General features: G+C 33.7%; 107 protein-coding genes, 1 tRNA gene, 1 other RNA gene and 1 riboswitch (2 of these 110 cut by a window edge). Of the genes, 81 read left to right on the top strand and 28 right to left on the bottom strand.

Annotated features, from left to right (window positions below; genetic code table 11):
* The 3 genes in view from JI747_RS05140 to JI747_RS05130 are tightly spaced (at most 59 nt apart) and all read right to left on the bottom strand, a layout consistent with a single transcriptional unit that may run on beyond the window.
* A protein-coding gene (locus tag JI747_RS05140) for a LytR/AlgR family response regulator transcription factor (RefSeq protein WP_225686735.1) crosses the window boundary here: on the bottom strand, positions 1–146 show its beginning. 574 nt of this gene lie to the left of the window's left edge; the window shows 146 of its 720 coding nt (coding positions 1–146); the start codon lies at positions 144–146; its stop codon lies off the left edge, out of view.
* Entirely contained in the window at positions 121–1,584 is a 1,464-nt protein-coding gene (locus JI747_RS05135; protein WP_225686734.1) for a sensor histidine kinase, read from the bottom strand. The genes JI747_RS05140 and JI747_RS05135 overlap by 26 nt, the downstream gene beginning before the upstream one ends.
* 59 nt (positions 1,585–1,643) lie before the next feature.
* Positions 1,644–2,975, bottom strand: coding sequence for a two-component regulator propeller domain-containing protein (locus JI747_RS05130; protein WP_225686733.1), 1,332 nt, complete (start codon positions 2,973–2,975; stop codon positions 1,644–1,646).
* Positions 2,976–3,178: 203 nt separating this feature from the next.
* Here JI747_RS05130 and JI747_RS05125 point away from each other — a divergent pair, with 203 nt between their 5' ends.
* From JI747_RS05125 to JI747_RS05110, 4 genes are read left to right on the top strand one after another with little or no spacing between them, the layout of a single operon-like run.
* Positions 3,179–5,050, top strand: coding sequence for a DNA topoisomerase IV subunit B (locus tag JI747_RS05125; RefSeq protein WP_225686732.1), 1,872 nt, complete (start codon positions 3,179–3,181; stop codon positions 5,048–5,050).
* A 33-nt stretch (positions 5,051–5,083) separates the two neighbouring features.
* Positions 5,084–5,566 (top strand): hypothetical protein, encoded by a 483-nt coding sequence (locus tag JI747_RS05120; protein WP_225686731.1) that lies wholly within the window; start codon positions 5,084–5,086, stop codon positions 5,564–5,566.
* Positions 5,563–8,148: a DNA gyrase/topoisomerase IV subunit A gene (locus JI747_RS05115; protein ID WP_262904124.1), complete on the top strand. Its 2,586-nt coding sequence runs from the start codon at positions 5,563–5,565 to the stop codon at positions 8,146–8,148. Before JI747_RS05120 ends, JI747_RS05115 begins: the two co-directional genes overlap by 4 nt.
* Before the next feature lie 15 nt (positions 8,149–8,163).
* A complete protein-coding gene (locus tag JI747_RS05110; protein ID WP_225686798.1) occupies positions 8,164–8,805 on the top strand; it encodes a rhomboid family intramembrane serine protease in 642 nt (213 codons plus the stop codon).
* A 94-nt stretch (positions 8,806–8,899) separates the two neighbouring features.
* Here the strand turns inward: JI747_RS05110 and JI747_RS05105 are convergent, their stop codons facing one another.
* From JI747_RS05105 to JI747_RS05080, 6 genes are all read right to left on the bottom strand, one after another.
* Complete coding sequence (locus JI747_RS05105) at positions 8,900–10,195, bottom strand: AbiH family protein (protein WP_225686729.1); 1,296 nt, start codon at positions 10,193–10,195, stop codon at positions 8,900–8,902.
* A 153-nt stretch (positions 10,196–10,348) separates the two neighbouring features.
* Positions 10,349–12,850 (bottom strand): pectate lyase family protein, encoded by a 2,502-nt coding sequence (locus JI747_RS05100; protein ID WP_225686727.1) that lies wholly within the window; start codon positions 12,848–12,850, stop codon positions 10,349–10,351.
* A 439-nt stretch (positions 12,851–13,289) separates the two neighbouring features.
* A complete protein-coding gene (locus JI747_RS05095; RefSeq protein WP_225686725.1) occupies positions 13,290–14,756 on the bottom strand; it encodes a ligand-binding sensor domain-containing protein in 1,467 nt (488 codons plus the stop codon).
* Positions 14,757–14,877: 121 nt separating this feature from the next.
* Positions 14,878–15,786 (bottom strand): peptide chain release factor N(5)-glutamine methyltransferase, encoded by a 909-nt coding sequence (gene prmC / locus JI747_RS05090; protein WP_225686723.1) that lies wholly within the window; start codon positions 15,784–15,786, stop codon positions 14,878–14,880.
* Positions 15,787–16,545, bottom strand: coding sequence for a peroxide stress protein YaaA (gene yaaA, locus JI747_RS05085; RefSeq protein ID WP_225686722.1), 759 nt, complete (start codon positions 16,543–16,545; stop codon positions 15,787–15,789). It lies immediately after the preceding gene.
* A gap of 33 nt (positions 16,546–16,578) precedes the next feature.
* Complete coding sequence (locus JI747_RS05080) at positions 16,579–17,190, bottom strand: L-threonylcarbamoyladenylate synthase (protein ID WP_047438561.1); 612 nt, start codon at positions 17,188–17,190, stop codon at positions 16,579–16,581.
* A 101-nt stretch (positions 17,191–17,291) separates the two neighbouring features.
* Between JI747_RS05080 and JI747_RS05075 the strand changes: the two genes are divergently transcribed.
* Positions 17,292–17,364, top strand: a tRNA-Met gene (locus JI747_RS05075).
* Between the two features lie 113 nt (positions 17,365–17,477).
* On the opposite strand, the gene JI747_RS05070 is transcribed toward JI747_RS05075, so the two are convergent.
* The 3 genes from JI747_RS05070 to JI747_RS05065 all read right to left on the bottom strand — a co-directional run bounded on the left by JI747_RS05070 (position 17,478) and on the right by JI747_RS05065 (position 19,486).
* Positions 17,478–18,236: a GLPGLI family protein gene (locus tag JI747_RS05070; protein WP_225686721.1), complete on the bottom strand. Its 759-nt coding sequence runs from the start codon at positions 18,234–18,236 to the stop codon at positions 17,478–17,480.
* 65 nt (positions 18,237–18,301) lie between these two features.
* Complete coding sequence (locus JI747_RS20365; protein WP_262904123.1) at positions 18,302–18,436, bottom strand: hypothetical protein; 135 nt, start codon at positions 18,434–18,436, stop codon at positions 18,302–18,304.
* A 471-nt stretch (positions 18,437–18,907) separates the two neighbouring features.
* The gene (locus JI747_RS05065) at positions 18,908–19,486 is read right to left on the bottom strand and encodes a hypothetical protein (RefSeq protein WP_225686720.1); all 579 of its coding nucleotides are present in this window, start codon (positions 19,484–19,486) and stop codon (positions 18,908–18,910) included.
* Between the two features lie 330 nt (positions 19,487–19,816).
* Between JI747_RS05065 and JI747_RS05060 the strand changes: the two genes are divergently transcribed.
* From JI747_RS05060 to JI747_RS05040, 5 genes are all read left to right on the top strand, one after another.
* On the top strand, positions 19,817–20,182 hold the full coding sequence (locus tag JI747_RS05060) for a BlaI/MecI/CopY family transcriptional regulator (RefSeq protein WP_225686719.1): 366 nt from the start codon (positions 19,817–19,819) through the stop codon (positions 20,180–20,182).
* Positions 20,183–20,417: 235 nt separating this feature from the next.
* Positions 20,418–22,262, top strand: a complete 1,845-nt coding sequence (locus tag JI747_RS05055; protein WP_225686718.1) for a M56 family metallopeptidase — start codon at positions 20,418–20,420, stop codon at positions 22,260–22,262.
* A 10-nt stretch (positions 22,263–22,272) separates the two neighbouring features.
* Positions 22,273–24,273, top strand: coding sequence for a M56 family metallopeptidase (locus JI747_RS05050; protein ID WP_225686717.1), 2,001 nt, complete (start codon positions 22,273–22,275; stop codon positions 24,271–24,273).
* Between the two features lie 10 nt (positions 24,274–24,283).
* A complete protein-coding gene (locus JI747_RS05045; RefSeq protein ID WP_225686716.1) occupies positions 24,284–25,189 on the top strand; it encodes a GLPGLI family protein in 906 nt (301 codons plus the stop codon).
* A 108-nt stretch (positions 25,190–25,297) separates the two neighbouring features.
* Complete coding sequence (locus JI747_RS05040) at positions 25,298–26,143, top strand: GLPGLI family protein (protein ID WP_225686715.1); 846 nt, start codon at positions 25,298–25,300, stop codon at positions 26,141–26,143.
* A gap of 62 nt (positions 26,144–26,205) precedes the next feature.
* On the opposite strand, the gene fsa is transcribed toward JI747_RS05040, so the two are convergent.
* Positions 26,206–26,859 carry a fructose-6-phosphate aldolase gene (gene fsa / locus JI747_RS05035; protein WP_225686713.1) on the bottom strand — a complete coding sequence of 218 codons (654 nt, stop codon included), beginning with the start codon at positions 26,857–26,859 and terminating at the stop codon, positions 26,206–26,208.
* A gap of 242 nt (positions 26,860–27,101) precedes the next feature.
* On the opposite strand from fsa, the gene JI747_RS05030 reads away from it, so the two are divergent.
* Positions 27,102–27,587, top strand: a complete 486-nt coding sequence (locus JI747_RS05030; RefSeq protein WP_225686712.1) for a YdeI/OmpD-associated family protein — start codon at positions 27,102–27,104, stop codon at positions 27,585–27,587.
* A gap of 32 nt (positions 27,588–27,619) precedes the next feature.
* Here JI747_RS05030 and JI747_RS05025 read toward each other — a convergent pair whose 3' ends face one another.
* On the bottom strand, positions 27,620–28,156 hold the full coding sequence (locus JI747_RS05025) for a tetratricopeptide repeat protein (RefSeq protein ID WP_225686711.1): 537 nt from the start codon (positions 28,154–28,156) through the stop codon (positions 27,620–27,622).
* A 199-nt stretch (positions 28,157–28,355) separates the two neighbouring features.
* Between JI747_RS05025 and pepE the strand changes: the two genes are divergently transcribed.
* From pepE to JI747_RS05010, 3 genes are read left to right on the top strand one after another with little or no spacing between them, the layout of a single operon-like run.
* The gene (pepE, locus tag JI747_RS05020; protein ID WP_225686710.1) at positions 28,356–29,048 is read left to right on the top strand and encodes a dipeptidase PepE; all 693 of its coding nucleotides are present in this window, start codon (positions 28,356–28,358) and stop codon (positions 29,046–29,048) included.
* 32 nt (positions 29,049–29,080) lie between these two features.
* On the top strand, positions 29,081–30,454 hold the full coding sequence (gene dacB / locus JI747_RS05015; protein WP_225686709.1) for a D-alanyl-D-alanine carboxypeptidase/D-alanyl-D-alanine endopeptidase: 1,374 nt from the start codon (positions 29,081–29,083) through the stop codon (positions 30,452–30,454).
* Positions 30,455–30,460: 6 nt separating this feature from the next.
* Positions 30,461–31,633: a sensor histidine kinase gene (locus JI747_RS05010; RefSeq protein WP_225686708.1), complete on the top strand. Its 1,173-nt coding sequence runs from the start codon at positions 30,461–30,463 to the stop codon at positions 31,631–31,633.
* 235 nt (positions 31,634–31,868) lie between these two features.
* On the opposite strand, the gene JI747_RS05005 is transcribed toward JI747_RS05010, so the two are convergent.
* The 4 genes from JI747_RS05005 to JI747_RS04990 form a co-directional block, all read right to left on the bottom strand.
* Complete coding sequence (locus JI747_RS05005) at positions 31,869–33,713, bottom strand: M61 family metallopeptidase (protein WP_225686707.1); 1,845 nt, start codon at positions 33,711–33,713, stop codon at positions 31,869–31,871.
* A 148-nt stretch (positions 33,714–33,861) separates the two neighbouring features.
* Positions 33,862–35,490, bottom strand: a complete 1,629-nt coding sequence (locus JI747_RS05000) for a M1 family metallopeptidase (RefSeq protein WP_225686705.1) — start codon at positions 35,488–35,490, stop codon at positions 33,862–33,864.
* A 390-nt stretch (positions 35,491–35,880) separates the two neighbouring features.
* The gene (gene tatC / locus JI747_RS04995) at positions 35,881–36,708 is read right to left on the bottom strand and encodes a twin-arginine translocase subunit TatC (RefSeq protein WP_225686703.1); all 828 of its coding nucleotides are present in this window, start codon (positions 36,706–36,708) and stop codon (positions 35,881–35,883) included.
* 82 nt (positions 36,709–36,790) lie between these two features.
* Positions 36,791–37,750 (bottom strand): KpsF/GutQ family sugar-phosphate isomerase, encoded by a 960-nt coding sequence (locus tag JI747_RS04990; RefSeq protein WP_225686702.1) that lies wholly within the window; start codon positions 37,748–37,750, stop codon positions 36,791–36,793.
* Between the two features lie 158 nt (positions 37,751–37,908).
* Between JI747_RS04990 and recQ the strand changes: the two genes are divergently transcribed.
* From recQ to JI747_RS04940, 10 genes are all read left to right on the top strand, one after another.
* Positions 37,909–40,113: a DNA helicase RecQ gene (recQ, locus tag JI747_RS04985; RefSeq protein WP_225686701.1), complete on the top strand. Its 2,205-nt coding sequence runs from the start codon at positions 37,909–37,911 to the stop codon at positions 40,111–40,113.
* A 44-nt stretch (positions 40,114–40,157) separates the two neighbouring features.
* Positions 40,158–41,237 (top strand): glycosyltransferase, encoded by a 1,080-nt coding sequence (locus JI747_RS04980; protein WP_225686700.1) that lies wholly within the window; start codon positions 40,158–40,160, stop codon positions 41,235–41,237.
* A gap of 78 nt (positions 41,238–41,315) precedes the next feature.
* Positions 41,316–41,666, top strand: a complete 351-nt coding sequence (locus JI747_RS04975) for a hypothetical protein (protein ID WP_225686699.1) — start codon at positions 41,316–41,318, stop codon at positions 41,664–41,666.
* A gap of 117 nt (positions 41,667–41,783) precedes the next feature.
* Complete coding sequence (gene lpdA, locus JI747_RS04970; RefSeq protein ID WP_225686698.1) at positions 41,784–43,187, top strand: dihydrolipoyl dehydrogenase; 1,404 nt, start codon at positions 41,784–41,786, stop codon at positions 43,185–43,187.
* 94 nt (positions 43,188–43,281) lie between these two features.
* Complete coding sequence (locus tag JI747_RS04965; RefSeq protein ID WP_225686697.1) at positions 43,282–44,148, top strand: DUF4476 domain-containing protein; 867 nt, start codon at positions 43,282–43,284, stop codon at positions 44,146–44,148.
* A 110-nt stretch (positions 44,149–44,258) separates the two neighbouring features.
* Positions 44,259–45,080, top strand: a complete 822-nt coding sequence (locus JI747_RS04960) for a CvfB family protein (RefSeq protein ID WP_225686696.1) — start codon at positions 44,259–44,261, stop codon at positions 45,078–45,080.
* A 172-nt stretch (positions 45,081–45,252) separates the two neighbouring features.
* Positions 45,253–45,846 carry a TetR/AcrR family transcriptional regulator gene (locus tag JI747_RS04955; RefSeq protein WP_225686694.1) on the top strand — a complete coding sequence of 198 codons (594 nt, stop codon included), beginning with the start codon at positions 45,253–45,255 and terminating at the stop codon, positions 45,844–45,846.
* Positions 45,847–45,943: 97 nt separating this feature from the next.
* Positions 45,944–47,296 (top strand): TolC family protein, encoded by a 1,353-nt coding sequence (locus JI747_RS04950; protein WP_225686692.1) that lies wholly within the window; start codon positions 45,944–45,946, stop codon positions 47,294–47,296.
* 9 nt (positions 47,297–47,305) lie between these two features.
* The gene (locus JI747_RS04945) at positions 47,306–48,367 is read left to right on the top strand and encodes an efflux RND transporter periplasmic adaptor subunit (protein ID WP_225686691.1); all 1,062 of its coding nucleotides are present in this window, start codon (positions 47,306–47,308) and stop codon (positions 48,365–48,367) included.
* A gap of 7 nt (positions 48,368–48,374) precedes the next feature.
* Positions 48,375–51,563, top strand: coding sequence for an efflux RND transporter permease subunit (locus tag JI747_RS04940; protein ID WP_225686690.1), 3,189 nt, complete (start codon positions 48,375–48,377; stop codon positions 51,561–51,563).
* A 623-nt stretch (positions 51,564–52,186) separates the two neighbouring features.
* On the opposite strand, the gene JI747_RS04935 is transcribed toward JI747_RS04940, so the two are convergent.
* On the bottom strand, positions 52,187–52,783 hold the full coding sequence (locus tag JI747_RS04935) for a hypothetical protein (protein ID WP_225686689.1): 597 nt from the start codon (positions 52,781–52,783) through the stop codon (positions 52,187–52,189).
* Positions 52,784–52,937: 154 nt separating this feature from the next.
* Between JI747_RS04935 and JI747_RS04930 the strand changes: the two genes are divergently transcribed.
* Both JI747_RS04930 and JI747_RS04925 read left to right on the top strand, forming a co-directional pair.
* The gene (locus tag JI747_RS04930; RefSeq protein WP_225686688.1) at positions 52,938–53,810 is read left to right on the top strand and encodes an AraC family transcriptional regulator; all 873 of its coding nucleotides are present in this window, start codon (positions 52,938–52,940) and stop codon (positions 53,808–53,810) included.
* Between the two features lie 139 nt (positions 53,811–53,949).
* The gene (locus JI747_RS04925; protein WP_225686687.1) at positions 53,950–54,750 is read left to right on the top strand and encodes a Cof-type HAD-IIB family hydrolase; all 801 of its coding nucleotides are present in this window, start codon (positions 53,950–53,952) and stop codon (positions 54,748–54,750) included.
* A gap of 79 nt (positions 54,751–54,829) precedes the next feature.
* On the opposite strand, the gene JI747_RS04920 is transcribed toward JI747_RS04925, so the two are convergent.
* The 3 genes from JI747_RS04920 to metE all read right to left on the bottom strand — a co-directional run bounded on the left by JI747_RS04920 (position 54,830) and on the right by metE (position 59,120).
* On the bottom strand, positions 54,830–55,276 hold the full coding sequence (locus tag JI747_RS04920) for a KTSC domain-containing protein (protein ID WP_225686686.1): 447 nt from the start codon (positions 55,274–55,276) through the stop codon (positions 54,830–54,832).
* Between the two features lie 148 nt (positions 55,277–55,424).
* Positions 55,425–56,678 (bottom strand): toll/interleukin-1 receptor domain-containing protein, encoded by a 1,254-nt coding sequence (locus JI747_RS04915; RefSeq protein ID WP_225686685.1) that lies wholly within the window; start codon positions 56,676–56,678, stop codon positions 55,425–55,427.
* Positions 56,679–56,804: 126 nt separating this feature from the next.
* Positions 56,805–59,120 (bottom strand): 5-methyltetrahydropteroyltriglutamate--homocysteine S-methyltransferase, encoded by a 2,316-nt coding sequence (gene metE, locus JI747_RS04910; RefSeq protein WP_225686683.1) that lies wholly within the window; start codon positions 59,118–59,120, stop codon positions 56,805–56,807.
* 382 nt (positions 59,121–59,502) lie between these two features.
* Positions 59,503–59,686: riboswitch (cobalamin riboswitch) on the bottom strand.
* 154 nt (positions 59,687–59,840) lie between these two features.
* Between metE and JI747_RS04905 the strand changes: the two genes are divergently transcribed.
* Entirely contained in the window at positions 59,841–60,302 is a 462-nt protein-coding gene (locus tag JI747_RS04905) for an Lrp/AsnC family transcriptional regulator (RefSeq protein WP_225686797.1), read from the top strand.
* Positions 60,303–60,318: 16 nt separating this feature from the next.
* Here the strand turns inward: JI747_RS04905 and JI747_RS04900 are convergent, their stop codons facing one another.
* Positions 60,319–60,708, bottom strand: a complete 390-nt coding sequence (locus JI747_RS04900; protein WP_225686681.1) for a VOC family protein — start codon at positions 60,706–60,708, stop codon at positions 60,319–60,321.
* Positions 60,709–60,925: 217 nt separating this feature from the next.
* Between JI747_RS04900 and udk the strand changes: the two genes are divergently transcribed.
* The 23 genes from udk to JI747_RS04785 all read left to right on the top strand — a co-directional run bounded on the left by udk (position 60,926) and on the right by JI747_RS04785 (position 81,774).
* A complete protein-coding gene (gene udk / locus JI747_RS04895) occupies positions 60,926–61,540 on the top strand; it encodes a uridine kinase (RefSeq protein WP_225686679.1) in 615 nt (204 codons plus the stop codon).
* Between the two features lies 1 nt (position 61,541).
* Positions 61,542–61,895: an FtsB family cell division protein gene (locus tag JI747_RS04890; RefSeq protein ID WP_225686677.1), complete on the top strand. Its 354-nt coding sequence runs from the start codon at positions 61,542–61,544 to the stop codon at positions 61,893–61,895.
* Positions 61,896–62,003: 108 nt separating this feature from the next.
* Positions 62,004–63,155 (top strand): methylmalonyl-CoA mutase family protein, encoded by a 1,152-nt coding sequence (locus JI747_RS04885; RefSeq protein ID WP_225686675.1) that lies wholly within the window; start codon positions 62,004–62,006, stop codon positions 63,153–63,155.
* Positions 63,152–63,595 (top strand): DinB family protein, encoded by a 444-nt coding sequence (locus tag JI747_RS04880; protein WP_225686673.1) that lies wholly within the window; start codon positions 63,152–63,154, stop codon positions 63,593–63,595. The genes JI747_RS04885 and JI747_RS04880 overlap by 4 nt, the downstream gene beginning before the upstream one ends.
* Positions 63,596–63,628: 33 nt before the next feature.
* On the top strand, positions 63,629–64,777 hold the full coding sequence (locus JI747_RS04875) for a class I SAM-dependent methyltransferase (RefSeq protein ID WP_225686672.1): 1,149 nt from the start codon (positions 63,629–63,631) through the stop codon (positions 64,775–64,777).
* Between the two features lie 138 nt (positions 64,778–64,915).
* Complete coding sequence (locus tag JI747_RS04870; protein WP_225686671.1) at positions 64,916–65,164, top strand: hypothetical protein; 249 nt, start codon at positions 64,916–64,918, stop codon at positions 65,162–65,164.
* Positions 65,165–65,331: 167 nt separating this feature from the next.
* The gene (locus JI747_RS04865; protein WP_225686670.1) at positions 65,332–66,711 is read left to right on the top strand and encodes a dipeptidase; all 1,380 of its coding nucleotides are present in this window, start codon (positions 65,332–65,334) and stop codon (positions 66,709–66,711) included.
* Positions 66,712–66,834: 123 nt separating this feature from the next.
* The gene (locus JI747_RS04860) at positions 66,835–67,047 is read left to right on the top strand and encodes a hypothetical protein (protein WP_225686669.1); all 213 of its coding nucleotides are present in this window, start codon (positions 66,835–66,837) and stop codon (positions 67,045–67,047) included.
* Positions 67,048–67,340: 293 nt separating this feature from the next.
* The gene (locus tag JI747_RS20410; protein WP_225686668.1) at positions 67,341–67,871 is read left to right on the top strand and encodes a T9SS type A sorting domain-containing protein; all 531 of its coding nucleotides are present in this window, start codon (positions 67,341–67,343) and stop codon (positions 67,869–67,871) included.
* 82 nt (positions 67,872–67,953) lie between these two features.
* A complete protein-coding gene (locus JI747_RS04850; protein ID WP_225686666.1) occupies positions 67,954–68,661 on the top strand; it encodes an SDR family oxidoreductase in 708 nt (235 codons plus the stop codon).
* 149 nt (positions 68,662–68,810) lie between these two features.
* Positions 68,811–69,557, top strand: coding sequence for an electron transfer flavoprotein subunit beta/FixA family protein (locus JI747_RS04845; protein ID WP_225686664.1), 747 nt, complete (start codon positions 68,811–68,813; stop codon positions 69,555–69,557).
* Between the two features lie 42 nt (positions 69,558–69,599).
* The gene (locus tag JI747_RS04840; RefSeq protein ID WP_225686662.1) at positions 69,600–70,547 is read left to right on the top strand and encodes an electron transfer flavoprotein subunit alpha/FixB family protein; all 948 of its coding nucleotides are present in this window, start codon (positions 69,600–69,602) and stop codon (positions 70,545–70,547) included.
* Positions 70,548–70,718: 171 nt separating this feature from the next.
* Positions 70,719–71,318 (top strand): bifunctional nuclease family protein, encoded by a 600-nt coding sequence (locus JI747_RS04835; RefSeq protein ID WP_225686661.1) that lies wholly within the window; start codon positions 70,719–70,721, stop codon positions 71,316–71,318.
* 22 nt (positions 71,319–71,340) lie between these two features.
* The gene (locus JI747_RS04830) at positions 71,341–72,621 is read left to right on the top strand and encodes an MFS transporter (RefSeq protein ID WP_225686660.1); all 1,281 of its coding nucleotides are present in this window, start codon (positions 71,341–71,343) and stop codon (positions 72,619–72,621) included.
* 114 nt (positions 72,622–72,735) lie between these two features.
* Positions 72,736–73,281 carry an RNA polymerase sigma factor gene (locus JI747_RS04825; protein WP_225686659.1) on the top strand — a complete coding sequence of 182 codons (546 nt, stop codon included), beginning with the start codon at positions 72,736–72,738 and terminating at the stop codon, positions 73,279–73,281.
* Entirely contained in the window at positions 73,259–73,957 is a 699-nt protein-coding gene (locus JI747_RS04820) for a hypothetical protein (protein WP_225686658.1), read from the top strand. Before JI747_RS04825 ends, JI747_RS04820 begins: the two co-directional genes overlap by 23 nt.
* Before the next feature lie 92 nt (positions 73,958–74,049).
* Positions 74,050–75,132 carry a hypothetical protein gene (locus JI747_RS04815; RefSeq protein WP_225686657.1) on the top strand — a complete coding sequence of 361 codons (1,083 nt, stop codon included), beginning with the start codon at positions 74,050–74,052 and terminating at the stop codon, positions 75,130–75,132.
* A gap of 149 nt (positions 75,133–75,281) precedes the next feature.
* Positions 75,282–75,668, top strand: coding sequence for a hypothetical protein (locus tag JI747_RS04810; protein WP_225686656.1), 387 nt, complete (start codon positions 75,282–75,284; stop codon positions 75,666–75,668).
* A 51-nt stretch (positions 75,669–75,719) separates the two neighbouring features.
* Positions 75,720–76,898, top strand: a complete 1,179-nt coding sequence (locus tag JI747_RS04805) for an acetyl-CoA C-acyltransferase (protein WP_225686655.1) — start codon at positions 75,720–75,722, stop codon at positions 76,896–76,898.
* A 202-nt stretch (positions 76,899–77,100) separates the two neighbouring features.
* Entirely contained in the window at positions 77,101–78,579 is a 1,479-nt protein-coding gene (locus JI747_RS04800) for an MFS transporter (protein WP_225686653.1), read from the top strand.
* 93 nt (positions 78,580–78,672) lie between these two features.
* Positions 78,673–79,599, top strand: coding sequence for a mevalonate kinase family protein (locus JI747_RS04795; RefSeq protein ID WP_225686650.1), 927 nt, complete (start codon positions 78,673–78,675; stop codon positions 79,597–79,599).
* Between the two features lie 10 nt (positions 79,600–79,609).
* Positions 79,610–80,539, top strand: coding sequence for a UbiA family prenyltransferase (locus JI747_RS04790; RefSeq protein WP_225686648.1), 930 nt, complete (start codon positions 79,610–79,612; stop codon positions 80,537–80,539).
* Between the two features lie 65 nt (positions 80,540–80,604).
* Entirely contained in the window at positions 80,605–81,774 is a 1,170-nt protein-coding gene (locus JI747_RS04785; protein ID WP_225686646.1) for a proline dehydrogenase family protein, read from the top strand.
* 293 nt (positions 81,775–82,067) lie between these two features.
* Here JI747_RS04785 and JI747_RS04780 read toward each other — a convergent pair whose 3' ends face one another.
* On the bottom strand, positions 82,068–82,607 hold the full coding sequence (locus JI747_RS04780; protein ID WP_225686644.1) for a helix-turn-helix transcriptional regulator: 540 nt from the start codon (positions 82,605–82,607) through the stop codon (positions 82,068–82,070).
* Between the two features lie 843 nt (positions 82,608–83,450).
* Here JI747_RS04780 and JI747_RS04775 point away from each other — a divergent pair.
* Entirely contained in the window at positions 83,451–84,560 is a 1,110-nt protein-coding gene (locus tag JI747_RS04775) for a M14 family zinc carboxypeptidase (protein ID WP_225686642.1), read from the top strand.
* 102 nt (positions 84,561–84,662) lie between these two features.
* Here the strand turns inward: JI747_RS04775 and JI747_RS04770 are convergent, their stop codons facing one another.
* On the bottom strand, positions 84,663–85,169 hold the full coding sequence (locus JI747_RS04770; protein ID WP_225686640.1) for a DUF4920 domain-containing protein: 507 nt from the start codon (positions 85,167–85,169) through the stop codon (positions 84,663–84,665).
* A 144-nt stretch (positions 85,170–85,313) separates the two neighbouring features.
* Between JI747_RS04770 and JI747_RS04765 the strand changes: the two genes are divergently transcribed.
* From JI747_RS04765 to JI747_RS04720, 10 genes are all read left to right on the top strand, one after another.
* The gene (locus tag JI747_RS04765) at positions 85,314–86,729 is read left to right on the top strand and encodes an APC family permease (protein WP_225686638.1); all 1,416 of its coding nucleotides are present in this window, start codon (positions 85,314–85,316) and stop codon (positions 86,727–86,729) included.
* 293 nt (positions 86,730–87,022) lie between these two features.
* Complete coding sequence (locus tag JI747_RS04760; protein ID WP_225686637.1) at positions 87,023–87,463, top strand: GPW/gp25 family protein; 441 nt, start codon at positions 87,023–87,025, stop codon at positions 87,461–87,463.
* Between the two features lie 24 nt (positions 87,464–87,487).
* On the top strand, positions 87,488–89,371 hold the full coding sequence (locus JI747_RS04755) for a type VI secretion system baseplate subunit TssF (RefSeq protein ID WP_225686636.1): 1,884 nt from the start codon (positions 87,488–87,490) through the stop codon (positions 89,369–89,371).
* Positions 89,372–89,580: 209 nt separating this feature from the next.
* Positions 89,581–92,412, top strand: a complete 2,832-nt coding sequence (gene uvrA / locus JI747_RS04750) for an excinuclease ABC subunit UvrA (RefSeq protein ID WP_225686635.1) — start codon at positions 89,581–89,583, stop codon at positions 92,410–92,412.
* Positions 92,413–93,140: 728 nt separating this feature from the next.
* Positions 93,141–93,539: a hypothetical protein gene (locus JI747_RS04745; protein ID WP_225686634.1), complete on the top strand. Its 399-nt coding sequence runs from the start codon at positions 93,141–93,143 to the stop codon at positions 93,537–93,539.
* Between the two features lie 149 nt (positions 93,540–93,688).
* Positions 93,689–93,823: a bacteriocin-like protein gene (locus tag JI747_RS04740; protein ID WP_225686633.1), complete on the top strand. Its 135-nt coding sequence runs from the start codon at positions 93,689–93,691 to the stop codon at positions 93,821–93,823.
* 139 nt (positions 93,824–93,962) lie between these two features.
* Entirely contained in the window at positions 93,963–94,475 is a 513-nt protein-coding gene (locus JI747_RS04735) for a DUF421 domain-containing protein (RefSeq protein ID WP_225686632.1), read from the top strand.
* 6 nt (positions 94,476–94,481) lie between these two features.
* A complete protein-coding gene (locus tag JI747_RS04730; RefSeq protein WP_225686631.1) occupies positions 94,482–94,976 on the top strand; it encodes a GNAT family N-acetyltransferase in 495 nt (164 codons plus the stop codon).
* A 109-nt stretch (positions 94,977–95,085) separates the two neighbouring features.
* Positions 95,086–95,379, top strand: coding sequence for a hypothetical protein (locus JI747_RS04725; RefSeq protein ID WP_225686629.1), 294 nt, complete (start codon positions 95,086–95,088; stop codon positions 95,377–95,379).
* A 169-nt stretch (positions 95,380–95,548) separates the two neighbouring features.
* Positions 95,549–95,761 (top strand): hypothetical protein, encoded by a 213-nt coding sequence (locus JI747_RS04720; protein ID WP_225686628.1) that lies wholly within the window; start codon positions 95,549–95,551, stop codon positions 95,759–95,761.
* A 50-nt stretch (positions 95,762–95,811) separates the two neighbouring features.
* Here JI747_RS04720 and JI747_RS04715 read toward each other — a convergent pair whose 3' ends face one another.
* A complete protein-coding gene (locus JI747_RS04715) occupies positions 95,812–96,126 on the bottom strand; it encodes a DUF4286 family protein (RefSeq protein ID WP_225686627.1) in 315 nt (104 codons plus the stop codon).
* A 148-nt stretch (positions 96,127–96,274) separates the two neighbouring features.
* On the opposite strand from JI747_RS04715, the gene gyrA reads away from it, so the two are divergent.
* The 6 genes from gyrA (at position 96,275) to JI747_RS04685 (ending at position 103,397) form a co-directional block, all read left to right on the top strand.
* Positions 96,275–98,866, top strand: a complete 2,592-nt coding sequence (gene gyrA, locus JI747_RS04710) for a DNA gyrase subunit A (protein WP_225686626.1) — start codon at positions 96,275–96,277, stop codon at positions 98,864–98,866.
* A 29-nt stretch (positions 98,867–98,895) separates the two neighbouring features.
* A complete protein-coding gene (locus JI747_RS04705) occupies positions 98,896–99,936 on the top strand; it encodes a tetratricopeptide repeat protein (protein ID WP_225686625.1) in 1,041 nt (346 codons plus the stop codon).
* A gap of 191 nt (positions 99,937–100,127) precedes the next feature.
* Positions 100,128–100,964 (top strand): 1,4-dihydroxy-2-naphthoyl-CoA synthase, encoded by an 837-nt coding sequence (locus tag JI747_RS04700; RefSeq protein WP_225686624.1) that lies wholly within the window; start codon positions 100,128–100,130, stop codon positions 100,962–100,964.
* A gap of 74 nt (positions 100,965–101,038) precedes the next feature.
* Positions 101,039–101,968 carry a 1,4-dihydroxy-2-naphthoate octaprenyltransferase gene (menA, locus tag JI747_RS04695; protein WP_225686623.1) on the top strand — a complete coding sequence of 310 codons (930 nt, stop codon included), beginning with the start codon at positions 101,039–101,041 and terminating at the stop codon, positions 101,966–101,968.
* Positions 101,969–101,979: 11 nt separating this feature from the next.
* Positions 101,980–102,426, top strand: coding sequence for an SRPBCC family protein (locus JI747_RS04690; protein ID WP_225686622.1), 447 nt, complete (start codon positions 101,980–101,982; stop codon positions 102,424–102,426).
* Positions 102,427–102,710: 284 nt separating this feature from the next.
* Positions 102,711–103,397 carry a metal-dependent hydrolase gene (locus tag JI747_RS04685; RefSeq protein ID WP_225686621.1) on the top strand — a complete coding sequence of 229 codons (687 nt, stop codon included), beginning with the start codon at positions 102,711–102,713 and terminating at the stop codon, positions 103,395–103,397.
* Positions 103,398–103,502: 105 nt separating this feature from the next.
* Here JI747_RS04685 and ffs read toward each other — a convergent pair.
* Positions 103,503–103,600: signal recognition particle sRNA small type (gene ffs, locus JI747_RS04680), an RNA gene on the bottom strand.
* 132 nt (positions 103,601–103,732) lie between these two features.
* Here ffs and JI747_RS04675 point away from each other — a divergent pair.
* The 11 genes from JI747_RS04675 (at position 103,733) to JI747_RS04625 (ending at position 113,175) form a co-directional block, all read left to right on the top strand.
* Entirely contained in the window at positions 103,733–104,329 is a 597-nt protein-coding gene (locus tag JI747_RS04675; protein ID WP_225686619.1) for a DUF4199 domain-containing protein, read from the top strand.
* Between the two features lie 20 nt (positions 104,330–104,349).
* A complete protein-coding gene (locus JI747_RS04670; protein WP_225686617.1) occupies positions 104,350–105,300 on the top strand; it encodes a glycosyltransferase family 2 protein in 951 nt (316 codons plus the stop codon).
* 16 nt (positions 105,301–105,316) lie between these two features.
* Positions 105,317–105,562, top strand: coding sequence for a hypothetical protein (locus JI747_RS04665; protein ID WP_225686615.1), 246 nt, complete (start codon positions 105,317–105,319; stop codon positions 105,560–105,562).
* A gap of 150 nt (positions 105,563–105,712) precedes the next feature.
* Entirely contained in the window at positions 105,713–106,444 is a 732-nt protein-coding gene (locus tag JI747_RS04660; RefSeq protein WP_225686613.1) for a DUF3667 domain-containing protein, read from the top strand.
* A 6-nt stretch (positions 106,445–106,450) separates the two neighbouring features.
* A complete protein-coding gene (locus JI747_RS04655) occupies positions 106,451–107,152 on the top strand; it encodes a GIN domain-containing protein (protein ID WP_225686611.1) in 702 nt (233 codons plus the stop codon).
* A 126-nt stretch (positions 107,153–107,278) separates the two neighbouring features.
* Positions 107,279–108,994, top strand: a complete 1,716-nt coding sequence (locus tag JI747_RS04650; RefSeq protein ID WP_225686609.1) for a phospho-sugar mutase — start codon at positions 107,279–107,281, stop codon at positions 108,992–108,994.
* A gap of 126 nt (positions 108,995–109,120) precedes the next feature.
* Positions 109,121–110,374: a pyridoxal phosphate-dependent aminotransferase gene (locus tag JI747_RS04645; protein WP_225686607.1), complete on the top strand. Its 1,254-nt coding sequence runs from the start codon at positions 109,121–109,123 to the stop codon at positions 110,372–110,374.
* Positions 110,375–110,382: 8 nt separating this feature from the next.
* Positions 110,383–111,093, top strand: coding sequence for a hypothetical protein (locus JI747_RS04640; RefSeq protein ID WP_225686606.1), 711 nt, complete (start codon positions 110,383–110,385; stop codon positions 111,091–111,093).
* Between the two features lie 11 nt (positions 111,094–111,104).
* Positions 111,105–111,827, top strand: coding sequence for a 3-deoxy-manno-octulosonate cytidylyltransferase (kdsB, locus tag JI747_RS04635; protein WP_225686605.1), 723 nt, complete (start codon positions 111,105–111,107; stop codon positions 111,825–111,827).
* Between the two features lie 91 nt (positions 111,828–111,918).
* On the top strand, positions 111,919–112,581 hold the full coding sequence (locus JI747_RS04630; RefSeq protein ID WP_225686604.1) for an outer membrane lipoprotein-sorting protein: 663 nt from the start codon (positions 111,919–111,921) through the stop codon (positions 112,579–112,581).
* A 15-nt stretch (positions 112,582–112,596) separates the two neighbouring features.
* Positions 112,597–113,175 (top strand): glutathione peroxidase, encoded by a 579-nt coding sequence (locus tag JI747_RS04625; protein ID WP_039372297.1) that lies wholly within the window; start codon positions 112,597–112,599, stop codon positions 113,173–113,175.
* A 106-nt stretch (positions 113,176–113,281) separates the two neighbouring features.
* Here the strand turns inward: JI747_RS04625 and JI747_RS04620 are convergent, their stop codons facing one another.
* On the bottom strand, positions 113,282–113,938 hold the full coding sequence (locus JI747_RS04620) for an NAD(P)H-binding protein (RefSeq protein ID WP_225686603.1): 657 nt from the start codon (positions 113,936–113,938) through the stop codon (positions 113,282–113,284).
* Positions 113,939–114,032: 94 nt separating this feature from the next.
* Here JI747_RS04620 and JI747_RS04615 point away from each other — a divergent pair, with 94 nt between their 5' ends.
* The 3 genes from JI747_RS04615 to JI747_RS04605 all read left to right on the top strand — a co-directional run.
* On the top strand, positions 114,033–114,389 hold the full coding sequence (locus JI747_RS04615) for an MmcQ/YjbR family DNA-binding protein (RefSeq protein ID WP_225686602.1): 357 nt from the start codon (positions 114,033–114,035) through the stop codon (positions 114,387–114,389).
* Positions 114,390–114,594: 205 nt separating this feature from the next.
* Positions 114,595–114,891 (top strand): hypothetical protein, encoded by a 297-nt coding sequence (locus tag JI747_RS04610; protein ID WP_225686601.1) that lies wholly within the window; start codon positions 114,595–114,597, stop codon positions 114,889–114,891.
* Between the two features lie 179 nt (positions 114,892–115,070).
* Positions 115,071–115,343, top strand: the 5' portion of a protein-coding gene (locus JI747_RS04605) for a GLPGLI family protein (RefSeq protein ID WP_225686599.1). 552 nt of this gene lie beyond the right edge of the window; only the first 273 of its 825 coding nucleotides appear in the window; the start codon lies at positions 115,071–115,073; its stop codon lies beyond the right edge, outside the window.

Raw genomic sequence — 115,343 nt, 5'->3', positions numbered from 1 at the left:
GAGTTTTTAGTAAGATAAATGAATGCTTCTTCAATACCTGAAGCCTGAAAATCGATTTGGATCTCGGGAAATTCATTTTGTAATAGCAAAGCGATATACTCTCTGCCGTCTTTTTCATCATCAATGATGCACACTTGTGTTTTCATTTGTTATTATATATAGGTTAATTTGTGTTCCCTGTTTGTTGTGTTCTGAAAGATCTATAACCTCTAAAGTAATTTCGGTATCAAAAAGCTGTTTGAAGGTTTCAATCCTTTTTTGAGACAGCTTTACCCCAAAGGAATGCTTTTTCGCAAAAGATTCAGAAAGATTTTCAATTCCTTTGCCATTATCTTCAATGGTTGTCTTTAATGTTGAACCAGTATGATCAAAATAAATTCCAATATGGCCTTTTCTGTCTTTAAGACCAGAAATCCCGTGTTTAATAGCATTTTCTACAAAAGGCTGTATCAGTAAAGAGGGAATATTCCAGTTTTTATTTACGGTTTCAGAGGAGGAAATCTCATAATCGAATAGATCTTTTGAACGGAGTTTTTCCATATTTAAATACAAAGAAAGATACTCCATTTCCTCGTGTATAGGCATGAAGGTTTTCTCTGAATAATGAAGCGTTTTCCGGATCATTTGTGAGAAAGAATTCAGATAATTTTCTACTTCCCCATAATCCTTTTTATACAGTAAAAACTGAATGGAATTGAGGCAATTGTAAATAAAATGAGGATTGATCTGTGCTTTAATGGCCTGTAATTCCAATTCTGCAATCTTTTTCTCATAATTAAGCGTTTCAAGTTTCTTATTACGTTTTCTATGAGAATACAGCTCACTGGCTGTAATCATGATCATCACTAAAAGAAGCACTATGATCAATTTAAACCACCATGTTTGCCAGAGATGAGGTTTGATTTCAAAAGCAAGATCGGTAGAAGTATAAGATCGTCTTTCATTATAACTTAATCCAAAAACCTTAAGTATATACTTGCCTGGAGGGAGAGAATTCAGAATAATTTTTGATGAGTTGCTTACCTGCCATTCATTACTCAGTCCTGTCACTTGATACTTGTAGCTGATTTTTCCTTGCGAAGCGTAATCTAGAAAACTGAGGTTGAAAACCACATCATCAGGAGTAAAACCTTCCAGCTTTTGAGTCAGATCAAAGTATTCTTTATCTCCGATTTTTACAGAATTAATGATTACCTTCTTGTTGATGAACTTTTTTTGTGTGAGCAAACTTTCAATTGAAAAAATAGCTAATCCTCTTGAGGTGCCTATAAAAATAGAATCGTTTCTGATCACAGATCCTGCAACAACATTAGAAGGAAGCCCGTCTGTTTGGGTGAAATTATTGGTTTGTATCTTATTTCCTTTTAGTTCGATCCTAGATATTCCGTAATTGGTGCTTGCCCAAAAAACCGTAGGGGATTCAATGTCTATTCTCTTTACTTGATTGCTGATTAGGCCATTGTTTTCAGTAATTTTCTGTACAATGCCTTTTCTGTTGAAAAGAACAACTCCATACGTGTTGGTTGCTCCTATAAAGAGATTTTTATTTATTTTTTTAATATCGGTAAAATAATATTCCTTCAAAAACAGGACTTTTCTTTTTGTTTTTATATTGAGCTTATACAAATTGCTGAAGTCACCGACTAAAATACTGTCTTGAGTATAAGGAAGAGCGGGTATATGTTCTGTCTGTAGAAATTGTATCCGTTTTTTTTACTTTTTATATCGTACAGATAGAGTCCTGAAGCGGCACATAAAAGCACTGAGCTAGCCGCGTAAGGAACAATATATTTAGGATTTTGCCGTAAGGTGATACTTTGATGGCTAGAAGTATCATAAATGATGACCTTAGACGTAAGTCCAAAGAATATGATATTCTTGTGAGTGTATAACGTTTTATTCTCCGTTTTATCAGATGAATCAAAAACAATTTTCCTTAATCTTCCGTTTTGGTAGATAGCGCCTGCAGCCTTGTCATATCCTATAATAATATTGTTACCGTTTGTGCTGATTGTTTTGATATATTCAGAATTATTTTTTAAAGGTTGGTTGATATAATTCGCAAAAAAAACTTTACTGATGAAAAAAATACCATTATCTCTCAGGCCGAACCAGATATTATCGTCTCTGTCTACAAAAACATACTGTATGACATGATCTTTCAGTAAGGTTACAGGTGGTTTTAATGGTTTGCTTTCATCAAGTAATGATTGATTAAAGAATAAGACACCACCATTCACCATGTTGAGCCACAATTTATTATTCTTATCAATAATAGAATGGAAAACTTTACCTTTTAATGGATAAGAATGAATTTTTTTAAAACGGGAAGTCCCTTGTAATTTGTAAACATCAAGTGTTTTTTCATCATAGAAGACGAAGAGATTATCCTTGTTACAAACAAAATAGCTTTTGCCAATAAACAGAGATTCCTGTTTTTTAGTAATAATGTTGTAGATAATGATAGAGTCACCAAAAGCTTCTTTTAAGTATAAAGTATTTGTATGATAATCAAATTTGAAAGCATGTAATGATATGTTTTTGTAATCAATAGATACATGATATTTTTTTAAATGCTCATTTTCGTAAACGAATATATCTTTAGGATTATTGATCGTATGTAAATAAAGTGTATTGTTGTTTCTTGTGATAATGGGAACATAATTGGAAAATTGATCAGACAGATATTTATTATAACGGGAACTGATGATTTTGCCATTTTTCAGATAAGAGAAATCATTCAGAAAAGGAACGATGAAAATTTCACCGTTAGGTAAAGGTTCACAGCTGATGACCTCAATATTCTTCAGGCCTTCTTTTCTGCCATATTGCTTAAATTCTTTACCGTCAAAACGAAAAAGACCATTGTCTGTACCTATCCACATAAAACCATGAGCATCCTGCTTCATACGGTAAGTATAAGAACTGTTCAGGCCGTCACTTTCGTTGTAGTTGATCAAACCGGGATCTGACAAAAAAATGGAGAAAAGATCAGAATAAAAAATAGAATGATTATTTTATTCAAAAACTTCTCTTTCTTTGATATCATAATTAATAAGAAGGTGAGTTTGGTGCTGATAATTTATTTTTTGGTGCTTCAAATTAAGAAAAAATAAATAATTTCTATCGGTGTAATTTTATCCAATTTTGTATTTTTGTATGTTTGCTGAAATTACATATGTCACAAGAAATAAACCCAATCTATTCCGAAGATAATATCAGAACCCTTGATTGGCAGGAACACATACGTTTACGTCCCGGAATGTACATCGGGAAGTTGGGAGACGGATCTTCTGCTGATGACGGTATTTATATTTTACTAAAAGAAATTCTGGATAACTCTATTGATGAGTTCAGAATGAAATCTGGTAAAAGAATTGAAATAAAATTGGACGATGGTAAAGTTACCATTCGTGACTTTGGTCGTGGTATTCCGCTGGGTAAAGTGGTGGATGCTGTTTCTAAAATGAACACAGGAGGTAAGTATGACAGCAAAGCCTTCAAAAAATCGGTAGGTCTGAACGGGGTAGGAACCAAAGCGGTAAATGCCTTGTCAGAATATTTCCGTGTAAGATCTTTCCGGGACGGGAAAATGAAGGTTGCCGAATTTTCGAGAGGATTAATTACAGAAGATTTTGATGAAAAAGATACTTCGGATCGAAACGGTACTGAGATTTCTTTCATTCCTGATGGTGAGATTTTCCTTCATTTTAAATTCAGAAAAGAGTATATCGAAAGAATGCTCCGTAATTATGCGTACCTGAATCCGGGACTTACGATTCTTTTCAACGGAGAAAAATTTTATTCTGAAAATGGTCTTAAGGATCTATTGGATGAAGAACTGGAGAATGAAACATTGTATCCTATTGTTCATTTAAAAGACAATGACATAGAAGTAGCGATTACGCATACGGATAAATCGCAGACCGAAACCTATTTCTCTTTCGTCAACGGGCAGAATACCACACAGGGAGGAACACATTTGAATGCCTTCCGTGAAGCATATGTAAAAACAATCCGTGAGTTTTTCAATAAAAACTTTGATGCGTCAGATGTCAGAAAATCAATTGTTGCAGCGGTTTCCATCAATGTAGAAGAGCCTGTTTTTGAATCTCAGACCAAAACAAAACTGGGATCAAATGACATTGGACCTAATGGACCAACGGTAAGAACTTTCATTATTGACTTCTTAAAGAGTAAGTTAGATAATTTTTTGCATAAAAATCCGGAAGTTGCTGATGCAATTCAAAGAAAAATCTTAATTTCCGAAAGAGAAAGAAAGGAACTTTCGGGAATCCAGAAACTGGCAAGGGAAAGAGCAAAAAAAGTATCTCTTCACAATAAAAAGCTTCGTGACTGCAGACAGCATTACAACGATCAGAAAGCAGAAAGAAAGGCAGAAACGCAGATATTCATTACCGAGGGAGACTCTGCATCCGGATCAATCACAAAATCCAGAGATGTAGAGACCCAAGCTGTATTTTCATTAAAAGGTAAACCATTAAACTGTTATGGTCTTACGAAAAAGGTAGTATATGAAAATGAAGAGTTCAATTTGCTTCAGGCCGCTTTAAATATTGAAGAAAGTCTGGAAGATTTAAGATACAATCAGGTAATCATTGCAACCGATGCGGATGTAGACGGAATGCACATCCGATTACTGATGATTACTTTCTTCTTACAGTTTTTCCCGGATATTATTAAAAACGGGCACCTTTATATTCTGCAGACCCCTTTGTTCAGGGTAAGGAATAAGAAAGAGACCAGATATTGCTACAGCGAACTGGAAAGGGTAAAAGCTCTGAATGAACTGGGGAAAAATCCTGAAATTACCCGATTTAAGGGATTGGGAGAAATATCTCCGGATGAGTTTAAACACTTCATAGGAAAAGATATAAGACTGGAACCTGTTGTATTAGGAAAAGACCAAACAATAGAGCAGCTTTTGGAATTCTATATGGGTAAAAATACTCCTGACAGACAGACTTTCATTTTAGAAAATCTGGTAGTAGAAGATCAGGACATTCAAAATAAAGAAATTGTAGATTAGAAAATAGATTATTAGAAAAAATAGAACGGCTATATGAGAATAAGTAACCGCAGTAAAATTGCAATATATAACTTCATTAATATGATGCTGTTGTTGATTTTGGTGGGTGGTATAATTGCTTTCTTTTTAGAAGACAGACTCAATATTTTAGGAGACCTTAGCTATCTTTTTATAGCTATACCTGCTGCAATGTTGTGTACTTTCTATGTTATTGGAAGGCAGATTTTTGAGTACGACAGCGATGGTGAAGCTTTGAATTTCAGGAACAGGAATATTGTTCCTTTTATCAACAAACCATTAAGTGATGAGTTTCCAAAATACAAACTTATCAGCTACGAAATTGTAGATATGTTTCTGATCAAGAGACTCTATGTAAAGGTATCCAGTAAAAATACAGGTTCTACCATGTTGAAATACGAAATATCATACCTGTCTAAAAAAGAAATAAAAGATTTAAAATTCTCTCTAAATAAAGTAGTAAAAACTAATAACGAGAAAAAAGAGTTAATTAAATGATGATAGAAGAGAACTCGCATGAAGGTGAGAGCCTGAAAAAAGTTTCCGGGCTTTATAAAGATTGGTTTCTGGATTATGCTTCTTATGTGATTTTAGACAGGGCAATTCCGTCAGTATTTGATGGTTTTAAACCCGTTCAGAGAAGGATAATGCATTCCATGAGAGAGCTGGAAGACGGGCGCTACAACAAAGTTGCCAACATTGTAGGGAATACGATGAAATATCACCCGCATGGGGATGCTTCTATTACCGATGCAATGGTGGGAATCGGGCAAAAAGAACTGCTGATAGACACTCAGGGAAACTGGGGGAATATCTATACGGGAGATTCTGCTGCCGCTGCGAGATATATTGAAGCAAGACTGACTCCTTTTGCGCTGGAAGTAGTTTTTAATCCTAAAACGACGGAATGGACGAAATCGTATGACGGAAGAAACAACGAACCGGTAGATTTACCTGTAAAATTCCCGCTGCTTTTGGCACAGGGAGTTGAAGGGATTGGAGTAGGGCTTTCTACAAAAATTCTTCCTCATAACTTTAATGAACTAATTAATGCTTCCGTTGCCTATTTAAAAGGCAAAAAGTTTGAATTATTTCCGGATTTTCTTACCGCAGGTTTTTTAGATGTTTCCGAATATAACGATGGTCACAGAGGCGGGAAAGTAAGAGCCAGAGCAAGAATCAATCAGGTAGATAAGCATACTTTGATGATTACTGAGCTTCCTTTTTCTAAAAATACGGGAGATCTTATTGATTCTATCTTAAAAGCCAACGAAAAAGGAAAGATTAAAATCAAAAAAATTGAAGACAATACCTCAGATAAAGTAGAAATTCTGATTCATCTTCCTAATGATTCGTCACCTGATAAAACAATTGATGCATTATACGCGTTTACCGATTGTCAGGTTACTATTTCTCCGAATGCCTGCGTTATTGTTGGAGATAAACCTATGTTCCTGAATGTTTCTGAGATTTTAAGAAGAAACGCAGATCATACAGTTTCATTACTTAAAAGCGAGCTTGAGATAGAACTTCATGAGTTGCAAGAGAGCTGGCATTTCTCTTCATTGGAAAGAATCTTTATTGAAAACAGGATCTATCACGATATAGAAGAAGTTAAAAGCTGGGAAGAAGTTTTAAAGACAATCGATGAAGGCTTAAAACCTCATACGAAGCATCTTTTAAGAGCTGTTACAGAAGAAGATATTTTAAGACTTACGGAAATCAGAATCAAAAGAATCTCAAGATTTGATTTAGATAAATTTAAAGAAAATATTGCTGCTCTTGAAGGGAAAATAGAGCAGGTAAAACATCATCTGGAGCATCTTATTACATATGCTATTGATTATTTCCTGAATATTCAGAAAAAATACGGAAAAGACAGACAAAGAAAAACAGAATTAAGAATTTTTGATACCATCGATGCGACAAAAGTTGCCGTAGCGAACGAAAAATTCTATGCCAATTTTGAAGAAGGTTTCATAGGAACTTCCCTGAAAAAAGACCAGTATTTATTCGACTGTTCAGATATTGACGACATTATTACGTTCAGAAAAGACGGAAGTATGAAAGTCGTAAAAGTAGAAGCAAAAACATTCATCGGAAAAGATATTCTTCACGTAGCCATTTGGAAGAAGAACGATAAAAGAACGGTTTACAACATGATCTATCGTGAAGGAAGAGAAGGACCGTATTATATGAAACGTTTTTCCGTAACAGGAGTAACGCGAAATACGGATTATCCTTTAGCTTCAGATAAAAAAGGATCAGAAACGCTTTATTTCTCTGCCAATCCAAATGGAGAAGCAGAAACAGTAAGTGTGCTTTTAAAGCCCAACCCTAGAATCAGAAAGAATAAAATGGATATCGATTTCTCTGAATTAGCCATTAAAGGAAGAGATTCCAAAGGAAATCTGGTAACCAAATATTCGGTGAAGAAAGTAGACATGAAGGAAGAAGGAGTTTCTACTTTGGCACCAAGAAAAATCTGGTTTGATGAAACCGTAAGAAGATTAAATGCAGATGTAAGAGGAACTTTATTGGGAAGCTTTAAAGGGGATGATAAGATCTTAACGATCAATACAAACGGAGAAGCAAAACTGGTAAGCTTTGATCTCGGAAACCGTTTCGATGATGAGTATTTGGTTCTTGAGAAATGGAGACCGCAGCAACCCGTGACGTGCATTTATTATGACGGGGAAAAAGAAATTTATTTCATTAAAAGATTCTTGCTTGAAAATAATACGAATCCTCAGACTTTCATGCCTTCAGAACATCCAAAGTCTTTTATCGAAAGTATTATTGTGGCAGATAACGCTTCTGCTGAAATTATTTTTGCAAAAGACAAAGGGAAAGAACGCGACCCCGAAACGATAAACATTGATGAATTTATTGCCGTAAAAGGAATAAAAGCCATCGGAAATCAGTTCACTAAATTTAAAGTAAAGTCGATCAATATCACAATTCCTGAGCCTGAAGAAGAGGAACCTGAAGTGTATGAAGAGCCGGAACGTTTTGAAGGAGATGATGATGGTGGTACTATTGGAGATCTGTTCCAGAGTGATGAGAACACAGAAAATTAAAATGTTGGAAATATGATGAGTCCTATTGTTTTAGTTACCATTGCAGCAACCTGTATATATAGCTATATTGGATTAAATAATGCGCAGTATTTTGAAAAATACAAATTCAATGTAGGTGCAATTAAAAACAGAAAAGAGTACATGAGGCTTGTAACTTCAGGTTTTCTTCATGCGGACTTTATGCATCTGTTTTTCAATATGCTTTCCTTATATTTATTTCAGGAGGCAGTTACTCTGTTTTTTGGAGATATAGGTTTTTTAATTATCTATTTTGGATCTTTGCTGCTTGGAAACCTTTTTAGCTTATTGATTTATCAGAACCAACCGTGGTATTCTGCAATTGGAGCTTCGGGGGCAGTTTCCGGAATTATCTTTGCCTCTATTGCCATGGCTCCGAATGAGATCAGTGTCAACTTTTTGCCGGGATGGCTTTTCGGAACACTGTATTTTGGGTATTCAGTCTATATGATGCTGAATCCTAAACAATGGGATAATCTGGGACATTCTGCCCATTTAGGAGGAGCATTTTTCGGATTGGTATATTCTGTTGTTATGCATCCTCAGTTGGCAATGAGTAATATGTTGTTCCTGGGAATTATGTCACTTCCTTTGATCTATTTAGCCTATCAGATCTTTGTGAATAAGAAGATCAGATAGAAATTATTAAGATAATAATAGTAATCTATACCAAAAAAATAATTAAACAACATTACAATCATAAAAAATGGAGAACACAGAGTTCTCCATTTTGTTATCTAAATAGTGGATTTGTATATTTCTTATTAACTACTTTGTCTCGCATTGAGGCTTTATCAGTAAAGTTTCTAGAAATATTTTTAATCATTTCACTATAATTATCTGTTCCATCATCTTTTTGACGATAATATGGCTTTATAGAACTACAATTTTTATGTTCAAATAAAGTATTTAATAAAGTTCTATCTGAAATACCACAAGAATGACCAAAAATAAATACTTGATAATTATTTGAGTTTATAAATTCAAGTAATCTTTTATAAGAATCACTTTCAAGATATTTCATTGATTTAATATTTTGTAAATATTCATTATCATTAAGATTTTCAATTTCCAAATAATCTTTATCAATTTCATCTCCAAAACCAAAAATTACTTTATTGTCTGTTTTGTTATTTAATACTCCATGAATATGAACTATATCTGTAGAAATCCTTTCATCAAATTCATTATCAGTTGGAGCATCATTGTAGTGCCTCTCAGTTGATGTATAATTGAAGTTTACAAATAATATTTCTTTTGGTCTATATCGAAAATAATTAGGTGATACCTCAGATGACAACAATTCTTTTATTTTTCTTTTTTTATCTTTTAATCCAGCTAATGACTGATACAATCTAGTTTCTCTATCTGATAAATCAAGTTCTTGAATGTGAAGATTACCTTCTTCTAAGTCTTTAATATTAGAATAGATTTTTTGAAAAATTTCTTCCGTTAGATGATTAATAGATGATTCGGAAAAATCTCTAAGATTAAAATCGGAATATATTATATTGTAAATTGATCTTTTAAAATTCGTTTCCTCAGAAGTACTAGGGAATCTTGTAGAAAATTCTTTTTGAACCTTCGTGAGATACGCTTCTAATAGAGATTCTATAACAGCAAATTCTTTATTTAGTTTTGTTATTGTATATATATTTGTTATTCTATAATTAGAAGACTTTTTATAACAGTTTTTTAATGAAAAATAATAATCATTTTCTATATCTACCCAATTTTTTGAAGATTTATTTCTATTGAGAATTTCAAAAAAATAATTCGTATAAGTTAATTTACTACCTATGTTGCTTAAGCTTCTTAAAATATTTTGATAATCATTTTCAGGTTCTGAAAATGATATGTTAGGCACCCTATCTATAGAAATACAATCATCTTTATAGTGTTGACCAATATAATCATCAAATATTTCTTTTCTTTTTGTTTTCCAATAATCATCTATAAAATTTACATAACTAGTTTTCATGCCATGGGCTAAATCAAAACCATTCCCAATTAATATTATACGGTTCATAAGTATTAGTTTCTTATTTGAATAGTAAATATATTAAGATAATATAAGATAAGATGTAACCAGTGAGCAGTCACTGGTTATTTTTTTGATATAAAAAACCGCCCTTATCATGATGATAAAGACGGCTAACAAATATTTATTAAGACTATTTTTTTATTTCTTTATTACTTTCTGCTGAAGTAATCCTTTGTTGGTTTTAATTAATACTAAATAAACCCCGCTTTCAAAATTGCTGATATCCACTTTCTGAACATTTCCTCTGATTTCTTTCATTACTCTTCCTGTGCTGTTGGTAATGGTAATCGATTCAATCTCCGAATCTGTTGATAAGCTGAATACATTCTGTACAGGATTAGGATAGATAACTGCTTTTGGCTCGGAAACTTCTTCCTGTGACAGTCTTGAAGTAAGGGCAGACTGGTATTGAGTTTTGATATAATAAAGATTCGCAACACTTCCTTTTGTGATAGAGTGAGAACCTGCCGCAATACTCGGAATGCTTACAATACCGGAGCTTGCCGTATAAGACGTTCCATCCACTTTTATTGTTCCTGAGAATGTCGGATCAAAAACTAAAGTTAAAGATGAAGCAGCGCTCGTTGAATAGGAAATAGTAGTTGATGATTCTATTTTCAGTCTTTTCGTTAAACTAAGACCGTCATAACTTGCAGATCCATCCGTAGAATTCATATTTGCTGATGTGAATGTATAGAATGAACTGCTTAATGCTGATGTAGTAAAATTATGAACTTCATTTCCTTGAGGATTGGTTCCGGTTGTAGTTACTGTAATGCTTCCCGTTCCTGAAACTGAAGTTCCCGAAGTACCGGTTGTGGTAATGGTAAAGCTAATATTTGCAGTAGGAGTTCCGGAAACAGTTACCGTTTTGTTTGTTGTGTTTTTTACGAAGCTTATCCCTGAACTTGGCAGACCAGACACACTCGCATCCGTTGCAGTTCCTCCCCAGGTAAAGATCATTGGGCTTATGGCTGTTCCGGAAGCAACGGTTTGACTATTATTTGAAGCAATAAGCAACGTTTGCCCTGAAGTTGAAGAGCCTGAATCTCCCTGTACAAAAACCATTGAAGAAGTATAATTTTGAAGCAGAGACATTAATCCGGTATTCACGGCATCAGAAGTATCATCTGTAGCATTATTGAATGTCCAGCTGATATCTCCTCCAGAAATTCTACCGGAATATTGTATCGTTTTATCTCTTGCTACTGTAGGAGAATCCGGAGTCATAGAGTTGATGTAAAGAGAAGAATTAGTATCAAAATTATTATAAGTTCCCGCTCCCTGGAAAGCCTTAATCTGAGTACTTAAAACTTCATTTCTGGTTGATGCTACATACGCGTCAAACTGACTCGCTGCAGTAGATGCATTATAAGGAATAAAAGCATTCTGACCTGTCATAAAATTATTATAGGCCTTTACAACACCTCCGTTTTCGCTTGAAAAAGTTCCTACAGATCCGTTGGCGATATCTGTCCCTTGTTTAGAAGTAAGAACAGGGTATTTACAGTTTCTAAAGTAATTTCCTTCCACAAAAACGGAAGATCCCATGGTAGAACCGACCCCATATTTTGAATTACCGTCATAATAATTATTGTACACATGAGCAGAATAAAATCGAATACGCGGATGTCTGGAATCTGAATGATCAAACCAGTTATGATGATAAGTGATGTAAAGACCGGAAGTCGTATCTTCACTTAAGCCCAGAAGACAGCTTTTTCCATTATCCCAAAAGTGATTGTAGGAAAATGTAATGTAGGTTGATTTCTTAGCATCCAATGCACCGTCACCTTTCGCCTGATCTGCATCACCACCGGGTTTTCCGTAGAAAAGATCATTATTGTGTGCCCAAATATAAGTATTATCCTGTTGTAAACTCAGATTATCACCTTCACTGGCATCTGTAAGCATAAATCCGAGATTTCGGACTTCAATATTAGTTGCATTTTTAATTCTGATTCCCCATCCGTTAATCAAAGCATCAGATCCGATTCCTTCTAAAGTGATCGAACTCGAAGCGTTTTTGTTGTTTTCAACTACCGCATCGCCATTCAGTAAATAACTTGGATCGGTAATATTGCCAATAAATCTTACGGCAAGAGGACGAGTGTCATTTCCCTTCTTGAAACCATCTAAGATCGTTTGAAGCCCAACACAAGGATTGGAATTGGCTCCGGTAACGTTTAAAGAAACTGTATTTTTCGTATCCGGTGTTATATATAAAACGACCGCATTAGCCTTTAAAGTACCATCTAAATTGTAAGCCCCGGGAACTCTGCCGTCACTATGGGCAAAACCGGTACGGTCTTGTGCTAGTACAGTTACAGAAGAAGTGGTAGTGCCTGTTCCTTCCGTATTGTTGGTTACAGGAACCACTTTAAAAGTATAATTTCCTGCACTCAATCCCGGAATATCGGCTCTGAAATAAGAACCGTAGCTTCTTATAAGTTGGGTGTCGATCAGTTTATTGGTAATTCCGTTTCCGGAATAATAGACCCTATAACTTTCTGCACTACTTACAGGATTCCATTTTATATAAGCAGACTCTAACCAGCCTACTGTTTGTGTAATCGTTATCTGTGACTTTACAAATGCTGTACTAAGAACAAATGCAAAGCAAATCAATATTTTTTTCATGATTGATAGTTATTGTTCGGTTTTAATTTTTAATTGATAAAATGTAATCGATTACATACAAATATATATAAATTATAAATATAAATCATTTTGTTGTGAAAATTCTTATAAAATTGTTAATAATGTGTCTGTTTATGGATGTTTTTAATAACTATGTTGTGAATTTTTTAATCGTAGAATCCTGTTTTTTGAAAAATTATGTTCACAAAACAGGATTCAAAAAAATGAAAATCACTTGCAGGCAGAAAAAATGCAATTCATTTTTGAATTGCATATTTGTGTACTGAAAAATAAAATTTATGCATGTGAACAGCAGCAAAAAAATTGCTCTTTTTATTTAATTTCAAGCTTCTTCTCTATTTTTTACAAAGAAATATTAGCTAAAATATCTAATATATCCTGTATCCATTGATAGTTACTTGTTCAGAAATTATTTCCGTTATTTTTTTTCAATTTTAACCAAACCTTGTCTTGTTGCTAAATATAAATTCCCATCATTATCCATTTTCATCGTTGAGATATAAGAGGTGGGAATTTCTGAATTTTCATTATGATAATTTTCCCAATTTCCCTTTAAATCATAACGAACTAAACCTGCTCTGTCGGTAGAAATCCAAATAACTTTATCCTTTTTATCATATACAACACAGTTTGCATGATTAAAAGGCATTCCTGAATTATCTGTAGTGAATTGTTTAAAAGTTCCATCATTTGATCTTATAGCAATTCCTTCATTATTATTTACTTTTTCTTTATCAGCTCTTTTCAATTCATATAATGTAAAATATAGGTTGCCATTTTCATCCTCATCCATGGAAGTTATACATTTTCCATTCAGCAAAGTGTCTGAATTTTCAAAACTGGTAGCCTTTCCATTTTCGTCGATCATAATAGTCCCTTGAAACGTACCAATCCATAACCTGTTTTTAGAGTCTTTTGCTGCAAATGCAACTCTGTTTGTTGGAAGTTCTTTTATTTTATCTTTGTTAAGATTTGTCCATTTCCCATTTTTGAAAATAGTTAAGCCTTCATCCGAACAAAAATATACCTCATCGGTTTTTTTGTTATTTATAATCTCATAAGCTCCGTCAATTCCTATAGTTTGTTTATCATATTTAGTCCAGTTTTGCCCATTGTAGCTGTAAATATTCTTACCACCATATACCCACTTATTGTTGCTATTATCTGAAGCTATTGCATAATAACCGAAGAATTTTCCTTTGTCTGTAATGTTTTGTTCCGCATTTATAAATTTAAAACCATCAAACTTTACTAATCCCTCATCAACCGTTAACCAAATTACTCCATCATTATCAATGGCAATGTTATCGGTCATATTATTAGGAAGATCAGAATTTTTAGAATTCCATACAGTAATTTTATAATCGTTTAGATGCTCATTTTTATACGTATAATTTTTATTGAAGATTTCTGGTTTTGTTGGATTGTCAAATGATTTTTTAAAAGCATTCATGTCGACTCTTTCAATATTCCCTTTTATTGCATTGTCTTTAACAATAAATATAATATTGATAGAACTCTTCTCTTCCTTCTTGTTTTCAGTAATTGCAGGTGTCCAATTCTTAAACTTATTTAGCTCCTCTATTATTTTTTGAGTGATTAAATTATTAGATTGATCAGTATGGCTCAATACACATGCCTTACCTTTAGAATCAACTAATACTTGAAATTTTATGGCACCAGATAAACCTTTTAGATTTAATGTTTTATTAAGTTTATCATTAATCTTTTGAAATTCTTCTTCATTGTACCCGGCCTTTATGTCTCCACAGTCCAGACAGAATTTTTCAGTTTTGCAATTGTCTAATTTGACAGGAAAAATATTCTGAGAATACATTTTGCCTGAAAAAGCAAGAAAAGATAAAAGAACAATAGATTTTCTCATTGTGTTTCTGGTTTAAAAAGTTATTAATTTATAGTTTTTAAGTTAATCTATAATATAAGCTTATGATATATAAATGTGAGTGATATTCTTTATAAAATTATGTGGGGTTTTTAAAAGGAAATTACTTTTTCCCAAAAATAAAACGGTCATTCTCAGATAAATCCTTTATTAATAAAGCTTCTGAAAAATCTGTAGCATAAAGTTCTAACGTTTCAGGACCTAGTTTCTGATTAATTTCTAAAAACAATAATCCATTGTTATTAAGGTATTTCTCTGCATCCTCTGCAATTTTCCGGTAAAAGATCAAAGCGTCGGAAGTAGGGGAGAAAAGAGCCATTTTAGGTTCAAATTCTTTAACAGAATCAGCGATTTCATGCTCTTCCTCAATTCCGATATAAGGTGGATTTGAAATGATCACATCAAAATTCTGTTCCAATTCAAAATTCAGATAATCTGCATGAATAAAGGTAATGGCAAGTTGATGAAAGTCTGCATTCTTTTTAGCCGTTTCCAAAGCTTTTTCAGAAAAATCAATAGAAGTAACTTCTGTTTCCGGAAAATGCTTTTTTAAGACCAAAGGAATGATTCCGCTTCCAGTTCCGATATCCAGAATCTTTAGCGTTCTTTTTGTCATTCCGAGGAACGAGGAATCTCGAGATTCTTCATTTTGCTCCGCTGCATTCAGAATAACAATGGCTTCATGTATTTTATGAATGGCAAATTCCAGTAATTCTTCCGTTTCAGGCCTTGGAATCAGAACATGTTCGTTCACGAAAAACTTCATCCCATAGAATTCTGTTTCTCCTAAAATCTGTTGATAAGGTCTGCTGGTTTTTAATTCTGAAATAATCTGCAAAAGATTTTCTTCATCCTGAATCAGTAATTCCTGATCAGAAAATCTTCTTTGATGAAAGCTGTCAAAACCTACGATCTTCTGAACAAAAACAGCAGATAAAAAAGCGCTTTCAGATTCCGTATAAAGTTCAGAAAGCTCTCTTTTAAAATGTCTTTTAAATTCTAAAATTGTCATCTATCTTGTGAAAACAAGGTTGGTATCCGTCGATTTTTCTTCATCAATTCTGTAGCCCTCATAGTTGAATGCTTTTACATCATCTAATGTTTTAGCATTGGTTTCAGCACAGAATCTTACCACCAAACCTCTTGCGTGTTTTGTATAAACAACAATAGTTTTAAGTTTTCCATCTTTTAATTCGTAGAAATCAAAATCGATGACTTTATGGTTCAACTTCTTTCGGTCAATTACTTTTCCGTATTCGTTGCTGCATAAGTGAAGGAGAACTTCATTCTTTTTCATTTCCGTATTCAGCAGCTCTGTCACTTTTTCTTTCCAGAACTCATACAGGTTTTTATATTGATCGAACTCAAAAGGACGACCCATTTCAAGCCTGTAAAGCATTACTTTATCAGAAGGCTTTAGAAGTCCATATAAACCGGAAAGTATTCTGTAGTTTTTCTGTAAATAGTCTACAGCATCTTTGTCTAGCGTTTTTGCGTCTAATCCTCTGTACACTTCACCTGTAAAAGCATACATTGCAGGAGCAGATTCTTTGGCAGCCGGTTTTGCTTTCCATTTTTGGTTTCTTTCCCAGTTTTCATCTGCCAGTTTAGGAGAAATCTCCATCAGTTCAGAAAGATATTTTGGAGATTTTTGTTTTAAATAAGAGTGTATAAATGCTGCTTCCTCAATGAATTTTGGAGTAGTGCTTCTCAACAGATCGGTTGAGTTCTCCACGTTCATTAGTTTTGCAGGAGATGTTATTATTTTCATAAAAAAAATAGAAGTTTAATATAAGTCCGGAATTTATAATATTCCTTTTCCTTGACGAATAAGTTCAGGTTCCCCGGAAGTAAGATCCACAATCGTAGAAGCTACATTATCCCCATATCCGGAATCGATGACGATATCTACCAAATGATCATACTTTTCCGCAATAAGCTCGGGATCGGTAGAATATTCGATAATTTCATCATCATCTCTAATGGAAGTTGAAGCAATAGGATGGCCTAGTTTTTCAACAATAAGCTGCGGAATAGAGTGGTCGGGAACACGAATCCCGATTGTTTTATGTCCTTTATAAGCTAAAGGCAAACTTTTATTCGCTTCCAGGATAAATGTGAACGGACCGGGAAGGTGGCTTTTTAAAAACCTGAATACCGAAGTATCAATAGGTCTTGTAAAGTCTGAAAGATGGCTAAGATTATTACAAATTATAGAGAACTGGGCCTTTTCTAATTTGATTTTTTTCAGTTGGGCCAGTTTTTCCATGGCTTTGATGTCAAAAATATTACAGCCCAATGCATAAATTGTATCGGAAGGATATATAATAAGTCCGCCATTATTCAGGGTTTTAATCACCTCATTAATAAGGTTTTCCTGTGGGTTTTCCGGATAAATTCTTAGTATTTTTGCCATATAACAAAGATACAAATAATAAAATAGTTTTGATAAAAATCCTTTATTTAAAAGAAAAATTAGGAATTTAAAAATATTGTTGTATATTTGCAACACAATAACGCGGGATGGAGCAGTAGGTAGCTCGTCGGGCTCATAACCCGAAGGTCATCGGTTCGAGTCCGGTTCCCGCTACTAAATTAAAAAACGGTGTAACACAAGTTACACCGTTTTTTGTTATCTTACTTTGAAATTTCCAAAGTACCATTGTCTGTTTTGAAAGATATAAGTTTTGAGAGCTTAAGGATTTAATTTTCCCATTCATATTTTTGTTCAACTGTAAACCTTTGATTATTGGTTACTTGTACTTTGCTGTCAGTTTTAGGCAAATTGTCTGTAACCTTTGCAAATATTTTATTCATGTGAGCTTCTTTAGCTTCGACATATTCTTTTAAACTTAATTTTTCTTTATTTAGGAATTGCGGTTTAAAAACAACCGCGCTTTTATCATTGATATCCACCGATTCTGCCTTCCAAATGTCGTGATCTTTATTGTCTGTTCTAATATCTAAAATTAAGCCAGGTAGGCCAAAAAATTTAAATGGTCCCGCTGAATAAGGTAATTCTTTGGTAAAGTATGCCGTAACTTTTGATCCGCGGAATATGCCAGTTGCTTTAATACAATTGTAACCGAGAATTTTTTTTGTTTCTTTTTCATCAATTTTCCAATCAGGTTTTGGGACTTTGTCATAAATAAAGAACTCCTTACTTTCTACACTAGAAGTGAAAAAGATATTTCTTTCTGATTCGTTATTTATATCTGATACGAAATATTGTTTAATTGGTTTTCGTCCGTTATCCAAATTAACTGACATAGTCCATGAATCAGTTAATTTATTTTGTGTAATAATCGAGTCCTGAATGGATAGTATTTGATTGTTTCTAATATAGAGATCTTCGTGAGAAGTAGCAAAAGAAGATAAAACCCTAAGATATTTTATATGGATTTGTTGTGAGAAAAGAAAGCTTGAAATAAGAAGTAAAGCAAAAAAAATTATCTTTTTCATAAAATATTTTTATAGTAAAACCACTCTCAACTGAGTGTGCTGAGAGTGGTTATTTATTAATTGAATTAAGTTAACCAGTAACCAGCAGCCCACAAAGCTACTTTAACTCCTGTTTGAAAGTTCTGACAACTTTCTAAATCCGGCTGATCAGAGGTGATAAGCTGAGTTCCAACAACCTGACCACCTACCCAGTAAGTCACAACAACTCCGCATTCTCTAACTACGGCTTTTTGTTCAGTTTTTTTTAGGTACTTCTGTTTTCTTATCAACTTTTTCGTTGTCTTTAGCACTTACTAAACCAGCAACTCCGAAAGCTGCTAACAAAATAATTTTTTTCATAAAACTTTAATTTTTTTAAGTTATTTGTGTGATTGCAATCTTCTACAAGGATAAGAATTAATTTTTATTCATTGTTACGGAAAACCTTAATTAATATATTTTTTATTAATGGTAGTTTGATTGTAAATATAACAACATGAAAGATTTTTTAAAGACTGTATCTTTTTTCAAGGAAAAGACAAAGTCGTAATTTTTATAAGAATTTTATCTTGGTTTGGTATTTGGGGAATATTTTGGGTGTAAGTTTATAAAATTGTTGTTCTCTTTTTTTGGGCGAAATTTAAAACTGTTAGACATAAAAAAAATCCCACCGTTTAAAGTGGGATTTTATATTATTGTGCTACTTCAGCATAAGGTTTAAGCTTATAGTCATCAGATTTTGGTTGCTCAAGGAATTCTTTTCTCTGAGTTCCTTTCATTCTTTGTGAAGCTTCGCTTGCTACATAATAAGCATCACCCAGCTTTTTAGTGATTTCTGAAGGAGTGAAATCCTTTTTAATATCACTGTCTACTCCGATATATCCGTTTTTCTTTGTGATATAGCTGATGTAGTTGTTATAGTTGATGAATGTATTTCTTAAATACTGTGTGTGGTACTGCATACATTTCTTCGCTTTTTTAGAAGAATTGTTTAGAATACAGTTAGACATATTCCCATTATATAACCAGAATTCAGATTGTAAAATTGCATACTCTTTTCCTAATGCAGTTTTTCCGTTGGTGTAAATGCTGTTGTCTCCTTCTTTATCTGCAATCACCTTAAGGTGCTCAAGAACCAAAGGAACCGTGTTTTCTATTTTTGTTTTAGCTTCTCCTATCGCGCTGAAGTCTGCTGCAGGAGAATTTTTTTGTGCAGTCGCTAAATTAAAAGCAAGTAGTAATAGTACAATCAATAAATTATATCTTTTCATGAGAAATTTTTAAGGCACTAAAATAAATATATTTTCTCACTTTATACAACTTCATTTTAATTTTATTTAATAAAATTTAACATGTTTTAAGAATTTTTAGTGTAATAAAGCATTTTTTGTGAAGATTAAATATATCAGGATATTTGTTTTTAATAAAAATATTGAGTTGTATTTAAATTTATTTAATTGATTTTCAGTTTGATATAATTTAATTTTCTTTTATCACTAAAAAAATAGTTGTTGAAAAAGAATTTAATTCTATATTTGTATAACTAATTTGTTAGTGATATAGAATTGACTCTATATTATAATAGTATTAAACATTGGAATATGAAAATTCAAACTCTTACGAAAGCGGAAGAACAGGTAATGCAATATGTATGGAAAATAGAAAAAGGATTTTTAAAAGATATTCTTGATCTGTTTCCGGAACCGAAACCTCATACCAATACAGTTTCTACAATACTAAAAGTATTGAAGGATAAAGAATTTGTTGATTATAATGTGATCGGAAGACAGCATGAATATTTTCCTTTGGTTACTCAGGAACAATATTCCGGGAAGACGATGAAAAGCCTTGTGAAAAATTATTTTAAAGGCTCTTATAAAAGTGCGGTTTCTTTTCTGGTAGAAAAAAATGAAATGAGTGTAGAAGATTTGGAAATGTTATTAAATGAGCTTAAAAAGAAAAGCTAATATTTAAAAGAGGTGGCTCTGTAACATTTTCATAGGTTCAGTTGTCTTTACAAGACAAGACGTTAGTAAAAGGTACAGAATATTAACCTCAATAAAAACATAAGCAATGACAGCATTTATTATAGAAATATTTTTTCAGCTGTGGGATTGGTTGATTTCTATATTTTAGAGAAATCAGTCCGTGAAAAGAATATGGCAGGCAATATTATCATTTGATTAAAGCAATTACCCAATCATGGAAGTGTTATTCTACATTTTAAAAGTGATTATTTGTTCAGGCGTTTTGCTGGGATATTATTATCTCTCGCTCAAGGACAAGACTTTTCACCATTACAATAGGTTTTATCTGTTGTTTTCGATATTGATTTCGTTACTGCTTCCCTTGATAAAGCTAGAAGACTTTACCATTGAGGTCAATCAGAATATCTATATGCTGATCGATAAAGTGCAGAATTTTAGCCCATCAGAAAATACAAATACCCATGAAAACTTATATTATACATTTACTTTCTCAGTTTTAGGAATCGTTTCCTTATATTTTTTAGGAAAATTCATCTACGGAACCTTCAAAATACATGAACTGAAAAACAAATTTGAAAGAGAAAACATCGAAGGGATCAACTTTTACCGAACAGATCTTACCGATGCCCCTTTTTCCTATTTTAAAAACCTGTTCTGGAAGAATTCCATCACATTGAATTCAGAAATAGGAAAGCAGATCTTAAAGCATGAAATGGTGCATATCGAACAGAAACATACGTTTGATAAGATCATTTTAGAAATTATCACCTCGGTATTCTGGTTCAATCCATTTTACCATCTTATTAAAAAAGAAATTAATTTAATACATGAATATCTGGCTGATAAAAAAGCCGTAAAACAATCGGACACGAAAGCATTTGCGCAGATGCTTTTAGCCAGTCACTTTTCCGGAGTAGAGTTACCGGCGACGAGTCCGTTTTTGAGTTCCAATCTAAAAAAGCGATTAACAATGTTACAGAAATCACAGACAAAATTCGGGTATGCGCGAAGAATTTTAGCCTTACCGGTAGTGTTCACAGTAGCTTTTGCCTATATGGTGAATGCGAAGAACAAAGAAATAGCCAAGACCAATCTTGAAATAGAGAAAGCAGTTTCTCAAATCAAAAAAGACACAATACGACCTGATCATACTAAAAATGAATCCATAAAGATTTATAAAAAGACAAATGATGAGAAAAAAATAGCGGAACTGGGTAAAAAAATCGAAGAGAAAAGTAAAGAGCTGAAACAATTAAAGCCTGAAACTAAAGAATTCGATAAAAATGTAGATGAAATAGCACAGCTTTCGGGGGAGATAGCAAAAATTACGAATTCGGGAGATTTTCAAAAATCATTGACCAGAATAAAGGTGAATGGTAAAGAAATGAATGTTGAGGAATTCTTCAATTCAGACCAATGGAAAAACCGAATGAAGGATGTAAAAGATCTGAAGTTTGAGATGCCTGATTTCCCTGAACTTGAAAAGGGAGCAGTGTTCGTAGTTCCTCCAACGCCTCCGAGTCCGCCAAATGCACCACGTGCTCCTCAAATTAAAGTATTTAAGATCAATGATCTGAAATATTCGGCTTACAGCAAAAAGGCTGAAAGAGAAATGAAAAAAGCCAAAAAATTAGCTGAAAAAGCTAGAGAAGCCGGAGAAAAAGCAAGAATTCAGAGTGAAAAAGCGAGATGGGAAGCAGGTAAGGCGAAATTAGAGGCAGAAAATGGAAAATCTTTTTCATATAATTTCAACTACACCCCGCCTAGTGCAGTGAAAATTACGGCAAACACAATAAGATATAACCTAGATGGAGATAAATTTTCAGCTTCAGGAGTTTCTAAAATTGATGGAGATGTTTCTAGAATTTATATTAATGGAAAAGATGCTTGGAATGAAAATATGAAAGTTATTATTGATGGAAAAGAAGTCTCAAGAGAAGACCTGAAACTCTTGAAAGGAGATCAAATAGAATCTATCAATGTGAAAAAGAATACGGAAAACGGAAAAATGACAGGCGAAATTTCTATCAATACAAAAACTAGAAAAGACGATTTATAATATCTCAATCATGGAAGCATTATTCTATATCTTAAAAGTGGTTATTTGTTCAGGCGTTTTGCTGGGATATTATTATCTCTCGCTCAAGGACAAGACTTTTCACCATTACAATAGGTTTTATCTGTTGTTTTCGATACTGATTTCGTTATTGCTTCCCTTGATAAAGCTAGAAGACTTTACCATTGAGGTCAATCAGAATATCTATATGCTGATCGATAAAGTGCAGAACTTTAGCCCATCACAAAATACAAATACCCATGAAAACTTATATTATACACTTAGCTTTTCAGTTTTAGGAATCGTTTCCCTGTATTTTTTAGGAAAATTCATTTACGGAACCTTCAAAATACATGAACTAAAAAACCAATTTGAAAGAGAAAACATCGGAGGGATAAACTTTTATCGAACAGATCTTACAGATGCTCCTTTTTCCTATTTTAAAAACCTGTTCTGGAAGAATTCTATCACATTGAATTCAGAAATAGGAAAACAGATCTTAAAGCATGAAATGGTACATATCGAACAGAAACATACGTTTGATAAGATCATTTTAGAAATTATCACCTCGGTATTCTGGTTCAATCCATTTTACCATCTTATTAAAAAAGAAATTAATTTAATACATGAATATCTGGCTGATAAAAAAGCCGTAAAACAATCGGACACGAAAGCATTTGCGCAGATGCTTTTAGCTAGTCACTTTTCCGGAGTAGAGTTACCAGCGACGAGTCCGTTTCTAAGTTCCAATCTAAAAAAGCGATTAACAATGTTACAGAAATCACAGACGAAATTCGGGTATGCGCGAAGAATTTTAGCCTTACCAGTAGTGTTCACAGTAGCTTTTGCCTATATGGTGAATGCGAAGAACAAAGAAATAGCCAAGACCAATCTTGAAATAGAGAAAGCGGTTTCTCAAATTAAAAAAGATACCATACGACCAAATGCGGGTGAAGATTTTTTTCAGGAACAGCTGAAAAAAGGGGATCTTTATAATGAAGCGTTGAGAGAAGATCACGAGAGAATTAACAAAATCAGTGAAAAAATCAGTCAAAAGAGTGCAGAAATTCAAAAGCTGATAAAATCTAAAAAAACTGAGACCCCAGAATTTGAAGCCAAGCAAAATGAAATAGAAGCTTTATCTGATCAGATTGATGAAATTGTAAATTCAGATAAGTATAAAAATAATCTGAAAGCTCTTGAAGATCACTACAGCAGTGTTGAAAAATACTATGATTCACCGGAATTTAAAATGAAAATTGCTGAAGCAGAAAAGAAAGCTAAAGAAGCAGAAGCGATGGTTAATTCTCCAGAGTTTAAGAGAAAAATAGCAGAAGCCGAAAAAGCAGCGAAAAAAGCAGAAGCAATGGTGAATTCTCCTGCATTTAAAAGAAAAATAAAACAGGCTGAAAAGGCAGCAAGAAAAGCCGAAAAAGAAGCTGAGAAAATTGGAGAAGCAGCACAAAAAGATCTTGAAACCTTCTATAACGGAGCTGAAAAGAAAAGACAGGATGCCATAAAAAGAGCTGCTGAGGATAAACAAAAAATAACCCAGACTATAGAAGCGGACAGAAAAGGATATGCCTTTGATGAAAAGTTTTCTAAAAACAGAGACTATGATAAAAAACCGCTATCTGAAACTGAAAAAGAGCTCCTGAAAAAAGATGCTAAAAAAATTCAGGAGTTGCAACAAAATAGACCTAACAAAAACAATTTTGCGATCTTTAAAGTAGATAACAGTTTAAATAAGGTAGTCAATTTATATGGTGTCAACATTGAAGACGATAATAATAAAAAATCTCCTGTAGGAAAAACGGCTTTACTTGCCATCAATGTAGATGTTCCTGAACTGTATGTTAATGGAAAAAAAGTAAGTAAAGAAGAATTTATGGCTTATCAGAGCGATCCGAAAGACTTCAATTCACCTACTAATATCAAAGTCTTTAAAGTAAGCCGTGTAGCAGGTGAAAACAATAGATCTTATGCCAAAAGAATGGAAATTATCACGTATTAATTCGTAAAAAATGAAAAAACTTTTAGCCCTTAGTTTTATTTTGGCTGCACTTATTGCCAATGCCCAGATTAACAGATTCTTTTATGAATATAAGTTTATTCCTGACTCTAATGAGAAAACGGATATAAAAACGGAGATGATGTATCTGGATATCGATAAAACCGGATCTTCCTATTACAGCCGTGATAAATTTGTTGCGGATTCCACTCAAAGAGCGGATCTGGAGAAGCAGATTAAAGCGTTTTCGGGAAATATAAGTATCAACAAAAGAGAAAAACCGGGGCAGGTTTCTTATCGGGTAACTAAATCTTATCCTGATTTTAAAACTTATCTTTTCAGAAACATTTCAAGTGATTCTTACAAGATAAAGGAAGATAAAAAGCCTGAATGGAAAATACAGTCTGATAAGCAAAAAATAGGGGAATACATGACTCAGAAAGCCACTACAAGCTTTGGCGGAAGAGAGTGGATTGCCTGGTTTGCCAGTGATCTTCCTTTTCAGGATGGGCCATACACTTTTTATGGATTGCCTGGTCTGATCGTGAAAATAGAAGATACAACAGGTTCTCATGTCATGACTTTGATAGGGAACAAAGTTCTGCAACGTAATAACAGTGAGGAAAAAGAGCTTACCTTACCTGAAAACATTAAATTATTCGGAATGGGAGGTAAAGAAATTGAAGTGACAAAAGATCAGTTTAAAAAAGCCTGGAAAGCCTACGTGAATGATCCTACGAAAAATATGAGAGAAATGATGATGAAGAATGACGCCAATACCAAAATGGTTTTTAAAACGAAAACAGCTGACGGAAAAGAGATTTCAGATCCTAATCAGGTGTTCAGGGAAATGGAAAAAAGAACCAAAGAATCTCTTGCTAAAAACAATAACCCCATTGAACCGGATTTAGTAAATTAATTACATATATTTTATATTGAAGCAGGATAAATAGTAAGTTTATTCTGCTTTTTTATTATAAATAAGTTCAACTTTTATTTTAAAAAATTATCTTTGAAAAAAATCAATATGAAGAGAATTATTTTTGGAATTTTTTCATTTTTCAGTGTTTTTATGGTCGCTCAGAATCAACGGTTTATTTATGAATATAAGTTTGTGACAGATTCTACAGATAGAAATACTACAGATCAGGAAATCATGTATTTAGATATCGCTAAAAAAGGATCAAAATTTTATAGCCAGAAACGTTTTGCAGCAGATTCAATAAGGGAAGACAGGATAGCAAAAAAAATGCGGGATTTTACCGGGATAGATTATGGGAAAATATCTTTTTCTGTAGAGAAATCTTATCCGGATTATAAAGTTTTATTTTTCAATCAATTAGATGTAGATTATTATAAAGTTAAGGATCAAAGAAAACTGGACTGGAAAATACTTCCTGAAAAAGAAAAAATCGGTGAATTCAATGCTCAGAAAGCAAGTGTAAATTTTGCAGGGAGAAAATGGACAGCCTGGTTTGTGCCGGATCTTCCTATTCAGGATGGTCCCTATAAATTTTATGGATTACCTGGAATGATTATTAAAGTAGAAGATAATACACAATCCCATTCTTTTGTCTTAAAGGGAATTAAGAAAATTCCTAATGATCAGGAATGGAAAAGTGATGGAGAAAAGAAAATTTTCGGAAGTCTTTTTGAAATCGACCAGGATAAATATAAAAAACAGTTTATGGATTATAGAAATAATCCTACCAAAGGCATGCGCCAGATGATGTCTGGAAATACGAAAATAACAATGATCGATGAAAGCGGGAAACCGTTGGATATGGAGAAAATTCTCAGGGATCGAGAAAAGAATGCAAAGGAAGAAAATGCAAAAAACAATAATGTTCTTGAGCTGTATTTACTCAAATAATAAAAGCGCGAAACTGAAAGTTTCGCGCTTTTTGTTTATTTAAACTTAAAAGAAAAATTCTATTAAGCTAATTTCTGAGAATCTGCAATAAATTGAGCCAATCCGCTGTCTGTTAATGGGTGCTTCAATAAGCTCAAGATCGGAGGAAGTGGAGAAGTGATAACATCTGCACCAATTTTAGCACAATCAATGATATGCATTGAGTGACGGATAGAAGCTGCTAAGATTTCAGTTTCATACATATAATTATCAAAAATTAATCTGATCTCCTGAATTAAGTTTAATCCGTCAGTACTAATATCATCTAATCTTCCCAAGAAAGGAGAAACATAAGTAGCACCTGCTTTAGCTGCTAAAAGAGCTTGTCCCGGAGAGAAAATTAATGTACAGTTCGTTCTGATCCCTTTATCAGAAAAATATTTTAACGCTTTGATCCCATCTTTAATCATAGGAATCTTAACAACGATATTCGGGTGGATTGCCGCCAATTCGTCACCTTCTTTAATCATTTCTTCGTAAGTTGTAGAAAGAACTTCCGCAGAAATATCTCCGTCTACGATTTCGCAGATTGCTTTGTAGTGATTTCTGATCGCTTCAGCTCCCTGGATTCCTTCTTTTGCCATTAATGAAGGATTGGTAGTAACACCATCTAAAATTCCAAGATCTTTCGCTTCTTTAATTTGCTCTAAATTGGCTGTGTCAATAAAAAATTTCATTTGTTGTATAGATTTATTTGTGCAAAGATAACGATTCCTTTGTGAGTGGAAAATTAATTTAAAGCGAGATTCGGGATTCGTGTTTCCGGGGTTTAGTTTAAAATTGCTACAATCAAAACAAAGCTAATCGGTGTAAGAAACAATTCCCCTTCTCTGGAGGGGTATCAAAAATTCATTGAATTTTTGACGGGTGGTTTAGATTGCCTACATGAAATACAGAAAAAATCATTAAATTCATTTCAATGAAAAACCTATTCACAGCAAAACTGGAAATCATCGGAATCAATCCTTTTGTATATATTCCTGAAGAAATTTTAAAAGAAATTTTTGAAACTTCGGACAGAAATAAAAGTCCTATCCCTGTAAAAGGCACTGTAAATGGAAAAGAATATACCCAAAACCTCATGAAATATCTGGGAGAGTGGCGATTGTATATCAATATGATCATGCTGAAAGATTCACCGAAACGGATTGGTGAAAACATAGAAATCTGTATTGAATATGATGCTTCAGACAGAACGATTTCCATTCATCCCCAATTAGATCAGGCAATCAAAGAAAATCCTGTAGCCCAGAAAAATTTTGAAGAACTGATTCCTTCAAGAAAATCAGAACTTATTAAATATATTAATAATCTCAAGACAGAAGAAAGCATTCAACGGAATGTTGAAAAAATTATCCGTCATCTGCATGGTGAAACTGAGTTTTTCGGGAAGAAACTAAAATAAAAAAGGTTCAGAAATTTTCTGAACCTTTGCAACTATGAATTTAAAACTTTGCTAAGCTTTACAGCATCCTGATTGCTGGGATCATACTGTATAGATTTAGCAATGTGCTCTTTGGCCTTGTTCGGATCATTTTTCTGCTCGGAAAAAGCAAGATAAAAATAAGCATAGGCCAGATTTTTCTTATTTTGCTCCACCTCTTCAGGTTTTACGGTGGCAATATACTTTTCATAAGCAATTTTTGCATTTACATCATCTTTTGCAGACTGATAAGCATAGGCCTGGCTATAATATGACGGTGCCCAATCCGGTAGCAAAACCGATATTTTTTTCCATGTATCCACTGCATTCGTCCAGTCTGAGGCTTCCTGGTAAGCTGTTGCTAATTGTGCTAATGCATTGGTATCTTTCGGATTGGCCTCAATTTGTTTTTTAAGCCCCTCAATGGTAGCATTGCTACCTGTTTGAGATGTTTTTGCCGTAGCGTTTGTGTCGGTTTGCGTTGTCTGAGCGTTTACAAAACCTAAACCTCCTGCGAATAATAAACCTAAGAATAAGCTTTTTGTGTTCATTTTAATCATTTTCATAATCTTATATTTTCGAGTTGTGCTGGGTAAAGTTCAATAATAATTCCATAAAAGTGTAAATTTTAGAACCCTTAAGTTTTTTTAGAAAAATTTAAGAAGATCAAATGTTTTTTTATCGAAATTTTTGATTCGGTACGGTTTCAGCTATCTTTGTATTTGAACTTTTTTAATCAATATATTTTATATGAACATCATATTGGCTTCAACTTCCACGCTTTTTGGAGGAGAATATCTGGAATATCTAAGAGAAGAATTAATTCAATTATATAATGGAATAGATGAGATCGTATTTGTTCCTTTTGCAAGACCAAGCGGAATTTCTCATGATGAGTACACAGCAAAAGCGCGTTCTTTCTTTGAAACAATCAATATAAAAGTAAAAGGTCTTCACGGGTTTGAAGACAAAATTGAAGCATTAAATAATGCGAAAGGATACTTTACAGGAGGTGGAAATACTTTTTTGTTGGTAAAAACACTGCATGAGGAAGGTCTAATGTCTGTTTTAAAACAAAATGTTGAAAGTGATAAACCTTATTTGGGATGCAGCGCCGGAAGTAACATCGGAGGACTGAACATGAAAACAACGAATGATATGCCGATTGTCTATCCGCCGAGTTTTGACTGTATGGGATTGGTTCCTTTTAATTTAAATCCGCACTATTTAGATCCAAATCCGGACTTGAAGCATAATGGAGAAACTAGAGAAACCAGAATCAAAGAATTTTTAACGCAGAATGATGTAAAAGTTGTCGGATTGCGTGAAGGAAACTGGATCAGAAGAATAGGGGATAAAATTACGGTTGAAGGGAATGAATTAACAAGAATTTTTGAGAAAGACAAAGAACCTTACGAGATAGAAACAGGAAGCGAATTGTAGTTTTTAATTATATTTGAATAAACATTGATGCAATGAAGAAAACATTCGCGGTTCTTATACTTTCAACACAGGTTGTTTTTGCTCAGGATGTTGCCCAAAAACTGGATGCAGCTACAAAAGACCTGATGAATTCTTCGGGAGCGATTGCTTCTAATTTATCATTTTATGTATCCGATGAAGATGGCAGGCTTATTTATGAATATCAAGGGAATAAAGGGTTTTCTACGGCTTCTACCCAGAAGATCTTTACGGCAGCAGCAGCTTTGGAAACTTTAGGAAAGGAATATACTTATAAAACAATATCAAGTTATTCAGGAAGCATTTCAGGAGGAAATCTGAACGGAAATCTTTTTATCAGCTCAAACGGAGATCCTACGTTGGGAAGCTGGAGATATGAGTCTTATAAACCTGAAAATTTTAAAAAGAAGCTTCTTGAAGCCATAAAAAACGCCGGAATTACAAAAATTTCAGGAGATTTAATTATTGATGATTCCTATTTTGATCATCAGACGATTCCCGGAGGCTGGCCTTGGGACGATTTAGGGAACTATTACGGAGCAGGAGTTTGGAGTGTGAACTGGAGGGAAAATCAATTCGACATGAATATGAATGGAACCGATTTTAAGAATTTTTCCTATCCTTTAGCCGGTATAAAATGGCTGAATGATCTGAAAACAGGAGGGAATTCTGATCAGAGTCTGGTTTTTACCGCTCCCTATTCTGATGTTGCTTTAATTAACGGAACTTTACCTGCAGGAAAAACAATCACTGTTTCAGGTTCCGTACCGAATCCTCCTTTACAGCTAGGCGTAGAAGTAAAACAATGGCTGAAAGAATCGGGAATAGGTTTTTCAGGAAAAGTAATCACTAATTCTCAGCTTGAAATCGAAGGAAAAGTAATAATGCCTTCTCCTAAAAATAACATTATTCTTACCTATCAATCGCCTACATTGGATAAAATTGTCTTTTGGTTTTTGAGAAAAAGTGTGAATATGTATGGGGAAACACTGGTTAAAACATTAGGAAAAGAGAAAAAAGGAGATTCCAGCTTTAAAAGCGGAGTAGCTTATCTTAAAGAATTCTGGAAGTCAAAAGGAATTAATGGAAATATGATCAATTTTGCGGACGGAAGTGGACTTTCTCCTCAAAATTATGTTTCTGCAAAAGCGGAAGTTCAGGCTTTACTGTATACCAAAAAGCAATCTTGGTTTGATGCGTATTACGATGGTTTTCCGGTTCAGGATAACGGTCTTAAAATGAAAAGTGGTACGATGAAAGATACCAAATCATTTGCAGGTTTTTACACAGCAAAAGATGGGAAAAAATATGTATTTTCGATTATTATCAACAATTACCAGGGAAGCGGAAGTACAGAACTTCAGAAAATCCTGAATGTTTTAAAATAGTTTACTTTGAAAAAGAAATCTATATTTTCCAGATTCAACAACTGGTTTATTTTTTCTCTCATGACGCTGGTCGTTGTATCTATCGTGATAGCTTCAACGCTCGTCGTTAATTATTTGAAGAAAGAAGAAGTAAAAAGGGTTGATATTTTGGTGAGTGCCCTGAAATTTCAACAGGAAGTAAAGACTCCAAGTTTAGAGATTCAGGCCTTACTTCTTCAAATCTACAGTTCTAATACAACAATTCCTCTAATTATTTTAGATAAGAATGATCAGATTATGGTGCATAAAAATATTCCTCAGGATATTGAAAATGACCCGGAACAAATTGTGGTTTTAGCAAAGAAAATGGCTAAAAGTTATCCTTCTATTGAGATTAAAGTTCCTGATGGAAATAATCAATTTGTATATTATGACAATTCAGGAATCCTTAATAATCTTCAGTATTTTCCTTTTTTACTAGGGATTTTTGTACTGTCTTATTTCCTGTTTTCTTTTTGGTTTTTGAGAACAGTTAAGAAAACAGACGAAGGCTATCTTTGGGCAGGGTTAGCGAAAGAAACGGCGCATCAGATCGGAACTCCTCTTTCTTCGATGATCGGATGGATGGAGATTATGAAGCTTGATAATCCTGAATCTGAAGGCGTACATGAAATTGAAAAAGATATTGAACGTTTACGAACCATCTCTGAAAGATTTTCTAAAATAGGTTCTGTTCCGGAGCTTAATGATAAAAACTTTAATGAAACCATTCAGGAAAATTATGATTATCTGAAAACAAGAATTTCCAGAAAAATTAATTTTACGTTACATCAGCCTACCTATACTATTTTTGTTCCGCATAATAAAATACTGATGAGCTGGGTGATCGAGAATCTGGTGAAGAATGCGGTAGATGCGATGAAAGGACAGGGAAACTTACTCATGACCGTTTTTGAAAGAAATAAAAATATTATCGTTGAAGTAAAAGACGACGGAAGTGGAATGACCAAACAACAGGCAAGGAGTGCTTTCAAACCGGGATATTCTACCAAAAAACGCGGTTGGGGATTGGGTTTGTCATTAGCTAAAAGAGTAGTTCAGGAATATCATAACGGGGATATCAAAATTGTTCAGACAGAAGTAGGGAAGGGAACTACTTTCAGAATTACAATTAAGAAAACTGAAGAAGAGAAAGCTTAAAATTTTTGAATTTATTTAAACCATTAAGGTATTAAGTTAATTTAAGGAAAATCAAAGATTTTTATAAGCACAGTTAATGACTTAATGAAAGTGAAGCTCAACTTAATATTCTAAAAACCTTAAAGCATCTTAATGGTTAAGCTATTCACAAAAATATATTTAATCCTTAGTTTTAAAGGTTCTCAACAGAAAACATTTATAAATAAAAAAGCGAGGAAATATCCTCGCTTTTCGTTTATTTTTTACCCGTTAACCATTGGGTTTGAAGTTTTTGTTCTTCTGCGGTCGGATTGGCTTTGAATTGTAGACTTTCCATTGTCATTTTATCAAGAATTGCTTTTCCTTTCAGCTCCATTTTGTTATTGTTTCTTAAAATGGTAACCGTAACGTCTTGGCCTTCTTTAATCGTTTTAGAATAATCTATAAATGCCTGTACATTCTGGATGTTGATCGTTTTGCCATCTAATGCAACAATTTCATCCGTAGCTTTGAAACCAATGCTTTTTGAAAATGGTGACAATGCCGAGCTTTCATCAAATACAAAAGTATTGTTTTTATCATTATACCCCGTTTGGTTAGGATCTTTGATGAACCAGAAAATAGGTGGTGTTTCTTTTTTTCTGATTTCTACACCGACCATTTTCAGATATTGTTCATACGGAGTAGGTTCGCTTCCTGCAATATATTTATTATAGAAATCTTTTACCTGAGGATAACCAGTAACGGTTACCAATTCGTCAATAAGCTGATCATCTTTAAATGGTTTGTTTTCTCCGAATCTTTGAGAAAGTTTTCTGATCATATCACGGTAACCCATTTCGCCGTTAGATAATTTTCTCAGCTCAATATCAAGACACATGGCAAGGAGAGCTCCTTTTTCATATACATTTCTGTATTGGTCTTTATATTCATCCAGAAGAACATTTTTACTCATTACCGTAAAAGGCATAGTATCATTATAGTTCTTAGAATTGGTAATTTTTTCATTCATTCTTTGAAGGAATTCATCTTTGGTGATCAATCCTTCCTGAATCTGAAATAAGTTGGCAAAATACTCCGTTCCTCCTTCATACATCCATAAATGCTGAGACATTTTCGGATCTGCATAATCAAAGTAATGAATTTCTTCAGAATGTGTTTTTAACGGGTTTACCGTATGGAAAAACTCGTGAGAAACCACATCAGTAATCGTTTTGTCGATCGCTTCTTTAGGCATCATTTCAGGTAACACAACGCTGGTTGACTCATGATGCTCCAATGCTCCGAAACCTTTAATTTGCGGCCCGTCTCCACCAGAAAGGTAAAGCATAATCGCATATTTTTTATTGGTATTCATATCACCCAAAAATTTCTTCTGAGCAACAACCATCTTTTCTAAATTATCTTTAAAATCTGCCGCTTTGTATTTTCCTGTTGGGGAATACACTCCTAATACAAGATCCATTCCTCCTGCATTGAAAGTTACATAATCCGGTTTTGTGTACATTAATGGTGAATCAGTTACTTTAGCATAATTTGCCAATGTAAAGGTATCTGTAGATTCAGAATTATCCTGATCTACCAAAGCAGTGGTTCCGTAAAAATCTGTAGGCTTCTGAATGATCAGCTGATAAGGCACATCCTGCATATTATCGATATATCCGACAAAACCGTGCGTATTGATCAGATATACTTTTCCTGCTTCAATATCAGTTCCTGAAGGAGAAAATACGGCTTTATGCTTTGCTGTATTCATTTCGTCATCAAAACTATCATTCACCAGATAAGTGATTTTACTTAGATTCTGAGCATTTTTAAGAGAGTAGGTATTATCATTAACTTTCGTAAAAGCTATTTCTTTTCCTTTATTATCAAAAAACTTGATGCCCTCTACAAATCTTCCGTAATCATCTAAAGAATACGTTCCGGGAACCGTTTTCGGAAAATGGAATTTCACATCTCCCGATTTCATTTTCGGGAACTCCATGGTTACGGCAACCTTATCATTTTTTACATTGACGAGATCAATGGTCGTCTTAATAGATTGAGCGTTAACCCAAAAAGTAGCTAAAATCCCTAAACTAAGTGCGATTTTTTTCATTGAGTTTAAATTATAGTTAAATAGTTGTTTTTTTAATGAATTTGTTACGGATCTGTGTATTAAAGTTTTCTTAAAACTAAAAATGTGGTCTAAACGATAAAAAAGAAGAGCAAATGTTCAGTTTTGCTCTCTTTTATTCCATTATTAATTAAGATTTTACATAATTAATGTAATAAGCGTTATTGAACTCCACAGGAGTTTCTTTTTTCAGTTTTACAGTCTGCCATTCTTCTGTCGGATTAATCACTTGCTCCCCGTCAATTTTTACAGGAAGTTTGAAGTTTTTAACAACATTCGTATAACGGAATTTCAAAACATTTCCGGTTTGGGAATATTCCAGTGTTGGGATTTTTGTTGTTCTTAAATACTGGTTAAACACACTTGAAAAGTCGATTCCGGCTTTTTTTGAAATGTAATTTTCAATTTCTTCAGTCGTAACTGTTTTATGGTAAAAGTCTTTATTTAAGCCTCTTAAGATCTGTCTGAATTTGTCATCATTATCAATCACCTGGCGAATGGTATGGATCATACTCGCTCCCTTATAATACATATCTCCGCTTCCTTCATTTCTTACCCCGTATTTCCCGATGATCGGAATATCATTTTCTATGCTGCTTCTGATTCCTACAGCATACAGGTCGGCCGACTTCTTATCCATGTATTTTTCGGTAAAAAGAACTTCGGAATACATCGTGAAACCTTCATGAACCCACATGTCTGCTTGATCTTTTGCAGTAATATTATTGGCAAACCATTCGTGACCGCTTTCATGAATAATGATATAATCCCAGTTTAGTCCGACTCCCGTTCCCGAAAGATCATTTCCTAAATATCCGTTCAGATATTGATTTCCATAGGCGACGCTGCTTTGATGCTCCATTCCCAGATAAGGAGAATCTACCAGCTTATAAGAATCCTCATAAAAAGGATACGCTCCAAACCAATATTCAAAGGCAGAAAGCATCGGTTTTACCTGTTGAAACTGTTTTTTTGCTTTCTCTAAATTGTAATCCAAAACCCAGTAATCAAGATCAAGCTTCCCTTTCTCTCCGTTGAAAGTATCTTTAAAATTCACATACTTTCCAATATTCGGAATAATAGAGTAGGCATTGATCGGATTTTTTACTTCCCAGGTGTAAGTGGTTTTATCTCCGGTCGTTTTTGTATTGATTAATCTTCCGTTTCCGACACCCACTAAATCTTTCGGAGTGATAATTTTCATCACAACTCCATTATCAGGTTCATCGCTCCAGATATCTTTTGTAGGTAGCCAGATTGAAGCTCCGATTCCTTCATCGGCCACGCTCATCCATGGGTTTCCGTTCTGGTCATTTGTGAAAACCCATCCTCCGTCCCAAGGAGCATGTTTGGCAATCGTGGGATTTCCTGAATAGGCTACATCAATCGTATATTTTTCTCCCTTTTTGAAGCTTTTTTTTGCTTTGACCCAGATGAAATCACCATCCTGCTTGTTTTCTGAGATCGGAAAACTTGCGGTTATTTTATCAGCTTTCATCGGTTGTTGTAAATCAATCTGAAAGGTAGGGTTGGTGACATCTTTAATAATTTCAAAACTGATGGTATTGTTTCCCTTAATGCTTTTTTGCACAAAATCAGGCTCTACAGACAGGTCATATTTCTTTACATCCCAAAAGTTTCGGAATATCGTATTTGAACCTTTTAAAGTATCCTGCTTCGTGAAAGTTTTATCTTTCTCAAAAAATTGTCCAAAAGCAAGTCCTGAAGCAAATAAAAGGGTGTATGTCAGTTTTTTCATTTGAAATTAAATTAATCGGTCAAAAATAAATAATTAATTGTTTCTAAATTCAGAAAGTATGAATTATTACATTGTTTTGATTAGACGTTAGAAATAAAATTTTGTTACTTCTTAATTATTAATACTGATAATAAACCTGTTTCAACTTTTTATTTAACCACAAAAGCCACAAAAGATTTATATACTATATTAAAGTTTATCATTAAAATGAAAACAAGAACGCACAAGTCTTTGAAAATCTTTAATTTTTATTCTTTTGAGTTGCTTTTATTATCTGATAATCGCTTTTGTATCTTTTGTGGTTAATTGTAAGATCAGTTTAAACCGATTTAATCATAAAAAAATCCCGCAGAACAATCTGCGGGAATATATTTTAAATGATGTACCAAACTATTTCTGAACTGCCGGAAGATTTCCTGCACGTTTCTGAGCTTTTTTATAGGTATAAGAACACATGATAATACTAAACTCATATAATAACAACAAAGGTAATGCCGCCATTATCATACTTAAAACATCAGCAGGAGTAATAATTGCCGCTACCACCATAATTAAAACAATGGCATGACGACGATAGGTTTTCATAAACTGAGGAGTTAGAATTCCAATGGATGTAAGGAAATAAATAAGGATTGGAAATAAAAAAATCACTCCCATTCCCAAAACAACCTGTAAGAATAAGGTAGTATAATCACTCAGGTCATACAAAGGAACAATAATATCTGAAATCTTGAAAATAACTCCAAAATTGACAGCAAAAGGAAGGATTAAAAAATATCCGCATAAAACCCCTGTCATAAACAGAATCCAGACAGAATTGATGATGAGAATAGAGTTTTTTCTTTCTTTAGGATGTAAAGCAGGACCAATGAATCTCCAAAGTTCCCAAACAATATAAGGAAATGCCGCAACCATCCCTCCAAAAATAGAAACCGCCATCATCACATTAAACTGCTGATAAAGTTTACTGGCACGAACAGGAAAATCCTTTGGAAGATGAATACTGTTTTCACCTAAAATCATTTGAGAAAAATGATTAACAACTTTAAACGTCAGAAAATCATTTCTGGTAGGACCAAAAAAAATATGATCCATAATCCAGTTGATGTTAAAGCCGACAGCAAAAGCTGCGATGATAATAGCAATAATCGAGCGGATAAGATGACCTCTTAATTCTCCAATATGCCCAAGGAAGGACATGTCTTTAGCATCACTCACAGAATATTATTTTTTTAAGGCTTCAAATTTATGAAATATTTAAAGAAGTTTGGGGTAGAAATCAGAAGTAGATTGCCGACTTCTAATTTATCCCTTCATCCAGCAATTTATGCAGATCAATAATTCCGAAATACTTTCCATTTTCTGTTACTATAAGCTGCCCAATATTATTTTCTTTTAAAATTTTCATGGCATCTTTTGCCAGAGCATTTTTCTCGATCGTTTTGGGATGAGCAGACATAATATCTTTTGCCAGGACTTTAGAAATATCATCCCCTTTCATGAGCATTCTTCTTAAATCTCCGTCGGTAATTACTCCAATAATTTCATCTTCTTTAGTGACAACGGTGATTCCGTGTCTTGAGCTGCTGATTGAAATAATTACATCTTTCACTGTGTCATTTTCCGTAACCTGTGGTTTTTGCGATGAAAGAAAATCATTCACCTTTGAAATCAGGTTTTTACCTAAACTTCCTCCCGGATGGAATTTTGCAAAATCATTCGCTTTGAAATCATTCATTTCCATTAAAGAAACAGCAAGAGCATCTCCAAGGGCCATTTGTAAAGTAGTAGAACTTGTAGGAGCCAGTTTATTCGGGCAAGCTTCTAAATCAACATGAGTATTTAAAATAATATTGGAAAATTCTGCCAGTTTACTGTTTTTATTGCCTGTCATTCCTATTAATGAAGAAGAATAATCTTTTAAATAAGGAACAAGATTTACAATTTCCGGAGAGTTTCCGGATTGCGAAATACATAAAACAACATCCTGTTTCTGAATAACCCCTAAATCTCCGTGAATAGCTTCCGAAGCATGAAGAAACTGAGAAGGAGTTCCTGTTGAATTTAATGTTGCAACGATCTTATTTCCAACGTGTGCAGATTTTCCGATTCCTACAACAATGAGTTTCCCCTGTGCAGAATGTATAGTTTCGACAGCTTGTACAAAATCTTCGTCAAGTCTGTTTTTTAGTTTTTCAAGCTCTGAAATTTCTATTTCTAAAGTACTTTTTGCTATCGAAATGATATTGGCTTTTTCCATTTTACTTTTATAAGGTCTACAAAAAATCTCTTAAAAAATAATATATTTTAAAAAGGATATTTAATATAAATTTTATTTTTAATAAATTCGTTCACTTTTATTTTAAGCGAAAAATTCATAACTTTGGGTTAGATGCAAATTTAGCAATAGAAAATTAGATGAGCGCAAAAAAAGCCAATTTATCAGGCGAATTGAAAAAATATTTCGGGTTTTCTACTTTCAAAGGGCAGCAAGAGCAAATCATAGAAAACCTGTTGAACGGGAAGGATATATTTGTTTTGATGCCTACAGGAGGAGGGAAATCCTTATGTTATCAGCTTCCGGCACTTATTTCGGAAGGCACGGCAATAGTAGTTTCGCCGTTAATAGCGTTAATGAAAAACCAGGTAGATGCAGTAAACGGACTGTCATCTGACGATGGAGTTGCACATGTTTTAAATTCATCTTTAAATAAAACACAGACCAAACAGGTCTTTGATGATATTAAAAGTGGTAAGACCAAACTTCTTTATGTAGCTCCGGAATCTTTAATTAAAGATGATTATTTAGACTTTTTGAAAGAAGTGAAAATTTCTTTCTTTGCTATTGACGAAGCGCACTGTATCTCAGAATGGGGGCATGATTTCAGGCCGGAATACAGAAATCTGAAATCAATTATCGATAAAATTGCAGATGTTCCTGTAATTGCGTTAACTGCGACGGCGACCCCTAAAGTTCAGGATGATATTCAGAAAACTTTGGGTATGAGCAATGCTTTGGTCTTTAAGGAAAGCTTCAACAGACCGAATCTTTATTATGAAGTACAACCAAAGGTAAATGTAGATAAAGAAATCGTTAAATTTATTAATCTGCATAAAGGGAAATCCGGGATTGTATACTGTTTAAGCCGAAGAAAAGTTGAAGAATTTGCTCAGCTTTTACAAGTAAACGGAATCAATGCTTTGCCTTACCATGCAGGTCTTGATCAGAAAATAAGAGTGGCGAATCAGGATAAATTCCTGATGGAAGATGTAGATGTGATTGTTGCTACAATCGCTTTCGGAATGGGGATTGACAAACCAGACGTTCGTTTTGTAATTCATTATGATTTCCCAAAATCTCTGGAAAGTTATTACCAGGAAACCGGACGTGCAGGAAGAGATGGTGGAGAAGGGCATTGTCTGGCATTCTATGATCCGAAAGACATTGAGAAACTGGAAAAATTCTTAGCTCAAAAACCTGTTTCTGAAAGAGAAATTGGGTTGCAGTTATTGAATGAGGTGGTTGGTTACGCCGAAACTTCAATGAGCAGAAGACAATATATCCTATATTATTTTGGCGAAAACTTCGATCCGATTAATGGCGATGGAGCAAAAATGTGTGATAATTCATCAAATCCGCCAAAAATGAAGGATGCAACAGATGATTTGAAGAAAGTATTGGAGCTTATCAAAGAGACCGGAGAAAAATTCAAAGCTAAAGATCTGATTTCGGTGATTGCAGGTAAAGAAAATGCAGTAACAAAATCGTATAAATTAGAGCAAACTTCTTATTTCGGTTTTGGAACAGACGAAAAAGATAATCACTGGAAGACCATTTTAAGACAGGCGACAGTTCAAAACTTCTTACAAAAAGATATTGAAACTTATGGTGTTTTAAAAATTACTGAAAAAGGGAAATTGGTTTTGGAAGGCAAGTTGGAACATTCATTCCTGATTGCAGAAGACAGAGAGTTTGATTTGTCTCAAACAAAAGCAGAAAGTGACCAGATTCAACAACAATCTGCTGGAGGACTAGACCAGAATCTATTTACTTTATTAAAAGATTTAAGAAAGAAAGTTGCCAAAAAGCATGGAATTCCTCCCTACACGGTATTTATGGATCCGAGTTTGGAAGATATGACTGTTCAGTATCCTATTACTGTAGATGAGATTACGAAAATTTATGGAGTAGGGGAAGGAAAGGCCAAAAAATACGGCAAAGAATTTGCTGATTTTATTAATAAATACGTAGAAGATAATAATATTGAGCGTACTCAGGATATGGTATTGAAACAGGTGGCTAACAAATCCAGCCACAAGGTTTTCATTATTCAGAGTACCGATAAAAAAATTGATCTTGAAGATATAGCAAGAGCCAAAAATCTTTCGATGGATGAATTGTTGAAAGAAATGGAACGTATTGTTTATCAGGGTACTAAATTGAATATCGATTATTATATTGAAGACAATTTTGACGAAGATATCGTAGATGGCTTCATGGAATTCATGAACGAATCTGAAAGCGATAGTATGAAGGTTTTATTAGATGAATTTGGAGATGAACTTTCTGATGAAGAAGTTAGAATGCTCAGAATAAAATTCATTAGCGACGTTGCTAACTAAAAATATAAACCTTACCTGATTGATAGGTAAGGTTTTTTGATATAATGAAAAAGATTTCTGTCATATTTATTCTGCCGGATCTGGAAACCGGAGGCGCAGAAAGAATCATTACCACCATTGCAAATCATCTTTCCAGAGATCGTTTTGAACCTAAAATATTGCTTTTACGTAAACAAGGTGGTTATCTTAATTTTCTTAAGAATGATGTTGAGATCATTGATGTAGATACAGAACGAATCCGACATTCATTAAAGCCTATTTTAAGAGAAATTTACCGAAGAAAACCCGATATTGTATTTTCAGGTTTTGGTGAAGTAAATGCCTATTTATCATTATTTGTTAAACTTTTCCCGAGAACAAAATTCATTGCAAGAGAAACGAATGTAGTTTCCCACCACGTTACCAGAAAAGAAATAAAATTTTTCTATAGCTTTTACAATAACTATCAGCAAATCATTGCACAAAGTGATGATATGAAGAAAGATCTGATCGATAATTTCAACGTAAAAGAAAAGAAAATCATTAAAATAAATAATCCTGTCGATTTTGATTTTATTGAAGAAAAATTGACACTTTCAAATAAGCCGGAATGTTTTAAATACAATTATAAAAACGTTGTGGCCATCGGAAATTTATCTGAAAGAAAAGGTTTTGATAATTTATTAAAAGTATTTTCCAGACTTAAAAACGAAAATATTCTGCTGCATATTTTGGGAGACGGTAAAGATCGGGAAATACTCCATCAGATGAAAGAATTTTTAGACTTAAAAAAAGTTATTTTTCATGGAAGACAGGAGAATCCCTATCAGTTTCTGAAATATGCTGATCTGTTTATTCTCTCTTCAAGATATGAAGGTTTTCCGAATGTTTTATTAGAAGCCGGAGCTTGTGGAACGTATTCTTTGGTTAATAATTGTCCGGGAGGAATCAATGAGATTATTCAGAACCGTATCAATGGAGAAATTTCAGATATTGAAAACTATGATGATTTTTCGCAAAAAATTATTAAAATTTTACATGAAAGTTATGACAGTGGTTCTATTAAAGACTCTATAAAATCAAGATTTTCTAAAGAAATTATTTTGGATAAATACGAAAAGGTTTTGTTGGATCTGATGAAATAGGAATCGTCATATTTGCCTTGATGGAGCTTATTTTCTTACATTTGACCTCTTTAATTTTATCTAAATCAATATTTCCCAATGAATACAATTCAGAAACTAGGATGCGCTTGTGAAAAACCTACATCAGATTATACAGAATACAGAAGTTCTGAATTAGGGATAGATCATACGAACGGAAGATATGGAGAAGTAAGTATTCAGCAGTGTAAACTTTGTCAAAGAATATGGATTCATTATTTCGTGGAATATGAGAGTTTTTCCAAATCCGGAAGATGGTACAAAGGAATTGTCTCGAAAAAAGACCGTCCAAACATAACTCCTGAAAATGCTGTAGAATTCCTTGAAAGCCTTGAATGGTATGTGTATGGAGGTTCTTATTTTGATAGTAGAGGAGAATTTGGTCAAGGGAAATTGCGCGTAGATCTGTAATTTCTATATTCAAAATTTCTATCCAAAAATTGACAAATCTCACTTTCTCACGTGGTAATTAATCGTTAAATTTGTAAGAATTAAGAAAGTTAATAATAAACAAATTCATAAAATAACATGAGTCAATTCGATGTTACCGTAATCGGTTCTGGTCCTGGTGGTTATGTTGCTGCAATCCGTGCTGCACAATTAGGTTTCACAACAGCAATTATTGAAAAATATCCTACTTTAGGAGGAACTTGCCTTAATGTTGGGTGTATTCCTTCAAAAGCACTTTTGGACAGCTCTGAGCATTTTGAAAATGCAAAGCACAATTTCGCGGGTCACGGAATCATTATCAATGAGCCTCAAGCTGATATCGCAAGAATGATTGAGCGTAAAAATGAGGTGATCAAGCAAAATACAGACGGAATCAGCTATCTGATGAACAAAAACAAAATCACTGTTTTTGAAGGAGTGGGAAGCTTCGAATCTGCTACTCAGATCAAAGTAACGAAAAACGACGGTTCTACTGAAACGATCGAATCTAAATATACAATCATCGCAACAGGTTCTAAACCATCTTCTTTACCTTTTATTTCAATTGATAAAAAAAGAGTAATTACTTCTACAGAAGCTTTAAATCTTAAGGAAATTCCTAAGCATTTGGTAGTTATCGGTGGCGGAGTTATTGGTCTTGAACTTGGTTCGGTTTATTTGAGATTAGGAGCTCAAGTAACTGTTGTTGAATTTATGGATAAAATCATCCCTGGAATGGATGGAGCTTTAAGCAAGGAATTAACTAAAGTTCTTAAAAAGCAAGGAATGAAATTTATGCTTTCTACAGCGGTTTCTGCAGTTGAAAGAAACGGAGATACAGTAAAAATCACTGCTAAAGATAAAAAAGGAGAAGAGGTAGTTGTAGAAGGAGATTACTGTTTAGTTTCTGTAGGCAGAAAACCTTATACAGAAGGTCTTGGATTGGAGAAAGCGGGTGTTGAACTTGACGAAAGAGGAAGAGTGAAAACAAACGACCACTTACAGACAAATGTTGCTAATATCTATGCAATAGGGGATGTTATTAAAGGAGCAATGTTGGCTCACAAAGCTGAAGAGGAAGGAGTTTTCGTTGCGGAGACTTTAGCTGTACAAAAACCTCACGTTAATTATAACTTGATTCCGGGAGTTGTTTACACTTGGCCTGAAGTTGCAGGAGTTGGTAAAACTGAAGAGCAATTGAAAGAAGAAGGGGTAGCTTACAAAGTTGGATCTTTCCCAATGAGAGCGTTAGGAAGAAGCCGTGCAAGTGGTGATGTTGATGGATTAGTTAAAATTATTGCTGACGAAAAAACTGACGAAGTTTTAGGAATGCACATCGTAGGAGCAAGAGCTGCTGACCTTATCGCTGAAGGAGTAATTGCTATGGAATTCCGAGCAAGTGCTGAAGATATCGCAAGAAGTTCTCACGCTCACCCAACTTATGCAGAAGCTATTAAAGAGGCTGCACTGGATGCTACGGCGAAGAGACCGATTCATATGTAATTGAAAAATAATTATATATACAAAAAGAGAAACCATATTTATGGTTTCTCTTTTTTTGGCATAAAAATGGAGATTGTAAATTAAAAAATTACTTATGAAGAATATTTTTATCGGTTTGATGTTTCTTACAGGAATTCATTCATTCGCACAGGAAGCAGGAAAAGTAGGAGAACTTTTAAAAAATGAAGCCTCAAAAACAGAGATAGAATCTCCAAATACTAAAAGAACTGAGGCTATAATTAACAATAATTCAGGTTTTAGAAATCAAAGTCAAAATAATGGATCGGGTTTTAAAAACTCAAAATATCAATGGAATACAGATTATGGCTATTCTGAAGTTTTTCTCAGAATTCCGGAGCAGGGAATATTTAGTGTAGAGTTAGGAGATCAGTTTATAGCTAATAATTCCGGAAAATTTAGATTTTTTGATTTGCCATCCGGAAGAATTCCAATCTCTATTTATGAAAATGGGTATTTATTATACAGAACAACTTTAAATGTCCGTAATAACAGCAGACTGGTTTTGGATTTTTTCACCAATAAAGGGTTGTATCTATTAGATTCTTATCCTGTTCAAAACCAATCTTATGGTTTTAATAACTGGAATGATATCTGGAATACTCCTTATGGAAATCAAGGAAATAATTGGAATAGCGGAGGAAATTATGCTAATGTTATGGATCATAAATCTTTCGGTGAATTTCTTTCTATGCTTCAGAAAAATGCAAGATTTGATGACAGCAGACTCTCAATGATAAGACAGCTGATGCGTACAACGATGTTCTCTTCTCAGCAGATTCAGGCTTTGGTAAAGGAAATGAGTTTTGATAAAAATAAATTGTCTTTGGCAAAATCCATATTTAATAATTGCGTCGATAAGCATAAATATTTTATCGTTTGTGATGCGTTTGATTTTGAAAGCAGCAAACGAGAGTTGATGGATTTTGTTTCAAATTCTTAAAAATAAAAATAGAGAAGAGAGGTTGCAATACCTCTCTTTTTTATGACATAATTTTCAGTTTTGCAATTTCCCTTTATATTTCCGTACCTTTGTCAGCTAATTTTACATTAATGCAACCCGGAAAAACTCAGACTTTAAAAATTTCAGATAAAAACAATTCAGGATGGATCTTAACTGATGATACTGAAAAGGCTTTTTTACCTAAAATCTTCACACAGGATGAAAAAGAAATTGGTGATGAAATAGAAGTTTTCGTATATCAGGATGATCATAAACTGAAAGCAACTACAGAAATTCCTTTAGCAGAAGTAGGAGAGTTTGCGGTAATGAGCTGTGTTCAGAGTCTTCCAAGTGGTGCTTTTATGGATTGGGGCATTATTAAAGACTTATTCATTCCTTATAAACAGCAGAAATCTAAAATCATAGAAGGAAAAAGGTATTTGGTATACATCTATGTAGATGAAGATTTAGACTTGATCACAGGAACTACCAAATTCAAAAGAAATCCGCAATATCAGGATTTACCTTTTCAAAAAGGAGATAAAGTGGATCTGATCATGATGAATGAAAGCGAATTGGGCTGGAATGTTGTGATTAATAAAAAATATATCGGATTAATTTATAATTCAGATGTTTTCAAAAAATTATATCCTCTGTCAGAAGAATCAGGATATATCAAAGAAATCAGAGAAGATGGAAAAATAGACGTTTCTTTACAGCCTCAAGGTTTTGAGAATATTGATGAGTTTAAAAAGAAGATCCTGGATAAATTAGAAGAAAACTACGGTTTGCTTTATCTTTCGGATAAGTCTACTCCTGAAGAGATTAAAGATGAGATTCAGATGAGTAAAAAGAACTTCAAAAAAGCAATCGGAGGATTGTATAAAGATAAGATTATCGATATCGAGGAGGATAAAATTAAACTCCTTTAATGAATATAACAATAAAAAAAGCGAGCAGAAATTTCTGCTCGCTTTTTTTGTTTCTATAGCTTTCTTGGAAAAAAATATGATGCAAGTCATACAATTTTGTTTAATTTTTTTGTTTAACAATTTTGTCAAAAATGATTTTTGAATTAAATTTGCACAAAATTGTTTAACAATAATGTCAAATCAAGCCAAAAAAGACCAAACGCAAGAATTGATCAAAGAGACAACGAAGAATTTATTCTTTGTGAAGGGGAAGTTTGATGCCACTACTCAGGAAATTGCTGATGCAGCAGGTGTTAACAGAACGCTTATTAATTATTATTTCCGTTCCAGAGATAATCTGATTCAGATCATTTTTGATGAAGCGCAAAAAGTAGAGAAGGAAAAATCTGAAATAATAATGAATTCTGATCTGCCTTTTAAAGAAAAGATAGCTCAGTTTATCGAAGGAAGCTTGTCTACAAGTCTTCAGTATCCGTATTTGGAAACTTATATTGTATCACAGATCAATAAAGGAAACTGTCATAAAAGAGATATTGAAGAAGATGAGCTGAAAAAATTATATAACGATATTGAACAGGAAATGGAAAGGGGAGCTATTGAGAAAATGGAGCCCATTCAGTTTGTTCTGAATATGATTTCGTTATTGGTTTTTCCCAGTGCAATAAGACCCTTACTAATGGAAAATCTCATCATCAGTGATGAGGAATTTGATAAGATCATTTCTGAGAGAAAAGGAATTATTTTGAATATGTTATTTAAAAAATAAAAAAATGTTAAAGTATTTTAAGAAATGATTCGTCCTTTAGAAATAAAAACATTTAAAATAATACAACTACATTAAAAAAATAAACGAGTATAAAATTATGAAAAGAAAGTGTATAACTGCAAATAAGCTAAAAATTGGGATAGCGGCTGCATGTATGATTTTCGGTTTTTCATCGGTATCTGCGCAGCAGCAGATTTCTTTGCAAGAGGCCATAAAACAGGCACTTCAGAACAAAGCGGAGGCAAAAAAAGCTGCTTTACAGATCAAAAAAGCCGAATATAAGATTGATGAAGCCAAAGCAGGTGCTTTACCACAGGTAACAGCAAACGCAGGTTTAACTTATAATCCTCTTATTCAAGAGTCTTTGCTTGAATTTGGAGGGCAGAGAATCACGGCTCAGTTAGGGCAGCCTTGGAGCTCAACGGCTTCTGTACAGCTTCAACAGGCAATTTTTGACCAAAGAGTATTCACAGGACTTAAAGCAGCAAAAACAACCAGAGAATTCTATATTCTGAATGCGCAGTTGACCAATGAACAATTGATTGAAAATGTAGCAACGGCTTATTATCAGGTATTTGTACAGGAAGAAAATTTGAAAACGGTAGAAGCAAGCTATGCCAATACAGAAAGAACGAGAAATGTAATTAAAAGTCTTGTAGATAATGGGTTGGCTAAAGCAATTGATCTGGACAGAACCAATGTTCAGTTAACGAATATAGGTTCGAACAAGCAGACGTTGATCAATTCTGTTGAGCTTTCAAAAAATGCGTTGAAGTTTTATATGGGAATTCCAATCAGTACAGATATTGAACTGGAAGAGAAAACAATCGAACCAAAACCGGAATTGCTTGCAAGTATAGTAAATCTTGATGACCGTACAGACTTAAAAGTTTTGAATAAAAACAGAGAATTGCTGGTTTTCAACAAAAAAGCAACTGAGGCTTACCTTTATCCTACAGTGAGTTTGACAGCAAACTACGGATGGGGAGCAAACGGATCAAAATTTCCTTTGACAAACGGTCTTAAAAATGGAGTACTTTGGAGTGATTATTCTGCGATTGGTTTAAATGTAAGCATTCCAATCTTTACAGGAGGAGCTACAAAAGCGAAGATCAACCAGGCAGAAATCGATATTCAGGATCTGGATCAGGATATTCAGAATACTCAGCTAAACTTAAGTTTAGATTATAAAAATGCCATTACCAATATGGAAAATGCATTGATAAATATCGACAGTATGAAAGATAATGTAGGATTGGCAGAAAGAGTTCAGAAAAATACTCAGTCTAACTATCAAAACGGTTTAGCAACACTTACAGATTTACTTGATGCTGAAAATGCACTGACTCAGGCTAAACAAAACTATGCAAACGCTTTATTAGACTATAAGCAGGCTGAAATTAAGCTTATTAAAGCAAAAGGAGAATTGAACACACTACAAAACTTATAATAAACGAAAATGAAAAAAACTTTAATATATATTATCGTCGCGGCGGTATTGGTAGGTTTGGCAGCGTATAAAATTGCTGGCAATAAGGAAAAACAGACACAGGAAGTAAAAGAAGTTGCTAAGCAGGTTGATAAGATCAACGTTAACGTAATAACGGCAGCTAGAGAAAATATTGATACAGATTATTCTGCTAACGGAACTTTCATTCCTAAACAGGAAATGAACCAGTCTTCTGAAATTTCAGGACGTATTGTAAGTGTTTTGGTGAAGGAAGGATCAAGAGTTTCAGCAGGGCAGACATTGGCAACAATTAAAAGAGATGCTATTGAAGTAGATGTTACTCAGGCTCAAAATAATTTACAAAATGCGATCATTGATAATCAGCGTTACGAAAACGCATATAAAACAGGTGGTGTTACAAAACAACAGCTTGATAACTCAAGGCTACAGTTGAAAAATGCTCAGGCAGCAGTAAAAGCTCAGAGTGTTAAAGTAAACGATACCAATGTAAGAGCAGGAATCAGCGGTACTATCAATAAAAAAATGGTAGAGCCGGGAACTGTTGTATCTCCGGGAACTTCCCTGTTTGAAATTGTAAATATCAATTCCCTTAAATTATCTGTATTAGTAGACGAAAGTCAGGTTGGGAAAATTGCATTAGGTCAGGAAGTGGCCATTAATGTAAATGTTCTTCCTGGAGAATCTTTCAGCGGAAGAATTACTTTCATTGCTCCTAAAAGTGATGCTTCTTTAAATTTCCCTGTTGAAATTGAAGTTCAGAACAGAGGAAATCTTAAAGCAGGGATGTATGCAACTGCTATATTTAAAACAAATCACGGTGCAGAAACGCAGAATATGTTGACAGTTCCTGCAGAAGCCTTCGTAAATGGGGTAAGTTCAGGACAGTTATTTGTTGTAAGCAATGGTACTGCTAAGCTAATTAAAGTTCAAACCGGAAAAGTATATGGAGATAAAGTTCAGATCCTAAGTGGATTGAATGGTGGTGAACAGGTAATTACCAGTGGACAGATCAACCTTGACAACGGTTCAAAAATCAATATCGTAAAGTAAGCAGAAGATGAAGTTAGCAGAAATATCCATTAAAAGGCCATCGCTGGTTATCGTATTATTTACGATACTTACGCTGGGTGGTTTACTAAGTTATTCCATGATGGGGTACGAGTTGATTCCGAAGTTTGAAACCAATATGGTAACCATTTCTACGGTATATCCGGGAGCTTCCCCAAGTGAGGTGGAAACATCGGTGACCAGAAAAATTGAAGATGCTGTTGGCTCTTTGGAGAACGTGAAAAAGGTAGAATCTTCATCTTACGAAAGTTTATCGGTAATCATGGTTCAGCTGAATACAGGTGCCGATGTAAACTATGCGTTGAACGACGCACAGAGAAAGGTAAATGCTATTTTAGCTGACCTTCCGGATGATGCAGATCCGCCATCGTTACAGAAATTCTCATTGGATGATTTGCCGATCATGACATTGAGTATTTCCAGTAACAAACTTAATAACAAGGATCTTTATGATCTTTTAGATAAAAAAATAGAGCCCGTATTTTCCCGTGTAAACGGAGTTGCTCAGGTTACTCTTGTAGGAGGACAAGAAAGAGAAATTCAGGTGAATCTGGATGAAAAGAAAATGCAGGGATATGGTGTTGCCGTTGCAGACGTACAGCAGGCGATTCTTTCTTCAAACTTAGATTTCCCGACAGGTGCTTTGAAAACCAGAACTTCAAGATCTACGATCAGACTTTCTGGAAAGTATAAAAATGTTCAGGAAATGAATAATCTTGTAGTTTCCAATAAAAATGGAGCTCAGGTTCGTTTGTCTGATGTTGCAACGGTTTTTGATACGCAGAAAGATGTAGAAAAAGTAGCAAGATACAACCAGAATTCAACGATTTTACTTCAGGTAAAAAAACAATCGGATGCCAATGCGGTGTCGGTTTCAGAGTTAGTTAAGAAAACCATTGCTCAGGTTGAAGGCAATTATAAAACTCAGGCGATCAAAGTAAATATTGTAGATGATACTACAGACTTTACACTTGAAGCTGCCGATCACGTAATCTTTGACTTATTCTTGGCGATTATCTTGGTAGCAGTGGTAATGTTATTATTCCTTCACAATATCAGAAATGCGTTCATTGTAATGGTTTCGATTCCGATGTCATTGATTGCTACAGTAATCGGAATGTATTTGATGGGATATACCTTAAACTTAATGAGTTTACTGGGACTTTCGCTCGTGGTGGGTATTCTTGTGGATGACGCGATTGTGGTATTGGAAAACGTATATCGCCACATGGAGATGGGAAAAAGCAGGATCCGTGCTGCGTATGATGGAGCTTCGGAGATTGGGTTTACCGTAACGGCGATTACTTTGGTAATTGTGGTGGTATTCTTACCGATTGCGATGAGTTCCGGGTTAGTTTCCGATATCTTGGCACAGTTCTGTGTGACCGTGGTTATTGCAACACTGTTGTCCTTATTGGCGTCATTTACAATTATTCCTTGGTTATCATCAAGATATGGTAAGTTGGTACACCTTTCAGGTAAAAACCCTTTTGAGAAATTTATCCTTTGGTTTGAAAAGCAACTGGAAAAATTCACACACTGGATTACCGGGATTTTGGAATGGTGTCTGAAAACAACACTTAGAAGAATAATGACTGTTGTGATCACATTTATTATTTTGATCTCTTCATTCATGTTGGTGGCATTCGGATTTATCGGGGGAGAATTCTTCCCTAAAATGGACAGAGGACAGTTCCTTGTTCAGATGGAATTGCCAAAAGATGCTTCGATAGAGAAAACAAACCAGGTAACCTTGGCTGTTGAGAAATATCTTAGAAATGATAAAGATGTTGTAGATATGATTACAACAGTTGGTCAGCAGTCATCAGGATTTGGTGGAGCACAGGCAACTTTGTATCAGTCAGAAATTCAGGTGATTTTGGTAGATAAATCTGAACGTAATGAAAGCACAGATATCAAATCTGCAAAAATCAAAAGAGCGTTAGAAGAGAAATTTACCGGAGTTGAATTTAAAACAGCACCAATCGGATTAATGGGAGCAGATAATGCACCGATTGAAATGGTGGTAACGGCTCAGGATAACGAAACGGCAAATAAAGAAGCGAACAGAATTCTTGAATTGCTTAAAAAAGTTCCGGGATCAGTAGATGCCGAATTATCAACGGACTCTGGAAATCCGGAAGTTCAGGTAAATATAGACAGAGATAAAATGGCTTCTTTAGGCTTAAATCTTTCAAGCGTAGGACAAACGATGCAGACCGCATTCAGTGGAAATACAGACGGGAAATTCAGAGCTGGAGAATATGAATACGATATTAATATCCGTTTTGGAGACGCCAACAGAAAATCGATTGATGATGTAAGAAATCTGATGTTCACCAACTCTCAGGGAGAGCAGATCAGACTGAGCCAGTTTGCAGATGTGAAAATGGGTTCCGGACCAAGTTTGCTGGAGCGTAGAGATAAAGCACCTTCTGTAAAGGTAAAATCTAAAGTAGTAGGCCGTCCTGTAGGAGATGTTGCCAATGAATGGGCTGCAATGTTCATGGATAATGAAAAAACAAAACCTGCCGGAGTAACGTATATCTGGAGTGGTGATATGGAAAACCAGACCGAAGGTTTCGGTACTTTAGGAATCGCATTGATGGCGGCTATCGTATTAGTATATCTGGTAATGGTTTCATTATATGACTCATTTGTATATCCGTTTGTGGTACTATTCTCAATTCCATTGGCATTGATCGGGGTAATGGTAATTCTTGCCATCACCGGAAACTCATTGAACATCTTTACGATGTTGGGGATGATCATGTTGATTGGTTTGGTGGCGAAGAACGCGATTATGATTGTCGACTTTGCCAATATGAGAAAAGCGGCAGGAGCGAATACGCATGACGCCTTGATTCAAGCCAACCACGCACGTCTTCGTCCAATCCTGATGACTACGATTGCGATGATCTTTGGTATGATCCCGATTGCGATTGCAAAAGGAGCAGGAGCGGAGATGAACAACGGATTAGCTTGGGTAATCATCGGTGGTTTGACCTCATCATTATTCCTTACGTTGATTATTGTACCGGTAGTATATTCATTGTTTGACTCTATCTTAAGAAGAATGGGCAAACACGAAAAAGTAGACTACGAAGCTGAAATGAAAGCTGACTATGTACACAGAGAGCTAAGTGAAGACGGATTTACTTCGAAACACGTAGACTAACTATAACAACCTTTAATTAACTCAAAAACCGTATCAGAAATGATACGGTTTTTTTTGTCAATATAATTTAGTGAATGAGGAGCTGTAAGCTCCTAAGAAATGATTTAATAAATATTATCAATAACCTGTTTAAACTTTTTATTTAGCCTCAAAAGATCTATATAAAATATGGCATCAACATACAGTGTCACACTGATGAAGGAAGAATCTCACTATAGCTTAGATTCTTCATTTCACTGCTTTACATTCAGAATGACAGAGTCATAATAATTAAGACAGCAGGATTAATGTAAACTTCTATAATTATCTTAAAGTTTATCGTTAAACTGAAAAGAAAAACGTATAAGTCTTTAAAAATCTTTGATTTTTATTCTTTTGAGCACTTTTATTATCTGATCATATCTTTATAAATATCTTTTGCATCTTTTGTGGTTAATTTTAATATTAGTTTAAACATATTGAGTATAAACAATATTCAAATTAAAAGAAGAGGAGGAGGATGAATAATAGAAAACTCTAGTAGTTCAAAAGAAAAAAAGCCAGATTTTCTCTGAAAATTTCAGCAAAACCTGACTCTAAAATTAAACTATATAAAAATATCTTTTGTATCAGTTTTGAAATATCTATTTTAAACTGATTGTTTGATTAAAAACTTTTCCGCTTTGTTCTACACTGATGATGTAGTTATCGGCTGCTTCAGGATTCAGATCAAAAGTAACCTCAAGTTTCCCGTCGGTTGCAGACTTTGTTTTGTTATAATAAACATTCCCTGAAAAATCAGATACAGAGATCTTCGCTGTATTTTTTAAACCGGATAAAAGCATTTTTACTTTATTTCCGTTTACCTGAAACTCAGGTTTGGTAATTTCTGCAACAGGTTTTTTATCAATGATAACCTTATTATCTGCACTTACCTTAATTTTATATTTTTCTATTTTCCAGTCCGATTCTACCAGCAAATAATACACTCCTGCATCAAGATCTTTAAAATTATAAGATTTTATAACGTTCCCGTCTGAATTCAAATCTTCAGAAAACAATTCACCAAACGTATCATTATATACAACTACAGATACGTTTTTTGCATTTGATACTTCAAATTTTACAGTTTCTGCTTCCGTTTTTCCAAATGAAAGAGAAAAGTCCCTGTCCTTACCCATCATACTTGCCGAAATAGATAAGAACCCTATCATTAAAGCTGATCTAAATACTTTTTTCATAATATTTATTTTTTCATTTGTTAATACTGCAAATTTAGAAGACTTAGTTATCGCATTCTACCATACAATTTTCATATTTATGTACTATTTTAACCTTTAAGTTAATTATTTGAATATTAATTGTTAATTTTGTGTATGAAATTATTCCTTTAATATGAAACATTCCCATCCCGCCTTTGAAGCGGTAAAACCTAATATAGGAAGCAGTTTTACCAGTTTAAGATTTCTGAAAAACGAAAATATTAAATCTCATGTTTGGCATTATCATCCTGAAATTGAGCTTATTTTTGTTTGTGGAGGTTCGGGAAAAAGGCAAATTGGGAGTAATATCTCTTATTTTTCAGATGGAGACTTAGTGTTGATGGGAACCAACCTCCCGCATTGCGGAATGACCAATGAAAATACCAATAATGAGTATGAAATGGTAATCCAGTTTAAACCAGATTTCTTAGGTGAAGACATCTGGAGCTTACCCGAAATGCAGAAAATTACCATTCTGCTGGAAAAAGCGAAAGCAGGCATTGTATTCTCTGAAAATATAAAAAAAGAAATAGGATTAAAAATTGTAGACATGCATGAATCCTCTTCTTTGGATAAATTGATGAAATTTCTTAAAATTTTGGAAGAACTCGCTTCAACCAATGAATACAGGATTTTGAATGCCGGTAAATATTATCTTCAGACCCAAGTGGAAGATAATGAGAGAATCAACCATATTTTCAACTTTGTAAAAGATAATTTTAAAGAACAGATTACATTGGAGCAGATTTCTGATCTGGCGAGTATGAGAGTACCTTCTTTTTGCCGCTACTTTAAGAAAATAACCAATAAAACTTTTACACAGTTTGTGAATGAATACAGGATTACCCATTCATTAAAACTCCTCGCAGAACAGCCGTTAAGTATTACGGATGTCTGTTTTGAATCAGGGTTTAATAATTTCAGTTACTTTAATAAAACCTTTAAGGAATACACGGGAAAAAGCCCGTCACAATACAGAAAAGAATTTAACTACCTAATTAATTAATGATTCTCTCTGATAGTTGTATTAAAAAAAATTAAAATTAAAGACCCTATTTGTAATAAAACCTGAACCAGCCTTTAAGATTTTAAAGTCTATATTTGTATAAGGTTTTAGAAATAAGAAGAAGAAAAAAAAGAATTTTATGAAGGATATAAAACTGATTGTAACCGATATGGATGGGACTTTCCTGAATTCAAAATATGAAGTAAGCCCGGATTTTCCAAAGGTATATGAAGAACTGAAAAAAAGGGATATTCTTTTTGTTCCCGCAAGTGGAAGACAGATGTCGGGAATTACCAAATATTTCGGCGAAATTCAGAACGAAATAGGATTCATTGCCGAAAATGGAGGTTATGTAGTCTATAAAAATGAAGAAATCTTTGCGGATAAGCTAAGCCAAAACTCAATTGCCAATATTGTTCGCGCGGTAAGGGCAATTCCTGATGCGAGAGCAGTTTTAAGCGCTAAAGAAAGTTCCTATTACGAAAGCACTGACAAGACATTTGTAGATTATTTTTCCAAATACTATATTCAAAATAAAAAGAGGGAAGACCTTACCCAGGAAGTTGATGACTCAGTTTTTAAAATTGCGGTCTATCACCCTATAAGCTCTGAAGAATTTTTATACCCTGTTTTGAAAAAGTTTGAAGATGAAGACTTGGTAGTAGTCGTTTCCGGAAAAAACTGGCTGGATATTATGAATAAGCATACCAACAAAGGAAATGCGATTGAAAAGCTACAGAAATCTTTAAATATTCTTCCGGAACAGACGATGGCTTTCGGCGACTATCTGAACGATATTGAAATGCTTAAAAACGCCCATTATTCCTACGCTATGGAAAATGCGCATCCTTCGGTAAAAGAAGTGGCTAAGTTTGAAGCCTGTTCCAATGACCGTTTTGGAGTATTGGAAACGATAAAAACGTATCTGAATGGAATTTAAATGTTCAAAAAGATAAAGGAAAAACCGTATCTCATTGAGGTACGGTTTATTTATTTTATACTATAAATTGTTTTCAGAATTAATCCTGCATTACTTCACCAGCTTTTCTGTAAACAAAATTTCCATAGATATGTCTTCTTGCAAAACGGCTTGGAGAATCGGAATTGATCATCTTGATATACGTGTTTTTCGGAACACCCATATATTCGTATGAAACTCCATTCAAATGCTGAACAGTAAGGATCGATTTCTCAAGATAAAAATCCTGAATATTAGATTTGGTAATCGTTTCCGTGTATTCTTCTTTGTATTTTTCCTGAGTTTCCGGATTGATACTTACTAAAAAATGGTAAGCTTCAATCACCGATTTGCTTTTTTCTTCCGCTTCCAGTTGCCCGGCTTCATCATTGACAAATTTATCAGGATGCGTATCTTTCATCGCATTTCTGTAAATGGTTTTCAGCTCTTTTAGAGTTACATTCTGCTCAACTCCTAAAAGTTTTCTGTGCTCGCCAATTTTTTTCATATTTTCTATCCTTATTTTCGGGGTGCAAAATTAAGGAAATTAATTGATAAAATTGTAAGTTTTTGATTATTAATTTGTTTTGTGTTTATTCTTATTGGTTTATTATTCTTTAATAAAATTCCTTCTAATTTTTTAATATATGTTATTATTAAAAAATTGGTTTTGTTCCTAATTCAGGTTTTTTAATTTCGGGTTCATTATAGATTTCTCTTACCAAGTCATTGTAGCTATTTAAAAAATTTTCATCATTTCTTGCATCAATATGAATAAATTGTCTCATAAATGTGGGAATGCTATCTTCTGTTGAACCTGACCTTAAAAGCGGAATTATTTTTTCATTTGAAGTTTGATTTGCATATAGGTCAACATTCATTATAGAATATTCATAACCGACTCCGCCAGTTCTTTTATCAGCTTTTAATTTATAATTAGGTGTGAATATAATTATTATCCTATTTGCTTTATTCAGATTATTTTCTACAAAATGGGGTAAATTTTTTCCTGGAGTTAAATAATATCTGTCTAAAATAACATTTATTCCATCGGTGCATAGTTTATCAGAAAGATCAAGTACCCATTTTTTATGTTCTTCATTATCCCAAGAATAAGAAATAAATATTGTAGGATTTTTATTTTCTTTTTTTTGTTCTAAAGAAGAAGGTATAGTTACAATTTCTCCTCCAATAATATTTTCTATTTGTTGTACCTTATTTGCTTCGAAAGGTTTAAGAATCTCCAAAATTCTTTTGATTATATTATTTCTAGAATTTTCATTTAATCCTAAAAGGATATCATAATAAAATATTTTTCTGCTTGTGCTTTTACCTTCATTATTTCTTTGTTCAATAAATTGAGGATAAGTTGGAAAATATGGTTCAAATTTTCTTACAGTATCAATAAATCGAGGTCCAGAAAAATAAGTTGCAGTATCTTCTGGATGATTTATAATTTCAAATAATCTATTATAAATTTCTATCCAATTCACAGGCAATTTTTCAACTTTCTTTAACTTTAAACCTTCTTCTTTTATTTTTTCGTGTTCGTATTTTGAAATTATATCTTTACAAATCTCTTCTTCTGGAAATTTGATAGCGTAGAGATATGCTTCTTGTACGGATTTTCGTTTCACAATTTCCACTATTAATTGTTTATAATTTTCATCAGAAAGAGTATAAAATTTACCATGATGTAATATATACATTGTCTGTAAGTAGTCAGGGATTTCTATCTTATCGATTTCATATTCCTGAACTTTTTTTAGAAACTCATTTTCAAAGGTCTTTGAAGCAAACGTAAGAAGTGTGTCATTTTTTATGTTTTCCTTTTCTTCATATAATATATCTAATATTTCCTTCCAATTTTCTTTATATAAAAGTTGATATAAGTTTTCTTGGTTAATCATTTTATTGTCTTTAATCAATCTATAAAATTAAATAAAATATTATTGCTTTCATATTTTATAATTAACAAGTTGTAAATAAAAAAGAGCCCCCAAAAGGCTCCCAAAAAATAAATATCAAATAGAGAATTAAAGCGTCTCCAAAGCAAACTCTTTACTCGCCTCCCTCGAAGCTTCCACCATCGCAATCAATGCCTTTTCTGTTTCATCCCAGTGACGGGTTTTCAAACCACAATCAGGATTTACCCAGAGTTGCTGTACAGGAATAACGGCTTGAGCTTTTTTCAGCAATTCCACCATTTCCTCTTTGGATGGAACTCTTGGAGAATGAATATCATAAACTCCCGGTCCGATCTCGTTCGGATATTTGAAATCTGCAAAAGCATTCAACAGTTCCATCTGGCTTCTGGAGCATTCTATCGTAATCACATCGGCATCCATATCAGCGATATTTTGAATAATATCATTAAATTCAGAATAGCACATGTGTGTATGAATCTGTGTCGCATCTTCCACACCGCTTGCTGAGATTCTGAACGCTTCAACGGCCCATTTCAGATAATTCTGCCAGTCGGATGTTCTTAATGGAAGTCCTTCACGAATCGCAGGTTCATCAATCTGGATAATTCTGATCCCTGCTTTTTCCAGGTCATTTACTTCATCGCGAATTGCCCATGCAATCTGTTTGCAGGTTAACGAACGAGGTTGATCATTACGAACAAAAGACCATTGAAGGATCGTTACAGGTCCCGTCAACATTCCTTTTACCCATTTTTTTGTTAAAGACTGAGCATATTCTGACCAGTAAACCGTCATTGGATTCGGTCTGTAAACGTCTCCGAAAATTACAGGAGGTTTCACGCAACGGCTTCCATAACTTTGAACCCATCCGTTTTGAGTAAATACAAATCCGGCCAATTGTTCCCCGAAATATTCAACCATATCGTTTCTTTCGAATTCTCCGTGAACCAGCACATCAATCCCGATTTCTTCCTGCCAACGAATCGTCCTTTCGGTTTCCTGTTTTAACAAACTATCATATTGCTCTGCATTCAATTCCCCTTTTTTGAATTTTGAACGCCAGTTTCTGACCTCTTTTGTCTGCGGAAATGAACCGATAGTGGTTGTGGGAAACAAAGGAAGCTGTAATACGTCCTGCTGAGTTTCTTTTCTTATCGTAAATGGTGAATTTCTCTGCGCATCCTCTTTGGTTGTTACATCCACGCGGTTTTTCACATTTTGATTATGGATTAATGCAGATGTTTTACGGTTTTCAATAGCCTTTTTGTTTTCTGCTAAAATCTGTAACGTATTGTAATCCGGGTTTTCTGAAGCCAATTTTTTTAGATTAACAACCTCATAGACTTTCTGCTTGGCAAAAGCCATCCATTGTTTGATCTCAGAAGATAAAACCTCTTCATTTTTCTCAGAATCAAGATCGAAAGGAGCGTGTAATAACGAACACGACGGAGCGATGAAAACCCTTTCCGAACCGATTTTTTGAACGGCTTTTTTAATGAATTGTAAAGAATGCTGAAAATCATTTTTCCAGATATTTCTGCCATCTACAACACCCAAAGAAAGGCTTAAATGATTAGGAATATTATCTAAAACTTCGTCCAATTGTTCAGGGCAACGAACCAAATCAATATGTAAAACATCGACAGGAAGGGAAGTAGCCAATGAAAGATTATCTTTTAGCCCTTCAAAATAAGTAGCAACAATAAATTTTAGTTTAGGGAACTGTTTTCTGATTTCAGCATAAATAAACTGGTAGGTTTCCTTTGCTTTTTTAGTTAAATCTAAAGCTAAAAAAGGCTCATCAAACTGAATATATTTCGCGCCATGATTTTCAAGTTCCTTTACAATTTGAATATAAACAGGAAGTAAGTTTTGGGCTAAATCTAATTTATCAAAACCTTCTTCTTTTTCTTTTCCTAATAATAAATAAGTAAGCAAACCGATAATTACTGGTTTTGCATTAATTCCTGCCTGTTTTGCACTGAAAAATTCTTTACTGATTTTATTAGAGAATAATTTAAATTCCTGGTTTTTCTGAAACTCTGGAACGATGTAATGGTAATTGGTATCGAACCATTTTGTCATTTCCATTGCGGTAATATCCAAGCCGTCTTTCTGGAAACCTCTTGCCATGGCAAAATAGACATCAAGTTCAGATTTTTTTAAGGCTATTTCCTGGTAACGTTCAGGAATGGCTCCAACCGTCAAAGTCATGTCCAAAACCTGATCGTAATACGAAAAATCATTACAGGGAATAAGATCAATTCCTGCTTCCTGCTGAAGTTTCCAATTACTTTGAGTAATGGTTTTTCCGACTTCTAATAGATCGCTTAATTCGATTTTGCCTGTCCAATATTGCTCGCAGGCTTTTTTGAGTTCTCTGTTGCTACCAATACGCGGATAGCCAAGAAGGTGTGTTTGCATTTTCTTACAACTTTTAAATTAGATAATGATTTTAAAAGTTCTTCTGATGCTTCGTAATGCTGTCGGGGAAAAAGTTTTGTGGAATAGGTAAGATATAGTAAAGACGTTTTTTTCTATAAAAATTGGAAGTTTTTTATTTTTTTTGACGCAAATTTTTTAATTAAACCTTCTTTATAACTTAAGTGAGCAAAGAAGAATCAATTTCATTGATGGTAAGAAGCGAACGTTATATTCATACGCTTCATCAGCGACAAAGTCGCAATTCTTTGCTCCTTAAAAAATAAGAAGTCATCATAAAAAAATCTTTGCGTTTAAAAATTAAAGACTCAAATACGTTTTCCAAATATCATCTTTCTAACCAAAAACTCCAAACCGCGAGAGCATTGTCAATTCGGAATAGGCAGGTTTCCTGACTTGTAACAGTTATTGTCATCCTTCCCGTTTACACAGTGGATATACGTGGACAAAAACCTTAATGTGTTACTTACAGTTGCGCGACAGTTCGTGATTCTCACACGATTCCCTATTAATTTACCTTAAGTAAAACCTTTTCCGTTTGATGAAGTATTTTAAAGAACAAAATAGGATTCAAAAATAGTAATTAAAGTATATTGATTTGATTTAATGATTGAAATAAGAATTTTGTTTTGTTTTATTTGTTTTTGGAAGATTATTATTCTTTAAATTTGAAAATTGAAACCGAAAAAAGAATATTATTCTGTGGAAAGACTAGATGAAAAGGATCTTCAACTGTTGAGAATCCTTCAAAAAAATGCAAAACTGACGGTAAAAGAGCTGGCAAAAGAAGTTAACCTCTCTACTTCACCTGTTTTTGAACGGATGAAAAGACTAGAGCAGGATGGATATATTAAACATTATGCAGCCGTTCTGGAAGCAGAAAAACTGAATCGGGGGTTTACAGTGTTCTGTCAGGTAAAACTGAAAATCCATGACCGTTCTGTGGGGAACCGATTTGTTGAAGACATTTTACAGATTGATGAAGTGGCGGAATGTTATAACATATCCGGAGATTTTGATTTCCTGTTGAAAGTACAGGTAAGAGATATGAAACACTACCAGGATTTTGTTTTTAATAAACTAGGCTCTGTAGATTCTATCGGAAGTACCCATAGTACTTTTGTAATGGCGGAAGTGAAGAATATTCACGGAGTAAGTATCTAAATACGATTTCTATTTTTTAATCAATATGTATATAATTACTCACTTCAATCAAATTCAAATCTGGATCTCTGAAATATACCGATTTTATTTTTCCTAGTGCTCCCGTTCTTTCTACAATTCCTTCTATAATTTCAACATTCTTTTGTTTCAGTTCTTCTACAACTTCATAAACATCTGTACTTGAAATAAAACATAAATCTGCTGAACCGGAAGTCGGATGTTCTGCTTTAGGCTCGAACTCTTTTCCTTTTTGATGAAGGTTGATTTTTTGATTGCCAAAAGTCAGCGCTTTTCTGTTGTCTCCGAAAGTAACGACTTCAAAACCCAAAACCTGAGTGTAAAACTCTACGGTTTTGTCAATATCTGCAACCGTTAATACAAGATGATCTATATTTTTGATTTCCATAATTTCCAGTTAAAACAATCAAATTTCGGAAGAAATTTTAAATTGAGGAAATACTTTTGGTGTTGTTGATCAGGTAAAAGACTCATCATTTGCTAATGCAATAGAACAGAATAAATATTACTCTACAGATAGTGCTGCAAGAAAAGCATCTTCAATTATTTTATTTGCATTCATCTAAAATAGTATATTTGTAAAAACTATAAAGAAACAAAAAAGAATGCTTGTAATAGGAATTGCTGGAGGTACAGGATCCGGCAAAACTACAGTTGTTGATAAGATCATTCAGCAGCTTGACATCGAAGGAATGAATATCCTTTCACAGGATAATTATTATCATGATAATCATAATCTTACATTAGTGGAAAGAGAAGCGTTAAATTATGATCATCCCAAATCCATCGATTTTGATCTGTTGATAAAACATGTGAAAGCTTTAAAAAACAATGAACCGATTGAACAGCCGATCTATAGCTTTGTAACGCATGGAAGAACGGGAGATCATGTAACTGTAGAACCTAAAAATGTATTGGTTGTAGAAGGAATTTTGGTACTTACCAACAAAGAATTACTAAAAGAATTCGATTTAAAAGTATTCGTTCATGCAGACTCCGATGAAAGACTGATCAGGAGGATTAGGAGAGATACTCAGGAAAGAGGAAGAGACTTGAATGAGGTATTGCACCGTTATCAGACAACTTTGAAGCCGATGCATCAGGAATTTATTGAACCTTCAAAAAACGAGGCAGATCTTATTATCCCGAATATGAAGCAAAATTCCGTAGCGATTGATTTTTTAACTACTGTTATTAAAAATTCGTTGAGAAAACATTAAAATGAAAGAAAACAAACTTATTAAAGACATCCAGCCAAAGTCTGAAACTTTTAAGCTTATTCAAAAATATGTTTTGAATAAATATACGCTTACCATTTGCCTGTTTCTGGTATGGATGATTTTCTTTGATAAAACTTCGTTTTTGGTAATTAATGAACTGAATGGTGAAATTAGCAAATACGAAGACCAACTTCAATATTATAAAACCGAATACGAAAAAAATGATACGTTTTATAAAAAATTGATGAACAATAAATCTGAAAAAGAAAAATACGCAAGAGAAAATTATTTTATGAAAAAACCGAATGAAGAGATTTTTATTTTGGTTGTTGACAGCGCAAATGCTAAAAAATAATTTTAAAAAAAAGAATTGCTGATAGTGAATTTTGCTTTGTAAATTGATTTTAAAAATTAGCAAGCAAAGCGGATTTACTCATCACGATTCACAACTCAAAATAGAACTATGTCAAATACAGCCTGGGAAAATTTAGTAAAAAAACAGCTTAAAACAGAAGATATTTATTCCGTTCTTTCCAAAGAAAACTTAGAAGGAATTACAGTGAAGCCTTACTATGATTCGGTACAAAAACCATTGGTAAACCTTCCGAAAATAGAAGAAAGCACTCATTTGGTAGCAAGATATCACGAAAGTCTGGAAGAAGATGTTTTTGCATTTATTTTAGATCAAAATGTAGAAAATTTGGAAGAAAAAACAATTTTCGTTGACAACCTTGATTTGGCAGGACATATAAGTCCAAAAGAAGAAGATCAATACTTTTCTTTGATTGATGTATTTGATGAAAAAGAAGCGACAATCAATGACCAGTTGGTAAAAGAGCTATTGGCAAAAGAGTTTAAAAGAAATATTTGTGTAGATATTTCCCTTCATCAAAATGCAGGAGCTGCGATCTACCAACAGTTAGGTATTGCTTTGGCCAAAACAAAAGAATTGGTTGAAGTTTATGGAGCCGAAATCCTAAATAAACTGATTTTCAGAATCGCTATAGGAGGAAACTATTTCTTTGAAATGGCGAAACTGAGAGCCTTTAAAATGGTTTTCAATCAATTATCTAAAGAATATGGTTTGGATGAAATTCCATATATTTTTGCAGAAACTTCTTTGAGAAATAAAGCGGTTTCGGATAATGAGAACAATTTGATTCGTTCGACTTTAGAATTGGCGTCTGCAATGATTGGTGGAGCTGATGCGGTTTTCAGTAATAATTATTTAGTAGACAGAAGTACAGAAAACTCTGAAGAAATTTCTTTCAAACAGCAGATTGTATTGGCTTATGAAAGTATCATTAATGTTTTTGAAGATGCTTCCAACGGAAGTTATTATGTAGAAGATGTTACGCAGCAAATTGCAGAAAAATCTTGGGCATTATTCGTAGAAATTGAAAAAGCAGGAGGGTATCTTGAGCTTTTAAAGCAAGGAGTTGTTCAAAAGAAGATCTATGATCATGCAATAGAAGAACAAAGATGGGTAGAAGAGGGAAAAATAAAGCTGATTGGAGTGAATTTATATCCGAAATTAGAGGCTAAAAAAATAGCTGAGGAATTATATAACGAAACAAGAATTAAAGCTGTTCGTTGGGCTGAAATGTTTGAATGATGAATGAAAAGCTGATTGATTTATTTGAATATACTTATCATTTCAATAGAGAGATGATAAAAGTTATTGCCGAAAATTTTGAAAAAATTGATGAAAAAACAATCAGTTTAATCAATCATATTTTGAATGCTCAACAAGTATGGAACTCAAGAATTTTAAATGAAAAATCATTTGAAGTTTGGCAAATTCATCCTTTTGATAATTTAGATGAAATCAACCAACAAAATTTTGAAAAAAGTATCGAAATTATTGAAAAATCTGATTTAGATAAAGAAATAGCATATCAAAATTCGCGAGGAAGACAATTTGAGAATACTATTTTTGAAATGCTTTTTCAGGCGATCAATCACTCAACTTATCATAGAGGGCAAATCAATTCTCAATTAAGGCAAAAAGGAATAGATCCGATATTGACGGATTATATTTTTTATAAAAGATAAAACAAAATTATTTGTATTAATCTAGAAAAATCTGTGAATAAAGAAATTCTAAAAGAAGAAATTCAAAAATACATCAATGCAAATCTAAATACGGATTTGCATTCCTTATTATTGAAAAAATCCCCGTTTTCCGAGGTTTCGATACAGGAAATCGTTCAGCAAATCAAAGGAAAGCAAGTGGCGCAGAAAAAGTTTCCGTTTTTATTAAAAGAAGGAATTATTTTTCCTCCACAACTTAATCTGGAACAGGCTTCTTCAGAAAAAACAGCAGTCTACAAATCTGAAATTTTAAAAGGTAAAAAGTTTATTGACCTTACGAGCGGTTTCGGGATTGATGCTTATTATTTATCTGAAAATTTTGATGAAGTTACTCTCGTTGAGCAAAATGCTGAACTTTTAGAAATTGTTAAGAATAATTGGGCTGTTTTAGGAAGAAAAGCAAAATTTATCAATCAGAAATTAGAGGATTTTCTTAATGAAAATGAAGAAAAATATGATGTGATTTATTTAGACCCTGCCCGAAGAGATAACAATAAAAACAAAGTATTCTTATTAGAAGATTTATCACCGAACATCCTTGAAATTCAGGAAAAGCTGCTTTCGATATCTGATGAAGTGGTCATAAAATTGTCTCCGCTTATCGATTTGAAATACCTTGTTTCCGTTTTACAGGACATTTCAAGGATTGATATTATTGCATTGAAAAATGCTGTAAAAGAGGTGGTTGTCTTTTTATCTAATGGAAATTCGGGAGAAATTATCTGTAATTGTGTGAATTTAGAAAGTGGAGAATCTACTTTCACTTATACATTTGGACAGGAAGAAAATGCTCATTCAGAATATGCTGAGCCTGAAAAGTTTCTTTATATTCCTAATAATTCAATTTTAAAAGCTGGGATTTTTAATTTGATTTCGGAAAGGTTCAATTTGAAAAAGCTTCATCCAAATACACATCTTTATACTTCAAATGAAAAAGTAGAAGATTTTCCCGGAAGAATTTTAGAAATTGAAATGGTTGATAATAAACAGATTAAAAAGAAAAGTCAGTTTAATATTATATCTAAGAATTATCCTTTAAAACCAGACGAAATCAAGAAGAAATACGGTTTAAAAGACGGAGGAGATGAGTATCTTATTTTTACACAATCCAAAAAAGGAAAAATAATAGTAAAATCAGTATAAAAATGTTGCCGAAAAATGTAGGATTTCTTAATTTTGGGCAATTAAAAATTTAAATAGGAAATCGTTTGATTTTAAAAATGGTTATAGTAGACCAGAATAATACGATTTCATATGACTTAAAAAAAATAAATCTTACATATGAAAAAATTAGTTATATGTTTAGCCATTGCAACTGTTGCTGTAAGCTGTAAAAAAATTCAGGCGGGTGGTAATAAGAATACTTTAAAGCTTGAAGAAGGCGCTGAAAGATATTCAGATGATCCGCAAGGTGAAGCTCACGGTCATGAAGCTACTGGTGAAAAACATGAGGCTGCAGCTCCAAAAACTGACAGTGCGGCTACTCCTGCAAAACCGGCAGAAGCTCAAGCTCCTAAAGCTGAACACTAATTGGTAGTACAATATAAAGAATGTCTCGCAGAAATGTGAGACATTTTTTTTGAATTAAAATTGATACATATTTAATATTCAAGCTATAATAAACCTGAGCAAAATTATATGTTTTTGTTTGTCTCTGCGGGGCAAATTTTTTACTTTTAACAAAATATTATTTTACAATGCAAGAGACATTAAATTACATCAACGAAAACAAACAACGTTTCGTAGATGAGTTATTTGAGTTATTGAGAATTCCTTCTATTTCTGCAGATCCGGCGTATAAAGATGACGTTTTGAAATGTGCAGATGTAGTGGCGGCACACCTTAAAAATGCGGGAGCAGATAATGTAGAAGTTTGCCAGACGAAAGGATATCCTATCGTTTTTGGTGAAAAATTTCTGAATGAAAATTTGCCAACAGTTTTAGTATACGGACATTATGATGTTCAGCCGGCTGATCCGTTAGAATTATGGACGAAACCACCATTTGAACCTTATATTGAAAAGACTCCACTTCATCCGGAAGGTGCTATCTTCGCAAGAGGTTCTGCGGATGATAAAGGCCAGTTCTTTATGCATTTGAAAGCGTTTGAAGCGATGATGAAAACCAATACACTTCCTTGTAACGTTAAATTTATTTTAGAAGGAGAAGAAGAAGTGGGTTCTGTAAGTCTAGGAGATTTCGTTAATGAAAATAAAGAGAAATTATCTTGCGACTGTATTCTAATTTCTGATACGCATATTTACAGCAACGAACAGCCTACTGTTACAACAGGATTGAGAGGATTGAGCTATGTAGAAGTAGAAATTGAAGGCCCAAACAGGGATCTGCATTCGGGACTTTACGGAGGAGCAGTTCCCAATCCTATTCATGTGCTTTCAAGAATGATCGCGAAGCTAATCGATGATGATGGTCACATTACCATTGACGGATTCTATGATAATGTAGAAACCGTTTCAGATCCTGACAGAGCAGATATGAATAAATTGAAAGACAATCCTGAAGAATTCAAAGAATCTATTGGATTGAGCGGAGTAGAAGGTGAAAAAGGGTATACAACCCTTGAAAGAACATCTATCCGTCCAACTTTAGACTGTAACGGAATTTGGGGCGGTTATACAGGAGAAGGAGCTAAAACGGTAATTCCTTCAAAAGCTTCCGCAAAAATTTCAATGCGTTTGGTTCCTTATCAAACACCGGAAGAGATTACAGAGAAATTCACTAAATATTTTGAAAAAATCGCTCCAGATAATGTAAAAGTAAAAATTACACCTTATCATGGAGGAATGCCTTACGTATTGCCTACAGATACAAAAGAATTCTTAGCTGCAAAACAAGCCATGGAATCTTCATTCGGAAAAGAGGTTCTTCCATACAGAGGAGGTGGAAGTATTCCTATTACAGCAATGTTTGAACAGGTTTTAGGCGCTAAATCTGTACTAATGGGATTTGGTTTAGATTCTGATGCGATCCATTCTCCAAATGAACATTATGGACTATTCAATTTCTATAAAGGAATTGAAAGTATTCCTTTGTTTTTTGAGAATTATTCAAAATAATTACCGGAAATAATAAAATCCTTAAGAGTTTTCTTAAGGATTTTTCATTTTGAGTGGAATTATTTTTTTTTATTGAATATTTTTTTTACTTTTAGCACGTATTTAATTTAAAATGAATATATTATGAAAAAACTTTTACTATTGAGCCTGTCACTTTCTGTATGCTTTACGTTGTCTGCCCAGGTCTTAGAATCGGATAATTATAATTCTTATACACTTGGGAATGTGTCTGCTTCTATGTCTGCAGCCGGACAGGGAGGAATGAATCTTTATAATGGAGCAATCGCTAATTATCAGATTGTTGCAGGTGATGCGACACATGCTAACTATTTGTAAGTTATTGGAGGGTCTGATGGAACAGCTACGTCATCAAGATATGTTTATAATCAGAACTACTGGAAATAATACAATAAAGGGCTCTTTTGAAGTTTATACAGGAACATCTATTAATAAGCATTTTTCTGGTATAACTATTTTGGAGCTAGTGATGGAATCGTTGGAATTGTATACAATTCGCAAACAAAAACGATTGATGTTAGAGCTTATTTGAACATTACTGCAGATCCAACTCAAATGGATTTTATAATATTACAGGTTTAACAACCAATACTTATCCTGCAAGTACTAGGGTGATATTAGGATATAACTATAATAAAACAACAGGAGTAATTACGTATAATATAGCAGGTACTGATCTTACTTTATCTGTGACGGGCGCAACAACAGTGTCTGGATTTGATCCTGCTGAACTTGATGTTCATAGTTCTCCAACTAGAACTTCATCAACATTTGCAAGAAATCTGGATCAGACTAATATGGTCTTGGATCTTGATGGGAAAGAAAGAAAGAAAGAAAGAAAGAAAGAAAGAAAGAAAGAAAGAAAGAAAGAAAGAAAGAAAGAAAGAAAGAAAGAAAGAAAGAAAGAAAGAAAAATGCCAGATTATAAGATTGCTATTTATCCAAACCCAACTTCAGATATTTTAAATATCCAAACAGATGCTAAAATCAATGCCGTTTCTGTGGTAGATCTTACAGGAAGAAAACAGGCTGTAAGATTTGAAAATAACAGAGTGGATGTTAGAAACCTTCCGGCTGGAACATATATACTGAATGTTGAAACAGAAAACGGAATTTCTACTGAGAAATTTGTTAGAAAATAGAAATAAGATGATAAATCTTATCTGTTAAAAACGCTCCGTTTGGGGCGTTTTTATTATTTTTAAGAACTTAAAATTATAAAATATGACAGAAAATAAAGTAGCTTATATAACAGGAGGAACAAAAGGAATAGGTTTTGGAATTTCAAAAATTTTACTGGAAAACGGTATTTCGGTGGCATTTTCAGGAAGAAAAAGAGATGATGTAGAAAAAGCTGAACAAGATTTAAAACAGGTTTCTCAAAATGTTTTAGGAATTGTTTCCGACGTGAGAAGCCTTGAAAGTGAAAATGAAGCTATAAAATATATCAAAGAAAAATTCGGAAGACTGGACTTTGTGATCGCAAATGCAGGATTAGGGATTTTTAAACCCGTAGATCAGCTTTCTGCGGAAGAATGGAATGATATGATCGAAACGAATTTAACAGGTGTTTTCTACACATTAAAAGCCTCTATGGAAGAATTGAAAAAGTCAGAAGGGTATTATATTACCATTTCAAGTTTGGCAGGAGCCAATTTCTTTGAAAACGGAACGGGGTACAATGCTTCAAAATTCGGTGTTGTAGGATTTACACAGGCAGCAATGATTGATCTGAGAAAATATAACATTAAATCGACCGTAATTATGCCCGGATCAGTTGCCACACATTTTAATGGAAATAATCCATCAGAAAAAGACGCATGGAAGATTCAGCCGGAAGATATGGGGAATTTGGTTTTAGATATTTTAAGAATGAATCCGAGAGTTTTACCAAGTAAGATAGAGTTTAGGGCATCTCAACCAGGTAAATAAGTACATCTAATGCGCTGAATAGTAAAATAATAAGTATTATGCATGCATAATATATATTTTATTTATATTAGCAAAAATTAATTCAAACAAAATCTCGGTATAAAAATCCCTAATTTTTTATACAAAAGAGAAACAATAAAATAGTACACATGAAAATATTAGTTTGTATTAGTAGTGTTCCGGATACTACTTCCAAAATTAACTTCACAGCAGACAAATCTGCTTTCGACAAAAACGGAATTCAGTGGGTAATCAATCCGTTGGATGAATTTGGGCTGACAAAAGCGGTTAAACTTCAGGAATCTCAAGGAGCTACTGTAACGGTAATTAACGTAGGAGATGCAGCTACAGAACCTGTAGTAAGAAAAGCTTTGGCAATCGGAGCAAATGATGCGATAAGAGTAAATTTAGACCCTAAAGACAGCTATTCTACAGCAAAAGAAATTGCTGCAGTGGCTCAGAATGGAGGATATGATCTAATCCTTTGCGGTAAAGAATCAATCGACTATAACGGTGGTTCAGTTCCGGGAATGGTGGCTCAGTTGCTAAACCAGCCTTTCGTAAACGCATCTGTAGGTCTTGATGTAAATGGAAACGAAGCTACTGCTGTAAGAGAAATTGAAGGAGGTAAAGAAACTATTTCTGTAAAATTACCTGCTGTAATCGCTGGTCAGAAAGGATTGGTAGATGAAAAAGATTTGATTATTCCAAACATGAGAGGAATTATGTCTGCAAGAACAAAACCTTTGCAGGTCGTTGAGCCAACTTCTTCAGAAGTGAAAGTTCAGGGAGTTTCTTATGACAGTGTTCCGCCAAGAGCTGCTGTAAAATTGGTTTCTCCGGATAATTTGGATGAATTGGTAAGATTACTTCACGAAGAAGCAAAAGTGATCTAATCTTTTAATCATTAAATCTTTTAATTTTTAAATTTAAACAAAATGGCAGTATTCGTATACGCAGAAAATATAAACGGAGTTTACAAAAAAGCAGCTTTTGAAGCAGTTGCTTATGCTAAAGCGATCGCAGATCAGGCTGGTGAAACAGTGACGGCGATCTCTGTAAACCCAACAGATTCTTCAGATTTATTATACAAATATGGAGCATCAAATGTGATTAACATCAAAGACGAAGGGTTGAAAAGTTTCTCAGCTAAAGCTTATGCACAAGCTGTAAGTGAAGTGGCAAACGGAAATATTATAGTTTTCCCTCACACAACAGATGCTTCTTCTATCGCTCCAATGTTGGCGATCATGAACGGACATTCTTTAATTACCAATGCAATTGCTGCTCCGGAAAGTCTTTCTCCTTTTCAGGTGAAAAGAAAATCTTTCTCTGGAAAAGGTTTTATGCATGCAAAAGCAGAAGGAACGGCTGTAATTATTACAGTTTCTCAAAATGCTTTTGGTGTTAAAGAAAATGCTGTTTCTGGTTCAGAAGAAGTTAAAAATCTTTCAGTAGCTAACGAAGATACAAAAGTGATTTCTCACGAGCAGAGTTCAGGGAAATTAGACTTAAAAGAAGCTGAAATCGTAGTGTCTGCAGGAAGAGGATTGAAAGGTCCTGAAAACTGGGGAATGATTGAAGAATTAGCAAACGTTTTAGGTGCTGCTACAGCTTGCTCTAAGCCGGTTTCAGATATCGGTTGGAGACCTCATACAGAACACGTAGGGCAGACAGGAAAAGCAATTTCTCCGAATCTTTATATTGCAGTTGGTATTTCTGGGGCTATTCAGCATTTGGCTGGAGTTAACTCTTCTAAAACAATCGTAGTAATCAACAGTGATGCAGAAGCTCCGTTCTTCAAATCAGCTGACTACGGTGTAGTAGGAGATGCTTTCCAGATTATTCCTGCACTAACAGAAAAAATCAAAGCATTAAAAGGATAAAATTAATAGTGAATTTGATTTAGAAGTCAATGATGAAAATTAAACTTCGAAAGTTCAGATAATTCACGATTTACAAACCTTCAAAATACAGATAAAAGCTCGGCTTCCGGGCTTTTATTTTTGTCTAAAAAAGTAAAAACAACTATGAAAAATTAGTTTATATTTGTAGTTATGGATTATAAACAGCTAATTATTCGCGGAATATCGTACAGCCAGACCCAATCAGGAGCGTACGCATTGTTATTGGAACATGAAGAAACACATATAAAATTACCTGTTGTTATAGGAAATTTCGAGGCACAATCCATTTCTCTTGGTCTGGAGAAAGATATTCATCCGCCTCGTCCTCTTACACATGATTTATTCACAAAATTTATCGTATCGGCAAATTATGAACTAGTCTCTGTGATCATTTATCAGATTGTAGACGGCGTTTTCTTTTCAAATATCAACTTTAAAAACAAAGCGACGGAAGAAGAATTAATCCTTGATGCCAGAACTTCTGATGCAGTCGCAATGGCGGTGAGATTTGATGCTCCTATTTTTACAACACAGCAAGTATTAAATGAAGCTGGAATTCTTCTTGAACTTGAAGAAGTGGCGAAAGAAGAGCAATCGTTTTCAGAAACAGTTTCTACAGAAGATAATTTGAAATCGGTTTCTATGGAAGAGCTTCAAAAATTGTTGGAAGAAGCCGTAAAAGAAGAAGATTATGATACTGCCTTAGAGATTCAGGAAGAAATCAAGAGGAGAAAAAAGAAAATTGATTAAAAGAGATATTTTATACTGACTTATGAATTTAAAATTACGTCTGACCATTCTGAATTTTCTTCAGTTTGCAGTTTGGGGAGCTTATCTGACATCTATGGGGAACTATTTAGGCTCTGTAGGTTTGGGTTCTAAAATAGGATTATTCTATGCGATGCAGGGAATTGTTTCTATTTTTATGCCGGCAATTATGGGGATTATTGCAGACCGATGGATACAAGCACAGAGATTGCTGGGAATTTGTCATTTACTTGCTGCCGGATTCTTGATTGCTGCCGGATACTATGGAATGTCAGCTGGAAATAATGTAGACTTTACAAAACTTTTTACTTTATATAGTTTAAGTGTGATGTTTTACATGCCTTCAATTGCGCTGTCAAACTCAGTAGCTTATACTATTCTGGTGAATAATAACTATGATACCATTAAAGCATTTCCTCCAATCCGTACTTTTGGGACGATTGGGTTTATTTGTGCTATGCTTTTCGTAGATTTTACAGGATATCAGAATAGTTATTTTCAGTTTTTTGTTTCCGGAGTTTTAGGGATTGCTTTATTTTTGTATTCCTTCACGCTACCTCAGTGTCCGGTTAATAAAAGTGATGAGAAGAAAAGCCTTTACGATGCCTTAGGATTAAAAGCTTTTAGCCTGTTTAAAGATAGAAAAATGGCAATTTTCTTTATCTTTTCTATGCTTCTTGGAGTTTCACTTCAGATCACAAACGGATATGCAAATCCATTCATCACAAGCTTTAAAGATATCCCTTCATTTAAAGAAACATGGGGCGCCAATCATGCGAATGCACTGATTTCGCTATCACAGGTTTCAGAAACAGTATGTATTCTTTTGATTCCGTTCTTTTTAAAGAGATTTGGTATTAAAAAAGTAATGCTGATGGCAATGTTTGCCTGGGTTTTAAGATTCGGATTATTTGGACTTGGAAATCCTGGTGGCGGAGTCTGGATGTTTGTTCTGTCTATGATTGTGTATGGAATTGCTTTTGACTTTTTCAATGTTTCAGGATCTCTTTTTGTGGATAAAGAAACCGATAAAAGTATACGTTCAAGCGCACAGGGAGTATTTATGATGATGACCAATGGTTTCGGAGCAACAATTGGAATGTTGGGAGCTCAGGAAATAGTAAATCATTATGTCTTTTCTCAGACAGATCCTGCTTTACAGCTTGCAGGATGGGAGACATCTTGGTATATTTTTGCTGGTTATGCATTGGTTGTAGCAGTGTTATTTGCTGTTATTTTTAAACATAAGCACAATCCGGAAGAGATTGCTGATGTAAAGCATTAAAATTATAGCATTGATAATTAATAGATTAAATTGCACTTTCAAAAAAGTGCAATTTTTTTTGTCTTTCAGGCAACCCTTTAAAAAACATCACGTCTTATAGATAGAAACAGATACATGAAGAATTTAGAAGAGAGTTTTAAACTGGCAAAAAAACAGGATCGAAAAGGGCAGAAAGCTCTTTACGAAATGTTTTCGGCAAAAATGCTGGCCATTTCAAATTCTTATGTCAATAATCTTCATGATGCGGAAGATATTCTGATGAATTCTTTTTTTACCTGTTTTTCAAAAATTGATGACTGTAGAGAATGGAAAAGCTTTCCGTTTTGGTTTAGGAAAATTGTGGTCAATAATTCGATAAATTTCATCAGGAAAAGCAAAAATATACTGTATACAGATGTTGAAATAAATGAGATTGGAACTATTGATGAAGATTGGGAAGAAGAAGCAGAGGAAATCAATATGAATGAAATTTTTGCTAAAATGCCGGATGGATACAGATTGATTTTCAACTTATATGTTTTTGAAGAGAAAAAACATTATGAAATTGCAGAAATTCTTAATATTTCTGAAGGCACAAGCAAAAGCCAGCTGAGTAAATCTAAGAAATGGATTGCAGATTTTTTAAAACAAAAGAAAGATGAAAAACAATACGCTAAATAAATTAAAATCCGGCTACGAAGAGCTCGAAATACAGCCTTCTTCCGATCTTTGGGACAGATTGGAAAGAGAGTTGGATGAAAAGCCTGAAATCATATTAAAACCATCTTTTCATGGGTGGAAATATGCCGCGGTTATTGCTCTTTTAATTTCTTTGGGAAGTCTGCGTTATTTTAATTCAGATTCTCATTCTCAAACCGATATCATAAAGATTACTCAAAAAACGTCGGAAAATGTTCTGAAACTCGAGGGAAAACAAGAGAAAACGATGGTTGCAAATGAAAATAATCTGGAAAACCGGCCTTCTTTTCAAACAGATAAAAATAATAAGCGCCCAAATTATTCTTCAGATAAAGAAAACCTATCTGTAAGAATAGAACAACCTGAAGAAATACTTCTGACAGAGAAAAAAAATACAACCACAGAAGCTCCGGTAAGTTTAATTGAAAAACAAGAACTAAATCCTGTAAAACCTCTCTTAGCCGAACGAAAAAAAACATCTTATATAAGCGCAGATGATTTGCTTGTTGGAAGAGAATTGGATAAAACCAGAGAAGAAAGTTACAATGACCAACGAAAATTCGGAGTGATTGATATGAGCAAAATAAAAATTAAAGGTCCCAATTCTCTAAAAATCCTTGGATTTACGGTTATTTCAGATTCAGTGAAGACGAAATAAAATTAATCAGAAACCGATCATTATTAAATCAAAATCGTCCTTAAAAAATCCGGACGGAAGTAAAATATTGCCTAAAAATGAAAAAATATAACATGAAAACAAAACTTGCTTTACTCTCAGCTGTACTGGCATTTTCTTATGCCAAATCTCAGGAAAGACCTTATACGGATATTCAGATGCGTAACTATTCCAAAAAAATAGACAGTATTATCGTCTCAGAAAAAGCTAAAATGAATGATGAGCTGGATGCACTGGATAAAACATTTAAAGAAAATAAGCTCTCTTCAGAAGAAAAACAGAAACAGCGAACAGAAGTAGCAAAAAAATATGAAGAGATCATTAACGATAAAGTAGACCATCAGAAAGTTGCTTTGGAAGAAGCCACCAAAGAGCTTGTAAAAAACTCGGTAATGGGAAAAGGAAAGGTTTTCGATAGGGTCGGATTTACACAGAACAATGCGGTTTTGAGCTTAAGAGACAATAAAAAAACAAAAAAAGAACTGTTGAAAGGAGATGATTTTAATATCTCTTTCGGTTTTACCAATCTTACCAAATCTGCCGGTTCTCTGGCGTTGGGAAACAGTTCATCTGAAGCGATGTTCGGAAGATCTACTTCTCTTGTTTTCGAATACCGTGCTACGAGGCAATTTGGAAAGCTTACTTCGCCTGTGTTTTATAGAATCGGTTTAGGATTGAGAACTGATACATATAAAATGGCGGATTCTAAAGTGGTAGTTCAGCAGGATCGTCAGCTATCTTTGGAGGATTTTACGGCCGGGTATTTGAGAAATTCAAGAATTATTAATAATTATATTACAGTTCCTGTTGACTTTGTTTTTGTTCTTAATCCTAAATATACCACTGAAAATAATGAAAAGATGCTGGATAATTCCAAGGGAAATTTTAGAATTTCAGCAGGAGTTTACGGAGGAGTAAGATATCTTTCTCAGAGTCAGATTCTTTATAAGAATTTTGAAGACCATAAAGTTAACTACCGAGAAAACATTAATGGGTCTGTAAATAACTTTCTTTTTGGTGGGAAACTATCTTTAGGATATGGAGCTTTAAATGTATTTATAAAGAAAGATTTTACTTCGATTTTTAATGATAATGCCAAGATAAATAATAAATATGGGATTCAAATTGGTTTAGAATTGCTTTATATTAATTTTTAAGTTAACAAAAATTAATATGTTTTATTATGAATTATTTAAATTTATTTTAAAAATTTTATTATTAATAATTGATTGTTTATAAATAACAGGTTTTTAGAACACACTGATTTTAAGTGTGTTTTTTTTTGTATTTTGGCACTTTAAGAAATATGAAAAATATTCAATTAGGAGGGTTAATTTTAGTGATTATCGGTAGTTTTTTGCCCTTAGTTCATGTTCCCATTATTGGAAATTGGAATTATTGGAAGCTTGATCATTATTTAGCCATTACATGCTGGATTTTATCCGCTTGTGCTGTTTTCGGTATTGTAAATAATAACATAAAAATAGGGAAAATCTTCGGAATTCTATTATTGCTGTTATTCTGCTTCACCTTATTTGCCATTAGATTTCAGTCGCTGGAATATTTCAGCTTTTTACCATTTAAATCATGGAGAGAAACATTTGCAGGCGTGGTTACATTAAAATGGGGCTGGATTGTAGAATTTTTAGGCGCTTTCTTAATGATTTTGGTTAAAAACAATACGAAGAATTAAAACATATATAACCGAAAGGTTCAAAAATTAATAAAAAATAAAAGTATAGACATGAAAGAAGTATTCATTGTTTCCGCAGTAAGAACCCCTATGGGAAGTTTTATGGGAAGCTTATCTACAGTTCCTGCTACAAAATTAGGATCTGTGGCTGTAAAAGGAGCATTAGATAAAATTGGTCTTGACCCGAAACTGGTTCAGGAAATCTATATGGGAAATGTTCTACAGGCAGGTGAAGGACAGGCTCCGGCTCGTCAGGTTGCTTTAGGAGCTGGACTTTCTATTGAGACTCCATCTACTACGGTAAACAAAGTTTGTGCTTCAGGAATGAAAGCGGTTTCTATGGCTGCACAGGCAATTAAAGCAGGTGATGCAGACGTAATCGTTGCAGGAGGTATGGAAAACATGTCTTCAGTTCCTCACTATTATAATGCAAGAAATGCGACAAAATTAGGAGATGTAAAAATGTTGGACGGAATGGTTCTTGACGGACTTACAGACGTTTATAACAAAGTTCATATGGGAGTTTGCGCAGAGAAATGTGCTACAGACTACAACATTACAAGAGAAGATCAGGATAATTTCGCAATCGAATCTTACAAAAGATCTGCAAAAGCTTGGAGCGAAGGGAAATTTGCTGAAGAAGTAGTACCGGTTTCAATTCCTCAAAGAAAAGGAGAACCTGTTATTTTTGCAGAAGATGAAGAATATAAAGCAGTAAACTTTGATAGATTGCCGACACTTCCTACAGTTTTCAAAAAAGAAGGAGGAACAGTAACAGCAGCAAACGCATCTACGCTTAATGATGGTGCTTCAGCTTTAATCCTTGTTTCTAAAGAGAAAATGGAAGAATTAGGTCTTAAGCCATTAGCAAAGATCATTTCTTATGCTGATGCTGCACAGGCACCTGAAGATTTCACGACTGCACCTTCAAAAGCTCTACCTATTGCCCTTAAAAAAGCAGGATTAGAACTTACAGATATCGATTTCTTCGAATTTAACGAAGCGTTCTCTGTGGTAGGATTGGCAAACAATAAAATCTTAGGATTAGATGCTTCAAAAGTAAACGTAAACGGAGGAGCGGTTGCTCTTGGTCACCCACTGGGAAGCTCAGGTTCTAGAATCATTGTTACTTTGATCAATGTACTAAAACAAAACAATGCTAAATATGGTGCTGCAGCGATCTGTAATGGAGGAGGCGGTGCTTCGGCTATCGTTATTGAGAATATGTAATATTTTTTTTAAATAGTAGATAAAAACTCGGAAAGCATAGCTTTCCGAGTTTTGTTTTTAGATTATTGGAATAAAACAAGCCAAAATACAGCCTGAAAAACCTTCGAACTTTAACTTAATAATAAAATTTCGCCGAAAAAAAATAAAAACTCCCGAATATTCAGAGGTTTTGTTATTTTTGTGCTACTAATACTTTTTTGAAATGTCTGAAATTGAGAATCCACAACCTCAAATTATAAAGAATAATCCTAAAATAATGAAAGCCTGGGCAGTCTATGACTGGGCAAATTCAGTATATTCACTGGTCATTACATCTGCAATATTTCCTATTTATTATACCATTCTTACGACGGCTTACAATAAAAAAGAATATGTTCCCGAAGCAAAAGAAATTCAGGAAATTCCGGTGAGAAATATGATTAAAATATTTGGGGATGCCTATGAACCAGAAGCGATTTTAAGCTTTTCCTATGCTATTTCATTTATTTTAGTGGTGTTTTTATCACCATTTCTTTCCTCTTTGGCAGATACCATCGGGAATAAAAAATCCTTTCTTCAGTTTTTCTGTTATCTGGGAGCGACTTCCTGTATGGGATTAGCAATGTTTACAGGTATGGAAAACATATTCTTAGGATTACTTTTCAGTATTACGGCCAGTGTCGGATTTTGGGGAAGTTTAGTGTTTTACAATTCATTTTTACCGGATATTGCAACTCCTGAAAAACAGGATGCACTTTCTGCTAAAGGATATATTTATGGATATATCGGTTCCGTTGTATTATTAATTATCTGTTTAGTGTTGATTCAGATGGTTGCAAAAGGTCCGGAACAAGCTAAAATATACATAAGAGTAAGCTTTTTGTTAACAGGAGCTTGGTGGTTTGGTTTCTCACAATATACATTCAAACACTTACCTCAGTTTGGAGATGTAAAAGAAAAATTGCCTAAAGATTTAGTACTTTTAAACTATAAAAACATCTTTAAAAAGCATGAAGAACAAGGAGGCTTTTTTGAAGTATTAAAGGATAATTTCAGTTTTTATAAAGACATTGCTAAAGAAAGTTTCAAAGAACTTTTTAGAGTGGGGAACAAGCTTTTTTCAGATAGAGGGCTAAAATTCTTCCTGTCTAGTTTTTTCTTTTACAGTGTAGGAATGCAGACCATTTTCTTAATGGCAGTGCCTTTTGGAAGTACTGTTATTTTCCCGAAAGAAGCAGACAAATACAAACTGATCATTACCATTTTGGTTATTCAGATTATCGCGATCTTCGGAGCTTTTCTCTTCTCAAAACTTTCCAAAAAGATTGGAAACAAAAATGTAATTACTATAGCCGTAATTATCTGGATTATCTGTTGTTTATCAGCGTATTCATTAAACAAAGAAAATCCTAATCTTCAGCTTCAGTTTTATGGATTGGCAGGTTTAATAGGTTTGGTAATGGGAGGTCTTCAGGCGATGTCGAGATCTACATATTCTAAACTTCTTCCAGAAAACTCGATGGAAAACACAACCTATTTCAGTTTTTACGATGTGCTTGAAAAAATTGCGATCATTTGTGGAATGCTTATTTTCAGTGTGTTTATCCAGAAATTTCATAACATGCAGTATGCGTTCATCACAATGTCAGCGTTTTTTGCGGTAGGAGCTATTCTTATAAGATTTTTAAAATCTAAGATCTAATCGAGTATGGCTTAAAATTTGTTAATATTCAGCAGAATTATAGTAACTTTGCATAAAGAAACATAAATAAAGTTTTAAAATTGTTTTAAAGAAATGACAAACCCTTTATTCTACGCAAAAATAATTTTGTTCGGTGAATACGGAATGATTGAAGATTCCCAAGGTTTGGTAGTACCTTACAGTTTTTATAAAGGAACTTTAAAATACTCTGATCTTGCTTCAGAATTTGAAAAAAAATCAAACTATCATCTACAGAAATATTCAGATTATTTAGCTGATTTAAGCTTTTCAGAAGACTTTAAGCTTGATATTGACCGTTTTAAAAATGATATTTCTAACGGACTTTTTTTCGATTCTAATATTCCACAAGGATATGGAGTAGGAAGTTCAGGAGCTTTGGTAGCAGCTATTTTTGAAAAATATTCAGTTGAAAAACTTAATCCGGAAACGATTTCCAAAGAAAATTTAAAGAATCTAAAGGCCGTTTTTGGAGAAATGGAGAGCTATTTCCATGGAAAAAGCTCAGGAATGGATCCTTTGATTTGTTATATGAATCTTCCGATTCTTATTGAAAATAAAGAGAATTTAGACAAAGTGGCTATTCCGGAAGGTCAGGCTGGAAAAGGAGCTATTTTCTTGATAGATTCAGGAATTACAGGTGAAACAGGACCTATGATTCAGATCTTCTTCGAAAAAATGAAGACAGAAGGTTTCCGTAAAACATTGAAAGAAGAATTTATACGCTATAATAATGCCTGTATAGAATCTTTCCTTAAAAAAGATATGAATCCTTTCTTTAGAAACCTTAAAAAGCTTTCCCATTGGGCGTATGAACATTTCCGTCCGATGATTCCTGAAAGTATTTTTAATATCTGGAAAAAAGGATTAGACTCTAATGCCTACTATCTGAAACTTTGCGGAAGTGGTGGCGGAGGATATATTCTAGGCTTTACCCAAGACTACGAAAAAGCTGAAAAAATGCTTGACGGCTTCCAAAAAGAGGTGATTTACAGATTTTAAACATCCTGGAATGAATTCTGAAAAAGAAACTTTCCAACAGAAAAATTATATTCAGAAATCTTTATTTTACAGATTTTCACAATTTGTGGGCTTTCTTTTAGGAGCTCGCTTTTTTGTTGCTGCTCTGCTTACATTTGCCTTATATGTTTCTACGTTTTTCCTTTTCAATCAGGACGAAAACTTCAGAAAATTCGTCTTTGATTTTAAGGTTCATGGCATCATTTTCTGCACAGTACTTACCATTCTCGCAGGAGGAATTATCAATCAGTTCTATGATTTTGAAAAAGACCATGTAGTAAAACCATTCAGAACCAGAATCCAAAGCTTCATCAAACAGAAATACTTTTTATATGCCTATCTGTTTTTAAGCATCCTTTCTTTGGGAGTTGCCTGGTTGATTTCCCATAGAGTATTTTTATTTTTTGTGGTTTACCAATTCTTTATGTGGTTTTACAGTCATAAGCTGAGTCGTATTTTAATATTAAACAATCTCACTTTTGTAAGCCTTACACTCTATCCTTTCTTTGGAATGATGGTCTATTACGGAACCTTTTCAAAAAAAGTATTGTTGATGGCAATCTTTCTGTTTCTTATCCTTTTATGCATTGATATTGTAAAAGATACTTTAACGAAAAGTGTAGACAATGCATTTGGATACATTACCATTCCGAACTATTTTAAAAGTAAGAATACAAAAATCATTATCATTTCATTGCTTATCATTACGATGGCGGTTTCCATGAAACTGATTACCCGTACAGGGATTTCCGGCTTTATGGCCTACTATTTTACAGGAGGATTATTCGTATTCATTCTTTGTATTTATCTTCTGCTGAACCATTCAAGAAAAAGTAAATTCCTAACACTCAATATCTTGAGATTTTGGGTTTTTGTAGGAATTATCGCTATGCTTTTAAACGGAATAGAAGGTAAATTATAGAAAAAAATCTTTAAAAAAACTCAGGTTATGCTTACCTTTGCAGAACCCTAAACTATATAATTGTAATGCCCATTTTTAACGATACTAAAGTTGCATTTGCAGATAAATCTGACGCACAGTTAAAGAAAGCGTATTGGATGTTCAAAATGATTGAGCAGCCTTCACTCACTAAAATCGGAACTTCTGTTCTTAATTTTACCGTTCATAATGACTTTCCTTTTGTTACCGGAATTGTAAAAAACACATTGTTTGAGCAGTTTTGTGGTGGTGAAACCCGTGAAGAAAGCATGAAAGTGGTAAAGCAGTTGTTCAAAAGAGGAGTAGGAAGTATTTTCGATTATTCAATTGAAGGTAAAGAAGATGAGGCAACTTTCGATGCGGTTTGTAAAGAGATTAAAGATATTGTAAGATTTTCGGTAGGAAATCCTGCGATTCCTTTTATTGTTTTTAAACCTACTGCTTTCGGTAGAATCGATTTATATGAAGCGGTTGGTAAAAATGCAGAGCTTACTTCCAGCCAGAAAGAAGAATGGGAAAGAGTCGTAAGAAGGTTTGATGAAGTATGTAAATTATGCCATGAAAATGATAAAAAAGTAATGGTAGATGCAGAAGAAACATGGATGCAGGATGCAGCAGATCATTTGTGTGAAGAAATGATGGAGAAGTACAATCGGGAAAAACCTATTGTTTGGAATACCATCCAGATGTACAGAACCGGAAGATTGGAATATATGGAGGAAAATCTTCAGAGAGCAAGAGAAAAAGGATACTTTATCGGATATAAAATTGTTCGTGGTGCTTATATGGAAAAAGAAAGAGCCAGAGCAGCAGAAAAAGGATATGCAGATCCTATTCAGCCAAATAAAGAATCTTCAGATAAAAACTACAATGCAGGAATTGATTTTGTCATGAATCACTTAGATAAAGTTTCTGCCTTCTTTGGAACGCACAACGAGATCTCTTCCGAGCTGATCATGGATAAAATGAAGGCTAAAAACCTTGAAAACGGGAATGCTCATGTATATTTTGGGCAGCTTTACGGGATGAGTGATAATATTACATTCTACCTGTCTGATAAAGGCTATAATGTAGCAAAATACCTTCCTTACGGGCCTGTAAAAGATGTAGTTCCTTACCTTACAAGAAGAGCTCAGGAAAATACCTCTGTTGCCGGACAGACAGGAAGAGAACTTGGTCTTATTAAAAAAGAACTGGAAAGAAGAAAAGGGAAATAATCTTTTCTTACTTTAAAAAATAATAAAAGCTCTACAAGTTTTGTAGAGCTTTTTTATGGTTACTGAATAATAATGGAGTATAACTAGTAAAAGTATTTAAAATGTATATAAATAACATTGTAATTAGTTTTTTATTGTTTATTTAATATTTATTTTGTACATTAGTTGTTCATCACGAAAATAAGTAAGATGATTGCAACATTTTAACAAAATAAGCTAAAAAATATAAAGCGCTAGCTTTAGTTTCTTCTCAAATATTTTTTTAACCTGGTCTTTCCCCTTGATCAGGTTTTTTATGGCTCGAAACTTTCAAATTTCCCATTTTCGTAGAAGATAACAATTCGTTTTATCTTACCTTGTTGATTTCCAGTTATTTGATTTATATTCTGCTGATGCGAATTCTCTAATCTCTGAGAATCGGATATTTTTTCCTGTACTGTACTTTGATGCGGTATAAACGATTCTCCAAGACTTGGTTTTGGAGTGATTATTTCAGGTTCTTCAGTTCCGAAATCTTCGTCATTGTTCATCATCGTGAAAAGATCGGGAAGGGAAGTAGGCTTTGCTGTTTCCTCTTCAATTTTTTCTTCCGGAGCTTCTTCCGTTTCGTGCAGATCAGATTTCAGCATCTTGCCTTCACCTGTTACCAGCCAATCCCAAAGAATCTCCGGAAAGCTGGATTTTATTTTTATGATAAATTCCAAAGAAGGTTTGTTTCTTCCCGAAGTGATATGGGAAATGGAAGAACGCTGCACATCTATTTCGTCTGCAAATTCAGAAGGCGTAAGATTGGAATATTCTATAACCTTGGAAATTCTCTCGTTTAAACTCATAAAACAGGTTTTAAATAACTTTACAAATGTAAAAATAAAGTTTACAACTATGAAATACAAATGTAAACAATTTTAAACTTATTGACAATACATTTGTAAACATTAATAATACACTAATAAACAGCTATTTACAATGTTTATAAAATTAAACTATGATTTTTAATAAACAAATTTTCCCCAAAATTCACTTTTTTACATTCTATTTCGAGTAAAAGATGAAATAAATGTGATAATAGCTATTGGTAAGATACTGGATTCGGTAAAGATCCAATTAATGGCCTATTAAAAGCTTTTACAGGTAATATTCTTCCTTTTGGGGTAGGAGATAGTGTAAACCACTGATTACATTACTAAATTCAACTATAGAGCTTTATAATTAACGGATATATTACCTTTAAACAACTACTTTCAGGTGTTTTTTGACTTTAATTTCATTGGGTAATATTTATTCATTGAATTGAACATCTTAAACAACTTATAATTTAATGTAAACTCCAAAAAAGAAGCAAAAATTTAAATTTCGCCGCCAAATTATCAACAATTTACATTTGTATAATTTAGTTATCAACACTGTTTTCCACATTTTTTTATGTTTAACAGAATTACACCCAAATGTTGATAAATAGGCTAAATTGCAATTAAAGTATAATTAAAATAAACATTTAGATAGAATTCATAACTATCTGATTTTAAATGTTATAAATAGGTTGATTTGAATTATTGTTAATCCACAATTTTATCCACAGACATTCTGACAATTCACATTGTTTAACTTAATTACAAATGTTAATTTTATTTTTCTCCTAAAAATGGCTAAATTTGACTCTTGTAAATTATTACAGAATGAACTTTGAACAGATCTATCAGAAGAATCCTGATTTTCCTAATCGCTATATTTCCCCTGAAAAATTATTTTCTTACCTACGGGAGAATCTAAGCGATTACATCCAAGAAATTGGAAAGTCCTATTTAGGAAAGCCTATTTATAAACTAACTATTGGAAACGGTAATATTGCTGTTCTTGCATGGTCACAGATGCACGGAAACGAATCGAACGCAACTCATGCAATGTTCGATTTGCTTACAACACTGGATAAAGCTCCTGAACTGAAGGAAGAATTGTTTAGTAAAATTCAACTGGATTTTATTTTTATGCTCAATCCGGATGGTTCGGAAAGATGGACAAGACTGAATGCAGCAGATATTGACTTAAACAGAGATTTCCATAATGAAGCGAGTACCGAGATTAAATTCCTTAAAAAAGCAGTAGCTTCCAGGAAATATGACTATGCTCTGAATCTTCATGAGCAAAGAACAATTTTTACGACAGACGGAATTCATCCTGCGACCTTATCGTTCCTGGCGCCTTCTGAAGATGTTGAAAGAACAGTGACTGAAAACAGAAAAAAATGTATGGCGGTAATCGCTGATGTTTATCATCATTTAAAAGAAATGATCCCAGATCAGATCGGTAGATATTCGGATGAATTTTATCCTACGTCTACAGGAGATAATTTCATTAAGGCCGGAATGCCTACCATTTTATTTGAAGGAGGGCATTTTGTAGATGACTACACCAGACAGGGAACAAGAAAGTTTTATACCATTGCGTTGTATTATGGGTTGAAAGCGATTAGTGAGCTTAATTCCGGAACTGACGGATGGGAAAACTATCTTAACATTCCGGAGAACAGGGAAACCCATTATGATATTATATACAGAAATGTAAAACTAAATACAGAACACGAATGTATCCTTGATGTAGCAGTACAATACAGGGAAATAAAAGAAGAAGGGAAGGATGAAATATCTTTTGTACCTTTTGTAATGGAAGTAGGAGATGTAAAACAGCGAAAAGGCTGGTTGGAAATAGACTGTACAGGAAAGAAATTTATTTCGGCAACTAAATATCCTAAACTGGATGCGGAAGTAAGCTTTACGATAGAAGACTAAAAAAAGCGGAACAAATTGTTCCGCTTTTTTTATACTGTTGTCATTTTATGATAAGATAAATCTAAGATTCTTGATTTCGTTCAGAATGACAAAATTGTTTTTTTAGTTTACCACCTTAATTCCGTTGGCTACAAATCTGATTTCCTCTTTCGGAGTTGTGATCGCGTCGATCTCAGATTGAGGTCTTTTAGCATCTTCAGCATAATGCTTCTGCTCATCTATAGAAGTTACTTTTCTTTCAGCAGTTCCGTCCATTACTACTGTTTTACCTTTCAGGGCAGTAGGAACGAAGAATGCATAATCTTTCATTTTTACGAAAAACTTAGAATTGTCATCTGTCTGAATCGTTAACCAACATCCTTTTTTATCGCAAACATCAGTTACTTTTCCTTTTATCGCAACGTTTTCTACTTTTTTCTCTTTTTTAAGCTTTTTGCTTAGTTTATCTACAGAGATGGCTTTAGATTCTGTATTTGAAGCTACACCTCCTCCGTAAGTATCACCTACAAGAGCGTTTCCTGCCGGTGGCCCTGCTTTTTTTGATTCCTGTGCAAAAGCTAAAGTAGATGCACTTACTGCTACTGCAAATAATATCGCTTTGAATTTCATTTTTAATATTTTTTTCAAAAGTACTAATAAAAATTGAATCATAACGGGCGAAAAAATTGATAAAAAACAGGTTAATTCTGAAATTTAAAACAAAATTTAAAACGCAATGGCATATTTATTTATATTTGAGGCCTATACTTCACTATGCAGAAAAAACTAAAACTTTGGGATGCCATTATGCTTGTAATGGGATCTATGATTGGAAGCGGAATCTTTATCGTAAGCGCCGATATGATGCGAAACTTAGGCTCAGGATTCTGGCTCATCGTTGTATGGGTAATTACGGGGATCATGACCGTTGCTGCAGCAATCAGCTATGGAGAGCTTTCTGCGCTGTATCCCAAAGCGGGTGGGCAATATACCTATCTTAAAGAAATTTTTGGAAAAAAGATGGGTTTCCTGTACGGATGGGGATTGTTTACGGTAATCCAGACAGGAACGATTGCAGCAGTGGCAATGGCTTTTGGTAAATTTACAGCCTATTTGGTTCCGGCTTTGAATGACGCGGCACCTATTTTCCAGAGCGGGGAGTTTAAAATTACCTGGATCCAGATTCTGGCAATTGCTATTATTATTCTGCTTACATATATCAACACAAGAGGGGTAGAAAGCGGAAAACTACTGCAGAACATCTTTACAGGCTCTAAAATCATTGCTTTAGTGGGGCTGATTGCCGCAGGTTTTATTCTGGTAGATGTTTCGCATATGGCTGAAAACTTCAGTTTGGGAACGGATTCTTTTAATAACCTTAAAAAAGATCTTCTCGGGAACTTCCTGAAAGAAGGTTGGCAACCTATCGATGGAATGACTTTAATGGGCGGAATTGCTGCGGCAATGGTAGGTTCTGTATTCAGTTCTGTGGCTTGGGAAAGTGTGACCTTTGTTTCAGGGGAAATTGAAAACCCTAAGAAAAATGTAGTGAAATCAATGATCTACGGAACAACCGCTGTCATGATTTTATATATCGCTGTTAATTATGTATACCTAAACGCATTAGACAGAGATTCCATTGCATTTGCTGAAAACGACCGGGTAGCGGTTGCAGCTTCTCACTTTATTTTCGGAAGCGCAGGAACGGTAATTATTGCAGTGCTGGTAATGATCTCTACTTTTGGCTGTAATAACGGGCTGATCCTTGCCGGAGCAAGAGTTTTCCAGACGATGGCAAAAGACGGGATGTTCTTTAAGCAGGCTGAAAAAAACAATAAAAATGAAGTTCCTGCCAATGCATTATGGATGCAGGGGATTTGGGCTTCTTTGCTTTGTTTGAGCGGTCAGTACGGAAATCTTCTGGATATGATCTCTTTCGTGATTGTATTGTTTTATATGATTACCGTTTTTGGAGTGATTTATTTAAGATACAAACAGCCCGATCTTGAAAGACAGTATAAAACATGGTTATATCCGGTCACACCGGTTATTTACCTATTGATCGGGACAGGATTCTGCATTTTACTTTTAATTTATAAGCAACAATATACGTGGCCTGGATTCTTAATGGTTATTCTCGGGCTTCCTGTTTATTATTTTATCAATAGAAATAAAAAAATAGAAGAATAATATTTTAAAAAGAAGATAAGGAGAAAGATCTTCGTTTAATTAAGAAAAAATATGTTTTAAAAGCTGCCTGAATACGTTTGGCAGCTTTTTTCTTACTCAAAAACAAACCGATTTAAAATTTTTACCATAATATCCCGCAACTTGCTGGGAATTATCGGAGTGTTTCTGGAGATAAATTACATGGCATATAACAATTTTAAAATCATATAATCCGCTATTTCGTGAAAAATGTTTAATTTGGTATTTCCTTTCAAGTAAATAAGAAGTATGAAATAAAACACAGAAGTTGAATCATGGACACACCAAATTACAGAATGCCTTTTGTACCATCAACATTAATGACGGAAGGGGGAAGTATTGATACCTGCGACATGGGTGAAAGTATTGCCCACAACATTATGTTGCTGATAACCACCAAAAAAGGCGAAAACAGATATGATGAAAATTACGGAAACGATGTTTGGAATCTGGAATTCGATAATGGAGTTACCAGTGCTGTTTGGGAAAACGTTTTCATTAAGAGTCTGAAAAGACAGATACAGGAATACGAACCCAGAATCGTACAGCCACAAATTGAGGCGCACATTCAGTTTGTAGAGCACAACTACGATACAAAAGAGCACACAGAAATTAAGAAAAAAGTAAAAATAGCCATTAATGCAAAAATGGAAATGACGGGAGAGCGTTTTAGCTTTTCTTCAGAGTTGTTTTTGAGCCCGATGTCTATTGATTAAGTTTTTTAATGGTAATCAGAAATTATGAATTTAGATCAGAATATATATTCCAAAGAATCAGTAAAAGCAAGAATGCTGCAGAATGCTACTAAAGTCTGGGGATTAAAAAGTCCGCAGTCTTTAGATCCTTTTGTAAAATTATTAATTGATGCATTCAGTACTGAAGTTTTTAAAGCGAACAACGAAATACAGACGGTAAATGCCAGAATTTTAGAAAAACTGGCAAAGCTTCTTACTCCGTCTATTTATACTCATCCGGTTCCTGCTCATGCAGTGGCCTTTACAAATCCTACAGAATCTACGGAGGTTTTGTTGGAGCATACAGAGTTTTTCTTTAGAAAGCAGATGATTTCTACGGTAAAATCGGAATCAGATAAGCAGATTAATATTCCTTTTACTCCGGTAGGAAATGTAAGGATTAATAAAGCGCAGACTTCTGTAATGTTTGTAGGAAACACTTGTTATGGGATTGATGACAGGCTCAATAAAATTCCCATCGCAAGATTTCAGGGAAGGCCTGAAGATTACAGGAAAGTTACAATAGGAATTAATGTCTCAAAATACAGCAGCGAAAAATTTCCTAAAAATCTAAGTATTTATTGCTCCAATCCTGCTTTTGAGCATATGGATTTTGTATATAAGCTGCTTCCGTACATTACGGTGACGAGTAACAACAATCCGTTGTTTGTACGGGAAGGTTTAACGTATTTGAAAAGTAACGAAACAGACGGCTATGAGCAAATGTTTAAAGAGCAGTCTATCCAGAATAAGATCATAGAAGATGTTAAAAGCATTTATCATCATAAATTTATAGAGGTAAGAGGAATATCCGAGAGTTTATTTACAGAAGCAGGAAAGCTGCCTGAAAATTTAAGCTTCCTTGATTACAAAGAGGAAATCATTAAATATATCGACGGGAAAAGATTCCTATGGCTTACTTTTGAATTTCCGCCACAGTTTTCTGCAGAGATCTTAGACAACTTTTCATTTGTACTCAATGCATTTCCTATCTATAACAGAGGCTGGAAGAAAACAGAATACAGTCTTGATATTATGGGGAATAATATTCCTTTGGTAACAGATGACGGAGAACATTTCTTATACGTGGATGAAGTTCAGGACGGCGATGGCAGAAAATATACAGAAATTCCTTTTACGCCAAGCGATGATCTGAAGAAGGGACTCTACACCGTAAGAAAAGGTGGAATGGAACGTTTTTCAAACAGAAATGCCGTAGACATGATCGCTAGTGTTCTGGAACTGACCCGAGATGAAATTGCCGCTTTTTCTCTATTGAACAGAGATAATGTAAAAGGGATCCTGAGTGAAATGTCAGACAGAATGAAGTCTATGATCCAAAAAGTAAATAATGCTAAAAGAAACATCAAGCAGGAACTGAACTATGTGATCATGGAACCTGTTGATAAAACAGATCATACCTATGCTTCATTTTGGGTAACGCATTCTACTTTGGCAAATCATATGCGTCCCGGAACTGAACTTTCCAATCAGTTAAAATCTCAAATGTTGGTGCTTCTTACCGAAACCATAGGAGGAGCAGAAGAACAAAAAGGAACAGACAGTATTCAGGCGTATAAATATGCTTTAACTACCAGAGATAAGATCATTTCTTTGGAAGATGTGAAAAACTATTGCAGAATGGTACTGAAGGATGAATTGAAAGAAGTAAGGGTAACCAGAGGAACAATGATCAGCAATAAACCTAAAGAAGGTTTTGTCCGTACGGTAGAAGTAGAGATCATTCCTCAAAACTATTCTTTTTACGGAAGAATGTATTGGGAGAATATGGCCAATATGCTTAGAAACCGGATTATTTCAAAAGCAATAGACGGAATAGAGTATCTGGTAAAGGTAAGTAACGAAGATTCCGATTTTGGAGATTATTAAAAATTAAATCTTTACAATACAAAGAACCGGTGAATTTTTCATCGGTTTTTGCTTTATTACTCAGTAATCGAAGACCAACAACTACTTTATCCAATTCGAATAAAAAAAGACAATCGGTTGTTCGTTAACAAATACTTTTTACCATTAAAAATTCCATAAAATTCCGTAATTTTGCACATCGTGATTTTCAGGTAAAGTCACCCCAAATTATGAGTAAATCAACAGAATATATAGAAGTTTACGGCGCACGTGAGCATAATCTTAAAAACATTAATGTAAAAATTCCGCGCAACGAATTGGTAGTAATTACCGGACTTTCGGGAAGCGGAAAATCCTCATTGGCGTTTGATACCATCTTTGCAGAAGGTCAGCGTCGTTATATCGAAACATTTTCTGCCTATGCAAGACAGTTTTTGGGAGGTTTGGAGCGTCCTGATGTTGATAAAATTGAAGGATTATCTCCTGTTATTGCTATAGAACAGAAAACCACAAATAAAAATCCACGTTCAACGGTAGGAACCGTTACGGAATTGTATGATTATTTACGTCTTTTGTATGCAAGAGTTTCAGATGCTTATTCTCAAATAACAGGGCAAAAACTGGTAAGCTATACGGAAGATCAAATCCTTGAAGCTATTAAAGAAAACTATAAAGGCGAAAAGATCATGTTGATGGCGCCTGTTGTTCGATCCAGAAAAGGTCATTATCATGAGCTTTTCGTACAAATGGCGAAGAAAGGGTACGGACAGGCAAGAATTGACGGAGAATTGACGGATATTGAATATGATTTAAAGCTTGACCGTTACAAAACCCACGACATCGATATTGTAATCGACCGTTGGATCATTGGGGAAAGTGCTTCTGAGGCAAGAATGGAAAAATCGTTGCGAACGGCAATGGAAATGGGAGAAGGACTGATTGGAATTCAAAAGCTGGGAAGTACGGAGATTGAATATTTCTCTAAAAACTTAATGGATGCCGAAACCGGTCATTCATTGGCACTTCCGGAACCGAATACATTTTCCTTTAACTCTCCGAAGGGAAGCTGCCCAAGTTGTAAAGGATTAGGAACCATCAAAAAGATCAATACCGATTACTTTGTTGAAAATCCGAAACTATCCATTAACCAGGGAGGTTTATTGCCTTTGGAAGATATTAAATCAAATAAATGGATTCTTTCTCAGATTAAAAATATTCTTGAAATTTTCGGGTTGGGATTAACAACTCCTTTTCAGGATATTCCGGCAGAAGCGTTGGATTATATGTACAATGGCTGTCATAAAGAATTTAACAAAGACTTAAAATATGCAGGAATTACCAAGAAGATCAAAATAAGTTTTGATGGGTTGATTCCTTTTATGGAAGAATTGATTGAGGAAAGAGAATCCTACGAAGCGATTTTGCTCGAAAGACATTTCACGACAGAAGAGACTTGTCCTGAATGTAAAGGAACCCGTCTTCAGCCTTCAAGCTTAAGTTTTAAAATCGACGGAAAAAATATTGCTGAGGTGAATGCATTAAGTTTAGTTGATTTAAAAGACTGGCTTGCTGATGTTAAAGATAAGTTCTCTGAGAAAAATGCAATTATCGCGCATGAAATTTTAAAAGAGATTGAAACCAGACTTCAGTTCTTATTGGATGTTGGTCTGGATTATTTAAGTCTGAGCAGAAGTTCAAAAACCCTTTCCGGTGGAGAATCTCAAAGAATTCGTCTGGCGACTCAGATCGGATCTCAATTAGTGAATGTCCTATATATCTTGGATGAGCCAAGTATCGGATTACACCAGAGAGATAATGAAAGACTTATCAATTCATTAAAGAACCTTCGTGACATCGGGAATTCTGTTTTGGTGGTAGAACACGACAAAGACATGATTCTTGAAGCGGATGAGGTATTGGATATTGGTCCGAGAGCCGGAAAATTCGGAGGAGAGATTCTTTGGCAGGGAAAACCAAAAGATTTATTGAAAGCCGATACGATTACGGCTCAGTACATCAACGGAAAAAGAAAGATCGAAGTTCCAGCAGAAAGACGTGCAGGAAACGGTAAAAATATAGTTTTAAAAGGAGCAACAGGGAACAACCTGAAAAATGTTACCTTAGATATTCCTCTGGGAAAATTAGTTGTTGTTTCAGGGATTTCAGGAAGCGGAAAATCTTCTTTAATTAACGGGACTTTGTATCCGATCTTAAATAAACATTTCTACAGAGCAGTTCAGGAACCTTTGCCGTACAAGAAAATTGAAGGTCTTGAAAACATTGATAAAATTGTAGATGTAGACCAGACTCCGATTGGCAGAACACCACGTTCGAATCCTGCGACATATACAGGGATGTTTACAGATATCAGAAATCTTTTTGCAGAATTGCCCGAATCTAAAATCCGTGGTTATAAACCGGGAAGGTTCTCTTTCAACGTAAAAGGCGGAAGATGCGAAACTTGTCAGGGAGGCGGACTGAAAGTAATTGAAATGAATTTCTTACCGGATGTTTATGTTCATTGTGAGACTTGTAACGGAAAACGTTTTAACAGAGAGACACTGGAGGTTCGTTACAAAGGAAAATCAATTTCCGATGTGCTGGATATGACGATTGATGAAGCGGTAGAATTTTTCCAGCCGATTCCTAAGATCTTTGCGAAAGTAAAAACATTGCAGGATGTTGGTTTAGGATATATTACTTTAGGACAGCAGTCGACAACACTTTCAGGGGGAGAAGCACAACGTATTAAGTTGGCAACGGAACTAGCAAAACGCCAAACCGGAAATACATTATACATTCTTGATGAACCGACAACGGGACTTCATTTTGAAGATGTAAAAATCCTGATGGATGCGATTAATCAATTAGTAGAATTAGGAAACTCCTTCATCATTATTGAACATAATATGGATGTGATTAAACTTGCCGATCATATTATTGATGTTGGTCCGGAAGGAGGAAAGCACGGTGGACAGATCGTTGCGCAGGGAACTCCTGAGGAAATCGTGAAATCGAAGAAGAGTTTGACAGGGAAGTTCTTGAAGCGGGAATTGGAGTAAAAATATCAATTATTTAATTATATAAAAGAATTTGTGAAAGCAGATTCTTTTTTTATTTTTATAGAAACCATATACATGAAAAAACTAATTATTTTAAATTTTATTCTTTTGTCAATATTGAATGCAATTTTAATTGCAAAAGAATTTATTTTTCCTTTTTATTCAGGTTCACGATATGAGGATTTTACGTATTTAGAAATGGAAACTGAAGGTACTTTTGGTTTTGGTATTTTCAGAATTTCATTTTGGTGGATTATTTATTTTTTGTTTTTTTCTGTAATAAGCTCTTATCTCTTTAAGTATTTTAAAATCAGATTGAAAAAGATATGGCTTCTGATTTTACTTATTTTAATTCAAATTTCTCTTTGCTATTGCGTTAATAAATTAATTTTGGTGAATATTTTTGAATTTTTTCAGTTTGAAAACCTATTTATAAGTGTGTTATTTATTTTCTCTTTTTGGTATTTGGTTATTTATAAATTCTCAAAAGCTAATACCTGCTGATACTTATGGATATGAGAATTATTTGGATGATTTAAAGTCATTTTTTTTGGCTTCCAATGTTAAATTTTTAATTATTTTAAATTTTTATAGCGTTGAAAATCAATTATTTAATTTTTAATGTTAATTGAATGTTAACTGAATGTGAAATTAATATGAATTATTTTATATATCTTTGATAAAGAAATAGTAAATAAGTTTATAATAATATTTAAAATCAGGTGGTTATGAAAAATAAAATTCAAATATTTGTAGTTTCTTTTTTAGTTGGCGGATGCATATCTTTAATTAATACTGTGAAAGCTCAGAATATAAACAATAATGTAATTGAAGAAGTTCAACTTAATAGAAATGAAACATTAAATGAAATAAGAAGTGAACTGATTGGTAATTTTGATTTTGCAAATTATGAATATAAACAAGGAGTTGTGAATTCGGAAGTGAAATTTGAGATTGCTGAAAACGGGAAAATTATTAACGTACATTCTACGGGAGATTGTAAAAATGTAAGTAAAGAAATAGAAAATGTGCTGACTAACATGAAGGTGAAACCGAACAAAATAAATAAAGATACATTGGCATATACGTATGTAATGCCTGTTACGGTAGAAATCGACAGCGAATAAGGTTCATAAGATCTTTTATATATTAAAATTGCCATGCAGAAATTCTGTGTGGCTTTTTTTGAGGTGTAAATTGTGAAAAGATTAAACAGAAATGTATAAGAGCTGAAGGCGATTTGTGTTTTAATTTTAATCCACAAAATTAAAACGATATGAAAAATGTAAAGAAACTTACAAAAACAGAACTGAAGTCTGTGTACGGAGGGCAGCCAAAACAATATTGTGTTTACTGTGAAAAATTAAATAAAACAGTTTGCAGTACAGTTCCGATCGGGCAATGTCCGTAATCGTCTAAACCGTTTTTTATAAGGCGGTTTTTTATTTCTATCGATACAAGATGAAATATACAGTATCTGTTATTTGAAATTTTATTTTTTCACTATTCAAAACAAAAAATTAATACATTTGATAGTATAAAAAACTATTGTGAATCCCATTTTAGATGTTGTTGTCCGTTCCCTTTGTGTTTACCTCTTCATGGTGGTCGCTATCCGTTTGTTTGGTAAAAATCAGCTTTCTCAGCTTAATGCAGGAGATGTAGTTTTACTTCTGCTGATTTCTAATGCGGTTCAGAATGCAATGGTGGGACCCGATACATCTTTACAGGGAGGATTGATTGCTGCTTTGGTACTGTTTGCCGCCAATTTTATCTTAAAAAGATTAATGTTTGGTCATCCGTCGTTTAAAACTTTCATGGAAGAAGATCCTGTAATTTTAATTAAAGATGGAGTTGTCATTCAGAAAGCTTTAGATGAGGTTAAGATCACCAAGGATGAACTGGAAGAAGCGATTAGAGAGCATGGAGTAGACGGAATAAAAAATGTAAAGCTATCTATACTTGAAGTAGATGGAAATATCAGTGTAATTTCCGAAGATGAAAAAGATAAGCAAACCCATTATTCCAGAATTAAAAGAAAAAATAAACGTAAATATCATTAAAATAAAATGAACTACGAATTGAGAGAAATGCTTCCCAGTGATGAAGCAAGAGTATTAGAAATATTTCAGCAGGGAGTAAACGGAGGAATGGCCACTTTTGAAACCACAGTGCCTACCGCAGAAGCATGGAATATGGATTATTTCAATGATTGCCGTTGGGTTTTGGAAAATGAAACCAATGAAGTCGTAGGTTGGTGTGCTCTAAAACCTGTCAGCAAAAGAGAGGTATATAAAGGAGTTGCAGAAGTGAGTATTTATTTTGAAGATAATTACCAAGGGAAAGGTTTGGGTTCGGTTTTACTAAAGAAAATGATTTTGGATAGCGAAAACCACGGATTCTGGACTTTACAGGCAAATATCTTCTCTGAAAATGAAGCCTCTCTAAGATTTCATCAGAAAAATGGTTTCCGAATAGTAGGGATGAGAAAAAAATTAGGCAAATTAAAAGGAGAGTGGAAAGATGTTATCATGCTGGAAAAGAGGAGTGAAGTGATTTTTTAAATAGTAAAAATATAATAAAGTTTCTTAAAATATTTATACAATTCAACAATAATGCATTATTGGCATTAGTATTGTAAGTTTTCTCATTGTAATTTGAAAACAACTTGTTATGAATTTTTTAACTAAAGCGTTAGGATTTTTCTTAATTGTATTTTCCTTCGCGTATTATCAGGCGTCACCAATGCAGAGAGGGCACGGTCATGGACATGGGTATGGTCACGGTCCGAAACATTCGAAACATTACTATCAGGGTCCGCGCAGACCGTACTATAGACCGGTAGTTTATCACAGACCACCGAGACATCATTATAAAAGATATTATTACGAACCGGTAAGACCAAGATATTATTCTCACAGACCGCACCGTGTTCATAATAGACCGGTAATTATAGTGAAATTATAAAAATAAAAAATGACTGTCAAAAACAGTCATTTTTTTGTTTTTATACTCTATACGAACTATGCTTTACTTTTTAAAATAAACTTTAAGCTTTTTAATTTTATTTTAATAATTAATTTGTACTTGGGCATTCCTATTGATCTTTTTATGATGAAGTTGAAAGAACAACAAAATGAAAAATTTAATTAAAATCATGAGCGTATTGGTATTGTTTTTCACCCTTACCTCATGTATGGTTCCAGAGAACTATGTAAGCCGGGCTCCGGTAAGATATAGAATGTACGGACCTAGATATGTTGATAGAGTATATGTTTACGGTCACGGAGGATATCATGGCGGATACCATAATGGATATCACAGAGGTTTTGGACATCATAGATGGTAGTTAAAATAAAAAGCACTGAAAAAGTTTTCAGTGCTTTTACTTTATTTAGATTAAAACCTAGATTTTTTTGGATTAAGAAAAGTGTTAAAAATCATGACTTCCTGCCCGAATTTCGCTTCTATTCTTTCTGCGATATTTTCCAATTCACTTTTTACGAAATCATCTCTCAGTTCATCATTGTCGAAAAGCAAAAGAAGATTAAAGTTTTTTCCTTCATCAATATAATCACTGTGTACTTCAGAAAGGATATATTTATCGACATCTATCAAATTTTCCGTCATTAAAACCAATGTTTCATCAATATAATTTTCCCATTCTTCAAGATGAGTTTTAGGACAATGGAAAGTTACACTCAGTATGCTCATATTTTATGAATTTTTAAGATTCTGTGGATAAATTTTACTGCAAAAATCGGCAAATTTTTCGTAAATTAGCCCGTTAATAAAAATTCGAAATGAATAATTTTCAGACACACAGCTAAGGGTCTGACTATCATTATAATAAAATTTGTTTATGCAAAAAGAAGGAGAAAGACTGATTCCTATCAACATTGTTGATGAAATGAAGTCGTCTTATATCGATTATTCGATGTCGGTTATCGTTTCAAGAGCGTTACCTGATGTAAGAGACGGCTTGAAGCCCGTTCATAGAAGAGTACTTTATGGTATGTATGGATTAGGGGTTTTTTCTAATAGAAAATATTTAAAATCTGCGAGAATTGTTGGAGACGTTTTAGGTAAATATCACCCGCACGGAGACTCCTCTGTTTATGATGCAATGGTAAGAATGGCTCAGGACTGGAGCTTACGTTATCCTCAGGTTGATGGGCAGGGTAACTTCGGTTCCATGGACGGTGACCCGCCTGCAGCAATGCGTTATACTGAAGCAAGATTGAAAAAAATCTCTGATGAGATTCTTTCAGACTTAGATAAAGAAACGGTAGATTTCCAGAATAACTTCGATGATAGTTTAACAGAGCCAACCGTAATGCCTTCAAAAATCCCTAACCTTTTGGTAAACGGAACTTCTGGTATTGCAGTAGGGATGGCAACAAATATGGCGCCTCATAATTTGACGGAAGCTGTAAATGCAATTAGTGCTTACATTGATAACAGAGAAATTACGATTGACGAATTAATGCAGCATATCATTGCTCCGGATTTCCCTACAGGAGGGATTATCTATGGATATGATGGAGTAAGAGATGCTTTCCACACAGGCCGTGGTAGGGTGGTTCTTAGAGCTAAAGTTGCTTTCGAGGAAATCGGAAACAGAAATGCAATTATCGTAAACGAGGTTCCTTATCAGGTGAATAAGGCGGAGATGATTGCAAGAACCGCTGAGCTTGTTAAAGATGAAAAAATCACAGGGATTTACGAAATCAGAGATGAGTCAGACAGAAGAGGTCTTCGTATCGTTTATGAATTGAAAAACGATGCGATTCCAAACGTTGTTTTAAACTTATTATATAAATATACTGCGCTTCAGACATCATTTAGTGTTAATAATATTGCTTTGGTTCACGGAAGACCGGAACAATTAAACCTAAAAGATATCATTCACCATTTTGTAGAGCACAGACATGAAATAATTGTAAGAAGAACTCAATATGAGCTTAAAAAAGCGAAAGAGAGAGCGCATATCTTAGAAGGATTCATGAAAGTGATCGGAACTCAGGATTCCTTAGACAGAGCAATCTCAATTATCCGCCACTCTGCAAATCCACAGGCTGCAAAAGAAGGATTGATAGAAGCATTCGAACTTTCTGAAATTCAGGCTCAGGCGATTCTAGACCTACGTCTTGCTCGTTTGACAGGAATGGAGCTTGATAAAATCCGTGATGAGTACGATGCAATCATGAAAGAAATTGAGGATTTAGAAGATATTTTGGCGAATGAACCGAGAAGATTCCAGATCATTAAAGATGAATTAGCTGAAGTTAAAGAAAAATACGGTGACGAAAGAAGAACTGAAATTGACTATTCAGGAGGGGAAATGTCTATCGAAGATATTATTCCGAACGAATCTGTAGTTCTTACAATTTCTCATGCGGGTTATATTAAGAGAACTTTGCTTTCAGAATATAAAATTCAAAGTAGAGGTGGGGTAGGAAACAAAGCGGCAACAACAAGAGATTCTGACTTTTTGGAATACATTGTTTCTGCAACCAACCACCAGTATATGTTATTCTTCACAGAAAAAGGAAGATGTTATTGGTTAAGAGTATTTGAAATTCCTGAAGGTTCTAAAACAGCAAAAGGAAGGGCGGTACAAAACTTAATAAACATTGAACCGGACGATAAGATTAAAGCATATATCAGAACTAATAACTTAAAAGATTCTGAATATGTAAATCAAATGAGTGTGGTGATGGTAACCAAAAATGGTACGATCAAGAAAACTTCTCTTGAGGCTTATTCCAGACCGAGAGTAAATGGAGTAAATGCAATTGAAATTAGAGATAATGACCAGTTGTTAGGAGCTTACTTAACAAATGGAACTTCTCAGATCATGATTGCTACTAAAAATGGTAAATGTATCCGTTTCCCTGAAGAAAAAGTAAGAGAAGTAGGAAGAGGTTCTATCGGAGTTCGTGGTATTGCCATGGAAGATGATGATGAAGCAATTGGTATGATTGTTGTGAACGATGTGGAGAATGAAACGGTTCTTGTAGTATCTGAAAAAGGATATGGTAAGAGAACTGCTGTAGAGGATTATAGAATTACCAACAGAGGAGGAAAAGGAGTTATTACCCTGAACATTACCGAAAAAACAGGAAACCTGATCGCTATTCAAAATGTAACAGATGAAGACGGATTGATGATTATCAATAAATCTGGTGTTGCTATTCGTATGAATATGGATGAGATGAGAGTAATGGGTAGAAATACACAAGGGGTAAGAATGATTAACCTTAAGAAAAATGACGAAATTGCGGCTATCGCAAAAGTAGAAATGGATAAAGATGTAGTAGAAGAAGATTCTGAAGAAAATGAGGAAGGAACAGAAACTGTAGCTGATAACCAAGAAAACGATACAGAAACGCCTCAGGTAGAAAATGAAAACTCTACGGAGGAAACTGAGAATTCTGATTCAGAAGAATAAAATTGTACAATTAATATAAAATAGTTATTATGAAGAAACTAATTCTAGGTATGGCTATCGTTGCATCTGCTTTTGTTTTTGGGCAAAAAGAAGATGTGAATGCAAAGCTACAGGCTGCTAACAAAACGGCAATGGATGCCTATAATGCTAAAAACTATACTGTTGCAGCGCCAAAGTTTATAGAAGTGTATGAGCTGTTAAAAAGTAGCGGACAAGATGATAAAACGTATATGTATTATGCTGGTTTGAGCTATGCTTTAGGAAATAGTATAGATCCTGCGATAAAAATTTATACTGACTTAATTAATTCAGGATATACAGGTATTCAAACCACTTATTCAGCAAAAGATAAGAAAACAGGACAGATTGTTCCTTTAGATAAAAATACTTGGGAATTAATGAAAAAAAATCCTGATTATTCTGATTTTAAAACGGAGCAAACTAAAAGTGTAGAGCCGGATTTATATGAAACTTTGTCAACGTTATTATTAAATGCTAAGAAAAATGACGAAGCGTTGGCGATCATCGAAAAAGGATTGGCGAAATATCCGAATAATGCTAAATTGAAAGAATATCAGGGTAGTGCATTATATGCATCTGGAAATACAGATAAATTTATGCAAAACTTGAAAGAACAGTTGGCTAAAAATCCTAATGATGCTACCAACTGGTATAATTTAGGTGTTTTGCAGTCTAAAAATCCTGCTTTAAAAAATGAAGCTTTAGAATCATTTAAAAAATCTGTTGGGCTTGCAGGAAGTGATATTAAATTGCTTAATAATGCCTATCAAAATTTAGTATATACAGCTATTGGGGATGATGATGCGGCAGTAAAAGAAATTAATGCACTCAGAAAAAGTAAGCCAGATGATGCAACTAAATTAATAGAAGTTAGAAAAGCTAGATTTAATGAGGCTTTACCCTATGCTGAAAGCTGGTATAAGGTTCAACCTGAAAATTTAGATGCCATTTCTACATTGAAAGATATTTATGGGATTATTAAAAATCAGGCAAAGTATACGGAAATGAAAGCTAAAGAAGCTGAAATTCAAGCAAAACAGCCTAAATAATTTCATACAGCAAAATTAAATATAAAACCGAAACAGATTGTTTCGGTTTTTTTATGAATATGAATGTTGAAAGATCATTTCATAATAATTTTTTAGGAAAAGCCAAATCAATTTTTTTCCAACTATTCTCATCAAAAATCAATGTTAAAATTCTCTGCAATTCCGTATCTTTGAGAAAAATTTTTACAAAAATGATCGAGTGGAAAACCGTCAAAGAATACGATGATATTACGTACAAAAAATGTAATGGTGTAGCGAGAATTGCTTTCAACAGACCGGAAATTCGCAACGCTTTCAGACCTAAAACTACTTCAGAATTATACGATGCTTTTTATGATGCTTCAGAAGATCCATCAATAGGTGTGGTATTGCTTTCAGGAGAAGGGCCAAGTCCAAAAGACGGAGGTTGGGCGTTCTGCAGTGGTGGTGATCAAAAAGCAAGAGGACATCAGGGATATGTAGGAGAAGATGGAAGACACCGTTTAAATATTTTAGAAGTTCAGCGTTTGATTCGTTTCATGCCAAAAGCTGTTATTGCAGTGGTTCCAGGATGGGCAGTTGGTGGAGGACATTCTCTTCATGTAGTTTGTGATTTAACGTTGGCGAGTAAAGAACATGCAATCTTCAAACAGACCGATGCAGATGTTACAAGTTTTGACGGAGGATATGGTTCAGCTTACTTAGCAAAAATGGTTGGACAGAAAAAAGCTCGTGAAATTTTCTTTCTAGGGAGAAACTATTCTGCTCAGGAAGCTTTCGAAATGGGAATGGTAAATGCAGTAATTCCTCACGATGAATTAGAAGATACCGCTTATGAATGGGCTCAGGAAATTTTAGCAAAATCTCCGACTTCTATCAGAATGCTGAAATTTGCAATGAACCTTACCGATGACGGAATGGTGGGTCAGCAGGTTTTTGCAGGTGAAGCGACTCGTTTGGCTTATATGACCGAAGAAGCAAAAGAAGGAAGAAACGCATTCTTAGAAAAAAGAAAGCCGGATTTCGGAAAAGATAAATGGATATCATAAAAAAATATAATTGATAATTTATAAATGATGCTTAATGGTATCATTTACCAATTATCGCTTATGAATTATAATATATGACAGATTGGATAAAAGCCGCAAGGCTTAGAACATTACCGCTTTCAATGAGCGGAATTATAATGGGAGCTTTCATTGCAAAATGGAGGCTTTATGGTGAAGGAGGAATTTGGGACTGGAAGATCTTTGCATTGGCATTGGTTGTAACTTTGCTGTATCAGGTTCTTTCAAATTACGCTAATGATTATGGAGACGGTATAAAAGGAACAGATGCAAAAAGAGCCTCAGAAGCAGAAGCAAGAGCAGTGGCTTCAGGAAAAATTACCGCAAAACAAATGAAAAATGCAGTAATTCTTTTCTCTGTCTTATCTTTTGTAGCAACAGTTGCGCTTTTATATGTCGCATTTATTCCAAATTACATGAAAGAATTCTATATTTTCATTGGGTTGGGAGTGGCAAGTATTTTAGCAGCGATTGGTTATACAGTAGGTAAAAAGCCTTACGGATATATGGGATTGGGAGATATCTTCGTATTCATCTTTTTTGGATTGGTTTCTGTTTGCGGAAGTTATTTCCTGTTTACAAAAACGTTCAGCTGGGATATGCTATTACCGGGAACAGCAATCGGAATGATGAGTATGGCTGTTTTAAACCTGAATAACATGAGAGATATCGAAAGCGATAAACAATCAGGTAAAAATAGTTTTGCGTTGAGAATCGGATTCAAAAATGCAATGATTTACGAAATGATCTTATTGCAGTTACCATTAATCTTGATTTTAATGTTTTTGGCAGTAAACGGATTCTTCCAGACACAAAATTATTACGTTTTCATTGTAATGATTTTAATGCTTCCATTAATGAAACTGAGAAGACAGATCTTGGCCGTAAAAAATCCGAGAGAGCTTGATCCTTTCTTAAAACAAGTGGGAATCATGACTTTCGTAATGGCTCTTCTTACCGCGTTTGGACTTAACTTTTTTCATTAAAATATAAAATTATGAATTCAAATGTCTACGTTGAAGCTCAAATGCTGATCAGAAAGCCGATTGAGGATGTTTTTGAAGCGTTCATCAATCCTGAAGTGACCACTCATTTTTGGTTTACAAAATCAACAGGGAAATTAGAAGAAGGGAAGACGGTGATATGGGAATGGGAAATGTATGGAGTGAAAACAGATGTTACCGTCAATCAGATTGTTCAAAATCAATTGATAAAAACAGTTTGGGGAGAACCTTCAACCCATGTAGACTACGAATTCAGAGAAATGGAAAAAGGAACTCTGGTTGTTATTAAAAGTTACGGATTTTCTCAGAAAGGAGAAGAGCTGTTAAAAACGATTAATGACAATACAGGAGGTTTCACAACGGTTCTTGATGGCTGTAAAGCTTATCTTGAACATGGAATTAACCTGAGATTAATTGAAGATAAATTTCCACAAAAATAAATGGATAATAAGATAATAAAAAATGGTAACATAATATTATCAATTTTTATATTGATTTTCAGTCCGTTTTTTATTTATTTAACTTTAATAACATTTAAAGAAGATGGAGGTCCGATGGGATTTGGATATTTAATAATTCCTCTTTTTATTATGTATACCTTATTCGTAATTCCGGCAATAATTTCTTTATTTAAGAATAACAAAACAGATACATTTTATTTTGTAATAAATAGTATTGGTTCTGTTTATACAGTTTTACTTTTAGCTTTATTAATATAAAAATTATGAAAATACAATACTTAGGACAAAACTGTTTTTTGTTCACTTACAAAGACAAAACAATCTTGAGCGACCCTTTTTACAACTATAAAAAAGCAGAATCGGGTTTTGATATCTCAGCTCATAAAATCGATTATATTTTGCTGACTCATGCGCACGGAGACCATATCGCTGATGTAGCAGAAGTATTACAGTTTCATCCGGAAGCAACAATTATTGCTGTTCCTGAAATCTGTGCATATTTCAAAACAGCAAAAAATAAAGATGATGTAAACTTAGGAGGATCGGCAAAAATCGATGATCTTAAAATTTCTATGGTTCCGGCTCACCATACAAGTTCTTTTCCTGATGGAAGCTACGGAGGCGTTCCTGTAGGATATATTTTCAGACTTCCTGAAGGTAAAAACATTTATTTGGCTGGTGATACAGGAGTAATGGCAGATATGGAACTATTTCCAAGATTATATGGGAATTTAGACCTTTCTATCCTTCCTATTGGGAGTCATTATACAATGTGCCCAAGAAAAGCAGCTTTTGCAGCAGCAGAATTATTAAAAACTCCGAAAGTAATCGGGTGTCACTTTGATACATTCCCTGCCATTGAAATTAATCACGAAAGTGCATTGAAGCATTTTGCTGATAAAAATGTAGAACTTGTTTTACCAAAATTAGGAGAGGAGTTCGAATTTTAAATAAATATTGAAAGGTAATTTGAAAATTAGAATAGCAATGTTAGAAAGTTTAGACATAAAAAAAGATAATCTTCAAATTACCTCTCTTCAACTTAAACCAAAAAAAAATGGCAAGCTACCTAAATCACACCGCTACGACCGATTACCTTTGCTGCGTTCCCACCCTGGAGGATTCTCAGGAGCTGGTTGTTTAGGACTTGCCGTTGCAAAGTTAGGAATATTTTATAAACTTCAAAACATTATTAAAGAAAAAATAGTTGAAGAACACGAGTAATAGAGCTAAATAATTGAAATTTAGAACAATAATTTTTCAACTTTTTTCAAAAAATTTAAATATGACGAAAAGTCCATCAACATTAGGAATTATACTTTTTATCGCTACAATGGTTGTTTTTTTTGTAGTGTATTATTTTTTCTCAGGAATCAATTATTTTGATATTTCACTGAAAGCCAATGCTTTCGTTTTACCTATTTTATATGCAATCACAGCTTTTTGGTCTGTGAAATCCTATTGGAACACCCATAGAGAGGTAAGTTTTAAGGATGCATTCAAAAGAGCATTTGTTCCGATGTTCATTGGAGGAATTCTTTCGGTCTTCAGTATTTATGCATTTTTAAACTTTGTAGATACAGATGCAAAAAAGCTTCTGAATTATCAATATGTAACAAGACAAAAAGCGGAACTTGATGCGGAATACACTTCTGCAAAAAAGATTTTAAAACATCAAAAAGATATTGATGAGCTGGAGGTGAAATATAAAGAAGGTCTTCAGAGATTCAATCCGGAGACTGTAAAAGGGAAAGATATGCTTACGATAAGTCATTTTTCAGGATATTTTGCAGCAATTCTGATATTTTACGTAGTTTTGTCAGTGTTTTTCGGGGCATTTTTCAGAACAAAAACTGTTCATCCCGAAATCGAAAATCAATAATTATTTTATTTAAAAATTAAATGAATTTATCTATAGTTATTCCGTTACTGAACGAAGAAGCTTCTTTGGAAGAACTTTTTTCTAGGATCAATAATGTTTGCCAGTCAAACAATTTATCCTATGAAATTTGGTTTGTAGATGACGGAAGTACAGATTTATCCTGGAGCATCATTGAAAATATGAAGGTTCAGCATCCTCAGATTCACGCCATAAAATTCTCCAAAAATTACGGAAAATCACAGGCATTACATGCCGCTTTTGAAAGAACAAATGGAGATGTAATTATTACAATGGATGCTGATTTACAGGATTTTCCGGAAGAAATTCCGGAATTGTATGCAATGGTTGTTAATGAAAATTATGACATTGTTTCTGGTTGGAAAAAGAAACGTTTTGATAATGTAATGACGAAAAATGTTCCGTCAAAATTATTCAACGCAGCAGCAAGAAAAGTTTCGGGAGTGTATCTTCATGATTTCAATTGCGGATTAAAAGCATACAAAAAACAGGTGGTAAAAACCATTGATGTATACGGAGATATGCACCGTTACATTCCAGTTTTGGCTGCCAATGCGGGTTTCAGAAGAATTACAGAAAAAGAAGTTCAGCATCAGGCGAGACCTTACGGAACTTCAAAATTCGGAACAGAAAGATTTATCAGAGGTTTTCTGGATTTGGTAACACTTTGGTTTGTAAGTCGTTTCGGAGGAAGACCAATGCATTTCTTTGGAGCAGTAGGAACTTTGATGTTTATTGTAGGTTTTCTTTCGGCACTGTGGTTAGGAATTTCAAAATTGATTGACGTTGCCAGAGGAATTTACGGTCATTTAATTACTAATAATCCTTGGTTTTTCATCGCCTTAACAATGATGATTATGGGAACATTGCTTTTCGTAGCAGGATTTTTAGGGGAAATGATTATCAGAACAAACAGAGAGCATAAGAATTATAATATTGATGAAGTAATTTAATTAATTGATGTTTAAAATGAAATTTTTTAAATTATCATTAATTGTTATTGTCTTTTTATTTTTATCTTCATGTAAGTCAAAAAATGTTGTGGGAGCATGGGAGTTTATTGAAGTTTATGAAGGTGTAATCAATAATACCGATACCTTAAAAGCTAAAGAGAATAATTCTAAGAAAGGAACCGGAACTTTAATTTTTAATGATAACCAGACTTTTACATCCATGGATTTGAAAGGTGATTATCGAAAAAAAAAAACGTATTAAAATTAAAATACAATACTGATAAAGACACTGTTGTAATGAATATTTCTTATTTAGATAAAAATTATTTATTATTATCATCATTATCAAAAAAGCCTACAACATGGTTTTATAGGAAAATAAAAAATTAAAAGTGATGTTTTAATTTGAAGAATGAATAAAAAAAGTTGTTTGAACTGTAGTCATTCAATCTCCGGTGAGTTTTGTGCTCATTGCGGACAGAAATCTGACACAGCAAGAATAACGGTACATTCACTCATCAAAAATGATATTCTCGGATCCATTTGGCATGTTGAAGCTAAATTCTTCCATACTTTAAAAAATATTTTGTTCAGACCCGGGACAACGGCGATGAATTATATTTCAGGAAAAAGAATCAGATACAACAATTTTATTTCGTTGTTACTGATTCTTTTTGGTTTTAATGTCTTAAGCTATCACTATTATGCAAAATTGGCTCCTGCAGAAACACTTACAGACGATGTTCTGTATGTAAAAGATTTTTTCTCAAAATATTCTAAAGTAATATTGTTTGTATTGATTCCAATGTTAGGAGCAAACGGTTATTTTCTGTTCAGAAGAATAAAATTGAATATTGCAGAACATTTTATCATAGGAACTGTGAGTCTTTTAGGAATTTTAATCTTATTTTTGCTGAGTGATATGGTAAGTTTGATCGGTTTATGGAAACCTGTTGAAAAAATCTTTACTATCATTGATAAAATCGTATTCGGTCTTTCTATTCTTTTTCCGGCAATTACTTATTGGACTGCTTTTAAAAATTCATACTCAAAACCAGGATTACTCTGGAGAGTATCAGTTCTTTATGTTTTGATGATGGTAGAAAGTTCTGTGATAAGTCTGATTTTATATGAAATATTTTAATTGAATATGAAAAAAATATTGTACACATTCGCTTTGGTTGCTGTCGTTTCTTGTGGGAAAGTTTCTCCAAAAGGAAATATTGAAAGAAAAAATGTGGATGTTCCGGAATTCGTAAATCTGGACCTGGATGGGAAGTTCAGGGTTTTTTATGCAAGAGGATCTAAAAACTTTGTAGAAATAGAAACCTATCCAAATATTGCCAATAATCTTGATGTTGATGTAGAAGATAAAACACTTTCCATTAAAGAAAAAAGAGGAACAAAAGGAGTAGATTTTTATAATGTGACCATTTATTCAAAATATAATCTGGAAAAAGTGGCCATATCGGATTCCGTAGAAATGAATATTTCTAGCGAAATTAAGACTGATAATTTCAGATTAAATTTAAAAAATTATGCTACATTTATGGGTTCTGTAAATACAAGAAGAGCAGAAGTTGAGATGCTGAACAGAAGTAGAGCTAATTTCTTGGGACAAACGAAAAATGCAGTGATAAAGATCTCTGATACAGCAAGTTTGATTGCTCCTTATTGGAAGATAGAAAATCTGAAAATTGATTCTAAAAACGGAAATTATGCAGAAGTTAATGTAAAAGATTCATTAAAAGGCCACGTTCAGAATACGGCAAAGCTTCTGTATTATAATGACCCGATTCGTGCTTTTAAAATAGATAAAGATACACGAGTGGAAAATAAAAAATTAGACTAGAATCTTTCTGTCAATAAGTGAAATGAAGAATCTCTTTTAAAATATAAAAACAGATTTTACGTTTCTTGAAATGGCAAAGCAAAAAATAAATTAAAACTGGAACTTTACAAATAATAAAATACAAATATGACAACATTAGAAAAGGCTAAACTTTGGTTAGCTGATACCTTCGATAAGGAGACAAGAGATGCTGTTCAATCATTAATAGACAGCAATTCTCCAGATCTGGAAGATTCTTTTTACAGAGAATTGGAGTTTGGAACAGGAGGAATGAGAGGGGTTATGGGTGTCGGAACCAATCGTTTAAATAAATACACGTTAGGTCAAGCAACACAGGGACTTGCGAATTATATGTTAAAGCAGTTTGAAGGAGAAGAAATCAAAGTTGCGATTGCTTATGATGTTAGAAATAACTCAAAAGAATTCGGAAAATTGGTAGCAGATGTTTTGACGGCAAACGGAATTAAAGTATTGCTGTTCAAAAATCACAGACCGACTCCGGAATTGTCTTTTACAGTACGAGATAAAAAATGTAATGGAGGAATTGTGTTGACAGCTTCTCACAATCCACCGGAATATAACGGTTACAAAGTATATTGGAATGACGGAGCGCAAATCGTTCCGCCAAATGATGAAGCGATTATCAATGAAGTATATTCTGTAAAATTTGAAGAAATTAAATTTAACGGAAATGATGATTTGATCGAATGGGTAGGTGAAGAGCAGGACGACGTTTATATCGATGCATGTATCGAAAATTCTACCTATCAGGATGTTGGTAAAGGAAATTTAAATATTGTTTTCACATCCATCCACGGAACAACTTATACAACGGTGCCAAAAGCATTAGAAAAAGCAGGTTTCAAAAAAGTAGATTTAGTTAGAGAACAAATGATTCCTAGTGGAAATTTCCCGACAGTAGCTTCTCCAAACCCTGAAGAACCGGCTGCATTGGAAATGGCAATGGATCTTGCTAAAATTACAAACGCAGATATCGTGATCGGAACAGATCCGGATGGTGACAGATTGGGTATTGCAGTTAGAAATCTGGATGGAGAAATTGAATTGTTAAATGGAAACCAAACCAATACAATCCTTACCTATTACATTTTGAATGAATGGCAAAAGCAAGGAAAGATTACAGGAAAAGAATTCATTGGTTCTACGATCGTAACTTCAGATATTTTCTTTGATATTGCCCAAAAATTCGGAGTTGACTGCAAAGTTGGATTAACCGGATTCAAATGGATTGGGAAAATGATTCGTGATTTCGAAGGAAAAGAAAAATTCATTTGTGGAGGAGAAGAAAGTTTCGGATTCATGACCGGAGATTTCGTTCGTGATAAAGATTCTTGCGGAAGTATCCTTTTAGCCTGCGAAATTGCAGCTTGGTGTAAAGCTAACGGAAGAACAATGTACCAATACATGATCGAAATCTATCAGGAATTGGGAATGTACTACGAAGGGTTGATCAACCTTGTAAGAAAGGGAAGAGACGGAGCAGAAGAAATTCAGAATATGATGAAGAATTTCCGTGAAAACCCACCGAAAGAATTGGCAGGTTCATTGGTTGAACAAGTGAAAGACTTTAAAGAACAAACCAATTTCATTGTTTCTGCAAATGAGAAAAAAGTAATGGATGATATTCCAAAATCGAATGTATTGATCTATTACACTCAGGACGGAACGAAAGTTTGTGTAAGACCTTCAGGAACAGAACCAAAGATTAAATTTTATGTATCTGTAAAAGATTCTATTACCTCTGAAGCAGATTTCAGAGAAAAATTAAAATCTTTGGAAGAGAAAATTAACCAGGTAAAAAATGATTTACAACTAACGTAAATAAAGAGTTATAAGTTTTAAATTATGAATTATGAGCTTGTTACTCTTTTTTAAAGTGATTAAAACTTATAATTCATAATTGATAACTCATAATTTTAATAAATATAATTCTAAATTTAAAATAAAGTGAAAGTTTCAAAATTAGCGGCGAACCTGATTGGTTCTGAAATTGTAAAAATTGGTAATGAAGTAAATGATTTAAAGGCAAAAGGAGCGGAGATTGCGAATCTTACGATTGGTGATTTAAATTCTAATATTTATCCGATCCCTGCAAAATTGAAGGAGGAAATTCAGAAAGCTTATCAGAATAATCTGACAAATTATCCGCCTGCAAACGGACTTTTATCTTTAAGAAAAGAAGTTTCTAAAGACTTAAAAACCAGATGGAATCTTGATTATTCACCAAACGATATTTTGATTACGGCAGGTTCAAGACCATTGATCTATGCGGTTTACAAAACAATCGTTGATGAAGGAGATAAAGTAGTGTATCCTACACCATCTTGGAACAATAATCACTATGCTTACCTTACTTCAGCAGATGCTGTAGAAGTGAAGACAACCCCTGAAAATAATTTTCTTCCGACTGCGGATGATTTAAGACCTCATTTATCAGGAGCGGTTTTAGTGGCGCTTTGTTCTCCATTGAACCCAACAGGAACAATGTTCACAAAAGAGCAGCTTTCAGAGATTTGTGAGCTAATTTTAGAAGAAAATAAGAAAAGAGGAGAAGACGAAAAGCCGTTATACTTAATGTATGACCAAATCTATTCTAACCTTACTTTTGGTGCAGAACACGTAGATCCTGTTTCTCTTTTCCCTGAAATGAGAGACTATACAATTTATATTGACGGGATCTCAAAATGCCTTGCTGCGACTGGAGTTCGTGTAGGATGGGGATTCGGTCCGGCTCATATTTTGGATAAAATGAAAGCTCTTCTAACGCACGTTGGAGCTTGGGCACCAAAACCGGAACAGGAAGCTACTGCAAAATATTACGAAAATCCGGAAGAAGTAAATGCTTTCGTTGAAGATTTCAAAGGAAAACTGGAAGCTAGCTTAAAAGTTCTTCACGGTGGAATCCAGGATTTAAAAGGAAAAGGTCTTGCTGTTGACAGTATTGAACCGATGGGAGCACTTTATCTTACAATCAAATTAGATTATATCGGAAAAACTAAACCAGATAGAGCAGTTATCGAGAATTCTTCTGATTTGGTATTCTATTTAATCAATGAGGCAGGAGTGGCTTTGGTTCCTTTCTCTGCTTTCGGAGAAGAGAAATCTGAGCCTTGGTTCAGAGCTTCTGTAGGAGGTTTGGCAACGGATGAGATTTCTGCAATGATGCCGAAATTAGAGAATGCTTTGAATGCTTTGAAATAACTTAAACTATGAAATACTTTAAAGAAAGTATATTTATACTTCTCATAAGTATTATTGTAATTTCATGCAAAAAAGATGATTACGTGCTTTATCCTATCGATAAAGCATGTGATTCTATTACTATAAAGCATACGTATTTTAATAGATATAAATTTTCAAGCAAATACGGAACAGCCGATGCTAAAGTTATTAAAGACAAAGACAGTGTCAAAATTTTAGAACTGGATTTAGGACCAGATAAAAAATTGAATAAACTTATCATAAATAAAAATACATTTGCTGTATATCCCGGTTTGATAGATGGAAATGAATTTGTTGTAAAAAAAATCGGTGATCTTCCAAAGCCTATTTCAGATTCACAATGGGGATTATTAAAAAACTGTCGTTCAAAATTAGAAAGATTTAGAAATTTTGAGTTCGATAAAGGTTCTCAATTATTTAAATTTGATGGTTTAGGATATAATTATGGATTTACATATAAAACAAAAGATTCTATTAATTATCAATTGTTTATGAAGATAATCAAAGCTTCTGATTTTGATAAATTCGATTATGATCCGGATTTTGTTTCTATTGAACTTAAGTTGTTGGCTAATAATATTATAAGAGCTAAATTCAATGGAATAAAACTTAAAAACAAGCCTGAAGTAACTTTTTTCAATAGTGATTCTTCAGATCCTGAAATTGTTTATTTTTTTAAGTATAATAATAAAGATTAATCCTCAATTTAATGAAAATTATCGCAGTTATTCCTGCTCGTTATGAAGCAAGTCGTTTTCCTGCAAAGCTGATGCAGATGTTAGGTGAGAAAACAGTTATTACGACAACCTATCAGAATGTTGTGGAAACAGGTTTATTTGATGAAGTTTTTGTAGCAACAGACTCAGAAATTATTTTTGATGAAATTGTACAAAATGGAGGAAATGCGGTCATGACAGGTCAACACGAAACAGGAAGCGACCGTATTGCAGAAGCGGTACAGAATATTGACTGTGATATTGTGATCAATGTTCAGGGAGATGAACCTTTCCTTAAATTAGAACCTTTACAACAGCTGATTGAAGTTTTTCATAATGATGATAATCAGGAAATCTCTTTAGCTTCATTAAAAATAAAACTGACTGAAAAAGAGGAAATTGAAAACCCTAATAATGTAAAAGTAATTACAGATAATAATGGTTTTGCCTTATATTTCAGTCGTTCTGTTATTCCTTTTCACCGGGAAATTTCTTATAAAGTAGATTATTTTAAACACATAGGAGTGTATGCTTTCAGAAAACATGCTTTGATTCAGTTTTCAAAATTGGAAATGAAACCGCTGGAAATCTCTGAAAAAATAGAATGCATCCGTTATCTTGAATATGGAATGAAAATCAAGCTGATAGAAACCAATTTTATCGGAGTGGGGATCGATACACCGGAAGATCTAGAAAAAGCAAGAAAGTTAATTTGAAAATGTAGTGTTAGAATTGGATTTTCAAATTGCTTCATTTTCAAACTTTCAAATTAAAAAAGCCTTATATTTGAATTTATAAATAAAATTAATGAAGAAGTTACTTTTAGTTTTCGTCCTGGCATTTTCGCATTTCTCTTTGGCTCAGACAGCAAAGGAAATTATAGATAAAAACATTGAATTGTCAGGAGGATTAACGAATTGGAAGTTGTTAAATTCAGTATTACTCCAAGGAAAGGTAATTTTAGGAATCAAAGATGAATATCCGATCAAAATTTATCAGCAGCGTCCTAATCTTACGAAAACGGTTTTAACGATTAATAATAAGGAAACTGCTATTGAAGGCTATGATGGAGTAAAAGGGTATGCGATGAATTATGCAACCAATAAACTTCAGGAATATGCGGATTATAAACCTGAAAGTTTTGATAATGATTTTATAGATTGGGAAAATAAAGGATTTGAAGCAAAATATGCAGGAAAAGAAAAAATCGGGAATATTTATTGCTACAAAGTTGAATTAACTAAAAATGTCAACAAAAACATTTATTATTTTGACAGCAAAACCTATATGTTGCTGAGAGAAATAAAAAAAGAGGAAACATTAGATTATTCTGATTACAGAAAAGTGGGAAATCTTGAGATGCCTTTCAGAATAGAATCTTCGAGTCCTAAAAAAGATGGTGATTATGTGTTGTTATTAAACAAAATAGAAATCAATAAAGTATTTCCGGCCAATATTTTCAAGTTCTAAATAAAATAATAAAAAATGAAAAAGCTCTTTATACTGCTACTTTCCTTTGTAGCATTTTTGAATAGTTGCGCTCAGAAAAAAAGCGAAGTGTCTAAAGCTAAAACCAAAGAACTTATGGGAAAATCAATTTATGATTTTAAAGTTGATGCCTTGGAAGAAGGAAAACAAATCAATTTTGCAGATTTTAAAGGTAAGAAAATCCTTATCGTAAATACAGCTTCAGAATGTGGATTTACTCCGCAATACGCTGATCTTGAAAAAGTATATGAAGAATATAAAGATAAAGTAGTGGTGGTTGGCTTCCCTGCAAATAATTTTGGAGGACAGGAACCTGGAACAAACCATGAAATAGGAGCTTTTTGTCAAAAAAACTATGGAGTAACTTTCCCAATGGCGGCAAAAGTTTCTGTAAAAGGCGATGATACAGCTCCCATCTTTAAATATTTAACAGAAAAAGAATTAAACGGAGTAAAAAATTCAACAATCGCTTGGAACTTTACAAAATTCTTAATTGACGAAAACGGAAAGCTTATCGATTCTTTTGTAAGTTCTACAAAACCAACGGATGAAGCAATTACGAAGTATTTGAAATAAGAAAGATTAATAAATAATTATTTTCAACCCCACTTAACTTGATAAAATTTGGTTAAGTGGGGTTGAAATTTTTATATGAATAAGAGTTTATAAAATTTATTCGGGATTACTCATTACTTTTCTCAGCAAAACAAAAGATATTTCCCAGTTTAATACTAGAGTAGCCGTTGCTTTTTATCTTAGAAGATTTAATCATTGCTTTAGCTAAAATATTGGTAGGTAAAGGCTTTTGACTTTCCAATAAGCCTAATTTATTGGCAAATTTTACAATTCTGCTTCCTAACACTTCTCCGACTCTGTCTGAATCCTTTCTTTCCAGTATTCCGGGTTTGAAAATGGTGATTTTAGTAAAATGAAGCTGTTTTACAGCTTCTTCCAGTTCTCCTTTCATTTTAGAATAAAAGATCTTAGATTTCGGATTGGCTCCGTAAGCCGAGACTAAAATATAATCCTCTACGTTATTTTCTTTGGCAGCTTTTGCAAATTCGTATTGATAATCGTAATCCACTTTTCGCTGAGCCTCTTTACTTCCGGCCGCTTTTAAAGTGGTTCCCAGACAGGAAAAGGCAACATCTCCTGTTACGCTGTTTTTCCATTCCTCAGGTTTTTCAAAATTGACAATATGGACGTTGAGCTTATTGTTTTGAATATCAATTGGTTTTCTGACAAAAACATCTACTGTTTCAAAATCCTTATCATTGAGTAACTGATTGACCAGATCTTTTCCTGTAGCACCTGTAGCGCCGATGACCAAAGCTTTCATAAAATTGTGTTGTTTGTAGTGATGATGTTTCTTTCTTAAATTTACTAAATTTGAAGTAAAGTTTTATAAAAAATCACAAGACTGCTCACAAAATATGGATGCCAACGAAATTTTAGACTATTGCCTTGCCAAAAAAGGAGTGACTGAAAGTTTTCCTTTCGATAATGAAACGCTTGTAATGAAAGTGGGAACGAAAATGTTTTTACTGATGGCTCTAGAAAAACAACCTTTAGGAATCAATGTAAAAACCGATCCGGAATGGAGTGCTGAACTCCGTGAACAATATCCGCAAATCACAGGGGCATTTCACATGAATAAAACACATTGGAACTCCGTAATGGTAGATGGTTTGAAAAGGGATTTGATTTTAAAAATGATCGATCAGTCGTATGATCTGGTATTTAATTCTTTGACCAAAAAAGCAAAAGAAGAGATATTAAATATAATTTAAATCAAAATTATGTGAAATAATTATTATATAATGTATTGATTATTAGTATTTAATTTAATATTCAAAATAATAAATTTTCTATTAAAAGTGACTTTTATTCCTATTTTATTTTTGTGCTTTCTTGTTATTTCTTTTCTTTGAAAAGTTCAAACCAAGTGCACATTACGTTTAAACACAAATTTAACTTTTTAAAAAATTTATTACAATGAAAAAAATTATTTTGATTGCTGGAATTTTTACAGCAAGTTTTATTAGTGCAAATACAGTCACTTCAGTGAAAGAAAGTGATAAAAAATCACAAAACAATAAAGAAGTTGTTTCAAGCAGACAAATTACAAAAACTTCAAATGCCAAAAATAAAAAACAGCGTCAATGTCTCGCTGTTTCTGTAACATGTACAGCCGCATATACTTGTCAGGATTGGACACCTATGCAATGGATATACTGGGCAGAGCAAATTCAGAATAATTATTGTATGATTGATAGTACTTTTAATCCTTAATTATTATTTAATTAAATTGGCTTAGATTAAATATTTAATCTAAAATAATACTACTGACCGTTCAAAAATTATTTTGACAATTTTTTTAAAATTTTTAGTAAAATTAAATAAACAAAAATCTCTCTGTTTATCCATGTAAAAATAAGATTTTTTGAACGGTTTTTCCTAAAGAAAAAAATATGAATTTTACAAAAAAACAATTTTTAAGAATAATATTTTTATTCGTTTTTTCTCTATCGTTTTCTCAGGCAGCTAAAAGTGATTCATTACGGGGAAAATTTACTTATTTACTTCAATACAAACCGAATACGCTGGCTAAGGATTATATTGTTAAAGAACTTTTCTCATTACAGGTAAGTGATAGCCGTGCCTTTTTTATCAGTGAAAATAAATTGAAATTTGATTCTCTTTTTATGGCAAAATATAATGTAGATAAAGGGCACATTGATTTA

Origin of the sequence: Chryseobacterium tagetis, assembly GCF_016735585.2 — a bacterium.
Lineage (GTDB): Bacteria > Bacteroidota > Bacteroidia > Flavobacteriales > Weeksellaceae > Chryseobacterium > Chryseobacterium tagetis.
Note: the sequence above shows the minus strand (reverse complement) of the source record. Positions and strands in the feature narration are given on the sequence as shown.

Bases quoted from the DNA above. Each gene is read 5' to 3' on its own strand.
- JI747_RS05125 (WP_225686732.1), top strand. From the start codon at position 3,179: ATGTCACAAGAAATAAACCCAATCTATTCCGAAGATAATATCAGAACC.
- JI747_RS05120 (WP_225686731.1), top strand. From the start codon at position 5,084: ATGAGAATAAGTAACCGCAGTAAAATTGCAATATATAACTTCATTAAT.
- JI747_RS05115 (WP_262904124.1), top strand. From the start codon at position 5,563: ATGATGATAGAAGAGAACTCGCATGAAGGTGAGAGCCTGAAAAAAGTT.
- JI747_RS05110 (WP_225686798.1), top strand. From the start codon at position 8,164: ATGAGTCCTATTGTTTTAGTTACCATTGCAGCAACCTGTATATATAGC.
- JI747_RS05105 (WP_225686729.1), bottom strand. From the start codon at position 10,195: ATGAACCGTATAATATTAATTGGGAATGGTTTTGATTTAGCCCATGGC.
- JI747_RS05100 (WP_225686727.1), bottom strand. From the start codon at position 12,850: ATGAAAAAAATATTGATTTGCTTTGCATTTGTTCTTAGTACAGCATTT.
- JI747_RS05095 (WP_225686725.1), bottom strand. From the start codon at position 14,756: ATGAGAAAATCTATTGTTCTTTTATCTTTTCTTGCTTTTTCAGGCAAA.
- prmC (WP_225686723.1), bottom strand. From the start codon at position 15,786: ATGACAATTTTAGAATTTAAAAGACATTTTAAAAGAGAGCTTTCTGAA.
- yaaA (WP_225686722.1), bottom strand. From the start codon at position 16,545: ATGAAAATAATAACATCTCCTGCAAAACTAATGAACGTGGAGAACTCA.
- JI747_RS05080 (WP_047438561.1), bottom strand. From the start codon at position 17,190: ATGGCAAAAATACTAAGAATTTATCCGGAAAACCCACAGGAAAACCTT.
- JI747_RS05070 (WP_225686721.1), bottom strand. From the start codon at position 18,236: ATGAAAAAGATAATTTTTTTTGCTTTACTTCTTATTTCAAGCTTTCTT.
- JI747_RS05065 (WP_225686720.1), bottom strand. From the start codon at position 19,486: ATGAAAAGATATAATTTATTGATTGTACTATTACTACTTGCTTTTAAT.
- JI747_RS05060 (WP_225686719.1), top strand. From the start codon at position 19,817: ATGAAAATTCAAACTCTTACGAAAGCGGAAGAACAGGTAATGCAATAT.
- JI747_RS05055 (WP_225686718.1), top strand. From the start codon at position 20,418: ATGGAAGTGTTATTCTACATTTTAAAAGTGATTATTTGTTCAGGCGTT.
- JI747_RS05050 (WP_225686717.1), top strand. From the start codon at position 22,273: ATGGAAGCATTATTCTATATCTTAAAAGTGGTTATTTGTTCAGGCGTT.
- JI747_RS05045 (WP_225686716.1), top strand. From the start codon at position 24,284: ATGAAAAAACTTTTAGCCCTTAGTTTTATTTTGGCTGCACTTATTGCC.
- JI747_RS05040 (WP_225686715.1), top strand. From the start codon at position 25,298: ATGAAGAGAATTATTTTTGGAATTTTTTCATTTTTCAGTGTTTTTATG.
- fsa (WP_225686713.1), bottom strand. From the start codon at position 26,859: ATGAAATTTTTTATTGACACAGCCAATTTAGAGCAAATTAAAGAAGCG.
- JI747_RS05030 (WP_225686712.1), top strand. From the start codon at position 27,102: ATGAAAAACCTATTCACAGCAAAACTGGAAATCATCGGAATCAATCCT.
- JI747_RS05025 (WP_225686711.1), bottom strand. From the start codon at position 28,156: ATGAACACAAAAAGCTTATTCTTAGGTTTATTATTCGCAGGAGGTTTA.
- pepE (WP_225686710.1), top strand. From the start codon at position 28,356: ATGAACATCATATTGGCTTCAACTTCCACGCTTTTTGGAGGAGAATAT.
- dacB (WP_225686709.1), top strand. From the start codon at position 29,081: ATGAAGAAAACATTCGCGGTTCTTATACTTTCAACACAGGTTGTTTTT.
- JI747_RS05005 (WP_225686707.1), bottom strand. From the start codon at position 33,713: ATGAAAAAAATCGCACTTAGTTTAGGGATTTTAGCTACTTTTTGGGTT.
- JI747_RS05000 (WP_225686705.1), bottom strand. From the start codon at position 35,490: ATGAAAAAACTGACATACACCCTTTTATTTGCTTCAGGACTTGCTTTT.
- JI747_RS04990 (WP_225686702.1), bottom strand. From the start codon at position 37,750: ATGGAAAAAGCCAATATCATTTCGATAGCAAAAAGTACTTTAGAAATA.
- recQ (WP_225686701.1), top strand. From the start codon at position 37,909: ATGAGCGCAAAAAAAGCCAATTTATCAGGCGAATTGAAAAAATATTTC.
- JI747_RS04980 (WP_225686700.1), top strand. From the start codon at position 40,158: ATGAAAAAGATTTCTGTCATATTTATTCTGCCGGATCTGGAAACCGGA.
- JI747_RS04975 (WP_225686699.1), top strand. From the start codon at position 41,316: ATGAATACAATTCAGAAACTAGGATGCGCTTGTGAAAAACCTACATCA.
- lpdA (WP_225686698.1), top strand. From the start codon at position 41,784: ATGAGTCAATTCGATGTTACCGTAATCGGTTCTGGTCCTGGTGGTTAT.
- JI747_RS04965 (WP_225686697.1), top strand. From the start codon at position 43,282: ATGAAGAATATTTTTATCGGTTTGATGTTTCTTACAGGAATTCATTCA.
- JI747_RS04960 (WP_225686696.1), top strand. From the start codon at position 44,259: ATGCAACCCGGAAAAACTCAGACTTTAAAAATTTCAGATAAAAACAAT.
- JI747_RS04955 (WP_225686694.1), top strand. From the start codon at position 45,253: ATGTCAAATCAAGCCAAAAAAGACCAAACGCAAGAATTGATCAAAGAG.
- JI747_RS04950 (WP_225686692.1), top strand. From the start codon at position 45,944: ATGAAAAGAAAGTGTATAACTGCAAATAAGCTAAAAATTGGGATAGCG.
- JI747_RS04945 (WP_225686691.1), top strand. From the start codon at position 47,306: ATGAAAAAAACTTTAATATATATTATCGTCGCGGCGGTATTGGTAGGT.
- JI747_RS04940 (WP_225686690.1), top strand. From the start codon at position 48,375: ATGAAGTTAGCAGAAATATCCATTAAAAGGCCATCGCTGGTTATCGTA.
- JI747_RS04935 (WP_225686689.1), bottom strand. From the start codon at position 52,783: ATGAAAAAAGTATTTAGATCAGCTTTAATGATAGGGTTCTTATCTATT.
- JI747_RS04930 (WP_225686688.1), top strand. From the start codon at position 52,938: ATGAAACATTCCCATCCCGCCTTTGAAGCGGTAAAACCTAATATAGGA.
- JI747_RS04925 (WP_225686687.1), top strand. From the start codon at position 53,950: ATGAAGGATATAAAACTGATTGTAACCGATATGGATGGGACTTTCCTG.
- JI747_RS04920 (WP_225686686.1), bottom strand. From the start codon at position 55,276: ATGAAAAAAATTGGCGAGCACAGAAAACTTTTAGGAGTTGAGCAGAAT.
- JI747_RS04915 (WP_225686685.1), bottom strand. From the start codon at position 56,678: ATGATTAACCAAGAAAACTTATATCAACTTTTATATAAAGAAAATTGG.
- metE (WP_225686683.1), bottom strand. From the start codon at position 59,120: ATGCAAACACACCTTCTTGGCTATCCGCGTATTGGTAGCAACAGAGAA.
- JI747_RS04900 (WP_225686681.1), bottom strand. From the start codon at position 60,708: ATGGAAATCAAAAATATAGATCATCTTGTATTAACGGTTGCAGATATT.
- udk (WP_225686679.1), top strand. From the start codon at position 60,926: ATGCTTGTAATAGGAATTGCTGGAGGTACAGGATCCGGCAAAACTACA.
- JI747_RS04890 (WP_225686677.1), top strand. From the start codon at position 61,542: ATGAAAGAAAACAAACTTATTAAAGACATCCAGCCAAAGTCTGAAACT.
- JI747_RS04885 (WP_225686675.1), top strand. From the start codon at position 62,004: ATGTCAAATACAGCCTGGGAAAATTTAGTAAAAAAACAGCTTAAAACA.
- JI747_RS04880 (WP_225686673.1), top strand. From the start codon at position 63,152: ATGATGAATGAAAAGCTGATTGATTTATTTGAATATACTTATCATTTC.
- JI747_RS04870 (WP_225686671.1), top strand. From the start codon at position 64,916: ATGAAAAAATTAGTTATATGTTTAGCCATTGCAACTGTTGCTGTAAGC.
- JI747_RS04865 (WP_225686670.1), top strand. From the start codon at position 65,332: ATGCAAGAGACATTAAATTACATCAACGAAAACAAACAACGTTTCGTA.
- JI747_RS04860 (WP_225686669.1), top strand. From the start codon at position 66,835: ATGAAAAAACTTTTACTATTGAGCCTGTCACTTTCTGTATGCTTTACG.
- JI747_RS04850 (WP_225686666.1), top strand. From the start codon at position 67,954: ATGACAGAAAATAAAGTAGCTTATATAACAGGAGGAACAAAAGGAATA.
- JI747_RS04845 (WP_225686664.1), top strand. From the start codon at position 68,811: ATGAAAATATTAGTTTGTATTAGTAGTGTTCCGGATACTACTTCCAAA.
- JI747_RS04840 (WP_225686662.1), top strand. From the start codon at position 69,600: ATGGCAGTATTCGTATACGCAGAAAATATAAACGGAGTTTACAAAAAA.
- JI747_RS04835 (WP_225686661.1), top strand. From the start codon at position 70,719: ATGGATTATAAACAGCTAATTATTCGCGGAATATCGTACAGCCAGACC.
- JI747_RS04830 (WP_225686660.1), top strand. From the start codon at position 71,341: ATGAATTTAAAATTACGTCTGACCATTCTGAATTTTCTTCAGTTTGCA.
- JI747_RS04825 (WP_225686659.1), top strand. From the start codon at position 72,736: ATGAAGAATTTAGAAGAGAGTTTTAAACTGGCAAAAAAACAGGATCGA.
- JI747_RS04820 (WP_225686658.1), top strand. From the start codon at position 73,259: ATGAAAAACAATACGCTAAATAAATTAAAATCCGGCTACGAAGAGCTC.
- JI747_RS04815 (WP_225686657.1), top strand. From the start codon at position 74,050: ATGAAAACAAAACTTGCTTTACTCTCAGCTGTACTGGCATTTTCTTAT.
- JI747_RS04810 (WP_225686656.1), top strand. From the start codon at position 75,282: ATGAAAAATATTCAATTAGGAGGGTTAATTTTAGTGATTATCGGTAGT.
- JI747_RS04805 (WP_225686655.1), top strand. From the start codon at position 75,720: ATGAAAGAAGTATTCATTGTTTCCGCAGTAAGAACCCCTATGGGAAGT.
- JI747_RS04800 (WP_225686653.1), top strand. From the start codon at position 77,101: ATGTCTGAAATTGAGAATCCACAACCTCAAATTATAAAGAATAATCCT.
- JI747_RS04795 (WP_225686650.1), top strand. From the start codon at position 78,673: ATGACAAACCCTTTATTCTACGCAAAAATAATTTTGTTCGGTGAATAC.
- JI747_RS04790 (WP_225686648.1), top strand. From the start codon at position 79,610: ATGAATTCTGAAAAAGAAACTTTCCAACAGAAAAATTATATTCAGAAA.
- JI747_RS04785 (WP_225686646.1), top strand. From the start codon at position 80,605: ATGCCCATTTTTAACGATACTAAAGTTGCATTTGCAGATAAATCTGAC.
- JI747_RS04780 (WP_225686644.1), bottom strand. From the start codon at position 82,607: ATGAGTTTAAACGAGAGAATTTCCAAGGTTATAGAATATTCCAATCTT.
- JI747_RS04775 (WP_225686642.1), top strand. From the start codon at position 83,451: ATGAACTTTGAACAGATCTATCAGAAGAATCCTGATTTTCCTAATCGC.
- JI747_RS04770 (WP_225686640.1), bottom strand. From the start codon at position 85,169: ATGAAATTCAAAGCGATATTATTTGCAGTAGCAGTAAGTGCATCTACT.
- JI747_RS04765 (WP_225686638.1), top strand. From the start codon at position 85,314: ATGCAGAAAAAACTAAAACTTTGGGATGCCATTATGCTTGTAATGGGA.
- JI747_RS04760 (WP_225686637.1), top strand. From the start codon at position 87,023: ATGGACACACCAAATTACAGAATGCCTTTTGTACCATCAACATTAATG.
- JI747_RS04755 (WP_225686636.1), top strand. From the start codon at position 87,488: ATGAATTTAGATCAGAATATATATTCCAAAGAATCAGTAAAAGCAAGA.
- uvrA (WP_225686635.1), top strand. From the start codon at position 89,581: ATGAGTAAATCAACAGAATATATAGAAGTTTACGGCGCACGTGAGCAT.
- JI747_RS04745 (WP_225686634.1), top strand. From the start codon at position 93,141: ATGAAAAATAAAATTCAAATATTTGTAGTTTCTTTTTTAGTTGGCGGA.
- JI747_RS04740 (WP_225686633.1), top strand. From the start codon at position 93,689: ATGAAAAATGTAAAGAAACTTACAAAAACAGAACTGAAGTCTGTGTAC.
- JI747_RS04730 (WP_225686631.1), top strand. From the start codon at position 94,482: ATGAACTACGAATTGAGAGAAATGCTTCCCAGTGATGAAGCAAGAGTA.
- JI747_RS04725 (WP_225686629.1), top strand. From the start codon at position 95,086: ATGAATTTTTTAACTAAAGCGTTAGGATTTTTCTTAATTGTATTTTCC.
- JI747_RS04720 (WP_225686628.1), top strand. From the start codon at position 95,549: ATGAAAAATTTAATTAAAATCATGAGCGTATTGGTATTGTTTTTCACC.
- JI747_RS04715 (WP_225686627.1), bottom strand. From the start codon at position 96,126: ATGAGCATACTGAGTGTAACTTTCCATTGTCCTAAAACTCATCTTGAA.
- gyrA (WP_225686626.1), top strand. From the start codon at position 96,275: ATGCAAAAAGAAGGAGAAAGACTGATTCCTATCAACATTGTTGATGAA.
- JI747_RS04705 (WP_225686625.1), top strand. From the start codon at position 98,896: ATGAAGAAACTAATTCTAGGTATGGCTATCGTTGCATCTGCTTTTGTT.
- JI747_RS04700 (WP_225686624.1), top strand. From the start codon at position 100,128: ATGATCGAGTGGAAAACCGTCAAAGAATACGATGATATTACGTACAAA.
- menA (WP_225686623.1), top strand. From the start codon at position 101,039: ATGACAGATTGGATAAAAGCCGCAAGGCTTAGAACATTACCGCTTTCA.
- JI747_RS04690 (WP_225686622.1), top strand. From the start codon at position 101,980: ATGAATTCAAATGTCTACGTTGAAGCTCAAATGCTGATCAGAAAGCCG.
- JI747_RS04685 (WP_225686621.1), top strand. From the start codon at position 102,711: ATGAAAATACAATACTTAGGACAAAACTGTTTTTTGTTCACTTACAAA.
- JI747_RS04675 (WP_225686619.1), top strand. From the start codon at position 103,733: ATGACGAAAAGTCCATCAACATTAGGAATTATACTTTTTATCGCTACA.
- JI747_RS04670 (WP_225686617.1), top strand. From the start codon at position 104,350: ATGAATTTATCTATAGTTATTCCGTTACTGAACGAAGAAGCTTCTTTG.
- JI747_RS04665 (WP_225686615.1), top strand. From the start codon at position 105,317: ATGAAATTTTTTAAATTATCATTAATTGTTATTGTCTTTTTATTTTTA.
- JI747_RS04660 (WP_225686613.1), top strand. From the start codon at position 105,713: ATGAATAAAAAAAGTTGTTTGAACTGTAGTCATTCAATCTCCGGTGAG.
- JI747_RS04655 (WP_225686611.1), top strand. From the start codon at position 106,451: ATGAAAAAAATATTGTACACATTCGCTTTGGTTGCTGTCGTTTCTTGT.
- JI747_RS04650 (WP_225686609.1), top strand. From the start codon at position 107,279: ATGACAACATTAGAAAAGGCTAAACTTTGGTTAGCTGATACCTTCGAT.
- JI747_RS04640 (WP_225686606.1), top strand. From the start codon at position 110,383: ATGAAATACTTTAAAGAAAGTATATTTATACTTCTCATAAGTATTATT.
- kdsB (WP_225686605.1), top strand. From the start codon at position 111,105: ATGAAAATTATCGCAGTTATTCCTGCTCGTTATGAAGCAAGTCGTTTT.
- JI747_RS04630 (WP_225686604.1), top strand. From the start codon at position 111,919: ATGAAGAAGTTACTTTTAGTTTTCGTCCTGGCATTTTCGCATTTCTCT.
- JI747_RS04625 (WP_039372297.1), top strand. From the start codon at position 112,597: ATGAAAAAGCTCTTTATACTGCTACTTTCCTTTGTAGCATTTTTGAAT.
- JI747_RS04620 (WP_225686603.1), bottom strand. From the start codon at position 113,938: ATGAAAGCTTTGGTCATCGGCGCTACAGGTGCTACAGGAAAAGATCTG.
- JI747_RS04615 (WP_225686602.1), top strand. From the start codon at position 114,033: ATGGATGCCAACGAAATTTTAGACTATTGCCTTGCCAAAAAAGGAGTG.
- JI747_RS04610 (WP_225686601.1), top strand. From the start codon at position 114,595: ATGAAAAAAATTATTTTGATTGCTGGAATTTTTACAGCAAGTTTTATT.